This is a genomic window from Pseudomonas spartinae (genome assembly GCF_965197125.1).
In the GTDB taxonomy this organism is placed as follows: Bacteria; Pseudomonadota; Gammaproteobacteria; order Pseudomonadales; family Pseudomonadaceae; genus Aquipseudomonas; species Aquipseudomonas composti_A.
Window position 1 is genome coordinate 109,292 of the sequence record NZ_CBDAMB010000009.1, and the last position, 111,484, is coordinate 220,775.

At 62.0% G+C, this 111,484-nt stretch carries 105 protein-coding genes, 2 tRNA genes and 1 pseudogene (2 of these 108 cut by a window edge); 62 read left to right on the forward strand and 46 right to left on the reverse strand.

The annotated features are described in order from the left end of the window. The 13 genes from kdpC to cysW form a co-directional block, all read left to right on the forward strand. Positions 1-441: the 3' portion of a potassium-transporting ATPase subunit KdpC gene (gene kdpC / locus ACN8M7_RS19215; RefSeq protein ID WP_490261808.1), read on the forward strand. It extends 117 nt beyond the left edge of the window; only the last 441 of its 558 coding nucleotides appear in the window; its start codon lies off the left edge, out of view; the stop codon is at positions 439-441. A gap of 10 nt (positions 442-451) precedes the next feature. Continuing rightward, entirely contained in the window at positions 452-3,100 is a 2,649-nt protein-coding gene (locus ACN8M7_RS19220) for a DUF4118 domain-containing protein (RefSeq protein ID WP_490261809.1), read from the forward strand. Then, entirely contained in the window at positions 3,100-3,795 is a 696-nt protein-coding gene (locus ACN8M7_RS19225) for a response regulator (RefSeq protein ID WP_490261810.1), read from the forward strand. The genes ACN8M7_RS19220 and ACN8M7_RS19225 overlap by 1 nt, the downstream gene beginning before the upstream one ends. Positions 3,796-3,893: 98 nt before the next feature. Then, positions 3,894-4,532, forward strand: coding sequence for a peroxiredoxin (locus ACN8M7_RS19230; RefSeq protein WP_490261811.1), 639 nt, complete (start codon positions 3,894-3,896; stop codon positions 4,530-4,532). 9 nt (positions 4,533-4,541) lie between these two features. Further along, a complete protein-coding gene (gene ssuE, locus ACN8M7_RS19235; protein WP_490261812.1) occupies positions 4,542-5,135 on the forward strand; it encodes an NADPH-dependent FMN reductase in 594 nt (197 codons plus the stop codon). Between the two features lie 76 nt (positions 5,136-5,211). Beyond that, positions 5,212-6,174 carry a sulfonate ABC transporter substrate-binding protein gene (locus tag ACN8M7_RS19240; protein ID WP_490261813.1) on the forward strand — a complete coding sequence of 321 codons (963 nt, stop codon included), beginning with the start codon at positions 5,212-5,214 and terminating at the stop codon, positions 6,172-6,174. 94 nt (positions 6,175-6,268) lie between these two features. Beyond that, positions 6,269-7,417, forward strand: coding sequence for an FMNH2-dependent alkanesulfonate monooxygenase (gene ssuD, locus ACN8M7_RS19245; protein ID WP_490261814.1), 1,149 nt, complete (start codon positions 6,269-6,271; stop codon positions 7,415-7,417). 184 nt (positions 7,418-7,601) lie between these two features. Next, positions 7,602-8,396 carry an aliphatic sulfonate ABC transporter permease SsuC gene (gene ssuC, locus ACN8M7_RS19250; protein WP_490261815.1) on the forward strand — a complete coding sequence of 265 codons (795 nt, stop codon included), beginning with the start codon at positions 7,602-7,604 and terminating at the stop codon, positions 8,394-8,396. Continuing rightward, entirely contained in the window at positions 8,393-9,193 is an 801-nt protein-coding gene (gene ssuB / locus ACN8M7_RS19255) for an aliphatic sulfonates ABC transporter ATP-binding protein (protein WP_490261816.1), read from the forward strand. Before ssuC ends, ssuB begins: the two co-directional genes overlap by 4 nt. 88 nt (positions 9,194-9,281) lie before the next feature. After that, entirely contained in the window at positions 9,282-9,497 is a 216-nt protein-coding gene (locus tag ACN8M7_RS19260; RefSeq protein WP_490261817.1) for a TOBE domain-containing protein, read from the forward strand. Between the two features lie 379 nt (positions 9,498-9,876). Then, the gene (gene cysP, locus ACN8M7_RS19265; RefSeq protein WP_490261818.1) at positions 9,877-10,893 is read left to right on the forward strand and encodes a thiosulfate ABC transporter substrate-binding protein CysP; all 1,017 of its coding nucleotides are present in this window, start codon (positions 9,877-9,879) and stop codon (positions 10,891-10,893) included. A gap of 81 nt (positions 10,894-10,974) precedes the next feature. Then, complete coding sequence (gene cysT, locus ACN8M7_RS19270; RefSeq protein WP_061237578.1) at positions 10,975-11,814, forward strand: sulfate ABC transporter permease subunit CysT; 840 nt, start codon at positions 10,975-10,977, stop codon at positions 11,812-11,814. Beyond that, a complete protein-coding gene (gene cysW / locus ACN8M7_RS19275) occupies positions 11,811-12,638 on the forward strand; it encodes a sulfate ABC transporter permease subunit CysW (RefSeq protein ID WP_061237579.1) in 828 nt (275 codons plus the stop codon). The genes cysT and cysW overlap by 4 nt, the downstream gene beginning before the upstream one ends. 98 nt (positions 12,639-12,736) lie before the next feature. Here the strand turns inward: cysW and ACN8M7_RS19280 are convergent, their stop codons facing one another. From ACN8M7_RS19280 to dibA, 5 genes are all read right to left on the reverse strand, one after another. Continuing rightward, a complete protein-coding gene (locus tag ACN8M7_RS19280) occupies positions 12,737-14,419 on the reverse strand; it encodes a diguanylate cyclase (protein WP_490261819.1) in 1,683 nt (560 codons plus the stop codon). Then, on the reverse strand, positions 14,412-14,798 hold the full coding sequence (locus ACN8M7_RS19285; RefSeq protein WP_061237581.1) for a response regulator: 387 nt from the start codon (positions 14,796-14,798) through the stop codon (positions 14,412-14,414). Before ACN8M7_RS19285 ends, ACN8M7_RS19280 begins: the two co-directional genes overlap by 8 nt. A 65-nt stretch (positions 14,799-14,863) precedes the next feature. Further along, positions 14,864-19,027 (reverse strand): PAS domain S-box protein, encoded by a 4,164-nt coding sequence (locus ACN8M7_RS19290; protein WP_490261820.1) that lies wholly within the window; start codon positions 19,025-19,027, stop codon positions 14,864-14,866. Continuing rightward, entirely contained in the window at positions 19,024-19,194 is a 171-nt protein-coding gene (locus ACN8M7_RS19295; protein WP_490261821.1) for a hypothetical protein, read from the reverse strand. Before ACN8M7_RS19295 ends, ACN8M7_RS19290 begins: the two co-directional genes overlap by 4 nt. A 2-nt stretch (positions 19,195-19,196) precedes the next feature. Beyond that, positions 19,197-21,497: a phosphodiesterase DibA gene (gene dibA / locus ACN8M7_RS19300; RefSeq protein WP_490261822.1), complete on the reverse strand. Its 2,301-nt coding sequence runs from the start codon at positions 21,495-21,497 to the stop codon at positions 19,197-19,199. 168 nt (positions 21,498-21,665) lie between these two features. Between dibA and desA the strand changes: the two genes are divergently transcribed. The 3 genes from desA to ACN8M7_RS19315 all read left to right on the forward strand — a co-directional run bounded on the left by desA (position 21,666) and on the right by ACN8M7_RS19315 (position 25,633). Beyond that, a complete protein-coding gene (gene desA, locus ACN8M7_RS19305; RefSeq protein ID WP_061237584.1) occupies positions 21,666-22,856 on the forward strand; it encodes a delta-9 fatty acid desaturase DesA in 1,191 nt (396 codons plus the stop codon). Between the two features lie 110 nt (positions 22,857-22,966). Then, positions 22,967-23,938: a sensor domain-containing diguanylate cyclase gene (locus ACN8M7_RS19310; RefSeq protein ID WP_490261874.1), complete on the forward strand. Its 972-nt coding sequence runs from the start codon at positions 22,967-22,969 to the stop codon at positions 23,936-23,938. A gap of 426 nt (positions 23,939-24,364) precedes the next feature. Then, complete coding sequence (locus ACN8M7_RS19315; RefSeq protein ID WP_490261823.1) at positions 24,365-25,633, forward strand: OprD family porin; 1,269 nt, start codon at positions 24,365-24,367, stop codon at positions 25,631-25,633. A gap of 87 nt (positions 25,634-25,720) precedes the next feature. Here ACN8M7_RS19315 and ACN8M7_RS19320 read toward each other — a convergent pair whose 3' ends face one another. The 4 genes from ACN8M7_RS19320 to ACN8M7_RS19335 all read right to left on the reverse strand — a co-directional run bounded on the left by ACN8M7_RS19320 (position 25,721) and on the right by ACN8M7_RS19335 (position 28,982). Further along, complete coding sequence (locus tag ACN8M7_RS19320) at positions 25,721-26,080, reverse strand: DUF2388 domain-containing protein (RefSeq protein ID WP_490261824.1); 360 nt, start codon at positions 26,078-26,080, stop codon at positions 25,721-25,723. Positions 26,081-26,168: 88 nt separating this feature from the next. Then, positions 26,169-26,423 carry an NfeD family protein gene (locus ACN8M7_RS19325; protein ID WP_061237588.1) on the reverse strand — a complete coding sequence of 85 codons (255 nt, stop codon included), beginning with the start codon at positions 26,421-26,423 and terminating at the stop codon, positions 26,169-26,171. A gap of 323 nt (positions 26,424-26,746) precedes the next feature. Beyond that, the gene (tfpB, locus tag ACN8M7_RS19330) at positions 26,747-28,531 is read right to left on the reverse strand and encodes a type IV pilus assembly ATPase TfpB (protein ID WP_061237589.1); all 1,785 of its coding nucleotides are present in this window, start codon (positions 28,529-28,531) and stop codon (positions 26,747-26,749) included. Between the two features lie 124 nt (positions 28,532-28,655). Beyond that, positions 28,656-28,982: an ACT-like domain-containing protein gene (locus ACN8M7_RS19335; RefSeq protein WP_490261825.1), complete on the reverse strand. Its 327-nt coding sequence runs from the start codon at positions 28,980-28,982 to the stop codon at positions 28,656-28,658. A gap of 127 nt (positions 28,983-29,109) precedes the next feature. Between ACN8M7_RS19335 and ACN8M7_RS19340 the strand changes: the two genes are divergently transcribed. Beyond that, positions 29,110-29,577: an Lrp/AsnC family transcriptional regulator gene (locus ACN8M7_RS19340; RefSeq protein ID WP_490261826.1), complete on the forward strand. Its 468-nt coding sequence runs from the start codon at positions 29,110-29,112 to the stop codon at positions 29,575-29,577. Here ACN8M7_RS19340 and ACN8M7_RS19345 read toward each other — a convergent pair. The 6 genes from ACN8M7_RS19345 to ACN8M7_RS19370 all read right to left on the reverse strand — a co-directional run bounded on the left by ACN8M7_RS19345 (position 29,574) and on the right by ACN8M7_RS19370 (position 36,991). Continuing rightward, entirely contained in the window at positions 29,574-30,245 is a 672-nt protein-coding gene (locus ACN8M7_RS19345; protein ID WP_490261827.1) for a DUF502 domain-containing protein, read from the reverse strand. The two genes, ACN8M7_RS19340 and ACN8M7_RS19345, sit on opposite strands and share 4 nt — an antisense overlap. A 207-nt stretch (positions 30,246-30,452) precedes the next feature. After that, positions 30,453-31,733 (reverse strand): C4-dicarboxylate TRAP transporter large permease protein DctM, encoded by a 1,281-nt coding sequence (gene dctM, locus ACN8M7_RS19350; RefSeq protein ID WP_490261828.1) that lies wholly within the window; start codon positions 31,731-31,733, stop codon positions 30,453-30,455. Continuing rightward, positions 31,730-32,359: a TRAP transporter small permease gene (locus ACN8M7_RS19355; RefSeq protein ID WP_490260814.1), complete on the reverse strand. Its 630-nt coding sequence runs from the start codon at positions 32,357-32,359 to the stop codon at positions 31,730-31,732. The genes dctM and ACN8M7_RS19355 overlap by 4 nt, the downstream gene beginning before the upstream one ends. Before the next feature lie 136 nt (positions 32,360-32,495). Next, positions 32,496-33,488 carry a C4-dicarboxylate TRAP substrate-binding protein DctP gene (gene dctP / locus ACN8M7_RS19360; RefSeq protein ID WP_490261829.1) on the reverse strand — a complete coding sequence of 331 codons (993 nt, stop codon included), beginning with the start codon at positions 33,486-33,488 and terminating at the stop codon, positions 32,496-32,498. Positions 33,489-33,797: 309 nt separating this feature from the next. Then, a complete protein-coding gene (locus ACN8M7_RS19365) occupies positions 33,798-35,183 on the reverse strand; it encodes a sigma-54-dependent transcriptional regulator (protein WP_061240062.1) in 1,386 nt (461 codons plus the stop codon). Continuing rightward, positions 35,180-36,991, reverse strand: a complete 1,812-nt coding sequence (locus tag ACN8M7_RS19370) for a sensor histidine kinase (RefSeq protein WP_490261830.1) — start codon at positions 36,989-36,991, stop codon at positions 35,180-35,182. The genes ACN8M7_RS19365 and ACN8M7_RS19370 overlap by 4 nt, the downstream gene beginning before the upstream one ends. A 216-nt stretch (positions 36,992-37,207) precedes the next feature. On the opposite strand from ACN8M7_RS19370, the gene ACN8M7_RS19375 reads away from it, so the two are divergent. Continuing rightward, positions 37,208-38,833: a methyl-accepting chemotaxis protein gene (locus ACN8M7_RS19375; protein WP_490261831.1), complete on the forward strand. Its 1,626-nt coding sequence runs from the start codon at positions 37,208-37,210 to the stop codon at positions 38,831-38,833. Here the strand turns inward: ACN8M7_RS19375 and rfbD are convergent. The 14 genes from rfbD to ACN8M7_RS19445 all read right to left on the reverse strand — a co-directional run bounded on the left by rfbD (position 38,815) and on the right by ACN8M7_RS19445 (position 50,960). Then, on the reverse strand, positions 38,815-39,693 hold the full coding sequence (gene rfbD, locus ACN8M7_RS19380; protein WP_490261832.1) for a dTDP-4-dehydrorhamnose reductase: 879 nt from the start codon (positions 39,691-39,693) through the stop codon (positions 38,815-38,817). The genes ACN8M7_RS19375 and rfbD overlap by 19 nt on opposite strands. After that, positions 39,690-40,238, reverse strand: a complete 549-nt coding sequence (gene rfbC / locus ACN8M7_RS19385; RefSeq protein ID WP_490261833.1) for a dTDP-4-dehydrorhamnose 3,5-epimerase — start codon at positions 40,236-40,238, stop codon at positions 39,690-39,692. Before rfbC ends, rfbD begins: the two co-directional genes overlap by 4 nt. Further along, positions 40,235-41,107, reverse strand: a complete 873-nt coding sequence (gene rfbA / locus ACN8M7_RS19390; RefSeq protein WP_061240071.1) for a glucose-1-phosphate thymidylyltransferase RfbA — start codon at positions 41,105-41,107, stop codon at positions 40,235-40,237. The genes rfbC and rfbA overlap by 4 nt, the downstream gene beginning before the upstream one ends. Positions 41,108-41,119: 12 nt before the next feature. Further along, positions 41,120-42,181, reverse strand: a complete 1,062-nt coding sequence (gene rfbB / locus ACN8M7_RS19395) for a dTDP-glucose 4,6-dehydratase (protein WP_490261834.1) — start codon at positions 42,179-42,181, stop codon at positions 41,120-41,122. A 132-nt stretch (positions 42,182-42,313) separates the two neighbouring features. Then, positions 42,314-42,389: transfer RNA gene (locus tag ACN8M7_RS19400), tRNA-Thr, on the reverse strand. Between the two features lie 295 nt (positions 42,390-42,684). Beyond that, complete coding sequence (locus tag ACN8M7_RS19405) at positions 42,685-43,899, reverse strand: methyltransferase (RefSeq protein WP_490261835.1); 1,215 nt, start codon at positions 43,897-43,899, stop codon at positions 42,685-42,687. Positions 43,900-43,945: 46 nt separating this feature from the next. After that, a complete protein-coding gene (locus ACN8M7_RS19410) occupies positions 43,946-44,638 on the reverse strand; it encodes an ABC transporter permease (RefSeq protein ID WP_490261836.1) in 693 nt (230 codons plus the stop codon). Then, the gene (locus ACN8M7_RS19415; RefSeq protein ID WP_490261837.1) at positions 44,635-45,330 is read right to left on the reverse strand and encodes an ABC transporter permease; all 696 of its coding nucleotides are present in this window, start codon (positions 45,328-45,330) and stop codon (positions 44,635-44,637) included. Before ACN8M7_RS19415 ends, ACN8M7_RS19410 begins: the two co-directional genes overlap by 4 nt. Positions 45,331-45,387: 57 nt before the next feature. After that, a complete protein-coding gene (locus ACN8M7_RS19420) occupies positions 45,388-46,140 on the reverse strand; it encodes an ABC transporter substrate-binding protein (protein WP_490261838.1) in 753 nt (250 codons plus the stop codon). 15 nt (positions 46,141-46,155) lie between these two features. Next, a complete protein-coding gene (locus ACN8M7_RS19425) occupies positions 46,156-46,929 on the reverse strand; it encodes an ABC transporter ATP-binding protein (protein ID WP_045735742.1) in 774 nt (257 codons plus the stop codon). Between the two features lie 247 nt (positions 46,930-47,176). Beyond that, positions 47,177-47,252: transfer RNA gene (locus ACN8M7_RS19430), tRNA-Phe, on the reverse strand. A gap of 149 nt (positions 47,253-47,401) precedes the next feature. Then, positions 47,402-47,674, reverse strand: coding sequence for an oxidative damage protection protein (locus ACN8M7_RS19435; protein WP_021490485.1), 273 nt, complete (start codon positions 47,672-47,674; stop codon positions 47,402-47,404). Further along, on the reverse strand, positions 47,671-48,738 hold the full coding sequence (gene mutY / locus ACN8M7_RS19440) for an A/G-specific adenine glycosylase (protein WP_490261839.1): 1,068 nt from the start codon (positions 48,736-48,738) through the stop codon (positions 47,671-47,673). The genes ACN8M7_RS19435 and mutY overlap by 4 nt, the downstream gene beginning before the upstream one ends. Next, positions 48,735-50,960: an AsmA family protein gene (locus ACN8M7_RS19445; protein WP_490261840.1), complete on the reverse strand. Its 2,226-nt coding sequence runs from the start codon at positions 50,958-50,960 to the stop codon at positions 48,735-48,737. The genes mutY and ACN8M7_RS19445 overlap by 4 nt, the downstream gene beginning before the upstream one ends. Positions 50,961-51,339: 379 nt before the next feature. Between ACN8M7_RS19445 and ACN8M7_RS19450 the strand changes: the two genes are divergently transcribed. From ACN8M7_RS19450 to ACN8M7_RS19495, 10 genes are all read left to right on the forward strand, one after another. Then, positions 51,340-52,998, forward strand: coding sequence for an OFA family MFS transporter (locus ACN8M7_RS19450; protein WP_490261841.1), 1,659 nt, complete (start codon positions 51,340-51,342; stop codon positions 52,996-52,998). A gap of 146 nt (positions 52,999-53,144) precedes the next feature. Then, positions 53,145-53,738 carry an imidazoleglycerol-phosphate dehydratase HisB gene (gene hisB, locus ACN8M7_RS19455; protein ID WP_061240087.1) on the forward strand — a complete coding sequence of 198 codons (594 nt, stop codon included), beginning with the start codon at positions 53,145-53,147 and terminating at the stop codon, positions 53,736-53,738. After that, entirely contained in the window at positions 53,739-54,377 is a 639-nt protein-coding gene (hisH, locus tag ACN8M7_RS19460; RefSeq protein WP_061240089.1) for an imidazole glycerol phosphate synthase subunit HisH, read from the forward strand. Beyond that, complete coding sequence (locus ACN8M7_RS19465) at positions 54,377-54,631, forward strand: DUF2164 domain-containing protein (RefSeq protein ID WP_061240091.1); 255 nt, start codon at positions 54,377-54,379, stop codon at positions 54,629-54,631. The genes hisH and ACN8M7_RS19465 overlap by 1 nt, the downstream gene beginning before the upstream one ends. A 37-nt stretch (positions 54,632-54,668) precedes the next feature. Next, positions 54,669-55,406 carry a 1-(5-phosphoribosyl)-5-[(5-phosphoribosylamino)methylideneamino]imidazole-4-carboxamide isomerase gene (gene hisA / locus ACN8M7_RS19470; protein ID WP_490261842.1) on the forward strand — a complete coding sequence of 246 codons (738 nt, stop codon included), beginning with the start codon at positions 54,669-54,671 and terminating at the stop codon, positions 55,404-55,406. A gap of 96 nt (positions 55,407-55,502) precedes the next feature. Continuing rightward, on the forward strand, positions 55,503-56,273 hold the full coding sequence (gene hisF / locus ACN8M7_RS19475) for an imidazole glycerol phosphate synthase subunit HisF (RefSeq protein WP_490261843.1): 771 nt from the start codon (positions 55,503-55,505) through the stop codon (positions 56,271-56,273). 210 nt (positions 56,274-56,483) lie between these two features. After that, complete coding sequence (locus tag ACN8M7_RS19480; RefSeq protein WP_490261844.1) at positions 56,484-57,218, forward strand: substrate-binding periplasmic protein; 735 nt, start codon at positions 56,484-56,486, stop codon at positions 57,216-57,218. 84 nt (positions 57,219-57,302) lie between these two features. Continuing rightward, positions 57,303-58,058, forward strand: coding sequence for a substrate-binding periplasmic protein (locus ACN8M7_RS19485; RefSeq protein WP_490261845.1), 756 nt, complete (start codon positions 57,303-57,305; stop codon positions 58,056-58,058). 133 nt (positions 58,059-58,191) lie between these two features. After that, on the forward strand, positions 58,192-58,947 hold the full coding sequence (locus ACN8M7_RS19490) for a substrate-binding periplasmic protein (protein ID WP_061240101.1): 756 nt from the start codon (positions 58,192-58,194) through the stop codon (positions 58,945-58,947). Positions 58,948-59,018: 71 nt separating this feature from the next. Continuing rightward, positions 59,019-59,774, forward strand: coding sequence for a substrate-binding periplasmic protein (locus tag ACN8M7_RS19495; RefSeq protein ID WP_061240103.1), 756 nt, complete (start codon positions 59,019-59,021; stop codon positions 59,772-59,774). Between the two features lie 158 nt (positions 59,775-59,932). On the opposite strand, the gene ACN8M7_RS19500 is transcribed toward ACN8M7_RS19495, so the two are convergent. From ACN8M7_RS19500 to gpmI, 3 genes are all read right to left on the reverse strand, one after another. Continuing rightward, entirely contained in the window at positions 59,933-61,249 is a 1,317-nt protein-coding gene (locus tag ACN8M7_RS19500; RefSeq protein ID WP_490261846.1) for a S41 family peptidase, read from the reverse strand. Positions 61,250-61,277: 28 nt separating this feature from the next. Continuing rightward, on the reverse strand, positions 61,278-62,516 hold the full coding sequence (locus ACN8M7_RS19505) for a murein hydrolase activator EnvC family protein (protein WP_061240107.1): 1,239 nt from the start codon (positions 62,514-62,516) through the stop codon (positions 61,278-61,280). A 107-nt stretch (positions 62,517-62,623) separates the two neighbouring features. After that, complete coding sequence (gene gpmI, locus ACN8M7_RS19510) at positions 62,624-64,156, reverse strand: 2,3-bisphosphoglycerate-independent phosphoglycerate mutase (protein WP_490261847.1); 1,533 nt, start codon at positions 64,154-64,156, stop codon at positions 62,624-62,626. Positions 64,157-64,303: 147 nt separating this feature from the next. Between gpmI and ACN8M7_RS19515 the strand changes: the two genes are divergently transcribed. Genes ACN8M7_RS19515 through secB form a run of 3 tightly spaced genes read left to right on the forward strand, consistent with a single transcriptional unit; the run spans position 64,304 to position 65,493 of the window. After that, entirely contained in the window at positions 64,304-64,717 is a 414-nt protein-coding gene (locus ACN8M7_RS19515) for a rhodanese-like domain-containing protein (protein WP_490261848.1), read from the forward strand. 1 nt (position 64,718) lies between these two features. Continuing rightward, on the forward strand, positions 64,719-64,979 hold the full coding sequence (gene grxC / locus ACN8M7_RS19520; protein WP_037002286.1) for a glutaredoxin 3: 261 nt from the start codon (positions 64,719-64,721) through the stop codon (positions 64,977-64,979). A 28-nt stretch (positions 64,980-65,007) separates the two neighbouring features. Then, positions 65,008-65,493, forward strand: coding sequence for a protein-export chaperone SecB (gene secB / locus ACN8M7_RS19525; RefSeq protein ID WP_490261849.1), 486 nt, complete (start codon positions 65,008-65,010; stop codon positions 65,491-65,493). A 61-nt stretch (positions 65,494-65,554) separates the two neighbouring features. Here secB and trmL read toward each other — a convergent pair whose 3' ends face one another. Further along, a complete protein-coding gene (gene trmL / locus ACN8M7_RS19530) occupies positions 65,555-66,019 on the reverse strand; it encodes a tRNA (uridine(34)/cytosine(34)/5-carboxymethylaminomethyluridine(34)-2'-O)-methyltransferase TrmL (protein WP_061240117.1) in 465 nt (154 codons plus the stop codon). Here trmL and ACN8M7_RS19535 point away from each other — a divergent pair. Beyond that, positions 66,018-66,461, forward strand: a complete 444-nt coding sequence (locus tag ACN8M7_RS19535; RefSeq protein WP_061240118.1) for a hypothetical protein — start codon at positions 66,018-66,020, stop codon at positions 66,459-66,461. The genes trmL and ACN8M7_RS19535 overlap by 2 nt on opposite strands. 593 nt (positions 66,462-67,054) lie before the next feature. On the opposite strand, the gene ACN8M7_RS19540 is transcribed toward ACN8M7_RS19535, so the two are convergent. Then, the gene (locus ACN8M7_RS19540; RefSeq protein ID WP_490261850.1) at positions 67,055-69,433 is read right to left on the reverse strand and encodes a penicillin acylase family protein; all 2,379 of its coding nucleotides are present in this window, start codon (positions 69,431-69,433) and stop codon (positions 67,055-67,057) included. A 120-nt stretch (positions 69,434-69,553) separates the two neighbouring features. Between ACN8M7_RS19540 and ACN8M7_RS19545 the strand changes: the two genes are divergently transcribed. Beyond that, positions 69,554-70,558, forward strand: a complete 1,005-nt coding sequence (locus ACN8M7_RS19545) for an AraC family transcriptional regulator (RefSeq protein ID WP_061240120.1) — start codon at positions 69,554-69,556, stop codon at positions 70,556-70,558. A gap of 6 nt (positions 70,559-70,564) precedes the next feature. Here ACN8M7_RS19545 and ACN8M7_RS19550 read toward each other — a convergent pair whose 3' ends face one another. Then, on the reverse strand, positions 70,565-71,146 hold the full coding sequence (locus ACN8M7_RS19550; RefSeq protein ID WP_490261851.1) for a DUF6436 domain-containing protein: 582 nt from the start codon (positions 71,144-71,146) through the stop codon (positions 70,565-70,567). 125 nt (positions 71,147-71,271) lie between these two features. On the opposite strand from ACN8M7_RS19550, the gene bipL reads away from it, so the two are divergent. After that, positions 71,272-72,213, forward strand: a complete 942-nt coding sequence (gene bipL, locus ACN8M7_RS19555) for a phospholipase BipL (RefSeq protein ID WP_490261852.1) — start codon at positions 71,272-71,274, stop codon at positions 72,211-72,213. 13 nt (positions 72,214-72,226) lie between these two features. On the opposite strand, the gene ACN8M7_RS19560 is transcribed toward bipL, so the two are convergent. Continuing rightward, positions 72,227-72,994: a hypothetical protein gene (locus tag ACN8M7_RS19560; protein ID WP_490261853.1), complete on the reverse strand. Its 768-nt coding sequence runs from the start codon at positions 72,992-72,994 to the stop codon at positions 72,227-72,229. A gap of 122 nt (positions 72,995-73,116) precedes the next feature. Here ACN8M7_RS19560 and ACN8M7_RS19565 point away from each other — a divergent pair, with 122 nt between their 5' ends. Further along, positions 73,117-73,740, forward strand: coding sequence for a 2OG-Fe(II) oxygenase (locus tag ACN8M7_RS19565; RefSeq protein WP_490261854.1), 624 nt, complete (start codon positions 73,117-73,119; stop codon positions 73,738-73,740). Between the two features lie 15 nt (positions 73,741-73,755). Here the strand turns inward: ACN8M7_RS19565 and ACN8M7_RS19570 are convergent, their stop codons facing one another. Then, positions 73,756-74,292 (reverse strand): DUF6160 family protein, encoded by a 537-nt coding sequence (locus tag ACN8M7_RS19570; RefSeq protein WP_490261855.1) that lies wholly within the window; start codon positions 74,290-74,292, stop codon positions 73,756-73,758. A 199-nt stretch (positions 74,293-74,491) separates the two neighbouring features. Between ACN8M7_RS19570 and ACN8M7_RS19575 the strand changes: the two genes are divergently transcribed. Together ACN8M7_RS19575 and ACN8M7_RS19580 are read left to right on the forward strand one after the other, a co-directional pair. Further along, positions 74,492-75,004, forward strand: a complete 513-nt coding sequence (locus tag ACN8M7_RS19575) for a 2-thiouracil desulfurase family protein (protein WP_490261856.1) — start codon at positions 74,492-74,494, stop codon at positions 75,002-75,004. A 36-nt stretch (positions 75,005-75,040) separates the two neighbouring features. Further along, positions 75,041-75,478: a DUF4399 domain-containing protein gene (locus ACN8M7_RS19580; protein WP_490261857.1), complete on the forward strand. Its 438-nt coding sequence runs from the start codon at positions 75,041-75,043 to the stop codon at positions 75,476-75,478. A gap of 77 nt (positions 75,479-75,555) precedes the next feature. Here the strand turns inward: ACN8M7_RS19580 and serA are convergent, their stop codons facing one another. After that, on the reverse strand, positions 75,556-76,785 hold the full coding sequence (gene serA / locus ACN8M7_RS19585) for a phosphoglycerate dehydrogenase (protein ID WP_061240128.1): 1,230 nt from the start codon (positions 76,783-76,785) through the stop codon (positions 75,556-75,558). 181 nt (positions 76,786-76,966) lie between these two features. On the opposite strand from serA, the gene ACN8M7_RS19590 reads away from it, so the two are divergent. From ACN8M7_RS19590 to ACN8M7_RS19610, 5 genes are all read left to right on the forward strand, one after another. Further along, a complete protein-coding gene (locus tag ACN8M7_RS19590; RefSeq protein ID WP_490261858.1) occupies positions 76,967-78,358 on the forward strand; it encodes an FAD-binding oxidoreductase in 1,392 nt (463 codons plus the stop codon). A 116-nt stretch (positions 78,359-78,474) separates the two neighbouring features. Next, a complete protein-coding gene (locus ACN8M7_RS19595; protein WP_490261859.1) occupies positions 78,475-79,140 on the forward strand; it encodes a fumarylacetoacetate hydrolase family protein in 666 nt (221 codons plus the stop codon). A gap of 81 nt (positions 79,141-79,221) precedes the next feature. Then, the gene (locus ACN8M7_RS19600) at positions 79,222-80,139 is read left to right on the forward strand and encodes an SdiA-regulated domain-containing protein (protein WP_490261860.1); all 918 of its coding nucleotides are present in this window, start codon (positions 79,222-79,224) and stop codon (positions 80,137-80,139) included. 102 nt (positions 80,140-80,241) lie between these two features. Continuing rightward, a complete protein-coding gene (locus tag ACN8M7_RS19605) occupies positions 80,242-80,589 on the forward strand; it encodes a NirD/YgiW/YdeI family stress tolerance protein (protein WP_061240131.1) in 348 nt (115 codons plus the stop codon). A 71-nt stretch (positions 80,590-80,660) separates the two neighbouring features. Further along, a complete protein-coding gene (locus ACN8M7_RS19610; RefSeq protein ID WP_490261875.1) occupies positions 80,661-81,575 on the forward strand; it encodes an SdiA-regulated domain-containing protein in 915 nt (304 codons plus the stop codon). On the opposite strand, the gene ACN8M7_RS19615 is transcribed toward ACN8M7_RS19610, so the two are convergent. Both ACN8M7_RS19615 and cadR read right to left on the reverse strand, forming a co-directional pair. Next, the gene (locus tag ACN8M7_RS19615; RefSeq protein ID WP_061240132.1) at positions 81,572-81,907 is read right to left on the reverse strand and encodes a YegP family protein; all 336 of its coding nucleotides are present in this window, start codon (positions 81,905-81,907) and stop codon (positions 81,572-81,574) included. The genes ACN8M7_RS19610 and ACN8M7_RS19615 overlap by 4 nt on opposite strands. Positions 81,908-81,967: 60 nt before the next feature. Next, positions 81,968-82,420, reverse strand: coding sequence for a Cd(II)/Pb(II)-responsive transcriptional regulator (cadR, locus tag ACN8M7_RS19620; RefSeq protein WP_061240133.1), 453 nt, complete (start codon positions 82,418-82,420; stop codon positions 81,968-81,970). A gap of 81 nt (positions 82,421-82,501) precedes the next feature. Here cadR and ACN8M7_RS19625 point away from each other — a divergent pair, with 81 nt between their 5' ends. Together ACN8M7_RS19625 and ACN8M7_RS19630 are read left to right on the forward strand one after the other, a co-directional pair. Continuing rightward, positions 82,502-84,709, forward strand: coding sequence for a heavy metal translocating P-type ATPase (locus ACN8M7_RS19625; RefSeq protein WP_490261861.1), 2,208 nt, complete (start codon positions 82,502-82,504; stop codon positions 84,707-84,709). An 11-nt stretch (positions 84,710-84,720) separates the two neighbouring features. Then, entirely contained in the window at positions 84,721-85,056 is a 336-nt protein-coding gene (locus ACN8M7_RS19630; RefSeq protein ID WP_490261862.1) for a DUF3703 domain-containing protein, read from the forward strand. A 150-nt stretch (positions 85,057-85,206) separates the two neighbouring features. Here ACN8M7_RS19630 and rpiA read toward each other — a convergent pair whose 3' ends face one another. Beyond that, on the reverse strand, positions 85,207-85,878 hold the full coding sequence (gene rpiA / locus ACN8M7_RS19635) for a ribose-5-phosphate isomerase RpiA (protein ID WP_061240136.1): 672 nt from the start codon (positions 85,876-85,878) through the stop codon (positions 85,207-85,209). A gap of 159 nt (positions 85,879-86,037) precedes the next feature. Here rpiA and ilvA point away from each other — a divergent pair, with 159 nt between their 5' ends. Then, positions 86,038-87,552, forward strand: coding sequence for a threonine ammonia-lyase, biosynthetic (gene ilvA, locus ACN8M7_RS19640; protein WP_061240137.1), 1,515 nt, complete (start codon positions 86,038-86,040; stop codon positions 87,550-87,552). A 14-nt stretch (positions 87,553-87,566) separates the two neighbouring features. Continuing rightward, entirely contained in the window at positions 87,567-88,007 is a 441-nt protein-coding gene (locus ACN8M7_RS19645) for a DUF2269 family protein (RefSeq protein WP_490261863.1), read from the forward strand. Positions 88,008-88,194: 187 nt separating this feature from the next. Here the strand turns inward: ACN8M7_RS19645 and ACN8M7_RS19650 are convergent, their stop codons facing one another. Then, positions 88,195-88,848 (reverse strand): histidinol-phosphatase, encoded by a 654-nt coding sequence (locus tag ACN8M7_RS19650; protein WP_490261864.1) that lies wholly within the window; start codon positions 88,846-88,848, stop codon positions 88,195-88,197. A 144-nt stretch (positions 88,849-88,992) separates the two neighbouring features. Between ACN8M7_RS19650 and ACN8M7_RS19655 the strand changes: the two genes are divergently transcribed. Then, positions 88,993-89,472 (forward strand): RNA pyrophosphohydrolase, encoded by a 480-nt coding sequence (locus ACN8M7_RS19655; protein WP_490261865.1) that lies wholly within the window; start codon positions 88,993-88,995, stop codon positions 89,470-89,472. A gap of 18 nt (positions 89,473-89,490) precedes the next feature. Further along, positions 89,491-91,770, forward strand: coding sequence for a phosphoenolpyruvate--protein phosphotransferase (ptsP, locus tag ACN8M7_RS19660; protein WP_061240141.1), 2,280 nt, complete (start codon positions 89,491-89,493; stop codon positions 91,768-91,770). Between the two features lie 78 nt (positions 91,771-91,848). Here the strand turns inward: ptsP and ACN8M7_RS19665 are convergent, their stop codons facing one another. Next, positions 91,849-92,592 (reverse strand): NRDE family protein, encoded by a 744-nt coding sequence (locus tag ACN8M7_RS19665; protein ID WP_490261866.1) that lies wholly within the window; start codon positions 92,590-92,592, stop codon positions 91,849-91,851. A 129-nt stretch (positions 92,593-92,721) separates the two neighbouring features. Here ACN8M7_RS19665 and ACN8M7_RS19670 point away from each other — a divergent pair, with 129 nt between their 5' ends. The 12 genes and pseudogenes from ACN8M7_RS19670 to ACN8M7_RS19725 all read left to right on the forward strand — a co-directional run bounded on the left by ACN8M7_RS19670 (position 92,722) and on the right by ACN8M7_RS19725 (position 107,887). Beyond that, the gene (locus ACN8M7_RS19670; RefSeq protein WP_061240143.1) at positions 92,722-93,504 is read left to right on the forward strand and encodes a sulfite exporter TauE/SafE family protein; all 783 of its coding nucleotides are present in this window, start codon (positions 92,722-92,724) and stop codon (positions 93,502-93,504) included. Between the two features lie 10 nt (positions 93,505-93,514). After that, positions 93,515-94,318: a prolipoprotein diacylglyceryl transferase gene (gene lgt, locus ACN8M7_RS19675; protein ID WP_490261867.1), complete on the forward strand. Its 804-nt coding sequence runs from the start codon at positions 93,515-93,517 to the stop codon at positions 94,316-94,318. Further along, positions 94,318-94,842, forward strand: a pseudogene (locus ACN8M7_RS19680) (thymidylate synthase); the annotation flags it as partial. The gene lgt and the pseudogene ACN8M7_RS19680, both read left to right, overlap by 1 nt. Positions 94,843-94,958: 116 nt before the next feature. Next, the gene (locus tag ACN8M7_RS19685; RefSeq protein ID WP_075750478.1) at positions 94,959-96,191 is read left to right on the forward strand and encodes a tyrosine-type recombinase/integrase; all 1,233 of its coding nucleotides are present in this window, start codon (positions 94,959-94,961) and stop codon (positions 96,189-96,191) included. Positions 96,192-96,214: 23 nt separating this feature from the next. Beyond that, positions 96,215-100,423 carry a site-specific integrase gene (locus ACN8M7_RS19690; protein WP_490261868.1) on the forward strand — a complete coding sequence of 1,403 codons (4,209 nt, stop codon included), beginning with the start codon at positions 96,215-96,217 and terminating at the stop codon, positions 100,421-100,423. Continuing rightward, positions 100,420-102,519 carry a tyrosine-type recombinase/integrase gene (locus ACN8M7_RS19695; protein ID WP_075750476.1) on the forward strand — a complete coding sequence of 700 codons (2,100 nt, stop codon included), beginning with the start codon at positions 100,420-100,422 and terminating at the stop codon, positions 102,517-102,519. Before ACN8M7_RS19690 ends, ACN8M7_RS19695 begins: the two co-directional genes overlap by 4 nt. Beyond that, a complete protein-coding gene (locus tag ACN8M7_RS19700; RefSeq protein WP_075750474.1) occupies positions 102,516-103,010 on the forward strand; it encodes a hypothetical protein in 495 nt (164 codons plus the stop codon). The genes ACN8M7_RS19695 and ACN8M7_RS19700 overlap by 4 nt, the downstream gene beginning before the upstream one ends. Positions 103,011-103,019: 9 nt before the next feature. Next, entirely contained in the window at positions 103,020-103,853 is an 834-nt protein-coding gene (locus tag ACN8M7_RS19705; RefSeq protein ID WP_075750472.1) for a thymidylate synthase, read from the forward strand. A gap of 344 nt (positions 103,854-104,197) precedes the next feature. Then, complete coding sequence (locus tag ACN8M7_RS19710; protein WP_156886322.1) at positions 104,198-105,064, forward strand: hypothetical protein; 867 nt, start codon at positions 104,198-104,200, stop codon at positions 105,062-105,064. 739 nt (positions 105,065-105,803) lie between these two features. Further along, the gene (locus tag ACN8M7_RS19715) at positions 105,804-107,009 is read left to right on the forward strand and encodes an SH3 domain-containing protein (protein WP_075750466.1); all 1,206 of its coding nucleotides are present in this window, start codon (positions 105,804-105,806) and stop codon (positions 107,007-107,009) included. 102 nt (positions 107,010-107,111) lie between these two features. Next, positions 107,112-107,468, forward strand: a complete 357-nt coding sequence (locus ACN8M7_RS19720; protein ID WP_075750464.1) for a histone-like nucleoid-structuring protein, MvaT/MvaU family — start codon at positions 107,112-107,114, stop codon at positions 107,466-107,468. A 59-nt stretch (positions 107,469-107,527) separates the two neighbouring features. After that, positions 107,528-107,887: a hypothetical protein gene (locus ACN8M7_RS19725; protein WP_075750462.1), complete on the forward strand. Its 360-nt coding sequence runs from the start codon at positions 107,528-107,530 to the stop codon at positions 107,885-107,887. A 32-nt stretch (positions 107,888-107,919) separates the two neighbouring features. Here ACN8M7_RS19725 and ACN8M7_RS19730 read toward each other — a convergent pair whose 3' ends face one another. Next, positions 107,920-108,726 carry a TIGR02391 family protein gene (locus ACN8M7_RS19730; RefSeq protein WP_490261869.1) on the reverse strand — a complete coding sequence of 269 codons (807 nt, stop codon included), beginning with the start codon at positions 108,724-108,726 and terminating at the stop codon, positions 107,920-107,922. Between the two features lie 76 nt (positions 108,727-108,802). Then, the gene (locus ACN8M7_RS19735; protein WP_075750458.1) at positions 108,803-109,474 is read right to left on the reverse strand and encodes a hypothetical protein; all 672 of its coding nucleotides are present in this window, start codon (positions 109,472-109,474) and stop codon (positions 108,803-108,805) included. Positions 109,475-109,660: 186 nt separating this feature from the next. On the opposite strand from ACN8M7_RS19735, the gene ACN8M7_RS19740 reads away from it, so the two are divergent. Both ACN8M7_RS19740 and ACN8M7_RS19745 read left to right on the forward strand, forming a co-directional pair. Further along, positions 109,661-110,233, forward strand: coding sequence for a transglutaminase domain-containing protein (locus ACN8M7_RS19740; RefSeq protein WP_075750456.1), 573 nt, complete (start codon positions 109,661-109,663; stop codon positions 110,231-110,233). A gap of 24 nt (positions 110,234-110,257) precedes the next feature. Beyond that, the gene (locus tag ACN8M7_RS19745; RefSeq protein WP_075750454.1) at positions 110,258-110,533 is read left to right on the forward strand and encodes a hypothetical protein; all 276 of its coding nucleotides are present in this window, start codon (positions 110,258-110,260) and stop codon (positions 110,531-110,533) included. Between the two features lie 329 nt (positions 110,534-110,862). On the opposite strand, the gene ACN8M7_RS19750 is transcribed toward ACN8M7_RS19745, so the two are convergent. Beyond that, on the reverse strand, positions 110,863-111,484 hold the 3' portion of the coding sequence (locus ACN8M7_RS19750) for an NYN domain-containing protein (protein ID WP_075750452.1). Its footprint extends 134 nt past the window's final position; 622 of the gene's 756 nt are visible here — the last part of the coding sequence; its start codon lies beyond the right edge, outside the window; it ends in the stop codon at positions 110,863-110,865.

The window sequence follows — 111,484 nt, forward strand, 5'->3', positions numbered from 1 at the left end:
GCCGGCAGCCTGGTGCGTGACGATGCCGGCCAGGTGCGCGGCAGCCGCCTGATCGCCCAGGCCTTCGACGGCGATCAGTGGTTCCAGCCACGCCCCTCGGCTGGCGACTACGCCACCGTGGCCAGCGCTGCCAGCAACCTGGCGCCGAGCAACCCGAAGCTGCGCGAGCGTATCGAGCAGGCCAGTGCCAAGCTGAACGGTCAGGCACCGGTGCCCATGCAACTGGTGACCACCTCGGGCAGCGGCCTCGACCCGCAGCTCTCGCCCGAGGCCGCCGCCTGGCAGGTGCCGCGCATCGCCCAGGCCCGTGGCCTGGCCGAGACCGAGCTGCTGCGCCTGGTCGAGGCGCACACCGAGCGCCCGCTGTTCGGCCCGGCAGTGGTCAATGTGCTGGCTCTGAACCTGGCACTGATCGACAATCCCTCCACTTCTTCCCAGTGACGAGTGCTCGATGAACGACAGCCTGCGCGCCGAGGCGCTGCTCGCCGGCCTGCCCCGTGAAGGCCGGGGCCGGCTCAAGGTGTTTCTCGGCGCTGCGCCTGGCGTCGGCAAGACCTACGCCATGCTCCAGGCCGCCCATGCGCAACTGCGCCAGGGCGTGGCGTTGCGCGCTGGGGTGGTGGAAAGCCACGGCCGCAGCGAAACCGAGGCGCTGCTGCTGGGGCTGCAGCAGCAGCCGCCACTGCGCCTGCCGTATCGCGGCCTGGAACTGAGCGAGATGGATCTCGACGGCCTGCTCGCGGCCCCGCCCAAGCTGGCGTTGGTCGACGAACTGGCGCACAGCAACGCCCCCGGCAGCCGCCACGCCAAGCGCTGGCAGGACGTGCAGGAGCTGCTCACCGCCGGCATCGACGTCTACACCACGGTCAACGTGCAGCATCTGGAAAGCCTCAACGACCGCGTGCGTGACATCACCGGCGTGCAGGTGCGCGAAACGGTGCCGGACTGGGTGCTGCAGGAAGCCGACGAAATCCAGCTGGTCGATCTGCCGACGCGCGAGCTGCTCGAACGCCTGCGCGACGGCAAGGTGTACATGCCCGAGCAGGCGCGCGCGGCCATCGATGCCTTCTTTTCGCCGACTAACCTCACCGCGCTGCGTGAGCTGGCCATGCAGACCGCCGCCGCGCGGGTCGACGCCGACCTCGATCAACGCTATCGCCAGCTCGGCCAGGCCGCGCCCAGCGTGCTCGGCCGCTTGCTGGTGGGGGTGGACGGCGATGGCGAGGCCGAGCGTCTGGTACGCCACGCCTGCGCGGTGGCCGAGCGGCGCCATCTGCCCTGGTCGGTGGTGCATGTGGACAGCCGCGCAGCCATGGACGAGGCGCAGCGTGGCCGCCTGCAAGCGGCGCTGCGTCTGGCCGAGCGCCTCGGTGGTGAAGTGGTGACGCTGCATGGCGACTCGGTGGCGCGCACGCTGCTCGACCACGCCCGCGAGCGCCGCGCCAGCCTGATCCTGGTCGGCAGCAGTGCGCGCCGTTTGCGTCGGCGCTGGTTCGGTCGCGGCCTTGGCGAACGCCTGCTGGCGGCCGGCGCCGGGCTGGAAGTGAGCGTGCTGGATGCAGTGGGAGGTCAGCCAGCGGCTGGCCGACGTGCGCGCATCGCCCCGCGCTGGCGCGACTACCTGCTGGCTACCCTGGCCGCCGCCTGCGCCACGCTGATCTCCCTCGGCCTGGCGCGGGTGCTGGAGCTGCCGAACATTTCCCTGGTGTTCCTCGCCGCCGTGTTGCTGGTGGCGGTGCGCAGCAGCCTGGGCCCGGCGCTGGTTTGCTCGGGGTTATCGTTCCTGGCCTACAACTTCCTGTTCATTCCACCGACCCTGACCCTGCGCATCCAGCGTCAGGAGGATGTGCTGACCCTGCTGTTCTTCCTGCTCATGGCCGGGCTGACCGGCAACCTGGCCAGCCGTCAGCGCCGCCAGATGCAGGCGCTGCGTCAGGCGCAGGGTGAGACCACGGCGCTGCTGGAGCTGTCGCGCAAGCTCACCGTCGCCGCCGACCGCCAGGCCGTGCTGGCGGTGGCCGAGCAGCAACTGGGTGGTTGGGCCGAGATGCAATTGACCCTGCTGTCGCGTGATGCAGATGGCCGGTGGCAGCGCGAGGGTGGCCTGCACGCCGAGCTGCCCGATGCGGAGCGCGCCGCCGCCGACTGGGCGTGGCAGCACGAACAGCCCGCCGGCCTTGGCACCGACACCCTGCCCAGCAGCCGCTGGTGGTGGTGGCCGCTGTGCGGCGAAGAAGGACCGCTGCTGCTGATCGGCCTGCAGCGCGTCGACGGCGCGCCACTGGCGGACGAGCGCCGGCGTCTGGTCGCCGCCCTTGGCCAGCCGCTGGCGCAGGCCCTGGCCCGCGCGCAACTGGCCGAGGAGCTGGAGGCAGCGCGCCTGCACGGGCAGACCGAGGAGCTGCGCAGCGCGCTGCTGGCCTCGGTGTCGCACGACCTGCGTACGCCGCTGACCGCCATGCGCGGCTCCATCGACAGCCTGCTGGCGCTGGGTGAGGCGATCCCCATGGCGGATCGTCGGGAACTGCTCGAAGGCACCCGCGACGAGGCCGAGCGCCTCGACCGCTATATCCAGAACCTGCTCGACATGACCCGCCTCGGCCACGGCGGGCTCAAGCTGGCGCGCGACTGGGTGGCGCCCAGCGATATCGTCGCCAGCGCCCTGCAGCGACTGCGTGCGGTGCTCGCGCCGCTGCAGGTGGAATGCCTGCTGCCGGCGGAGCCGCCGCTGCTGCATGTGCATGCGGCGCTGATCGAGCAGGCGCTGGTCAACGTGCTGGAGAACGCCGCGCGCTTCTCGCCGCCCGCCGGGCGCCTGCGCGTGGCGCTGGAATACGACGATCAGGAGCTGCGCTTTGTCGTCGCCGACCAGGGCCCTGGCATTCCTGAGGCGGAACGGGCGAAGATCTTCGACATGTTCTATACCGCAGCGCGGGGGGATCGCGGCGGCCAGGGCACCGGCCTGGGCCTGGCGATCTGCCAGGGCATGGTCGGCGCCCACGGCGGGCGCGTCACGGTCGGCGAGGGCCTCGATGGCCGTGGCGCCAGCCTGATCCTGCACCTGCCATTGACCGCGCAACCGCACGCCGAGGAAGACTGATGACGCAAGGGCCGAGCATTCTGCTGATCGACGACGAAGCGCAGATTCGCAAGTTCCTGCGCATCGCCCTCAGTGCCCAGGGCTACCGGGTGCTGGAGGCGGCCAACGGCGAAGACGGCCTGGCCCAGGCGGCGTTGCATAACCCGGAGGTGGTGGTGCTCGACCTCGGCCTGCCCGACCTCGATGGCCAGCAGGTGCTGCGCGGCCTGCGCGAATGGAGCCAGGTGCCGGTGCTGGTGCTCTCGGTACGCGCCAGCGAGGGCGAGAAGGTGCTGGCACTCGATGGCGGCGCCAACGACTACGTGACCAAGCCGTTCGGTATCCAGGAGTTTCTCGCCCGGGTGCGCGTGCTGCTGCGTCTGGGCCAGGGCCGCGAAACGCTGCCGGCGAGCATCGCCTGTGGCGCGCTGAACATCGACCTGGCCTATCGCCGGGTCAGCCTCGACGGCGCCGAAATCGCCCTGACGCCCAAGGAATACGCCGTGCTGGCGCTGCTCGCCCAGCACCTCGGGCGGGTGGTGACCCAGCAGCAACTGCTGCGCGATATCTGGGGCCCCAGCCACGTCGGCGACAGCCACTACCTGCGCGTGGTGGTCGGCCACCTGCGGCAGAAGCTCGGCGACGACCCGGCCGCGCCGCGCTATCTGATCACAGAGGCGGGTGTCGGCTATCGCCTGCGTGCGGAATCCAATTAGTTATTTTGGTTATAAATAAATCGTTATTTATTCTTTTTGTTTCGTTTCGTTCCTGAGCATAGTGAGTCCCACGCCAGTCACTGCCAAGGAGCACGATCATGACCATCCGCCTGGGCGATATCGCCCCCGATTTCGAGCAGGATTCCAGCGAAGGCCGCATTCGTTTCCACGAATGGTTGGGTGACAGCTGGGGCATCCTCTTCTCCCACCCGGCCGACTTCACGCCGGTGTGCACCACCGAACTGGGCTTTACCGCCAAGCTCAAGGATGAATTCGCCAAGCGCGGCGTCAAGGCCATCGCCCTGTCGGTCGACCCGGTGGATTCGCACCTCAAGTGGATCGACGACATCAACGAGACGCAGAACACTGCGGTCAACTTCCCGATCATCGCCGACGCCGACCGCAAGGTGTCCGACCTCTACGACCTGATCCACCCGAACGCCAATGACACCCTGACCGTGCGTTCGCTGTTCGTCATCGACCCGAACAAGAAGGTGCGCCTGACCATCACCTATCCGGCCAGCACCGGGCGCAACTTCAACGAGATCCTGCGCGTGGTCGATTCGCTGCAACTGACCGACAACTACAAGGTGGCCACGCCGGCCAACTGGCAGGACGGTGACGACGTGGTGATCGTGCCGTCGCTCAAGGACGAAGCCGAGCTCAAGCAGCGCTTCCCCAAAGGCTACCGGGCAGTGAAGCCCTACCTGCGCCTGACCCCACAGCCGAACAAATAAGGAACCAGCATGCACGTCGTGTTGCTCTCCGGCAGCCCTGCAGCGCGTTCGCGCACTGAGCTGCTGCTGGATCATGTACGCCAGCGCCTGCAGGCGCAGCAGGTGGAAGTGAGCCTGCTCAAGGTGCGCGATTTCCCCGCCGAGGAGCTGCTGCATGCAAGGTTCGACAGTCCGGCGGTGCAGCAGCTGCAGGCCGTGGTGGCCAGTGCCGATGGCCTGGTGATCGGTACGCCGGTGTACAAGGCGTCGTTCACCGGCGCGCTGAAGGTGTTGCTGGATCTGCTGCCCGAGCGCGCCCTGGCGCACAAGGTGGTGCTGCCCCTGGCCAGTGGCGGCAGCCCGGCGCATCTGCTGGCTGTGGACTACGCGCTCAAGCCGGTACTGGCCGCGCTGAAGGCGCAGGAAATACTCAGTGGCGTGTTCGCCGTGGACAAGCAGATCGGCTATCCGCAAGGGGACAGGCCTGCGCAGATCGACGACGAATTGCGCGAACGCCTCGACGAGGCACTGGAACACCTGGGCGCAGCCCTGGCGCGACGGCCACAGCCGATTGATCCGAACCTGCTCAACGACCGGCTGGTAAACGCCCGCTGGAGTATCTGATCCATCCGTAACACCCCGCCTTACTCGCCCGCCAACGGGCAAGCAGGCCCACACTCAATCTGCAAAGGAGGTCGCCATGGGCGCCAACACTTTGCGTCGGAGTCTGGTCGCCCTGTTTGCCGCGACCCTTACCTTCGGCGCCATCCACGTACAAGCCGAGACGTTGCGCATCGGTTATCAGAAATACGGCCCGTTGGTGCTGCTCAAGTCCAGCGGCGCGCTGGAGAAGCGCCTCGCCGCTCAGGGCGTGAGCGTGCAATGGACGGAGTTCCCGGCCGGCCCGCAACTGCTCGAAGGCCTCAATGTCGGTTCCATCGACTTCGGCACCACGGGTGAAACCCCACCGGTATTCGCCCAGGCCGCAGGTGCCGATCTGCTCTACGTGGCGTTCGAGCCAGCGGCGCCGCTGGGTGAGGCGATCCTGCTGCCCAAGGGCTCGCCGATCCAGTCGGTGGCCGAGCTCAAAGGCAAGAAGGTTGCCCTGAACAAGGGTTCCAACGTGCATTACCTGCTGGTGCGTGCCCTGCAAGATGCCGGCCTCAGATACAGCGACATCAGCCCGGTGTACCTGCCGCCGGCCGATGCCCGCGCCGCGTTCGAGCGGGGCAGCGTCGATGCCTGGGTGATCTGGGATCCCTTCCTGGCCGCCGCCGAGCAGCAGTTGCAGGCGCGCATCCTGCGCGATGGCCGTGGCCTGGTGAGCAACCACCAGTTCTACCTGGCGGCGCGACCCTTTGCCGAGAAGCACCCGCAGGTGGTGGCCGCCCTGGTCGAGGAAATCCGCAACACCGGCGAATGGACGCGAACGCACCTCGACGAAACCACTGCGCTGGTCGCACCGCTACTGGGGTTGTCCCCCGCGATCACCCGTGCGGCGGTCGAGCGGCAGCGCTACGGCGCGCAGCTGATCACCCCGCAGGTGGTGGCCGCGCAGCAGCAGATCGCCGACACCTTCAGCGAGCTGAAGCTGATCCCCAGGCGCCTGAGCATTGCCGAGGTGGTCTGGCAGCCGCCGGCCAAGGTCGCCCAGGCCCAGTAATCCCTAGCCCGGACGCAATCCGGGGCAGCAGCACGGTTATTTCCCGGATTGCATCCGGGCTACGTCAACGCTTTCGCAAAAGGAAAACCACTCCGTGAGCCTCAATATTTTCTGGTTCCTGCCTACCCATGGCGATGGCAAGTACCTGGGCACCACCGAAGGTGCTCGCGCCGTCGACCACGGTTATCTCACGCAAATCGCCCAGGCTGCCGACCGCCTCGGCTTCGGCGGTGTGCTGATTCCGACAGGACGTTCCTGCGAGGATTCCTGGCTGGTGGCGGCCTCCCTGATTCCGGTCACGCAGCACCTGAAGTTCCTCGTCGCCCTGCGTCCGGGGATCATTTCGCCGACCGTGGCCGCGCGCCAGGCGGCGACTCTGGATCGCCTGTCGAACGGCCGCGCGCTGTTCAATCTGGTGACCGGGGGTGACCCGGACGAACTGGCCGGCGATGGCCTGCACCTGTCGCATGCCGAGCGCTACGAGGCCTCGGTGGAGTTCACCCGCATCTGGCGCCGCGTGCTGGAGGGTGAAACCGTCGACTACGCCGGTCAGCACATTCAGGTGAAGGGCGCCAAGCTGCTCTATCCGCCGATCCAGCAGCCGCGTCCGCCGCTGTATTTCGGTGGTTCATCCGAGGCGGCGCAGGATCTGGCCGCCGAGCAGGTCGAGCTGTACCTGACCTGGGGTGAGCCGCCGGCTGCGGTGGCCGAGAAGATCGCCCAGGTGCGCGAGAAGGCGGCCAGGCAGGGCCGCGAAGTGCGCTTCGGCATTCGCCTGCATGTGATCGTGCGTGAGACCAATGAGGAAGCCTGGGCGGCGGCGGATCGCCTGATCAGCCGCCTGGATCAGGACACTATCGACCGCGCCCAGGCCTCGCTGGCGCGTTTCGACTCGGTCGGCCAGCGGCGCATGGCAGCCCTGCATGGTGGCAGTCGCGACAACCTGGAGGTGTCGCCGAATCTCTGGGCGGGGGTTGGCCTGGTGCGTGGTGGCGCCGGTACTGCGTTGGTCGGCGATGGCCCGAGCGTGGCGGCGCGGGTCAGGGAATACGCTGAGCTGGGCATCGACACCTTCATCTTTTCCGGTTACCCGCATCTGGAAGAGTCGTACCGGGTCGCCGAACTGCTGTTCCCGCATCTGGATGTGGCCGCGCCTGCGCACCCGCAGAGTCGCGGCTATGTCAGCCCGTTCGGCGAAATGATCGCCAGTGACATCCTGCCGAAGGTGGCTTCGGCGAGTTGAAAAGCCCCTCTCCCCCAGCCCCTCTCCCGCAAGCGGGAGAGGGGAGCCAAACCGGACTCCGGACGAACCAGCGGCGCCGATCAGCCCCCTCTCCCATTTATGGGAGAGGGTTGGGGAGAGGGCAGATGTAGCCCGGATGCAATCCGGGGAATACAGACGCTACACAAGGTCTTCGAGGTAGAACATGAGCAATAAGACCCTTCACAAACTGGCCCTGCGCGCTGCGCCTTGGGCCTTGCCGCTGGGGCTGCTGGCCGCCTGGCAACTGGCGGTGGCCACTGGCCTGTTGTCCAGTCGCATCCTGCCGGCACCCGGCGCCGTGCTCGCCGCCGGCTGGCAATTGCTGGCCTCCGGCGAAATCTGGCAGCACCTGGCGATCAGCGGCCAGCGCGCCGCCATCGGCTTTGTCATCGGTGGCAGCATCGGCCTGCTGCTGGGCCTGATCACCGGTCTGTCGAAATGGGGCGAGCGCCTGCTCGACAGCTCGGTGCAGATGATCCGCAACGTGCCGCACCTGGCGCTGATCCCGCTGGTGATCCTCTGGTTCGGCATCGACGAGGCGGCCAAGGTTTTTCTGGTCGCGCTCGGCACACTGTTCCCCATCTACCTCAACACCTACCACGGCATCCGCAACGTCGACCCGGCGCTGGTGGAGATGGCGCGCAGTTATGGCCTGTCCGGCTTCGCGCTGTTCCGCCAGGTGATCCTGCCCGGCGCGCTGCCCTCGATTCTGGTGGGCGTGCGCTTTGCCCTCGGCTTCATGTGGCTGACGCTGATCGTCGCCGAAACCATTTCGGCCAGCGCCGGTATCGGTTACCTGGCGATGAACGCCCGCGAGTTCCTGCAGACCGATGTGGTGCTGCTGGCGATCCTGCTCTATGCGCTGCTCGGCAAGCTGGCCGACCTTGCTGCTCGGGGGCTCGAACGCGCCTGGTTGCGTTGGCATCCGGCCTATCAGGCCAAGGCAGGTGGGCAATGAGCGTGCTGCACAGCATTCGCCAGGGCATCCCCTTGGCCATCGAGAAAATCGAGAAGTCCTTCGGCGAGCGTCAGGTGCTCAAGGGCATCGACCTGCACATCCCCGCCGGGCAGTTCGTCGCCGTGGTCGGTCGCAGCGGCTGCGGTAAGAGCACGCTGCTGCGCCTGCTGGCCGGCCTGGATCAGCCCAGCGGCGGCCAGTTGTTGGCCGGCAGCGGCTCGCTCAACGCGGTGCGCGAGCACATTCGCCTGATGTTCCAGGATTCGCGCCTGCTGCCCTGGAAGCGGGTGATCGACAACGTCGGCCTGGGCCTTTCCGGCAACTGGCGCAGGCCGGCGGAAGAGGCCCTGGCGGCGGTTGGCCTGGCCGATCGCGCCCATGAATGGCCGGCGGCACTGTCCGGCGGGCAGAAACAGCGCGTGGCCCTGGCCCGAGCGCTGATCCATCGCCCGCGCCTGTTGCTGCTCGACGAGCCGCTGGGCGCACTGGACGCGCTGACCCGTATCGAGATGCAGCGCCTGATCGAACGGCTGTGGCAGCAGCATGGTTTCACCGTGCTGCTGGTCACCCACGACGTCAGTGAGGCGGTGGCCGTGGCGGATCGGGTGATCCTCATCGAGGACGGCCAGATCGGTCTCGATCTCGATGTGCAATTGCTGCGCCCGCGTCCGCATGGCTCGCCGCTTTTGGCGGCACTGCAAGCGCGCGTGCTCGACCGGGTGCTGGCGCAGCCGGATTTGCCCGCCGCGCCCGAACCCTTATCACCCCTGCCCACGCAATTGCGTTGGGCACTGTGACGCCGCAGCCCGGATGCAATCCGGGAGCGGCTCGAGAATTCCCCGGATTGCATCCGGGCTACACCAGTCGACTATCAGGAGAGACACCATGACCATCAAAGCCATCAACGTGCGTAACCAGTTCAAGGGCAGCATCAAGGAAATCGTTATCGGCGACGTGTTGTCGGAAATCGACGTGCAGACCGCCGCCGGCATCGTCACCTCGGTGATCACCACCCGTTCCGTGCGCGAGCTGGAACTGCAGGTGGGCAGCGAGGTGATTGCCTTCGTCAAATCCACCGAGATGTCCATCGCCAAGCTGTAAGGATATTTTCATGTTTTTCAGCCAATTTTCGTCGATTTCGGCATGAAGCTGGCGAAATAAGCCACTTGCGATCTTGTAGGAGCGGCTTTAGCCGCGAGCTCTTTGCGCCCCAATAAAGCTCGGGGCTGAAGCCCCTCCTACATGCTCACCGAACGCTTTTGCCTTGTAGTTTTCAGGCACATAAAGATCGCGAACAGGTTCTAAGAGTGGTTGCCTGAGCCGCCTTCGGATACGAGGGCTGCACGGCGTTTTTGCAGGGGAAGAGAAGCTGGTTATAAGACGCAAATAAAAAGATATTTTTCAGCTATATGATTTTTCTGCAGAATCGCGCCATCAAATAGCCTGCCTGCAGGTTTCTCATTCGATAAGGACGCCTTAGATGCTGAAGAAGATCGTTCTGGCCACCGTGGCCAGTGCCACCCTGCTGACTGGCTCGCTGAGCCATGCTGCGGCCGACACGCCGTTCCACAACGCTTCCTATGACATCGCCCGCGAGCTTTTCGGCGAGATCAACCCGCTGTTCGTCGAGCACTGGAAGCAGCAGAGCGGCAAGGAAGTGAAGATCATCCAGTCCTTCGCCGGCACCTCGCGCCAGGCGCAGGACATCATCCAGGGCAAGAAGGTCGACGTGGTCACCTTCAACCAGGTGACCGACGTGGACATCCTGGCCAAGCGCGGCCTGCTGCGCAAGGACTGGGCCGAGCAGTTCCCCAACAACAGCTCGCCGTACTACAGCACCACCGCCTTCCTGGTGCGTGAAGGCAACCCGAAGCACATCAAGAGCTGGGACGACCTGATTCGCGATGACGTGAAACTGGTATTCCCCAACCCGAAAACCTCCGGCAACGCCCGTTACAGCTACCTGGGCGCCTGGCTGTTCGCCAACGAGAAATTCAACGGCGACCAGGAGAAGGTCAAGGCCTTCGTCGGCAAGCTGCTGAAGAACGTCGAGAACTTCCCCACCGGCGGCCGTGGCGCCACCGTGGCCTTCGCCCAGAACGGTCAGGGCGACGTGCTGCTGACCTTCGAGTCGGAAGTGATCAACATCGCCAAGGGTGACGAGTTCAAGTCCGCCAACCTGCAGATCGTGGTGCCGGAGGTCAGCGTACTGGCCGAATTCCCGGTGGCCATCGTCGACAAGGTGGCCGACGAGCGCGGCACCCGCGAGCAGGCCAAGGCCTTCCTCGACTTCCAGTACAGCAAGGACATCCAGCAACTGCTGACCCGCTACAACTACCGTGTGCACAACCCGGAAGTGGTCGAGGCGACCAAGGCCCAGTTCGCTCCGGTGCGCCTGATCAACCCGACCGAGGTGCTGGGTAGCTGGGACGAGATCACCGCCAAGCATTTCGACAACGGTGGTATTCTTGACCAACTCTTGGCAGAGGGCCGCTGATACTCGCCCTCGATAGCCGATTTTCAGGTTAGTTGGCCGCCTTATTGGCGGCCAACTGCATTTGTAGAGCCGAGCTTTTTCGTGAGTAAACCGACGCTGTTCTTCTTGCAGACCCCGCTGCTGCCTGGTTTCGGCCTGAGCTTCGGCGTCAGTGTGCTGTACCTGTCCCTGGTGATTCTGCTGCCGCTGTCGGCGCTGTTGCTGTACGTCAGCGACATGACCTGGGCGCAGTACTGGTTCGCCATCAGCGATCCGCGCGTGGTGCAGACCTACAAGGTGACGATCTCGGCGGCGTTCTACTCGACCCTGGCGGTGCTGGTGCTGGGCCTGCTGCTGGCCTGGATCATCACCCGCTACGACTTCCCCGGCCGGCGCATCGTCGATGCCCTGGTCGACCTGCCGTTCGCCCTGCCGACTTCGGTAGCCGGCCTGACCCTCGCCGCGCTGCTGGTGCCCAATGGCTGGATCGGTCAGTGGCTGGGCTTCAAGGTGGCCTACGCCTATGCCGGTATCGTGGTGGCGATGGTGTTCACCAGCATTCCCTTTGTGGTGCGTACCGTGCAGCCGGTGCTGCAGGATCTCGGCTCGGAATACGAGGAGGCCGCGCGCACCCTGGGCGCCAGCCGCGTGCAGACCTTTCGCAAGGTGATCCTGCCGACCCTGGCGCCGGCACTGGTCACCGGCGGTTCGCAGGCCTTCATTCGCAGCCTCGGTGAATTCGGCGCGGTGATCATGATCGCCGGCAACATCCCCTACAAGACGGAGGTCAGCTCGCTGATGATTTTCGTCCGTCTGCAGGAATTCAATTACCCAGCGGCGGCAGCCATTGCTTCGGTGATCCTGCTCGCGTCGCTGACGCTTCTGTTCCTCCTGCAGGTCGTGCAGGGGCGTCTGTTCGCATGGCAACGGCAAGGTCGATGAAAAAGCCCCAGGATTGGCGCCAGTGGGCGCTGGTAGTACTCGGACTGATGGTGGTGGCGCTGATTCTGCTGGTGCCGCTGGCGCTGATCTTCACCAAGGCCCTGGCCGGCGGGCTCGAGCTGCTGTGGAGCAACCTCGGCGAGGACTACATGCTCCACGCCATCGGCCTGACCCTGCTGGTGGCCGCGATCACGGTGCCGCTGAACCTGTGCTTCGGCATCTGCCTGGCCTGGTGCGTGACCCACTACGATTTTCGCGGGCGCAAGCTGCTGACCACGCTGATCGACATTCCCTATGCGGTGTCGCCGGTGGTCGCCGGTCTCTGCTACCTGGTGGTGTACGGCCTGGAAAGCTTCATCGGCCGCTGGTTCTACGATAACGGCATGCAACTGATGTTCGCCTGGCCGGGTATCGTCATGGTCACGGTGTTCGTCACCGCACCCTACGTGGCGCGCATCCTGATTCCGGTGATGCAGACCCAGGGTCAGGACGAGGAAACCGCCGCCATGTGCCTGGGCGCCAGCGGCTGGCAGATCTTCCGCCGCATCAGCCTGCCGAAGATCAAATGGGCATTGCTGTATGGCGTGGTGGTGACCAACGCCCGCGCGGTGGGCGAGTTCGGCGCGGTGTCGGTGGTGTCCGGCACCATCATCAACCAGACCCTGACCCTGCCGCTTCTGGTCGACCAGCTCAACAACGACTACAAGCCCGCCGCGGCCTTCACCGCCGCCGGTCTGCTGGCCTGCATGGCGCTGCTCACGCTGTTCCTCAAGACCTTCATGGAATGGCGTCAGCGCCGCCTGATGCAGCGCGCCGAGGCCTGATCGGTGTGGCATAGGCGGTCGACACTCCGCTATAGCCTTGATGACCTATCGCGGCTGAAGCCGCTCCTACGGAGCGTGGTGCTGGCGTAGGAGCGGCTTTAGCCGCGATGTTCTTCCGACGCCGCTATCTGCACCTGATTGCGCCCGCCATGCTTGGCGGCGTATAGCGCCTTGTCCGCGCGTTCACGCAACTGCTCGGCGTCGCTGTTGACGTCGGTGCCGGCGATGCCGGCGCTGAGCGTGGAGGAAAATTCTTTGCCATCGGCAATAAAGCGCAGCTCGGCGAAACGCTGGCGAATCTCGTCGACGATCAGCAGTGCCTGCTCTGGCGTGCAGTCCGGCAATACGGCGAGAAATTCCTCCCCGCCGTAACGGCCAAGGCTGTCGATACGACGCAGGCGCTGGCGCAGCAGGTTGGCCAGGGCACGGATGACGTTGTCGCCTGCGGCGTGGCCGTGTTCGTCGTTGACCTGCTTGAAGTGGTCGATATCCAGCATCACCACGCTGGCGCGGGCGCCGCTGCGCAGGGCACGCTCCAGTTCGGTGACCACCTGCTCCTTGATGTCGGCGTGCTTGAGCAGGCCAGTGAGGCTGTCACGCGCCAGGGCGTTGGACAGCAGGCGGGCACGTTGCGCGCGGGAGAACACGGTGGCCACCAGCGCGTTGTCGGAGATCGGCTTGGTGACGAAGTCGTCGCCGGCCTTGATCAGCGCATTCATCTGCTTGCCGATATCGGTTTCCGCCGACAGGTAGATGATCGGGATGCGCAGCCAGTCGTCATTGCAGCGAATGATCTGCGCCAGCTCGGGGCCGGTGCAGTCCGGCATGTTGACGTCGAGCAGTACCACCTCCGGGTTGAAGTCGCGCAGGTGGGCGAAGATCTGCGCCGGTTCGCTGAGTATTTCCACCAGCATGCCGGCATCGCGCAGCACCAGGCTGTAGCGGCTGGCCAGGTCCTGGTCGTCGTCGGCGATGAGTACCCGATAGGGCTCACCGCTTTGCTGCGCGAAGCAACGCTCGAGGCGGCTTTCCAGCTGGGGAATGTCCACCGGTTTGCTGAACAGGCCCATGGCTCCGGCGCGCACGGCGTGCAGTTGCGTGGTGAAATCGTCTTGCTGGTCGGTAAGCACCAGCAGCGGCAGGGGGTCGTCGAGGCGGTCGCGCAGCTGGTGCGCGTAATCCAGGCCGTCACTGGCTGCGCCGGGCAGTTTCGCGTCGATGATCAACGCATCGGGCAACTGCTGCTGCAGCGCAGCGTCCAGTCCATCGATGGAGTTGAAGTGTTCGGCGCGGTAGCCGAAGTTGTTCAGCGTCTGGCGCATGTTCTCGCCAACCGCCGTTTCGCCTTCGAGGATGTAGATGGTGCGGCTGCCGTCCTCCTGGCGCGGCGCCTTGCGCGCGTTGTCTGCCGCCTCGCTGGTGGTGCCGGTGCTGATTGGTTGTTCGCCGAATGCCTGCAGGGCAGCGACGAATTCATTCAGGTTCTGCTGCTGGCGTAGCAGGCGTTCCATCCAGCGCTCGGCGTGCTGCTCCAGCTCGCGCGCCTGCTGGCCAAGCTGGCTGAAGCCGAAGGTGCCGGCGCTGCCAGCCAGGCGGTGCAGTTGATGACGCAGATTCTGCAACAGGCGTTTGCGCTCGGCGTCATCGGCTTCCAGCAGTCGTCCGGCCAGTTGCGCCAGTTGCGGCAGCTCCTGGCTCAGGCGCTCGCTGAATTGCTGGCCAAGCTGGTGCAGGTGTTGCTGCAGCGCCTGGGGCACGGCATTGCCTTCAGGTTTATCCATAACGCTGGTTCCAGATCTGTCGCACCTGGGCAGCAAGCTGCATGGGGTCGAACGGTTTGATGATCACGCCATGGGCCCCAAGGCTGTGGTAGTGGGCGACTTCGTCGGGCTGCACCTTGGCCGTCATGAACGCCACCGGAATGCGCGTGGTGTCGACCAGCTGGCCCAGCAGCTCCAGGGTCTTGGGCCCATCCATGCCGGGCATCATGACGTCGAGCAGGATGAAGTCGGGGGCGAAGCCCTGCACCTGGTCGAGGGCGTCCTGGCCGCTGGCGCAGCTGAGCACCTGAAAGCCGCCGACGGCCTCCAGGGCGACCTTGGCCACGGCCTGGATCGAAGGATCGTCCTCGACGTGCAGGATGCGCTTGAGTTCAGGCATGACGGTCTCCCCGGCCGTTGGCTGCTATGTGCAGTGTGGTACAGCTTTGTAGCCTTGGGCAGGGCTCATGTCTCGTTATCCTCGACGCGCGGCAGTTCGAACCAGAAGGTCGCGCCCTGTCCGGGCATCGAGTCGAAGCCGATACGACCGTGCATGCGCTCGATGATTTCCTTGCAGATCGCCAAACCGAGGCCGGTGCCGCCTTTCTGCCGGGTGTCACCGGAGTCGGCCTGGGAGAACTTGGCGAAGATGCGTGAATGGAACGTCGCGGGTATCCCCGGACCCTGATCGCGCACGCTGACGCGCAGCATCTCGCCTGCTGGTTCCAGGCTGACCTGGACCACGGCCCCCGGTGGTGAGAACTTGGCGGCGTTGGACAGCAGGTTGGCCAGCACCTGAGCCAGGCGCTGTGCATCGACGCGCACCTCGGCGTCCTGCTCTGCGTGCAGTTCGAGGCGTACCTGATGCTGGTCGGCGTAAGGCTGATTGTGCAGCAGTGCCAGTTCCAGCAGCGGTTTGAGTGGCCTGAGCTGGAGGTCGAAGTGCATCTTGCCGGCGACCAACTTTTCCATGTCCAGCAGGTCGTTGATCAGCTCGCTGAGGCGCTGGCTGTTGGCCTCGGCGATGCTCAGCATGTGCGCCATGGCCTGTGGTACGGCGCCGAGCGCGCCGCCGTTGATCAGGCCCAGCGAGCCGGCGATGGCGGTCAGCGGTGTGCGCAGTTCGTGGCTGACGGTGGAGACGAACTCGTTCTTCATCTGCTCGATACGTTTGCGTTCGGCGATGTCGCGGATCACCGCGATGAAGCGCACCTGGCCCTGGTGGCTGATCCGAGAGATCGCCAGCTCCATGGGAAACGTCTCGCCATCCTGGCGCAGGCCGTCCATTTCACGAATCTGGTCGCTGGCGTGCCCCTGTCGCAACGTGCCGGTGGCCATGCCCGGAATCAACGTGGCGATGCTCTGGCCGGCGACTTCGGCCTGGCTGTAGGCAAAGATGCGTTCGGCCGCGTGGTTGAAGGTTTCGATATGGCCCTGGTCGTCGAGGGTGACGATGGCATCGAGGACGTTGTCGAGCAGGGTGCGCAGGTAATGTTCGCGTTCGCGAATCGCGCGTTCGGCGGCAACCCGGTCGCTGAAGTCCTGGATCTGCGCGACCAGGTGCACCGGCTGGCCCTGGGCGTTGCGCACCAGCGCGCTGCTGAGCAGGGCCCAGAGCACCTGGCCCTGTTTGTCCAGATAGCGCTTTTCCATCTGATAGGCGTTGATCCGCCCGGCCAGCAGGTCCTCGACGTTATGCAGGTCGGCGTCGAGATCGTCCGGGTGGGTGATGCTCTGGAAGTCGAGGGCGAGCATTTCTTCGCGGCTGTAGCCGAGCATGCGGCATAGCTCGTCGTTGACCTCCAGCCAGCGTCCGTCGATGGCCACCAGCGCCATGCCCTGTGGCGCGGTGGCGAACGCGCTGCTGAACAGCTGCTGGCTCAGGCGCAGGTCGTCTTCCATGACCTTGCGCTCGCTGATGTCCCAGATGAAACCATCGAGCCAGACCAGCTGACCCTTGGCGTCATATTCGCCACGGCCTTTCTCGCGCACCCATACGCTGTGCCCGTCGGCGTGACGCAGGCGGTAGGTCAGTTCGATGACTTCCTGGCGGACGATGCTGTCGTTGGCGCGGTAGGTGAGCGGCAGGTCGTCGGGATGAATGATGCTGGAAAAGCTGCGTACGCGATTGTCGATGAAGTCGCTGGACGGGTAACCGGCCAGGCTGAAAATTTCGTCGCTGATGTAGCGCATGCTCCAGTTTTTGTCGTTGCTGCAGCGATAGACCACGCCGGGCAGGTTGGCGACCAGGCCGCGGAAGCGAGTCTCGCTCTGCTGCAGGGCACGGGTGGCCTGTTGCAGGGCACTGATGTCGCTGGCGATGCAGAGAAAGCCGGTGATCTGCCCGCTGGCGTCGAAGATGGCGTTGGTGGTGAGGTTGACCAGGCTTTGACTGCCGTCCTTGTGCAGATACGTCCACTGGCGGGTTTCCGGCTCGCCTCCCCTGACGTTGTGATTGAAAACCTCGATGCCTTCCACCGGCCTGCCGGCGCTCTGGCTGAGCTCGCGGGCGCGTGCCTCGAGCTCGCTGGGCAGGTGGAAGCAGGTCGGTGTCTGCCGGCCCACGACTTCCTCGCTGAGATAGCCGAGCAGGCGCTCGGCGCCGGAGTTGAAGAGGGTGATCAGGCCGTCCTGATCGGTGGCGATGATCGACACGCCGGTGGCCGAGTCGAGCACGGTCTGCAGGAAGGCGCGCGCCTCGATCACCGCGTCCTCGCGCTCGCGCGCCTCGCTGATGTCGGTATGGGTGCCATACATCAGCAGCGGCCGGCCGTGCTCGTCGCGCCTGGACAGGCGGCCTCGCACCTGTATCCACAGCCAGCGCCCGTCACGGTGCTGCATGCGGACCTGCCGGTCGTAGAACGCCACTTCGCCGGCGAAATGGCGATGCAGCAAGTGTTCGCTGGTGGCGAGGTCATCGGGGTGACAGAAGCGCTTCCAGGTCTCCACGCTCGTCGGTTGCAGTTCTTCGAGCCGATAGCCGAGCATCTGCGCCCAGCGCTCGTTGAAGACCGTGGCAGCGCTTTGCACGTTCCACTCCCAGGTGCCGACGTCGGTGCCTTCGATGATGCTGGCCAGGCGCTCCAGTAACGTCTGGCGCGACTGCTCCTGCTGTTCACGCTCCAGTATCGCGCCGACCCAGCGGGCGAACAGGCGGAGGAACTCGCGCTCGTTTTCATCGAACTGGCTGTTGCGTGGCTGCCGGTCGCAGAAGGCCAGGGTGCCGATGCGTCGCCCTCCGACCCAGATGGCGGTGCCGATATAGCTTTCCAGGGCGAAGCGTTCGTAGCAGGGGTGTTCACGGTAGGTCGAGGTGCCCATGCGCTCTATGCTCAGCACATCTTCCTGGGCAAAGGCCAGGCTGCAGTAGGTCTCGCCCAGATCGTACAGCTGATCGTCCTGCAGTTCGCCGTTGGGAGACAGCTGCACCAGTACGCGGTAGCTGTCGCCATCGATCATGCCGATCAGGCCAAGGGGAACACCGAAATAGTTCGCGCCCATGCGCAGGGCTTCGCGCAGCTGCTCGCGGCTGTTCAGGCTCGACAGGGCGGCGATCTCATTGAGCGCATGCAAAGCGCTTTGCTGGCGCTGCATCAGGTGCTGGGTGCTGCGGCGAGTCGCGCGCAGCAGGATCATCAGCAAGGCTTCGGCACCGCACCAGGCCATCAGCCACTTGATCACCAGCCAGCGTTTGTCCCGCTCGTGCACGGCATACAGTTCGCTGATGTCGCGCCAGGTCAGCAGCATGGCCGCCGCTGGCGCATCTGGTCGTGGCGAAGTCGCCATCGACAGCTGGCTGAGCAGATAGTGGTGTGCGCCATCTTCCAGCAGACGCGCGCCGTTGCCTGCGCCGGGGGCAGGCAGCAGGCCCGCGTGCAGCCAGGTCTGCGCCTGTGGGCGTGACTGCTGGATCAGCCGCCAGACCGGCTGCTCGGCGTCCTCCGCGCTGGGCTCGGGCGCCGCATTGAGTAGCAGGGCGATGCCGGCGCCGAGGTCCTGGTCCAGTTGCGGCAGGTCGTCGAGCAGGTCCATCGCCACGCTGATGGCGCCGACCTGGCGTTGGCCATCTTCGGTATCGACCAGCAAGGGGGCTGCAGCGCGAATGCCGATGCTGTCTCGCGTGAGGGCCAGCTCCGCACGGCTGCCGCCATTGCGCAGGGTGCCCAGCAGCAATGGACGCATGGTCTCTTGCGAATCGCCAAAATGTTCGGGGTCATGGACCCGTAGCAGGATGCGTGCGTCGCCCTGTTGGTGAACGTAGAGGCGAAATGGGCGGTGCTCCTGCATGTTGCGCCAACGGGGTGCCAGGCGGGTGTAGAGCTGGTGGCGAATGCTGCTCAGGTCGTGCTGAGCAGCGTCTGGCAGGGCGGCAGCCTGGCGCGCCAGCTCGGTCACCCAGGCGTCAGCGGCGATGGCCTCGGCCAGCAGTTGCGCGCGTTCGCGCAGACCGTGCTGAAAACTTTGCAGGGCCAGGCGCTGCGCCTCGGCCTGCTTGTTCATTTGCAGTTGCCACAGGGTTTCACGCTCATGCAATGCCTGGCGCCCGAGGACGGCGAAGAACAGCGCCAGGCAAAGGCTGCCGCCGATCACGATCCAGCGAGTGGAGATCGGTCTCGGGCTGGCGGTCATCGTGCTCGTGCTCGAGCCTGCCCTTCGGCGCCCTGGGGCAGTTCACCTGCGTCACCGCTGGCGTCGATTGCCACGACGTGGCTTCGGCCAGCGGAGCAAAGGCCGATCACGATCTGTTTGCGCCGGAGGGGGACCTTGGGATCGTCTTCGATAATCGGCACGCGCATGCTCAGTTCCTGCTGCGGGGATGGCTTTCCTTCATTTCACCCGGGCTGCCGGCGTCGATGGATTTGGCGAGCACTGGCTGTGGGCGGCCGAAGTGATAGCCCTGGCCATAGTTGCAGCCTAGCTCACGCAGAAAGTTGGCTTGAGCGGGTTGCTCGATACCCTCGGCGAGCACCTTGAGGCCCAGGCTCTTGCCCAGTGCGATCACTGCACGGGCGATGGCGGCATCCTCGGGGTCGTCGGGCAGGCCACGAACGAAACTCTGGTCGAGCTTGAGTTTGTCCACCGGCAGGCGCTTGAGTCGCGCCAGCGAGCTGTAGCCGGTGCCGAAATCGTCAATGGCCAGGCGCACCCCCAGCGCGCGCAGACGGAAAAGCAGTTTCTGCGCTGCATCCGGGTCTTCCATGATCGCGCTCTCGGTCACTTCCAGCTCCAACTGCTCGGGGGGCAGACCGGTTTGCGCCAGCACGCTGGCAACCTTCTGGTCGAGTTCACCGCGACTGAACAGGCGACTGGAAATGTTCACGGCAACGAAGCGCAGTGAGCTGCGTTCGGCATTCCACCTCACCATCTGGCGGCAGGCCTGCTCCAGCACCCAGGCATCGATGGCGCCGATCATGCCGTTGTCCTCGGCAATCGGGATGAACTCCCCCGGTGCGACCAGCCCGCGCTGCGGGTGCTGCCAGCGCACCAGGGCCTCCATGCCTACCTGGCTCCCGTCTTGCAGGTCATGCAGCGGCTGGTAGTAAACGCGCAGCTCATCGTTGTCCAGGGCATGGCGCAGGCTGCTGGCCAGCTCGACGCGCTGGCGGGCGTAGTCGGTCAGTTCCTGCTCGTAGAAGGCGTAGCCCTCGCGGCCGCTGCTCTTGGCCTTGAACAGGGCAGAGTCGGCGTTGCGCAGGATCTGCTCGACGCTGTTGGCGTCCTCAGGGAACAGGCTGATGCCGATGCTGGCGCCGATATAGAGCTCGTGACCGTCCAGACGAAAGGGTGTTTCCAGATTGTGCAGCAGGCCTTGCGCAAGCTCGGCGGCCTGGGCGGCTTCTGCGCAGTTTTCGCTGAGCAGGCCGAATTCGTCGCCGCCCAGCCGGGCCAGTGTGCAGCCGTTGGGTAGCCCCTGCAGCAGGCGCTCGCCGACGCTCTTGAGCAGGAGGTCACCGACGTTGTGGCCGAGGCTTTCGTTGATGTGCTTGAAATGGTCCAGGTCGATCAGCAGCACCGCACCGCGCAACTCTTCGATCGTGCTGCGCTCCAGGGCGTGGGCAACGCGTTCGGTAAACAGCAGGCGGTTGGGCAGGTTGCTCAGCGGGTCGTGGTGGGCCAGGTAGTCCAGCTCGCGCTGCGAACGCTTGAGTGCGGTGATGTCGGAGAAAACGGCCACGTAGTGGCTGACGCGCCCCTGCTCGTCATGAATCACCCGGATGCACTGCCATTGCGGGTAGATTTCGCCACTCTTGCGCCGGTTCCACACTTCGCCGCTCCAGGCGCCGCGATTTTGCAGGGCGTGCCACAGGCTCTGATAGAAAGCGGCGTCATGACGGCCGGACTTGAGCAGATTGGGGTGCTGACCGAGGATTTCCTCGCTGCTGTAGCCGGTGATACGGCTGAAGGCTGGGTTGACGTGCACGATGTTTTGCTCGGCATCGGTAACCAGCACACCTTCCTGGGTGGCATCGAACACAGCTGCAGCCTGGCGCAGACTGTCGTCGATGGCGCGCTGCTGGGTGATGTCGCTGGCGATGCCGATGAAACGCTGGGGCTGGCCATTCTCGTCACGCTGCAGGCGCCCGCGCGAGTGAATCCAGCGGTAGCTGCCGTCGGCGTGGCGCAGGCGGTAGATGTTTTCGTAGGACTGATCGCTGAGCTCGGCGTTGAGTGCGTGCAGCGCGCGTTGCATGTCGTCCGGGTGCAGGCGTGAGGCCCAGTCTTCGCGGGTATCACCCAGGGTTTGCGGGGTGAGACCGAGCAGTCTGGCGTAGCCCTCGGAGAAGAACACCTTGCGCCTGGATACGTCCCAGTCCCACAGGCCGTCGCGTGTGGCATCCAGCGCCAGGCGCAGACGTTCCTCGTTGCCGGCCAGCTCCAGGCGTGCGCGGCGGTACTGCAGGGCATGACGTTGCAGCACCAGATAGAGCAGCGTACTGGTCAGCACCACGAAGCACAGCCCCTTGAGCGACTGCAGGCGCTCCTGCTGCGCTCCGGAAAGGCCCAGCACCGTCAGCAGTTGGTCGCTCAGCAGTATCCACAGGCCGGCCAGCAGCAGATAGCCCAGAGTCAGACGCAAGGCGGCGGTGTCGATACGCATGGCTGGGCAACTACGCTCCCTGTAAGTGTCGGTCAGTATAGACGCGGTGGTGCTGAAACATTCTTATCTAAAAGACCAACTGGTTTTCTGGCATGGGTCAGGGATAATGCAAACAGGTTCGTCCTTGCAGGACAAGCCGCGTTCCCCCATCAGGAGGCAACAGCGCCCATGTGGTACAACGGTTTACTCGACCTGTCGGTCTGGCAGCTGCTGGCTGCGACTCTGCTGATGACTCACGTGACCATCGTCAGCGTGACTGTCTATCTGCACCGCTACTCTGCGCACCGTGCACTGGAACTGCACCCCGCGCTCAAGCATTTCTTCCGTTTCTGGCTGTGGCTGACCACTGGCCAGAACACTCGCGAGTGGACCGCGATTCACCGCAAGCATCACGCCAAGTGCGAAACCGTCGATGACCCGCACAGTCCGGTCATCAAGGGTCTGAGCACCGTGCTGCGCAAAGGTGCCGAACTCTATCAGGAAGAGGCGAAGAACCAGGAAACTTTGCGCATCTACGGCAAGAACTGCCCGGATGACTGGATTGAGCGCAACGTCTACAGCCGCTATCCGATTGGCGGCGTGACCTTGATGGCGATCATCGACCTGGCGCTGTTCGGCGTGCTCGGCATGACGGTCTGGGCGATCCAGATGATGTGGATTCCGTTCTGGGCCGCCGGTGTGATCAACGGCCTGGGGCACGCAGTCGGCTATCGCAACTTCGAGTGCCGCGACGCTGCCACCAATCTGGTGCCTTGGGGCATCATCATTGGCGGTGAGGAACTGCACAACAACCACCACACCTACCCGAACAGCGCCAAGCTGTCGGTGAGGAAGTGGGAGTTCGACATGGGCTGGGCCTGGATCAAGTTGTTCAGTTTGTTCGGCCTGGCCAAGGTGCAGCGTGTCGCGCCTATCGCCCATCGTGTGGAAGGCAAGGGCCACCTGGATATGGACACGGCCATGGCCATCCTCAACAACCGTTTCCAGATCATGGCGCAGTACCGCAAGCTGGTTATCGCACCCCTGGTCAAGCAGGAAGTGGCCAAGGCCGACGCGTCCGTTCGTCATCTTTTCCATCGCGCCAAGCGCCTGTTGTCGCGTGAACCGAGCCTGCTGGAAGAGCAGCATCATGCGCGTATCGCCGACATGCTGGCGCAGAGCCAGGCACTCAAGGTGATCTACGAGAAGCGCCTGGCGTTGCAGCAGATCTGGGTCAAGACCAGCAGCAACGGCCACGATATGCTCGAAGCCATGAAACAGTGGGTGCACGAGGCTGAAGCCAGCGGCATCCAGTCGCTGCGTGAGTTTGCCGAGCAGCTCAAGACCTACTCGCTGCGACCGTCCAGCGCGACAGCCTGACCGCCGCTCGTTACAAACGAAGGCCCGCCGAACTGGCGGGCCTTTGTGTTTGTCCAACGGCTCGCACTAAGCTCATTTCAATGCGAGGCAAGGGACGGATGGCTGCTGTAATGGACGAGAAGGATAACGCTGTATCCGAGCTGGAAGAACTCACTTTGGCGCTGCTGCACAGCCGCGCCGAAGTGGAGCGTCTGGGCGCGCGCGAGCAGCTTTTCAGCAGCCTGCTTGGCAGCGTCAATGCTGTGCTCTGGGCGTTCGACTGGAGCGAGCAGCGGATGATTTACGTGAGCCCTGCCTACGAACGGATCTTTGGGCGCTCTGCCGCACTGCTGCTGGCCGATTACGGCGAGTGGCGTAACAGCATCTACCCGGATGATCTGGATTACGCTGCGGAAAGCCTGGCCAGGGTGCTGGAGACGGGCGCCGTGGAGTCTCGCGAGTACCGCATCATTCGCACCGACGGGCAACTGCGCTGGCTCAGCGACAAGTGCTTTGTCAGCCCCCGTCCCGGAGGGGGGAAAGGCAGTGTGATCGTCGGTATCGCCGAGGACATCACCGAGAAGAAGCGACTCGAAGGTGAGCTGCATCGCTTGGCCACCACCGACGTGCTGACCCAGAGCAGCAACCGGCGTCACTTCTTCGAGTGCGCTCGCCGCGAGTTCGAGCATGCGTGCCGGTTCGGTAGTCCGCTGGCGTTTCTGCTGCTCGATCTCGACGATTTCAAGAAGATCAATGACCAGTACGGTCACCAGGTCGGTGATCAGGTGCTGCAGCGTCTGGCGCAGTGCGGTACCAACACGCTTCGTCGCGGCGACCTGTTCGGGCGTATCGGTGGCGAGGAGTTCGCCGCGTTGTTTCCCGGTTGTGAACAGGACGTGGCTTTGCAGGTAGCGGAGCGCCTGCAGCGCGAGGTGCAACGCCTCGGTTTCGTGCATGAGGGGCGCAGCTTTGGCATTACCGTCAGTCAGGGGTTGACCAGTCTGTTGGCCACGGATGTCAGTCTCGATGCGCTTTATGCGCGTGCCGATGCCGCCATGTATGTGGCCAAGCGGCAAGGCAAGAATCAGATCGTGCTGGGGTGACGGCTGGCGATTTTCCGCCTGTTGTCGTGTTGTCTTGAGCGGAAAGTTGCCGATCAGGCGCTGTCATTGTCCGTTCACTGACCTGCAGAAAAAATGTAACCTGCTGTTCTATAAGCCTTGCGCGTCAGCTTCGCCAAGCTGGCGCGCTAACTGCATTGCCTCGTTCGATGCCGGCCAGGATGCCGACGCACAATAACAACGACGAGAGAGCACTCATCATGCATTATTCTGCCCGCCTGATTTCGGTCGCATCACTGCGTTCGCTGTTGTTCTGTTCTTCCTGAAATTTCCACGTACCCGCTCGAGCCAGGTCGCTGACGCTTCATGGCTCGCGATTGCGTATGCCCCATTCGTTCCGGCCTGCCTCTTCGTGCCGAAGTCTGTGCCGGACGATGCGTCACCTTAAACACACTGGAGAGAAACATAATGAGAAAGACCTCCCTGGCACTGGCCGTAGCCGCCAGCACTCTGGGCCTGAGCCAAGTAGCCTTCGCCGATCTGGTTGGCGATACCAAGGTCAGCCTGGAAGCGCGTAACTTCTACTTCAATCGTGATTTTCGCCAAGGCAATAGTGAAGTTCCGGCGCAGAGCCAGTCCAAGCAGGAAGAGTGGGCACAGGGCTTCATTCTGCGTATGAACTCCGGTTTCACCGAAGGTACCGTGGGCTTCGGTGCCGATGCGATCGGCATGTTCGGCTTCAAGCTGGACTCCGGTGACGGTACCGCCGGCAGTGGTCTGCTGGTTCCTGACCGCTCGGGCGGTTCGCAGGATAACTACTCGGACCTGGCTGTTGCCGCTAAGGTGAAGGTCTCCAACAGCACCCTGCGCGTTGGCCAGATGCAGTTCAAGAATGCCGCTATCGCCTCCAGCGACGGCCGTCTGCTGCCTCAGGTATTCGAAGCCGGTCACCTGGTCTCCCAGGAAATCGACGGCCTGATGCTGGAAGCCGCTCACGTGCGTGAGGTTAACCACCGTAACTCCGGTGACTACGAAGACATCGCCATCACCAGCGGTGGTCGTCGTGGTATCACCACCTCTGGTGGCGCCACCACCGACTCGTTCGACTTCGTTGGCGGTACCTACAAGCTGACCAAGGAGCTGACCGCCGGCTACTACTACTCCAACCTGGACGAGCTGTATAAGCAGCACTCCTTCAGCGCCGTGCACGTTCTGCCGCTGGGCGACAAGCAGAGCCTGAAGACAGATGTACGTTTCGCGCGTTCCACCGATGACGGCAATCGCAGCAACGTGGACAACAAGGCCTTCGGCGCCATGGTCACCTACGCGCTGGACGGCCATGCCTTCGGTCTGGGCTACCAGAAGATGAGCGGCGACACCGGCTTCGCCTACATCAACGGTACCGACCCGTTCCTGGTCAACTACGTGCAGATCAGCGACTTCGCCAACAAGGACGAGAAGTCCTACCAGGCGCGCTATGACTTCAACTTCGCATCGATCGGTGTTCCGGGCCTGACCTTCATGACCCGTTACCTGACTGGTGACAACGTTGATCGCGGCCGTGGCGTTTCCGAAGGTCGTGAGTGGGAGCGCGACACCGAGCTGATGTACGTCTTCCAGGAAGGCGCGCTGAAGAACCTGGGTGTGCGCTGGCGTAACGCTACCGTTCGCTCCAACTTCGCGAACGACATCGACGAAAACCGTCTGATCGTCAGCTACACCCTGCCGCTGATGTAAGGCGCGGTGCTTTCGGGAGGCTTGCATAGGCCTGAAGTCCCGAATGCTGAACGAGAAATGCCCGTATCCAGCGGATACGGGCATTTTTTATGGGCGTGAATTACCTAAGTGGGCAGCAGCTGCGCTGGCGTCGAGCGGCGCTGCCGAGCTCGCGAGAATGGCGCTGGCCAGGGCCATATCGTCGGCATCCTGTAGTTGCGGGTTGGCGCTGCGCAACTGCTGCATCGCCGCCTCCAGATGGGGGCCACGAATCTCGCCGTTGCTGGCGACGAAGCTGCTGGCATCTTCTTCGGCGGCAGCGACCAGCTTGCGATCCTTGAAGGTCAGGTAGGTCGAGGCGGTAGTGGCGCCCGAGGACAGAATATCGCGCAGCATGCCATCGGCTGCTGCGGTCTGGGCGATCAGGCAGGCACTGAACGCCAGTGCGGCACGGCTTGTTACACGCATGGTGAAACTCCTGTGGGGTGGCTCTTAACCTAGGAGTCACGCCAGCCGCTGGTGGTTCCTTGCAGGCGATGGCCGGTTGCCAGGCCGGTCAGCTGCGCACCTTGCCTGGGCGCTGCTGGTAACGCCGCCAGATCAGCGCGGAGAGCACAGCCAGTGCGCCGAACAGCAGGAACTGCCACGCCCAGGGCAGGTCGGGGAGCAGATAGGTCAGTGCGCCGACAGAGATGGCGACAAGGCCCATCCACAGCAGGTAGCCGCCGGCACCGAAGACTTCGAGAATCAGTAGCACTGTGGCCAGGGCCAGCCAGTCCCAAAACGACAGATTTTGCAGGTAGGTGATCATGGATGGACGCGACTACCCATGCTCAGAGTGTTCGCTGATCGCCCTTCGATGTGCATTGCATAGACTCCATTGCCAGATCACTCAATCTAAGCACAGCTGCCGGCGCTCTGCCGCCGACCCCTTCGCAAGGTGGGCAGTTGCCCGGTGGTTCATGAGCGCTTGGGCACATGGACGGTGTATGCCGCTGCCGTTCGGGGCGGCACAGCAGTTGTGAGGTACGCCGAGCTGAGTTGTGCAGCAGCAGGTTGCCGAGTCAGTTCAGCGATTGCCGGTAGCTGTTCACCCGGCATGCGCAGATGAGCGCTGAGGCGACTGCGCGAGCTTCAGCGTTGCTCGCTCTGCGGCGTGACGCGTAGCACTTCCTCGATAGTGGTCAGCCCGGCCGCGACCTTCTGTGCGCCGGACAGGCGCAGGCTGCGCATGCCGTCCTTGAAGGCGGCGCGGCGCAAGGCGGAGAGATCGGTATCGGCGTTGATCAGCGGCTTGATCGTATCGTTGAGCAGCATGATCTCGTACACCCCGGCGCGTCCCCGGTAGCCGGTTTCGCGGCATTCCAGACAGCCGACGGCATGGTGCGCCTGAGTCGGCAGTGGCGAGCTCCAGGGGCGCGTCAGGCCGCTCCAGGTGTCTTCGTCCAGTTGTACCGGCGCCTTGCAGTGCGGGCACAGGGTGCGCACCAGGCGTTGGGCCATGACGCCGAGAATGGTCGCCTTGAGCAGGTAATGCGGCACGCCCAGTTCCAGCAGGCGGGTGATGGCACTGGGGGCGTCGTTGGTGTGCAGGGTGGAGAGCACCAGGTGGCCGGTCAGCGCGGCCTGGATCGCCATTTCTGCGGTTTCCAGGTCGCGGATCTCACCGACCATGATGATGTCCGGGTCCTGACGCATCAGGGCACGCACGCCGCTGGCGAAATTCAGGTCGATATTGTGCTGCACCTGCATCTGGTTGAAGGCGCCCTCGATCATTTCGATTGGGTCCTCGATGGTGCAGACGTTCACCTCCTCGGTCGCCAGTTGCTTGAGGGTGGTGTAGAGCGTGGTGGTCTTGCCCGAGCCGGTGGGGCCGGTGACCAGGATGATGCCGTTGGGCTGGCTGGTCATGCTTGCCCAGCGGCGCAGGTCTTCGGGGGAAAAGCCGAGTTGGTCCGGGCTTTTCAGCAGCACTTCCGGGTCAAAGATACGCATCACCATCTTCTCGCCGAAGGCGGTGGGCAGGGTGGAAAGACGCAACTCCACTTCGCTGCCATCCGGGGTCTTGGTCTTGACCCGGCCGTCCTGTGGTTTGCGTTTCTCGGCGATGTTCATGCGGCCGAGGTTCTTCAGGCGGCTGACCACCGCCATGGTGACCTGCGCAGGGAACTGGTAGACGGTGTGCAGCACGCCATCGATGCGAAAGCGCACCGTGCCCTGCTCGCGACGGGGCTCGATGTGGATATCGCTGGCGCGCTGCTGGAAGGCGTACTGGAACAGCCAGTCGACGATATTGACGATGTGTGCGTCGTTGGCGTCGGGCTCCTGATCCTGAGCGCCGAGGCTGAGCAGTTGCTCGAAATTGCCGACGCCGCTGATCTTCTGGTCGGTGGCGTTGGCTCCGCTGACCGAGCGGGCCAGGCGATAGAACTCGGTGGTGAAGCGCTGGATGTCGCTGGGGTTGGCCACCACGCGCTTGATCCGGCGTTTGAGCACATGCACCAGGTTGGCTTCCCAGCTGTGTACCAGAGGCTGGCTGCTGGCGATGGTCACACTCTCGCTGTCCACTGCCACTGCAAGGATCTTGTGGCGTTGGGCGAAGGCGTAGGACATCAGTGGGGTGATGGCCGGTACGTCGATCTTCAGCGGATCGATGCGCAGATACGGCTGGCCGGCGAAATTGGCCAGCCAGACGGTGAGAATCTCCAGGTCGAGCTTCTTGCCCGGGCGCGACAGATCGTCGACCTGCTGCGCGGCGAGAAACTCCAGTGGGTGCTGGGTGTTGTTCAGCGAGCTGCGACGAATCGCCAGGCATTGCTCGGCTACATCCTGTTCGACCCGGCCTTGGGCCACCAGCTCGCGCAGCAGGTCGCCGAGATCCAGTACACGGTCGGGTGCGGTAGCGGTGAAGGCGGACATGCGGGTTCCTCGGGATCGGCCTGAACAAGGGTAGCAGGCCGTTTTCCAACGACCTTCTCAGCCTCGCTAGGATGCCCGAAAAGCGCTGTAAGGGCGAAGGGCCCGACGTGACCGAGCGCCCGCTTCAGGCCACCTCCGTCACCAGGTTGTGATCCAGGCGCTGCCAGCTCACCTCCCAGACGCAGACCAGGCCGCGCAGCTTCTGTGCCAATACGCCCGCACGATGCAGCGAGATACCGGGCAGGCGCAGGCTGATATGCAGGTCATCCTGCAGGCGCTGCATGTGCAGCGCTTCAGGCAGCAATTGCAGTTGGGCGAACAGGCCGAGCAGGCGGCACATGACATCCGCCTCGGCGTCGGTGCGCAGCTGGTATTCGACGCAGGCGTCGGGACGATCCTGCCAGGGATCGCGGCGATTGGGGGCGAGGGCAAACGCAGTGGTATCAGGCATGGTGGCGGCTCGGGCAGGTTTTGCCTAAGTTTCCGCCTTGTTCCGGCAAAAGTTCTGCCTTGTTTTCTGTGTTAATCGCGTTTCTCTGGATAGACTTGCCTGGATATTAGGCTAATGAGGAATTTTTATGTCTGTCGCTCTGGATTCATACGATCAACGCATTCTTGCCCTGCTGCAGGAGGATGCCGGGCTTTCCACTGCCGAGATTGCCGAGCGCATCGGACTGTCGCAGTCGCCCTGCTGGCGCCGTATCCAGCGGCTCAAGGAGGAAGGGGTTATCCGCAAGCAGGTGACGCTGCTCGATCGCAAGCGCATCGGCCTGCACACGCAGGTGTTCGCCCAGGTCAAGCTCAACGCCCATGGTCGCTCCAACCTGACCGAGTTCGCCGAAGCGATGCGCGAGTTTCCCGAGGTGTTGGAGTGTCATGTGCTGATGGGCGCCGTGGACTTCATGCTGCGCATCGTCACGCGCGATATCGAGGCTTATGAGCGTTTCTTCTTCGAGAAGCTGTCGCTGGTGCCCGGCATCCAGGAGGTGAACTCCATCGTCGCGTTATCGGAGATCAAGTCCACCACCGTTTTGCCGCTTGCTTAGGGTTTCACCACCATGGGCTCGCTCTGCTGCTGCGCCCGCTTGCCTGGCGGTGTCAGGCCCATGGATACATAGATGCTGGTCAGCTGATCCACGCCCATGTCGGCTGGACGTATCCATTGCTCCGGTACGTAGAGCAGGCCGCCACCGACGGGAATCGGCGCGGTGGGAATGAGGATGGCGCAGTAGGCGCGACCTTCCAGCTCGACGCTTTCCGAACTCGGGCGCAGGGCGAGCACGGCAGCACCATCGCCACCGAAGAAGCACCAGACCGGGGCCATGGTGGTGATGTCCGGGTTCTTGCTCTTGTCCAGCAAGCCAACGAAACGATCGGCCAGGTTGTAGAAATTGCCGATCAGCGGGGTGCGGCGCAGCGTGTGGTCGAACAGCCAGGCCAGGGGGCGACGCAGGCCCAGTTGCACGGCCAGACCCAGTGGGTAGAGGCTGGCCAGCAGCACCAGGCTGCCCAGCAGGTAAGCCATGTAGCCGTTGCTGGAAAAGGGCTGGCCGAGCGCCGCGAACAATTGGCCGATCAGGGTCGAGGGGCCGACCAGGCGATTGAGCAGGCTGAATATCCAGGCGAGCAGCGCCAGGGTTAGCACCAGCGGAAGTAACGCCAGCAGGCCGGTCAGCCAGGTGGTCACGATGGATTTCAGGCTGCGTCTGATCATGCCGCGATTTCCTTGATGAATGTGCCGGGGAACTTTACGCCAGGACGTTCTGTACTGGGCAGTCATCTCTGCTGCGTGAGTGGGAAAATGGCGACAACACTTTTCCTCGGACTGCCTGGTTTTCATGACGTGCAAAAAAAAGCCCGGCACTGAGGCCGGGCTTAGCAGGTACACAAGGTACCGAAGTAGCGTCTTTGCGTTGAGCGCTTACATCCCCAGCCAGTTCGGCAGGGCCATGGACACGGCCGGGATGTAGGTGATCACCATGAGGAAGCTGATCAGCATCATCAGCCACGGCAGCGCCGCGCGGATCACCGCGGTCAGCGGCATGCCGGTCACCGCCGAGGTGACGAACAGGTTCAGTCCCACCGGTGGTGTGATCAGGCCGATCTCCATGTTCACCACCATGATGATGCCCAGGTGGATCGGGTCGATGCCCAGCTGCATGGCGATCGGGAACAGGATCGGCGCCAGGATCAGGATGATCGCCGACGGCTCCATGAAGGCACCGGCGATCAGCAGCACGATGTTCACCACCAGCAGGAACTGCCACGGCTGCAGGCCCAGCTCCACCACCCAGGCGGTGATCTGCTGCGGGATCTGCTCGGTGGTCAGCACGTGGGCGAAGAGCATGGCGTTGGCGATGATGAACATCAGCATGATGGTCAGCTTGCCGGACTCCAGCAGCACCTTCGGGCACTCGCGGATCTTCAGGTCCTTGTACACGAACAGGGCGACGAAGCCGGCGTACACCGCGGCCACGGCCGCTGCCTCGGTCGGGGTGAACATGCCGGTGTAGATACCACCGAGGATGATCACCATCAGCAGCAGGCCCCAGAACGCTTCACGGGCGGAACGCAGCCACTCGCGGAAGCTGGCGCGCGGCAGGGCCGGCAGCTTCTTGATGCGCGCGACGATGTAGATCGCCACCATCAGCACCAGGCCGAGCAGCAGGCCCGGCACCACACCGGCCATGAACAGCTTGCCCACCGACTGCTCGGTGGCAGCGGCGTACACCACCATCACGATCGACGGCGGAATCAGGATGCCCAGGGTACCGGCGTTACACACGATACCGGCGCCGAAGGCCTGCGGATAACCGGAACGCACCATGCCGGCGATGGCGATGGAGCCCACCGCCGCTACGGTGGCCGGCGAGGAACCGGACAGCGCGGCGAACAGCATGCACGCCAGTACTGCACCAATGGCCAGGCCGCCACGGATGTGGCCGACGCAGGCGTTGGCGAAGTCGATCAGGCGGCGGGCCACGCCGCCGGTGGTCATGAAGGCGCCCGACAGCAGGAAGAACGGAATCGCCAGCAGGGTGTAGTGCTCGGAGGTCTCGAACAGCTTGATCGCCAGCGAGCGCACCGAGTCGGGGCTGAACAGCATGATGGTGATCGAACCGGCCAGGCCGAGCGACGCGGCGATCGGCACGCCGATGAACATCAGCAGGAACAACAGCAGGAAGAGGAACAGAACGGTCATTGCTTGGGCTCCTCGTGCTCATTGATCTTCAGCGCATCGGCGGCTTCGTCCGCCAGGCCCAGGCCGGTCTGCTCGTTGCGCAGGATGCGCACGAGGATTTCCGTGAAGCGGATGAACACCATGGCGTAGCCGAACGGCACGATCATGCCGATATGCCATTGCTGGATGCCGTAGTGGCCGAGGTCCTCGGCACCGATACCGGCGACGAACAGGGTGTGTACCCAGTCGAAGCTGCCGACCGCGATCAGGCCGGCGTAACCCAGGCAGCACAGGCAGGCGATGACGCCGATGATGCGCTGAATGCCGCGTGGGGCGAGCTTGACCAGGGCGTCGACGCCGATGTGGCCGGCGGTGCGCACGCCATAGGCCAGGCCGAAGAAGATCAGCCAGCCGAACAGGGCCTTGGTCAGCGCGTTGCTCCAGGTCATGGCCTGGGCAAGGTCGAGAATGAAGTCGCCGATACCGAGCAGAAACTCGTTACCGCCGAGATGGTCACCCAGCCAGTAGAACAGGGTGTAGAAGTTGTTGAGGATCACGTAGACGAACGTGATCAGCGTCATGGCTGCCAGGAGAAAGGCGATGAAGCCTTCCTCGAAGTGCTCCCAGACGCGCCGCAAGGCGTTCATGGTGGGATCTCCCGAATGGAAAGGGCGTAGGGTGGGACGATACCGGCCCACCGGTCACAGCATGGGACGACGCCCGTCGCGGGCGTCGTGGTGGGTCAGAGCGACGACGCTCTGCCCACCCTACGGCTCTCCGGCCTTATTGCTGGTTGGCTGCTTGTGCGGCCTTGATCAGATCAGGACCGATCTCACCTTCGAACTTCTTCCACACCGGCTGCATGGCGGCACGCCATTCGTTGCGCTGCTCCGGAGTCAGGGTCAGAATTTCGGTGGTGCCAGCGTCGATGATGCGCTGCTTGTCACCTTCGTTGAGGGCGTCAGCCTGCTTGTTCACCTCGACGGTGACCTCGGCAACGATCTTGTTCAGCTCGTCACGAACGTCAGCCGGCAGACCGTCCCAGAACTTGGTGTTGGTGATCAGCATGTAGTCCAGCAGGCCATGGTTGGACTCGGTGATGTACTTCTGTACTTCGTTCATCTTCTGGCTGTAGATGTTCGAGTACGGGTTCTCGGCACCGTTGACCACGCCAGTCTGCAGGCCCTGGTAAACCTCGGCGAAGCTCATCTTGCGCGGGTTGGCGCGCACGGCCTTGAACTGCTCTTCCAGTACGGCGGAAGCCTGTACGCGGAATTTCAGGCCACGGGCGTCCTTCGGCTCCAGCAGGGCCTTGTTGGCGGACAGCTGCTTGAGGCCGTTGTGCCAGTAGGCCAGGCCGGTGATGCCCTTGTCGGTCATGGAGGTCAGCAGTTTCTGGCCTTCCGGACCTTTCTGGAAGCGATCGACCGCCGCCATGTTATCGAACAGGAAGGGCAGGTCGAATACCTGCAGTTGCTTGGTGTAATGCTCGAACTTGGCCAGGGACGGGGCAATGATCTGCACGTCACCGAGCAGCAGTGCTTCCATTTCCTTGCCGTCACCGAACAGCGAGGAGTTCGGGTAAACCTCGACCTTGACCTTGTCGCCCAGGCGCTGTTCAGCCAGTTGCTTGAACAGCATGGCACCCTGACCTTTCGGGGTGTGCTCGGCAACCACGTGGGAGAATTTGATGACGATCGGATCGGCAGCGTGAACCACGCCAGCGATGGACAGGGACAGAGCGCAAGCCAGCGCCTTGGCAGTCAGTTTGAACATGCGGATGCTTCCTCTTGTTGTGTTTATCGCATTTGCGCCGAAGGCGCTGATGACGAACGGACAAGAGCAAGTCTAGGCGGCTTGGAGAAAAAACGCCGGGTGGCATTAGCGACGCCTGGACTTGTACTTGTGGGTTCGCTTGAGGTTAGCCTAGAGCAACCCTTGTGCCAGTCTGCCAAGTGCTGCCCCTATGTATCGCGCAAAGGCCCATGGCTGCTGGCTTTATTGATTTTCTGGCGGGGCCCGGAGAGCGTCCCCTGCGCGCTGGTGAGCGTTCTGGAAGGGGTGGAGCTGGCGGTTTGCCGCCAGTCAGTCGAAGTCCTCTGGCGAGCTTCCGCCAGCGCCGGAGAAGTTCAGCCCGTGTTTGCGCAATTTGTCATGCAGGGTCTTGCGCGGTATGCCCAGTGCTTCAGCCAGGCTGCGCAGCGAGCCGTGTGGACGGCTCAGTTCGGCAGCGATAAGGGCGCGCTCGAAGGCTTCGACCTGTTCGCTCAGCCCGCCATTGACCGGTGGCAGGCTCGGCGCGTTGCTGTCGAGAGCCAGCTCCAGGCCGAGTGCGAAACGTTCGGCAGCGTTCTGCAGTTCGCGCACGTTGCCCGGCCAGGGGTGACGCAGCAGCAAAGCACGTTGTCCTGGCTGGAGCTCGCGGGGTGCCAGGGTGTGGCGGGCCGCCGCCGCATCGGCGAAATGCTGGAATAGCTGCAGGGCGTCCTCGCCGCGTTCACGCAATGGCGGAATGGATAGCGGCGCGACGTTGAGGCGGTAGTAGAGGTCGGCGCGGAAACGCCCGGCATCGGCGGCCTGGCGCAGGTCTTCCTTGGTCGCGGCGATGACGCGGATATCCAGCGGAATCAGCTGATTGCCACCGAGGCGTTCGACCACGCGTTCCTGCAGCAGGCGCAGCAGTTTGACCTGCACGTCCATGCTCATGCTCTCGATCTCATCGAGAAACAGAGTGCCGCCGTTGGCGAACTCGAACTTGCCGATGCGGCGCTTCTGCGCGCCGGTGAAGGCGCCGGCCTCGTGGCCGAACAGCTCGCTCTCGACCACGGACTCCGCCAGTGCCCCGGCGTTGATGGCGACGAAGGGGCCATCGCGACGATTGGACAGGTCGTGCAGGGCGCGTGCGACCACCTCCTTGCCGGCACCTGTCTCGCCCAGAATCAGGACGTCGGTGGCGATACAGGCCAGTGCGCCGATCTGCTCGCGCAGACGCTGCATGGCGGGCGACTGACCAACCAGGCGGCTGGAGAGTTGCTGGCGGTCATTGAGCGCCATGCGCAGGCTGCGGTTGTCCAGTACCAGGCGGCGCAGCTCCAGTGCGCGGCGCACGCTGTCGAGCAGATCATCGTTGGCGAAAGGCTTTTCCAGGAAGTCGTAGGCGCCTGCGCGCATCGCCTGTACGGCCAGCGGCACGTCGCCGTGGCCGGTGATCAGCAGCACTGGCAGCTCGGTATCGCGCTCGCGCAGTTGCTGCAGCAGTTGCAGGCCGTCGATGCCCGGCATGCGGATATCGCTGACCACCACCCCTGGCCAGCCAGCGGGAATGCGTGCGGCCAGACCCTGCGCATCGCCCAGGCTGACGACCTTGAGTCCGGCCAGGTCGAGCGTCTGGCTGAGTGCCTGGCGCAGATGGGCGTCGTCGTCGATCAGCAGTACCTGAACGCGGCTGTCGATGGCGCTGTCGCTGGTCATGGCGAAGGATCCTCTGAGGGTTGCAGGTTGATGCCGGGGCTGGCCAGGCGCAGGCGCAGGGTGATCAGCGCGCCGCCGGCCGGATGGTTTGCCAGTTGCAGTTCGCCGTCCAGCGCACGCACCAGACTATCGCAGATGGCCAGGCCCAGCCCCAGGCCCTGGGCACTGGTCTTGGTGGTGAAGAATGGCTCGCGCGCGCGCGCCAGCGATTCGGCAGAAAATCCGGGGCCATTGTCGCGAAGCAGCAGGATGAGGTGATCGGCCTGAAGCTCGATGCTGATCCAGATGCGTCGTGGCGGCGCCTTGTCTACCAGGGCGTCGAGGGCGTTGCCGAGCAGGTTGCCGAGCACCTGGCGCAGGCGCGTTTCGCCAGCCTGAACCCAGAGCGTGGCATCGGGCAGGTCACGAATCAGTTCCACGTCCATGGCCCGGCGGCGTTTGGCCAGCAGCGAGAGGGCGTCGTCCAGTGCCGGCTGCAGGGCAACCCGTTCCGGCGCGTGGCGGTCACGGCGGGCGAAGGCGCGCAGGTGCGCGATGATCGAGGCCATGCGCTCGGTCAACTCGCTGATCAGCTTGAGGTTGGCGCGAGCATCGTCGCTGCGCTGATGGTCGAGCAGGGTGCTGGCGTTCTCCGCGTAGCTACGGATCGCTCCCAGCGGTTGGTTGAGCTCATGGCTGATGCTGGCGCTCATGGTGCCAAGTGCCGAGAGTTTGCCAGCCTGGACCAGTTCATCCTGCGCGCGTACCAGTTCCTGCTGCGCATGCTCACGCTCGAGCACTTCCTGCTTGAGGCAGCTGTTGAGCAGCTCCAGGTCCTGTGTCCGCTCGGCCACGCGCTGCTCCAGTTCGGCCTTGGCGCGGGCATCTAGGGCGATGCGTTCGAGGTAGTGGCGGCGGCGCAGTATCAGCAGGCCAAGCAGTAGCAGCAGTGCCAGCAAGGCAGCTGCGCCCACGGCCACGGCGCTGCGCACTGGGCGGTCGAGCAGGATGCGCGGAGCGAGAATGCTCACTGTCCAGCCAGTTTCGTCCAGGGTACGGCTTTGCGTCAGCCAGGCGTTGGGATCGAGATCGAGTCGGGGCGGAGCCTGGGTCGGGTAGGGCTGGTTGGCGGCAATGGCCGATTGTTCGACGCGGTCCAGTGGCCGGCTGGCGTGGAAGCGCCAATCCGGGCGCGAGGTGAGGATCACCACGCCGTTGGTATCGGTGACCAGCAATTGCTCGGGAGTGTTGCCCCACAGCGTTTCGGTATGGTCGAGGTCGACCTTGACCACCAGTGCGCCGATGTTGTGTTCATTCTCGCGTACTGGATAGGCGAAGTAGTAGCCGCGTTTGCCGGACGTTGTGCCCAGGCCGAAGAAGCGGCCCAGGCGCCCCGCCAGCGCTTCACGGAAGTAGGGGCGGAAAGCGAAATTGCCGGCGACGAAGCTGTCGGGTTTGTCCCAATTGGAGGCGGCCAGGGTGATGCCCTGCGGGTTCATCAGGTAAATCACGTTGGCGCCGGTCTGGTTTTTCACGCGGGCCAGCAGGCGGTTGGCGTCATTCAGTGTGGCAGGGTCTTCTGGGGCATCCAGGGCGGCGCGCAGACCAGGAAGATCGCCGAGAATCTGCGGCAGGACCTCATAGCGGCGTAGTGTGCCGAGCAGGTTGGCAACATACAGATCGAGAGTTTGTCGGTTCTGCTCGATCAGCACCTTGCGGTAATAGCTCTCGGCCAGGAAGTGGACAGGCCATAGTAGCGGGGCAAGCAGCAGCGCCAGCAGCACAAGGCTGCGCCAGCGAAGGCGGCGGGGGTGGGGAGTGCTGGGCATGGGTTCGACTGCTGAAGGTGTTGTAAAACGGTCGATGCAGGTTACGCGACGTGGCCAATACTGTAACGTAGCGCCGCCGCCAGGTGCGCGATTTTAAGCAGGTGAACGCCATCTGTTAGCCGGCGTGAATTCCGGGTGGCTCAGGGGCCTGGGCTGGTGCCATCCGTTGTACTCCTCAAGGACGATTTATCCATATTGTCTTTCTGGAGCGCGTCCATGCTTTCACAACTGACCGTTCGCATGCGTTTGATGTTGCTGGCCCTGCTGCCGCTGGTGGTGCTGGTACTGGTGATTGGCATGGCGGTGAACAACGCCAGCCGGCTGAACCAGAGTTTCGAGGAGCTGTTCAAGGACCGCATGCAGCCGGTCAGCCAGCTCAAGGTGTTCTCCGACGCCTACGCGGTGACCATCGTCGACGCCCTGCACAAATACCGCGCCGAACTCTTCGACGAGGCCAAGTTGCGCGAAGCGCTGGCATCTGCCCGTCAGCGCGGCGACCAGGCCTGGAAGGCTTATCTGGCAACCGATCTGACTCAGGACGAAAAGGCCAGGGTCGAGCGGGTGCGCGTCGACCTGCAGCGGGTGCAGCAACTGGTGGACCAGTACAAGGGCAAGCTCGATGGCGGCCAACTGCGGACGATGGAGGCGCGTAGCTTCAACCGTGAGCTGTACGACACCTTCGATCCGCTCGGAAGCGAGTTGTCTGACCTGATCGCCCTGCAGCTCAGCGAAGGCGAGAAGCTCGGCGCGCGTACCGCTGAGCTCTACGCGTCGATGCGCAATCTCTTCATCGGCATCGGGGTGGTCGCGTCACTTCTGGTGCTGGCGGTGACGCTGCTGATCGGCTTGTCCATCATTCGCCCGCTGTTTGCCCTGCGCGATCTGATCAGCAAGGTGCAGCAGAGCTCCAACCTGACGCTGCGGGGCGATGTCGACGGACGGGACGAAGTGGCTGACACCGCGCGAGCCTTCAATACCCTGCTCGAACATCAGCAAAGCCTGATCCGCCATCTGACTGATACCGCGACCCAGCTCGCCACGTCGGCGGAGGAGATGAGCGCGATCAGCACGCAGGCGAGCCGGGCGGCGACCAGTCAGGGCGACCAGACCAATATGGTCGCCACTGCTGTGCACGAGATGAGCGTCGCGGTGCAGGAAGTGGCGCAGAACGCACAAAGCATGGCGGGCGCCGCCGCCGATGCCAATCGTGAGGCCCGCCAGGGGCGCGATCTGGTGCAGGCCAACCTGAGTGCCATTCGCGAGTTGTCCTCATCGGTTGAGCAAGCGGCCAAGGTCATCGACAACCTGCACGGCCAGAGCGATGAAATTAGCAAGGTGCTCGGGGTGATCCAGAGCATCGCCGAGCAGACCAACCTGCTGGCACTGAATGCCGCGATCGAGGCGGCGCGCGCGGGAGAGGCCGGGCGTGGTTTTGCCGTGGTTGCCGACGAGGTGCGTAGCCTGGCCAGCAACACCCAGCAGGCCACCGAGTCGATTCGCAGCATGATCGACGGCCTGCAGAGCGGTGCGCGCAGCGCGGTCAGCGCCATGCGGCAGTCGCGCGAACAGGCGCAGAGCAGTGTCGGTCATGCCCGTGAGGCCGAGGAGGTGCTCAATCACATTGCCCTGACTATTGAAACCATCGCTGACGGCAATGTGCAGATCTCGGCAGCCACCGAAGAACAGACCGCGGTGGCGAGCGAGATCAGCCAGAATATCAACGGCCTCAACGACAGCATCAGTGAGGTGGTCAGTGGTGCCGAGCAGAGTTCGCTGGCTAGTCGTGATCTCGCTCAGCTTGCCAGTGGTCTACAGCAGCAGATTCAGCGCTTCACCGCCTGAGGCGTCTCGTCCAGGCACTGCTGCAGCGCCTCTTGCCAGTCCGGCAGGCGAATCTGCCACTCCTCTTCCAGGCGCGCACCGTCCAGGCGGGAATTGAGTGGGCGTTGCGCCGGTGTCGGGTACTCGCTGCTAGGGATCGGGCGTAGCCGGGCGCAAGGTTTGCCGGCGGCGCGCAGGTGCTCCGCGATGGCGCTGGCGAAGCCGAACCAGCTGGTTTCGCCCTGGCAGGTCAGATGGTAGGTGCCCCAGCGGTGGCGCCCTTGCTGCCACTTGTCGATCAGCTCGGCGGTGGCGTTGGCGATGCTGCCGGCCCAGGTTGGGGCGCCGATCTGGTCGTCAACCACGCTGAGCTCCTCGCGCTCCTGCAGCAGGCGCTGCATGGTCAAGAGGAAGTTGCGCCCGTGCTGCGAGTAGACCCAGCTGGTACGCAGGATCAGGTGATCGCAGCCACTGATGCGCAGCGCCTGCTCTCCGGCCACCTTGCTGGCACCGTAGACGCCCAGTGGGCGTGGCGTATCGGCTTCGCGATAGGGCGTCTGCTTGCTGCCATCGAAGATGTAATCGGTGGAGTAGTGAATCAGCGGAATGTCCAGCTCGAAGCAGGCATCGGCCATGGCGCCCGGCGCCTCGGCGTTGATGGCGAAGGCCAGTTCGCGCTCCTGTTCGGCCTGGTCGACTGCGGTGTAGGCCGCGGCGTTGATCACCAGCGCCGGACGCTCACGGAGGATGACCTCGCTCAGGCTCTGCGGACGCGCCAGGTCAAACTGTTCACGCCCCAGGCTGAGCAGTTCGTGTTCGCCCAGTGCCCGCTGCAGCTCACGGGCGACCTGGCCGGTGTGACCTGTAATCAGAATCTTCATGCAAAGGTCTCGGCTTCGTTCAGGTTCAGGCCCTGTTGATCCTTGGCCGACAGCTGAGGTTCCAGGCCGTCCAGTGGCCAGTCGATTGCCAACTGCGCGTCATCCCAGCGGATACACCGTTCGTGCGCTGGCGCGTAGTAGTCAGTGGTCTTGTAGAGGAATTCGGCGTGTTCGCTGAGCACCAGGAAACCATGCGCGAAACCTTCGGGCACCCAGAGCTGACGCTTGTTTTCGGCCGACAGATGGACGCCGACCCATTTGCCGAAATTCGCTGAGCCGCGGCGTACGTCGACGGCCACGTCGTAAACTTCGCCAGCACTGACCCGGACCAGCTTGCCCTGAGCCTGCTGCAGTTGGTAATGCAGGCCGCGCAGTACGCCGCGCGCGGAGCGCGAGTGGTTGTCCTGCACGAACTCGCGGGATACCCCGGTGGCTTCGGCAAAGCGCCGTGCATTGAAGCTCTCGTAGAAGAAGCCGCGCTCGTCACCGAATATCTGGGGTTCGAGAATCAGTACTTCCGGCAGTGCCGTTGCGATGACTTTCACAGCGATTCCTCCGCCAGCTTGAACAGGTACTGGCCATAGCCGGTCTTGCCCAGCGCCTTGGCGCAGGCGAGCAGTTGCTCACGGTCGATCCAGCCTTGCTGGTACGCGATCTCCTCGAGGCAGGCGACCTTCAGGCCCTGGCGCTTTTCCACCGTCTGCACGTAATGCGAGGCATCCAGCAGACTGTCGTGGGTGCCGGTATCGAGCCAGGCGAAGCCGCGGCCGAAGCGCTCGACGCGCAGATCGCCGCGTGCCAGGTAGGCATTGTTCACGTCGGTAATTTCCAACTCGCCGCGCGGCGAGGGTTTGACCGCCTTGGCGATCTGTACCACGTCGTTGTCGTAGAAATACAGGCCAGTCACGGCAAAGCTGGACTTGGGTTTGGCCGGCTTTTCCTCGATCGACAGCGCGTTGCCTGCGGCATCGAATTCGACCACGCCAAAACGCTCGGGATCGCTGACCCAGTAGCCGAAGACCGTGGCGCCGCTGTCGTGGCTGGCAGCGCGCAGCAGTTTCTCGGTGAAGTGCTGACCATGGAAAATGTTGTCGCCGAGGATCAGGCACACCGAGTCATTGCCAATGAACGACTCACCGATCAGGAAGGCCTGTGCCAGACCGTCGGGCGAGGGTTGCTCGGCATACTGCAGTTCGATGCCGAACTGGCTGCCGTCACCGAGCATCTTGCGAAAGTTGGGCAGGTCTTCGGGGGTGGAGATGATCAGAATCTCGCGAATGCCGGCCAGCATCAGCACCGACAGCGGATAGTAGATCATCGGCTTGTCATAGATCGGCAGCAGCTGCTTGGACACGCCGAGGGTGATGGGGTGCAGGCGAGTGCCGGAGCCGCCGGCGAGGATGATGCCTTTCATTGTTCCTGCTCCTTAGAGTGCGCCGAGTCGCTGGCCTTGATAGCTGCCATCCTGCACGCGGCCGCACCAGTCGAGGTTGTCCAGATACCACTGCACGGTCTTGCGCAGCCCGCTTTCGAAGGTTTCCTGCGGCACCCAGCCCAATTCGCGCTCGATCTTGCTGGCGTCGATGGCATAGCGCAGGTCATGACCCGGACGGTCCTGCACGTAGGTGATCAGCTCCTCGTAGCGGGTGATCCCGGCCGGCTTCTGCGGCGCCAGCTCTTCCAGCAGGGCGCAGATGGCTTTCACCACGTCGAGGTTCTTCTGCTCGTTGTGTCCACCAATGTTGTAGGTCTCGCCCACCTTGCCTGCGCTGACCACCTTGAGTAGCGCGCGCGCGTGGTCTTCCACGTACAGCCAGTCGCGTACCTGCTGGCCGTTGCCATATACCGGCAGCGGCTTGCCCGCGAGGGCGTTGAGGATCATCAGTGGGATCAGCTTCTCGGGGAAATGGTACGGCCCATAGTTGTTCGAGCAGTTGGTGATCAGCACCGGCAGACCATAGGTGCGTTGCCAGGCGCGTACCAGATGATCGGACGCCGCCTTGCTCGCTGAGTACGGTGAGCTTGGGGCGTAGGGGGTGGTTTCGCTGAACAGATCATCGACACCGTGCAGGTCGCCGTACACCTCGTCGGTGGAAATGTGGTGGAAGCGAAAGGCTGCCTTGCGCTCTGCATCCAGACCCAGCCAATAGGCGCGGGTGCTTTCCAGAAGGCTGTAGGTGCCGACGATATTGGTCTGGATGAAGGCGGCCGGGCCGTCGATGGAGCGATCGACATGAGACTCGGCGGCCAGGTGCATGATGGCGTCGGGCTGGAACTCGGCCAGGGCCGTGGTTACGCGCTCGCTGTCGGCGATGTCGGCGTGGAGGAAACGGTAGCGCGGACTGTCGGCGACCGGCGTGAGCGACTCCAGGTTGCCGGCATAGGTCAGCTTGTCGAGGTTGAGTACCTCGTGCTCGGTGTTCTGAAGCAGATGACGAATCAGAGCCGAACCGATGAAGCCGGCGCCGCCGGTGATAAGGATGCGCATCTGTTCATAACCTCGCAATGTAACCTTTCGCCATACCCACGATCCGAGTGCGGTAAGTGCAATGAACAAGCGACGGATATGGACAGTGCAAAAACAAAAAGGCCTGCATGAAAGCAGGCCTTAGATATTAGATGGTGCCGGCACCAGGAGTCGAACCCGGGACCTACTGATTACAAGTCAGTTGCTCTACCAGCTGAGCTATACCGGCACTGAAGGGCCGCCATTATATCCATTCGTCGGCCTGAGTAAAGCCACCTTCGAGCCAGGTTTTTTCAGGCTCGGCTATCAGTGGCTTCTGGCTTATGCACAAAGAGAAGGCATAAGCGACAGCCACGCACCGACGCTGTGCGATTCATCACGATTTTTTTGCAAGTCGTTGTTTTTTCAGGTGCTTAGGTGGCTGTTCGAAAAATAGCCAGATGTCTACAGGGCAATTCCCGGCTGGCTTTGGCGCATTTGCCCAGAAAGGATCAACAGAGTTATCCACAGCTTCTGTGTGCAACTCAGGCGCGCTCCGCCAGCAGCAACAGGTTGCGTGGGCTCAGTTGGTAATCGCAGAAGGTGCCCAGTTTCACGCTGTAACCCTTTTCCTGCAGATACAGGGCGCGGTCCAGCAGCAGCCAGAGTTCCAGCGGCCGGCGGAACAGGTTGCGCAGCAACTCCAGGTTTCGCACTTCGGCCAGGCGCCGCCAGCCGCGAGCTTCCAGCTCCGGCCAGTTCTGCTCTCCGGGCGATGGTACGGCACGTAGCGCGGCGAGGTCATGGCAGAAGCTGGCGAAGGGTTTGCTGAACCAGTCGCTGGGCAGCGATGGCGTTGGCAGGTATTCATCGATGCCACGTAGCTGGCGTTGCAGCAGGTCGAACGCCAGACGCCAGGCCATCGACTGGTTGCGTTGTCTGCGCACGCGAGCGCCAGCCGTGACGGTCTCGCTCAGTGGGAGGCCAAGGTCGTCGCGTGACAGCCGCAAGGCGGAGGTTTGTGCGGCAGCCGAGAGCGGTTGGTACTGCAGGCCGGCGATGCGGTTGTAGCAGCAGGGGGCGACTGCCAGCTGGGTACAGCCTTTCTGGCTGGCCAGTTGCAGCAGGCGTACATGTAGATCACCGCAGGCGTGCAGGGCGACGGGAGTGTGCTCTTGCTGCAGGCGCTCGCAGCAATCATCGGCCAGTACATCCTGTTGCAGATGCTGGGCATTCAGCCCCGAGCGTTCGCTCAGCGCGCGACCTGACTCGATCAGCGCCGGGTCGTGCTCCAGGCAGGTCAGCTGCTGATCGTCACTGGTCAGCCAGCGGCCCAGATGGCCTTTGCCGGAACACCAGTCGAGCCAATGCACGGGGCGTTGGCGAAACTCCAGATGACCGGCAAATGCCTGGATCTGCGCCAGCTTCCTGCCAGGCACGTCGACACTCAGGGCGTGCTCGCGCACCGGGCTGTTGATGCCTGGCAGTTGCTGCACATGGCTGAGCGCCTGTGCGGCCTGTGCCAGTTCGGGGAAGGGCGCTGGTGCCGCGAGGGCGAAGAGGTTGCTGTCGCCGCTCTCGGCTTCCTCCAGCGAGCGGCTTCTGAGCCAGGCGCAGAGTTCGGGCAGTTCGCTCGCCCATGGCAGTTGCAGATGGTGGAACGGCCGTGGGCGCCAGAGCGCCTGATGATGCAGGAGAAAGTCATCCAGTGCCTGGAAGCGAGCGAGCAGGCCGCCTGAGGTGAGGATGGGCGTGGACATGGTTTATATGACAGGCAGAGCGGGCCGCCGAGACGGCCCGATTGTCTTAACGGCCCTGGCAGGCGTCGACACGCAGCCAGCGCTCCAGGCGACGGAACAGTAGGGTCAGCACCAAGGTGATGAGCAGGTAGAAGAGACCTGCGTAGCAGAAGAACAGCATGTACTGGTAGTTCTTCGCCGCAATGGTTTTGGCCATACCCATCAAGTCATAGAGCGTCACGGTATAAACCACGGCGCTGGCCTTGAGCATGAGGATGACTTCGTTGCTGTAAGCCGGCAGGGCGATGCGTGTGGCGCGTGGCAGGATGATGAACAGTAGCGCCTGCTTGCGTGACATGCCCAGCGAACGTGCGGCTTCTACCTCGCCTTTTGGGATCGCATGGATGGCACCACGCAGGATTTCGGCGATATAGGCTGCCGTGTGCAGCGACATGGCCAGCAGGGTGCAGAAGAACGGGTCACGCAGATAGGGCCAGAGCATGCTCTTGCGCACGCCCTCGAACTGCGCCAGCCCGTAGTACACCAGCGCCAGTTGCAGCAGCAGCGGCGTGCCGCGGAAGAAGAAGATGTAGCCGTAAGGTACGGCGCGCACGTACCAGTGCCGGGAGGCGCGGGCGATACCCAGCGGCACCGCCAGAATCAGGCCGATGATGGCCGAAAGCCCCAGCAGTTCGAGGGTGAGCAGGGCGCCCTCGAGCATCTTGGGCGTCCATTTGGCGAGCAGTTCCCACTCGCTCATAGCTCGTTCCTCGTGAAGCCCTGGCTCACGCGTTTTTCCGCCAGGTGCATGATGGTCATGGCCACGACGGTGAGACTCAGGTAGATGAGCGCTGCTGCCAGGTAGAAGGTGAACGGCTCCTTGGTGGCGTTGGAGGCGATGCTGGCCTTGCGCATGATTTCATCGAGGGAAATCAGCGAAACCAGCGCGGTGTCCTTGAGCAGTACCAGGTACAGGTTGCCGAGGCCAGGCAGCGCGATGCGCCAGACCTGCGGCAGGATGATGCGCCAGAAGATGCGCATCGATGACAAACCAAGCGTCTGACCCGCTTCGCGATGCCCCTTGGGGATGGCCAATAGTGCGCCGCGCAGGACTTCGGTCGCGTAGGCACCGAAGCAAAGGGCCAGGGCGCAGGTACCGGCGGCGAAGGGCGAAAGCGCCAGGTCAGGGTAGCCGAACAGGCTGCCGATGGCATTCAGACCGCTGACCGTGCCGAAATAGACCATCAGTACCCAGAGTGTCTCGGGAACGCCGCGCACGACCGTGGTATAGAACGTGCCCAGTGCGCGCAGGATGGCAAAACGAGACGTCTTGGCAACGGCGCCCAGCAAGCCCAACAGCAGACCCACTGACACGGCGGCCAGCGAGAGCTTTATGGTCATGAGCGTGCCTTCGGCAAGCTGGTTGCCGAAGCCATGCAGGTCGAGAATCATGGTCTTGTTTTTCTAACTCAGTGCAATGGCGCCCCGGGGCGGGGCGCCTGGTACGCATCAATAGATGCTGAACGGGAAGTACTTGTCGTTGATCTGCTTGTAGGTGCCGTCGGCGACGATTTCCTTCAGAGCCGCGTTGAGCTTCTCGCGCAGCGGATCGTTCTTGCGCACGGCAATGCCGATCTTGTCGTTGTCGAAGACGGGCTCGCCCTTGAACTCGAAGTCCTTGCCGGCATCGCTCTTGAGCCATTCCCAGTTGACGAACTTGTCGGCCAGTACGCCATCGACGCGACCGGAGGACAGATCCAGATAGGCGTTTTCCTGGGTGTCGTAGAGCTTGATGTCGACGACGCCATCGAGGTTCTCTTCCAGCCAGGTGCCGGCGATGGTCGAGCGTTGGGCGCCGATTACCTTGTCTTTGAGACTGTCTTTATCGGTTTTGAAGTCAGCGCCTTTGGGGGCGATGAACTGCAGCTTGTTGGTGTAGTACGGATCGGTGAAGTCCACGGCCTGCTTGCGCTCGTCGGTGATCGACATCGACGCGATCAGGAAGTCGAACTTCTTGGCGTTGAGGGCCGGGATGATGCCGTCCCAGTCGGAGGTGACCACTTCGCACTCGGCTTTCATCTTGGCGCACAGCGCCTGGCCGATTTCCACGTCGAAGCCGGTGACCTTGCCGCTGGCGTCGATCAGGTTGAAGGGTGGGTAGGCGCCTTCGGTGCCGAGTTTCAGTTTGTCAGCGGCGACAGCGCTGGTGCCAAAAGCCAGGGTAGCGGCCGCGGCCAGCAGGATCTTCTTATAGTTCTGCATGAATGTTGCTCCGTGTTAGCGATTGCTGGACATGAATTGTTTACAGCGTGCCGAATTCGGGTTGTCGAACACCTGGGCAGGTGGCCCCTGTTCCTCGACCAGCCCCTGGTGGAGGAACACCACCTCGCTGGATACCTGGCGAGCGAAACTCATTTCATGGGTCACCAGCAGCATGGTGCGACCCTCGTCGGCAAGTGCGCGAATCACATTAAGCACTTCTTGTACCATCTCCGGGTCGAGGGCCGAAGTTGGCTCATCGAACAGGATCACCTTCGGCTGCATGGCCAGGGTGCGGGCGATAGCCGCGCGTTGCTGCTGGCCGCCGGATAGCTGGTTGGGATAAACGTGACGTTTGTCGGCGATGCCGACCTTGGCCAGCAGCGCTTCGGCCACCTCGATGGCCTCGGCCTTGCTCTGGCCGAGTACCCGGCGTGGCGCCTCGATGATGTTGTCGAGCACGCTCATGTGCGGCCACAGGTTGAAATTCTGGAAGACGAAGCCGATCTCGCTGCGCAGGCGGTTGATCTGCCTGTTATCGGCAGCAACCAGATCGCCGTTCTTCGCGGCCTTGAGCTTGAGCTCCTCGCCAGCGACGAAAATCTGACCCTTGTGTGGGTTTTCCAGCAGATTGATGCAGCGCAGGAAGGTGGACTTACCGGAGCCGGAGGAGCCGAGAATGGAGATGACGTCGCCGTCTTTGGCCGTCAGGGAAATACCCTTGAGCACTTCGAGATCGCCGTAGCGTTTGTGCAGGTTGCGGATTTCCAGCGCGGGCGTCGCCTCGGCCATGGGGTGGTGTCCTCGTCTTCTTCGAATGCACTCCGGCGTACGGCGGGCCGTCCTGGCTGGCGGCCAAGCTAGCATAGCGTTTCCGTGACCGCCAAGCCGTTTGCCGGGCGATAGAGGGTGGCTGGGTAGTGGGTGTCGCCTGGTTGCAGTTGCTTGTCGCGCAGGCGAAACAATGGCACGAGAAAAACGCTGGAGGCAGAAAGCAAAAAGCCCCAGCACATGGCTGAGGCTCTTTGTCGTATATCAGTGGTGCCCAGGGACGGAATCGAACCGCCGACACGGGGATTTTCAATCCCCTGCTCTACCAACTGAGCTACCTGGGCCAACGGGGCGCTATTAGACGGATTTGAAGGATCAGTGTCAAGCGTGAGTTTGAAAAATATTTAATTATTTCGGGCGCTTAGGTTCGTGAGCAGGAAAAACGGAGAGGGTGGGCCGGGTGATGCGGCTCAAGTCCCTCCCGCAGGCATGCTTATTCGCTTGGCGGTACGTAGCCTTCGGCCTGGGCGTATTCCTCGCCGGAGAGGAACTTGTCCATCTCGGCCTGGAGGAACTTGCGATCCTCGGCGTTCATCATGTTCAGGCGACGCTCGTTGATCAGCATGGTCTGGTGCTTCTGCCACTCGTCCCAGGCCTGCTTGGATACGTTGGTGAAGATGTCTTCACCCTTGGGGCCGGGGTAGGGCGCGCGATCCAGGCCGGGCAGTTCCTGTTTGTATTTGCGGCACTGTACGGTGCGGGTCATGTCGGTTCTCCAGCGGTAATGACTTGCGCCGCGCGTTTGAGCAGCTTCTTCACCGGGGCGGCGAGGCCCAGGCGCGGCGGGGTGGCGAGGTTATACCAGAGCCAGTCGGCCTCGGCCACGCGACCGGGCTGTTCGGTAGCTTCGATCAGCCAGGGTTCGATGGCCAGTTGGAAGTGGCTGAAGGTGTGGCTCAGGCCTTCCAGCTCACGGCGTTCGCCGAGGCTCAGTTTTTGCTGCTGGGCGAGGTCTGCGAGCTGATCGAGGTCGTCCAGCTCCGGCAGACTCCACAGTCCGCCCCAGAGCCCGGTAGAGGGGCGGCGATAGAGCAGGATGTCGCCAGCGTCATTGATCAGCAGCGGCATCAGGGTGCGTTTCTGCGGCAATGCTTTGCGCGGCTTGGGTATCGGGTAGCGAATCTCCAGGCCGAGCAGATGGGCCTGGCAGCCACTGCGCACCGGGCACAGCAGGCAGGTCGGTTTGCTGCGGGTGCAGAGGGTGGCGCCAAGATCCATCATCGCCTGGGTGTAGTGGTTGACTCGCTCGTGCGGGGTGAGGCGCTCGGCCACGTCCCACAGTTGCTTGGCCACCTTGGGCTCGCCCGGATAGCCCTCCTGCGCCACGTAGCGCGCCAGCACGCGCTTGACGTTGCCGTCCAGGATCGACGCACGCAGGCCCATGCTCAGGCTGGCGATGGCACCGGCGGTGGAGCGGCCGATGCCGGGCAACTCCGCGAGAGCCTCGACGCTGCGCGGAAATTCGCCGCCGTGCTCGCGCATGATGATCTGCGCGGTCTTCTGCAGGTTGCGGGCGCGGGTGTAGTAGCCCAGGCCCGTCCACAGGTGCAGCACTTCGTCCTCGGGCGCTTCGGCCAGGTCCTTCACGGTCGGCAGCGCGGCCATGAAGCGGTCGAAGTAGCCGAGCACGGTGCTGACCTGGGTCTGCTGCAGCATGATCTCCGAAACCCAGACTCGGTACGGGGTGATGTTCTGCTGCCAGGGCAGATCCTTGCGTCCGTGCTGGTCGTACCAGGCCAGCACGGCGCCGTTGAACTGCTCCGGGCTCATCGGTTGAACAGGCCCTTGAGTGCGTCTTTCAGTTCCGGGCTGACCTTGTCGCCGAGCTTTTCTTCGAGCTTCTCGGTCAGCTTGTTGCCGGCCAGGCGCGCTGCGATCTTGCCCAGGCCGTCCTGATCCAGGCGGCAGGCCTTGGCGCCGAGTTCCAGCGGGCCGCGGCAGCGCAGCGGCCACTCGATGCCGACATAGCGCTCGTTGACCTGGCAGGCCGGGTCGGGCATTTCACGCTTGTCGCCCTCGATGGTGATGCCGACCTTGTAGTCGAGGCCGAGCACGCGCAGGTCGAGGTCACCGTTGCCGCTGACCGCCAGGCCTGGAACCTGAGCCTTGAGGTCAGGGTTGTGCGCCACGCCATCGCGCACGCTGAGGCTGCCCGTGAGTTCGCGGAAGGGCGTGTCCTTGCCGGTTGGCGGGTTGCTCAGGGACTTGCGGTTGAGGGTGGCGATGCCACGGCACAGTTGCTGTTCGAGGTTGGCATCGACCAGAACACCATCGTTGAGCACGAAGCTGGCGTTGCCGTTGAGCGCTTCGATCCACTCCTTCTGGCTGTTGCCGCGAGTGTTGAACTTGGCATCGAGGTCGAGCAGGCCCTTGATCGGCGAGGGCTGGTCGTCCTTCTTCAGCAGCGGTTCAAGCGGTATGCGGCTCAGGTGCTTCTCGACACTGAGCATCGGTTCGGCCTGGCGCACGTCGATGCGCCCGCTGCCGACGAAGCTGCCGCCCTGCATCTTGCCGCGCGCTTCTTCCAGGGTGATCAGGCCACCGCGGCCGTTGGCCTTGAGGGTGACATCGGTGAGCGGGTGCTTGTCGTAGCTGAGCTGGCCGAGGCTGAGCGCCAGTTGCAGGTCGAGTTTGCGCAGCTGATCCACCGGCAGCACTTTCTCGTTGCTCCAGGCCTGCTGGGTCGGTGCATTGGGCAGCGCGGTAGTGCCGTCCTTGCCGGCGTCAGCGATGCTTTCCTTGACCTCGGCCTTGCGCGCGGCTGCGGCACTGTTCTTGGCTTGCAGCGGCAGGTAGCGATCGAGGTCGAGCTTGTCGCCCTTGAGGTCGGCGCGCAGCGCCTGCTTGGTGAAGTCGGCCACGCCGATGTTGCCGGTGAAGGTGCTGCCGTCGAGCTTGAGGTTGAGCTCTTCAAACATCATGCCCTTGCTCGAGCCGTTCAGACGGCTGACCAGTTCGAACTGGCTAAGGGCATCGCCTGCCTGCATGGCGGGCAATTCGACGCCGATACCTTCGAGGAACTCGCGCAGATTGAGCGAGGCGATGGACAGCCCGCCGGAGATCTTGGCGTCCTGGTCCAGCTCGCGCGCCTTGATCTCGCCGAGGGCGCGCAACTGGTTGGCAGAGAGCTTGAGGCCGTTCCACTCGGCGATATTGGCGGCCTGGTCGAGCAGCAACTGGCCCTGGGCGGAGAAATTCAGGGTCTTGCCCTTGAGCGGCTCGCCGGACGCTTCGCCGGTCAGCTTCAGGTCTTCGAACTGGTAGCGCTTGAGGGCGCGGTCGAAACGCAGTTGGCCTTCCACTTCGCTGCGCGCCCGCAGCAGCGGCTGGTTGGTGCCGAAGAAGGCGCTGAACTTGACCGGGATGCTGGCGCCTTCACGAATCGCGCCGGTTTTCAGTTCGATGTTCTCGACGGTGAATTGCTGGCCTTTCTGCGCGTCGCTGTAGTCGACGCGCGAGTTGCTCAGGGTCAGGCTGTCGATGTCCAGTTTCAGCGGCTGGCCGGCCGGTTTTTCGCTCGGCTGGCTCGTCGGCGTGTCAGCGCTCGGTGCCGGCTCGCTGGGCGCTGGTTGTTCTGTGCTGGCCTGGGCCGGGCGGCCGACGCCTTCCCAGTTGCCATGGCCCTTGTCGTCGCGCTGCAGGTTGAGGTTGAGGCCATCGACGCGGATGTCGCTCATCTGCACTTCCTTGCGCAGCAGCGGCATCACGCGCACTGACAGGCCAATCATGCGCAGGTCGGCGAAGGGTTTGTCCGGGGTATCGGCGCTGGCCAGGGTGGCGTCGGTCAGCTCCAGGCCCAGCCAGGGGAACAGGCTCCAGCCAATATCGCCCTTGAGTTGCAGGTCGAGGTTGGCCTTGTCGTGGGCGATCTGGCGGATCTCGTCCTTGTAGTCGTTGGGGTCGAACAGGTGAGTCAGGGCGAACAGCAGCGCCACTACGATCAGCAGCAAGCCGAGAAAGAAAAGGCCCAGGATCTTGCCTAACGCTTTCATGGACGGGTCCTTGGTTTCGAGAGCAGGAATGGCGAGGTGCAGAAGACTGCCGATTATAGCGTCATGCTGCCCGGCTCAGACGCTTGATGATGGCAATGAGCAGGGATCGGCTCGAGCTTGGATCGGAATCACTGCGGGCGGTTCCCCTTGGCGGTGGCGCGTAATGAGCCTGCGGGTGGATCGAAGCCGTCTATCACGCCTCGGAGATGGGCTTGGGGATTTCTGCGGGAGCGGCAAAAAAATCTGCATGAATTGATAATAATTGACATCGCGCGCGGCGATTTTTCGCGGCTGGGTGCTACTCTCTGCAAGCTTTTGCCTGGGCGAGCTGAAGCGGTCGCTTTGGCTTGCTCATAACCAATAAGAAGAGACCACACCTATGACTGACGCCTTTGCATTGGGCGGTGTCGCGGCGAAGCCGGCATTCCTGTCCAAGGAACGCATCATCGCCCGTCCCGGCTTCAACCGTTGGCTGGTTCCGCCAGCCGCTCTCGCTATTCACCTGTGTATCGGTATGGCCTATGGCTTCTCGGTATTCTGGCTGCCCCTGTCCAAGGCGGTCGGTATCACTGCCGCCACGGCCTGCGCCCCGGAAATGGGCTTCTTCGAGCAGGTTTTCGCCAGTAACTGCGACTGGCAGATTTCCATGCTCGGCTGGATCTACACCCTGTTCTTCGTCTTCCTCGGCTGCTCGGCCGCCATCTGGGGTGGTTGGCTGGAGCATGCTGGCCCGCGCAAGGCCGGTGTCGTTTCGGCGCTGTGCTGGTGCGGCGGTCTGATGATTTCCGCGCTGGGTATCTATACCCACCAGATCTGGTTGCTGTGGCTGGGCTCGGGGGTGATCGGCGGTATTGGTCTGGGCCTGGGCTATATCTCGCCAGTCTCGACCCTGATCAAGTGGTTCCCGGACAAGCGCGGCATGGCCACCGGCATGGCGATCATGGGCTTCGGCGGTGGCGCGATGGTCGGTGCGCCGCTGGCAGCGATGCTGATGAACCACTTCGCAACCCCGGAAAGCGTCGGCGTGTGGCAGAGCTTCGCGGTCATGGCGGTGATCTACTTCATCTTCATGATGGGCGGTGCTCTGGCTTACCGCGTACCGCCGACCGGCTGGAAACCGGCCGGCTGGACTGCGCCGGCGGCCAAGTCCAACAACGCGATGATCACCAAGGGCCACGTGCACGTTGATACCGCGCTGAAGACTCCGCAATTCTGGCTGGTCTGGGCCGTACTGTGCCTGAACGTGTCGGCTGGCATCGGCATCATCGGCATGGCATCGCCGCTGCTGCAGGAGGTTTTCGCCGGCAAGCTGATCGGGGTCGACCTGGCGTTCAACCAGCTCAGCGGCGCGCAGCTGGCCGAGATCGCCGCCATCGCTGCCGGCTTTACCGGTCTGCTCAGTCTGTTCAACATCGGTGGCCGCTTCTTCTGGGCGTCCTGCTCGGACTTCATCGGTCGCAAGGGCACCTACTTCGTGTTCTTCGGCCTGGGCCTGGCGCTCTACGCCTCGGTGCCGATGCTGGGTCACCTGGGCAGCCTGGCGCTGTTCGTGCTGGCCTTCTGCATCATCCTGTCGATGTATGGCGGCGGCTTCGCCACTGTGCCGGCCTACCTGGCCGACCTGTTCGGCACGCAGATGGTCGGTGCGATCCACGGTCGCCTGCTGACCGCCTGGGCGGTCGCTGGCGTGCTCGGCCCGGTGCTGGTCAACTACCTGCGCGAGTATCAGCTGAGCATCGGTGTGGAGAAGGCCGCAGCCTACGACATCACCCTGTACATCCTCGCCGGCCTGCTGGTGCTGGGCTTCATCTGCAACGCCCTGGTGCGTCCGGTGGCGGCCAAGTACTTCATGAGCGAGGCCGAACTGGCTGCCGAGCGCGCCCATGGCGAGAAGTCGGCACCGGCTGCGAGCGAGCTGGAGTGGTCGGCTGACCCGTCGAGCAAGCCGCTGGTGATCGCTGCCTGGCTGGTGGTGGGCGTGCCGCTGGCCTGGGGTGTATGGATCACCCTGCAGAAGACTGTCGTACTGTTCCAGTAACGCCGAGCTGTTGCAAAAGCCCGCGCAGGCCTGGTGCCTGCGCGGGCTTTTTCGTTTCTGGCCGTTCGGCCATCGCCGGTAGCCGTTGCCGCCCCGGCACGCCTATAATGCTGGCCTTTTTCCGTTAGTAATTCGTGGAGCTGGTGATGGCCGAACGTACGGCATTCGTCGAGCGCAACACCCTGGAGACCCAGATCAAGGTCTCGATCAACCTGGATGGTACCGGCAAGGCGCGCTTCGATATCGGTGTGCCCTTTCTCGAGCACATGCTCGACCAGATCGCCCGTCATGGTCTGATCGACCTCGATATCGAGTGCAAGGGCGATCTGCATATCGACGACCACCATACCGTCGAGGATGTCGGTATCACCCTCGGCCAGGCCTTCACCAAGGCCATTGGTGACAAGAAGGGCATGACCCGCTACGGCCATTCCTATGTGCCGCTGGACGAGGCGCTGTCGCGCGTGGTGATCGATTTCTCCGGTCGTCCGGGCCTGCAGATGCACGTGCCGTTCACCCGTGCGGTGGTGGGCAACTTCGATGTCGACCTGTTCCAGGAGTTCTTCCAGGGCTTCGTCAACCACGCGCTGGTGTCGCTGCATATCGACAACCTGCGTGGGCACAACACCCACCACCAGATCGAAACCGTGTTCAAGGCTTTCGGCCGCGCGCTGCGCATGGCAGTGGAGCTGGACCCGCGCATGGCCGGGCAGATGCCTTCGACCAAGGGCTGCCTGTAAATGCAGACGGTAGCCGTAATCGACTATGGCATGGGCAACCTGCACTCGGTGGCCAAGGCGCTGGAGCACGTCGGCGCTGGCCGTGTGCTGGTGACTTCCGACGCCAAGGTGATCCGCGAGGCTGACCGCGTGGTGTTTCCCGGTGTTGGCGCGATCCGCGACTGCATGGCCGAGATCAAGCGTCTGGGCTTCGACGAGCTGGTGCGTGAGGTCAGCGTCGACCGTCCGTTCCTCGGTATCTGCGTCGGTATGCAGGCGCTGCTCGAGCGCAGCGAAGAGAATGACGGTGTCGATTGCATCGGCCTGTTCCCCGGCCAGGTGCGCTTCTTTGGCAAGGATCTGAGCGAAGAGGGCGAGCGCCTCAAAGTGCCGCACATGGGCTGGAACCAGGTCAGCCAGGCGGTCAAGCACCCGCTGTGGCACGACATTCCGGACGAGGCGCGCTTCTACTTCGTGCACAGCTACTACGTCGAGGCCGGCAAGCCGCAACAGGTGGTCGGTCGTGGCCGCTACGGCAAGGACTTCGCCGCCGCGCTGGCCGAAGGCTCGCGCTTCGCCGTGCAGTTCCACCCGGAGAAGAGCCATACCCACGGTCTGCAGCTGCTGCAGAACTTCGCCGCCTGGGATGGCCGCTGGTAATGGCCCGCGCCAAGGTTCCCAGTCTCGCGCTCGAACCTGCTCAGGAGCAGGCCGCGCTGTTGATGTTGCAGCGCTTTCTCGATGAGCGTTTCGAGCTGCAGCTGGGGACCTTCGAAGTTCAGGAGGTGCTCGATCTGATCACCCGCGAGCTGGCTCCGCACTATTACAACAAGGCGATTCTCGACGTGCAGGCGCACCTGAAAGACAGGTTCGAAAGCATCGAGAGTGACCTTTGGGCGCTCGAAAAGAACTGAGCGCCTCACCGAATTCAAACTTGAGCAGGTTCAACCGATGCTGATTATCCCCGCTATCGATCTGAAGGACGGCGCCTGCGTGCGCCTGCGCCAGGGCCGCATGGAAGACTCCACGGTGTTCTCCGATGACCCGGTGAGCATGGCCGCCAAGTGGGTCGAGGGCGGTTGCCGTCGCCTGCACCTGGTCGACCTCAACGGCGCCTTCGAAGGGCAGCCGGTCAATGGCGAGGTGGTCACCGCCATCGCCAAGCGTTACCCCAATCTGCCAATCCAGATCGGCGGCGGTATCCGTACCCTGGAGACCATCGAGCACTACGTGCGCGCTGGCGTCAGCTACGTGATCATCGGCACCAAGGCAGTGAAGCAGCCCGAGTTCGTCACCGAGGCCTGCAAGGCCTTCCCCGGCAAGGTGATCGTCGGCCTGGATGCCAAGGACGGTTTCGTCGCCACCGACGGCTGGGCGGAAGTCTCCAGCGTGCAGGCTACCGATCTGGCCAAGCGCTTCGAGGCCGATGGTGTGTCCGCCATCGTTTATACCGATATCGCCAAAGACGGCATGATGCAGGGCTGCAACGTCGAAGCGACCGCAGCGCTGGCTGCCGCCAGTCGCATTCCGGTGATCGCTTCCGGCGGCATCCACAACCTTGGCGACATCGAGAAACTGCTGCTGGCGCGTTCGCCCGGCATCATCGGCGCCATCACCGGCCGTGCCATCTATGAAGGCACCCTGGACGTGGCCGAAGCGCAGAGCTTCTGCGACAGCTTCAAAGGTTAAGTCAGCCGTAGGGTGGAAAGCCTTCATGGGCTGTCCACCGAACAATGGTGGGCAAAAAGAGCGTTGCCCACCCTACAGAACTGCGAGAGCACCGATATGGCACTGGCCAAACGTATCATCCCTTGCCTCGACGTCGACAATGGCCGCGTGGTCAAGGGCGTCAAGTTCGAGAACATCCGCGATGCCGGTGACCCGGTGGAGATCGCCCGCCGCTACGATGAGCAAGGTGCCGACGAGATCACCTTCCTCGACATCACCGCCAGCGTCGACGGTCGTGACACCACCCTGCATACGGTCGAGCGCATGGCCAGCCAGGTGTTCATTCCGCTCACCGTCGGTGGTGGCGTGCGTACCGTGCAGGACATCCGCAACCTGCTCAATGCCGGTGCCGACAAGGTGTCGATCAACACTGCGGCAGTGTTCAACCCCGAGTTCGTCGGCGAAGCCGCCGCGCGTTTCGGCTCGCAGTGCATCGTCGTCGCCATCGACGCCAAGCGCGTATCGGCGCCGGGTGAGTCGGGGCGCTGGGAAATCTTCACCCATGGCGGGCGCAAGCCGACCGGCCTGGATGCCGTCGAGTGGGCGCGCAAGATGGAAGGCCTGGGCGCCGGCGAGATCCTGCTCACCAGCATGGACCAGGACGGAGTGAAGAGCGGCTACGACCTGGGCGTGACCCGCGCCATCAGCGAGGCCGTGCGCGTGCCGGTGATCGCCTCCGGTGGCGTCGGCAACCTGCAGCACCTGGCCGACGGCATCCTCGAAGGCAAGGCCGATGCGGTGCTGGCCGCGAGCATCTTCCACTTCGGCGAATACAGCGTGCCGGAAGCCAAGGCCTATCTGGCCAGCCGCGGCATCGTCGTCCGCTGATGACTGCCTCGCTCGGGCCGCGCAAGCGGCTCTGAGCGACCCGCTCTGCTCCCCGAAGCGCCCGTGCCACGCTGCCTTGGCGCAAAGCTGCGGGCGAGTCGACGGCAAAGTGCCGGCAATCTCGCTAGCATTCTCCGCATATCCCTGAATCCCTCGTCCCCGCGATCGCGGAGGGCATCTTTTGCCGAGCATTTTCGACACGGAGTCTTCATGTTCCTTATTCGTTTCGTGACCATCCTGGCCCTGTCCTGTGGCCTCAGTCTTGCGCGTGCGGAGTCGCTGGTGCTGCTTACGGAGAACCTGCCGCCATTCAACATGTCGGTCACTGGCAACAACTTTGCGCGCGACGACAATGTCTCCGGCATCAGCGCCGACATCCTGCGCGCCGTCTGCGAGCGAGCCGGTGTCGAGTGCCAGCTGATCCTGCGCTTCCCCTGGCAGCGTGTTTACCAGCAGACCCTGGATGATGCCGGTTATGGCCTGTTCTCCACGGCGCGCACGGCCGAGCGCGAAAAACTGTTCAAGTGGGTCGGCCCGATCGCCAGCAACGACTGGGTGTTGTTCGCCAAGGGCGACAGCGCTATCCAGCTGGGCTCGCTGGAGGATGCGCGGCGTTACCGCATTGGCGGCTACAAGGACGATGCCAAGACCCAGTTCCTGTTGGACAAGGGTATCGAGGTGCAGACAGCGCTGCGCGATGCCGAGAACGTGCGCAAGCTCGAGCGTGGGCAGATCGATCTGTGGGTCACTTCGGATCAGGCTGGGCGCTTCGTTGCACGTCAGGAGGGGGTGGAGAGCCTCAAGGTGGTGCAGCACCTGTACAAGGCCGACCTGTACCTGGCGCTCAACCGGCAAACCCCTGATGAGCTGGTGCAGAAGTTGCAACGTACATTGGACTCGCTGCGGGCCGAGGGGGCGTTGAAGAGCATCGAGGCGCGCTACTGAGGCACACTGCCAGTAATCGCTGGGCTGGGGAGGGTATGGCGGTTATTCTGATGAGGTCTGCCTTTTATTAAAAAGAGAAACGCCATGTTCAAACGCCTGCTGATCGCGCTGGGCGGCACCCTTGTGGTGCTGGCCGGTGCCGCGCGCGCCGAAGTGGACCCGAACTACAACGTGGTCCTGCTCACCGAAAACTTTCCGCCATACAACATGGCGAACAACGGCAAGAACTTCGCCCAGGAAGACAACATCGACGGCGTCGCTGTGGATATCGTCAAGGAAATGTTCAAGCGCGCCGAGGTCCAGTACAACCTGACGTTGCGCTTCCCCTGGGATCGTATCTACAAGCTGGCTCTGGAAAAGCCAGGCTATGGGGTATTCGTCACCGCGCGTCTGCCGGAGCGTGAGCAACTGTTCAAATGGGTGGGCCCGATCGGTCCCGATGACTGGGTGATGCTGGCCAAGGGGGACAGCCCGATCAACCTGAGCAGCCTGGATGAGGCCAAGTCCTATCGCATCGGCGCTTACAAGGGCGATGCGATCTCCGAGTACCTGACCGACAAGAGCGTGGATCACAGCACGTCGCTGCGCGACCAGGAAAATGCGCGCAAGCTTGTCGCCGGACAAATCGATCTTTGGGCCACGGGCGATCCGGCCGGCCGTTACCTGGCCAAGCAGGAAGGCATCTCCGGCCTGAAGACCGTCTTGCGTTTCGACAGTGCCGAGCTGTACCTGGCACTGAACAGGGAAACACCCGACGAGATCGTCGCCAAGTTGCAGGGCGCGCTGGATCGGATGCGCGCCGAAGGCTTCGTCGAGAAGACTCTTAACAGTTATCTGTAAGCACCGAATACGCGACCGACTACGAGTCGGTCGCTGGCCATGGACGGCAAGCCACTGAGCGCCAATGACCGGCCTCGGGTCCATGCAAGGATGTCGCTAGCCGAAACCTAAAGCCATGCGAGCGGTACGTCTTATGCTGAAAACTCTGAAGAAAAGCTTGTTCGTCGCCCTGTTTCTCGCCTCCGGCTTCGCCCACGCGGAGCTGCCACGGGATTACAAGGTGGTACTGCTGACCGAGAATTTCCCGCCCTTCAACATGGCGGTGGACGACAAGAACTTCGCCCGTGGCGATAGCATCGACGGTATCAGCGCCGACATCGTGCGTGAGATGTTCAAGCGTGCCGGCATCGATTACACCCTGACCCTGCGTTTCCCCTGGGATCGTGTCTACAAGATGACCCTGGACACGCCCAATGTGGGTTTGTTTTCCACCACCTTTAACGAGGAGCGCAAGCCGCTGTTCAAGTGGGTTGGCCCGCTGGCCAAGACCAGCCGGGTGTTGCTCGCGGCGCCTGATAGCCAGATCAAGGTGTCGAGCCTGCAGGATGCAGCCCAATACCGTATAGGTGCCTACAAGAATGCCGCGGTCAGTCTCTATCTGGCTGGCCAGGGGGTGACCACGTATGATTCGCTGCGTGATCAGGAAAATGCCAAGAAGCTGATGCGTGGGCAGATCGACCTATGGGCCACCACCGATCCGGTGGGGCGCTATCTGGCCAAGCAGGAAGACGTCACCGGCCTGCAGACGGTATTGCACTTCAACGAGTCGGAGTTGTTCCTGGCGCTCAATCGCAACACCCCTGATGAAGTGGTGCAGCGTTTGCAAACTGCTCTGGAGCAGATGCGTGCCGAAGGCGTGCTGGACGATATACAGAGAAACTACATGTGATTGTCGGTGCGGAAGCAGCTGCCCTGTGCGGTGGCTGATCCCGTCGATATGAAGTCTGGGGAGTCGCTCTTATGCTGAAGAAACTGAGTCAACGTCTGCTTTTGGCACTGTGCCTAGGTGCTGGTATCGCTCATGCGGAACTGCCGCGCGATTACAAGGTAATCCTGCTGACCGAGAATTTCCCGCCGTTCAACATGGCGATCGATGACAAGAACTTTGCCCGAGATGACTCGATCGATGGCATCAGTGCTGACATCGTGCGCGAAATGTTCAAGCGTGCCGGCATCGATTACACCCTGACCCTGCGCTTCCCCTGGGATCGTCTCTATCGCCTGACCCTGGACAAGCCCAACTACGGCCTGTTCTCCACCACCTATACCGAGGAGCGCAAACCGCTGTTCAAGTGGGTGGGACCGTTGGCCAAGACCGGCTGGGTGCTGCTCGCTGCGCCGGGTAACGATATCAAGGTGTCGAGCCTCAAGGACGCTGCCAAGTACCGCGTCGGCGCCTACAAGAACGATGCGGTCAGCCAGCATCTGGAAAGCCAGGGTTTGGAGCCACTCAACGCCCTGCGTGACCAGGAGAACGTGAAGAAGCTGGTGCGCGGGCAGATCGACCTGTGGGCCACCACCGACCCGGTCGGCCGCTACCTGGCCAAGCAGGAAGACGTCAGCGGCCTCAACACCGTGCTGCGCTTCAATGACGCCGAGCTGTACCTGGCGCTGAACAAGGACACTCCGGACGAAGTGGTCGAGCGTCTGCAGAAGGCACTGGACCAGATGCGTGCCGACGGCTTCATCGACGACATTACCGAGAATTACCTGTAATCATCTGCGGTTGCGAAAACCGCAGGGTGGGCAGGGCGCAGTAGCCGTGACGCTGGTGCCGGCCCCGGTGCGCTTCACCTCGGCGTCCCGCGACAAGCTCCTGAAGACAAGAAAAAGCCCGGACAGTTGTCCGGGCTTTTTCGTATTGCCTGCTTGTCTCAGTTGCCGCGCGTGACGCTCAGGCCCTTGAGCAGGTTGAGTGCCTGGCTCAGCTGGTAGTCGTCGTCCTGCGGGCGATCCGCACGCGCAGCCTGGGCACCACGGCTGGGGCGATCGGCGCCGCCATTGCCATTGCCCAGGTGACCCTGCAGATCGGCTTCCTTGATGCCTTCGCTGTCCTGCTCGCGGGTGAGCTTGGCGCGTGCCACCTCGATGTCGGGGATGATGCCCTGAGCCTGGATCGAGCGACCGTTGGGGGTGAAGTACAGCGCCGTGGTCAGTTTCAGCGCGCGGTCGTTGTTCAGCGGCAGCACGGTCTGTACCGAACCCTTGCCGAAGCTGTCGGTACCCATCAGCACTGCACGTTTGTGATCCTGCAGAGCGCCCGCGACGATTTCCGAGGCTGAGGCACTGCCACCGTTGATCAGCACCACCAGCGGCACGCCTTCGCTGGCGTCGGCCGGATCGGCGTTGAAGCGCAGTTCGGAGTTGGCCAGGCGGCCTTCGGTGTAGACGATCAGCCCGCTCTTGAGGAAGTGGTCGGCCACTTCCACCGCAGCCTGCAGCACACCGCCCGGGTTGTTGCGCAGGTCCATGACCAGGCCGCTCAGCTTCTTGTTGCCATTCTCCTGGCGCAACTTGGTCAGTGCCTTGCCGACTTCCTCGCCGGTGTTGACCTGGAATTGCGAGATACGCAGATAGCCGTAGCCGTCTTCGAGCATCTGGCTCTTCACGCTGCGCACCTTGATCACGGCGCGGGTCAGGGTCAGGTCGAACGGGCGGCCGCCATCACGCACCAGGGTCAGCTCGATCTTGCTGCCGGCCTTGCCGCGCATCTTGTCGACGGCTTCCATCATCGACAGGCCCTTGGTCGGTTGGCCGTCGATCTTGACGATCAGGTCGCCAGGCTGGATGCCGGCTTTCGAGGCGGGCGTGTCATCGATGGGCGATACCACCTTGACGAAGCCGTCTTCCATGCCGACCTCGATGCCCAGACCGCCGAATTCGCCGCTGGTGCTTTCCTGCAGTTCAGCGAAGGCTTCCGGCTCGAGGTAGGCCGAGTGCGGGTCGAGATTGCTGAGCATGCCCTTGATGGCATTTTCCAGCAGGGTCTTGTCGCTGACCGGCTCGACATAGGCGGCCTTGATGCGGTCCATCACCTCGGCAAACGTGCGCAGTTCATCCAGTGGCAGCGGGGCCTTGCTGCTCGCCGCCGGTGCCGGCGCGGGGGCAGGCTCGGCAGCTTGCAGGGCTGGAGTGCCAAGCAGCAGCCCGAGGGCCAGAGCCAGGCAGGTGGGGCGAAAGCGATGGGGCATGAACACAACTCCTAAATGGATAAAGCGCTTATCCCTGCGCGCGGCACCATTGTGCCGGATCACTCGGACGGCCGTTCTGGCGAATGGCGAAGTACAGCGCCGATGTTTCCTGGCCACCGCTGCTACCAACGGTGGCGATGGGGTCGCCGGCCTTGACCACGTCTCCGGCACTCTTGAGCAGGCTCTGGTTGTGGCCGTACAGGCTCAGATAACCGTTGCCATGGTCGAGAATGACCAACAGGCCGGCGCCGCGCAACCAGTCGGCGAATACCACTCGCCCGCCATGCACGGCGCGTACCTGACTGCCGGCCGGCGCGCCGATCAGCACGCCGTCCCATTTAGTACGAGCGTCGCCGCCGCGAGGGGTTCCGTAGCGTGCTACCAATCGGCCATCGACCGGCCATGGCAGCTTACCTCGCGCGCTGGCGAAAGGCCCGCCATAGACGGCGCCGGAGGTCACCAGTGGGCCGCTTGGCTGACTGCCTGGGCGTGCCTGCTCGGTCTTCTGGGCGGCCAGGGCGCGCTTGCGTGCCTCCTCGGCTTCGCGGGCCTGACGGGCCAGTGTCTCTTCGATGGTCTTCAGCACGCGCCCCAGTTCGGCCTGCTCCTGCTGACGCGCCTTGAGGCGCTGATCACGGCTGGCGAAGTCGCGGTTGAGCTTGGCCAGGGCTTGCTGGCGTTCCTTGCGCGCCTCGGCGAGCTTGGCGTGACGCTCATCCAGACCGGCCTTCTGCGCCTGGAGCTGGGCCTGGTGGCTGGTGATTTCCTGCTCGACGTTGGCCAGCTGGCGCAGGGTCTCGTTGAAGGCCGAGAGCTGTTCGAGGCGGGCTTGGCTGAGGTAGTCGTAATAGGTCAGGGTGCGCGAGAACTTTTCCGGGTTCTGCTGGTTGAGCAGCAGCTTGACATACTCCTGGCGCCCGCTCTGATAGGCGGCCCGCGCCTGGATGGCGATCAGTCGCTGCTGTTCAGTGCGCGCGCTCTGGAGTTTTTTTTTCTCCTGATCCAGGCGCTGGATTTCCTGCTCGCTGTCCTTGAGCTCGTGCTGCAGGTCCTTGACCTGGCTTTCCAGCTCGCCCATCTCGGTCTCGGTCTTCTTCAACTGCTGCTGCACGCCGGATTTCTCCTGCTGCAGTTTCTCCAGCAGCTTCTTCAGCTCGGCGACGTCCTGGCGTGCGGCTTCCAGCTGGCGCTGGGTATCGGCACGCTGATCGGCGATGGCCGGAGCGATCAGGCTGCTGAGCAGAATCAGGACGAGGATGCGAAGCATGGGCGAGGCGACACCGGAGGGCGAATTGAGGCCTAGTATGCCCGCGCTGCCGGGCAAAAAAAACGCCCCAGGCCTTATGGCGCGGGGCGTTTCTTGTTTTCTGTCGATTACTGCAACTCGACGATGGTCTTGCCGGTCATTTCGGCTGGCTGTTCGAGGTCCATCAGCGTGAGCAGCGTCGGTGCCACGTCGGCCAGTACGCCCCCTTCGCGGATGCGTGCCGGGCGCTTGCCAACGTAGATGAACGGCACCGGTTCGCAGGTGTGGGCGGTGTGCGCCTGGCCGGTGCACTCGTCTTCCATCTGCTCGACGTTGCCGTGGTCGGCGGTGATCAGCGCTTCGCCGCCGACCTTGTCCAGTGCCTCGGCAATGCGGCCGACGCAGGTGTCGAGGGTTTCCACGGCCTTGACTGCTGCCTCGAACACGCCGGTGTGGCCGACCATGTCACCGTTGGCGTAATTGACAATGATCACGTCATAGCGCTGATTTTCGATGGCATCGACGATCTTGTCGGTGACTTCCGGTGCGCTCATTTCCGGCTTGAGGTCGTAGGTGGCGACGTTCGGCGACGGAATCAGGATGCGCTCTTCGCCCTCGAACGGCTCTTCGCGGCCGCCGGAGAAGAAGAAGGTGACGTGAGCGTATTTCTCGGTCTCGGCGATGCGCAACTGGGTCTTGCCGTTTTTGGCCAGGTATTCGCCGAGCACGTTGGTCAGCGCTTCCGGAGCGAAGGCGCTGGGCGCTTTGATGCTCGCCGCGTACTGGGTGAGCATGACGAAGCCGACCTGCGGCGCGCGTTTGCGCTCGAATTCCTTGAAGCCCGGCTCGACGAAGGCGCGGGTCAGTTCGCGGGCGCGGTCGGCGCGGAAGTTCATGAACACCACGGCGTCGCCGTCCTCGACCTGCACCGGCGTGCCGACGGTGGTGGCCTTGACGAACTCGTCGCTCTCGCCGCGCTCGTAGGCGGCCTGCAGGCCTTCGACTGCGCTGGCGGCGTTGAACTGGCCGGCGCCGTCGACGATCAGGTGGTAGGCCTGCTCGACACGATCCCAGCGGTTGTCGCGGTCCATGGCGAAGTAGCGGCCGGTGAGGCTGGCGATGCGACCCTTGCCGAGGCGGGCGAAGGCGGCGTCGAGCAGTTCGATGGACGGCTGCGCGCTCTTGGGCGGCGTGTCGCGGCCATCGAGGAAGGCGTGCAGGTAGATCTTCTCGGCGCCGCGCTTGGCGGCTAGCTCGGCCATGGCGACGATGTGATCCTGATGGCTGTGCACGCCGCCATCGGAGAGCAGGCCGAGGATGTGCACGGCCTTGCCGGCGGCCACGGCCTTGTCCACGGCCTGGTTGATGGTCGCATTATCGAAGAATTCGCCGTCGCGGATTGCCTTGGTTACGCGGGTGAAGTCCTGGTACACCACACGCCCTGCACCGAGGTTCATGTGGCCGACCTCCGAGTTGCCCATCTGTCCGTCCGGCAGGCCGACATCCATGCCGCTGCCGGAGATCAGGCCGTGCGGGTAGGTGGCACGCAGGCGGTCGTAGACCGGTGTGTTGGCGGCGTAGATGGCGTTGTACTCGGGTTTGTCGCTGTGACCGAAGCCGTCGAGGATGATCAGAACCAAGGGTTTTGGCGTGGCACTCATTAAACTGGCTCGCTCTGCGTCTGAGGGGGCAATGGAACAGCCCGGCATTTTAGGGCCAAGCGCCTGGCGCGTCACTGCCGGACGGGGTTTGGCCGACCTGTGGGGCTGTGTATACTGGCCGGCATTTTACCGCCCTGGGTCCTATAGATGCTCGCTCACCTGATTGAATTCATCACCAACCACTATCTTCTGAGTGGAACGTTTGCCGTTCTGCTGGTGTTGCTGATCATCACCGAAATGCGCAAGGGCGGGCAGAGCCTGTCCAGCCGCGAGCTCACCGCGCTGGTCAACAGCGACCAGGGCGTGGTGCTCGACGTACGTGCGCAGAAGGACTTCTCCGCAGGCCATATCGTCGATTCGCTGCACATCCCCTACGACAAGGTGGTTACGCGCATTACCGAGCTGGAGAAGCACAAGGCCAAGACCATCGTCGTGGTCGACGCCATGGGTCAGCACGCCGGCAGCATCGCCCGCGAGCTGAAGAAGGCCGGTTTCACCGCCGCCAAGCTGTCCGGTGGCATCGCTACCTGGCGTGGCGACAACCTGCCGCTGGTGAAGTGACATGGCCAGCGTGGTCGTCTACTCCAGCGACTGGTGCCCCTACTGCATGCGGGCCAAGCAGCTCCTGGCCAGCAAAGGGGTGGACTTCGAGGAAATCCGCGTTGACGGCCAGCCGGCCATTCGCGCGGAGATGACCCGCAAGGCCGGGCGCACCTCGGTACCGCAAATCTGGATCGGCAGCACCCACGTGGGTGGTTGTGACGACCTCTATGCCCTGGAGCGCGCCGGCAAGCTCGATGCGCTGCTGCAGAGCCCCGCTTGAACACTCAACGTTAAGGAAGGCAAACGCCATGACCGAGCAAGCCAACAGCGGCGCAGCCGCTGACGATTCGCAGAACCCGCAATTCTCCCTGCAGCGCATCTACGTCAAGGACCTGTCCTTCGAAGCGCCGAAGAGCCCGGAAATCTTCCGTCAGGAGTGGACGCCGAGCGTTGGCCTGGACCTGAACACCCGCCAGAAAGCTCTGGACGGCGACTTCCATGAAGTCGTGCTGACCCTGTCGGTAACCGTGAAGAACGGCGAAGAAGTCGCCTTCATCGCTGAGGTTCAGCAGGCAGGCATCTTCCTGATCAAGGGCCTGGACGCCGCTTCGATGAGCCACACCCTCGGCGCGTTCTGCCCGAACATCCTGTTCCCGTATGCCCGTGAAGCGCTGGACAGCCTGGTGATCCGTGGCTCGTTCCCGGCGCTGATGCTGTCGCCGGTGAACTTCGACGCGCTGTACGCCCAGGAGCTGCAGCGCATGCAGCAGTCCGGCGAAACCACCGCTCACTAAGCGCGGCTCGGTTGCATGAAAAAGCGCCCCGCGGGGCGCTTTTTTGTGTCCGTCTGGCGCCTTACTCGGCGTCGGCGAAGCCGTTTTGTCGCCAGGCTTCGTAAACGGTCACGGCCACGGTGTTGGAGAGGTTCAGGCTGCGGCAACCGGCGCGCATCGGCAGGCGCACACGCTGCTCGGGTGGCAGGGCATTGCGCACGTCCTCGGGCAGGCCGCGGCTTTCCGGGCCGAACAGGAAGGCGTCACCGGGCTGGTAGGCGACCTCATGGAACGGCTGCGAGCCCTTGGTGGTGAAGGCGAACAGGCGCGGCTGGCCAAGGCTGTCGAGGCAGCTCGGCAGGTCCGGATGGCGCTTGAGCGTGGCGTATTCGTGGTAATCCAGGCCGGCGCGGCGCAGGCGCTTGTCGTCCAGCTCGAAGCCCAGTGGCTCGATCAGGTGCAGCTGACAGCCGCTGTTGGCGCACAGCCTGATAATGTTGCCGGTATTGGGCGGTATTTCCGGTTGAAAGAGGATGACGTGGAACATGCAGCACTCCGAGCACTGGGACGAGCGCCATTCTACGCCGCCAGAGGATCCACGGCCGCGTTTGCGCTGGCGTTTTATGGCGTCGGTGATGCTGATCGCCTTCCTCGTCGGGGTCATGCTCGGGCGTCTGTTCGAGCCGCCGCGCATTCATATCGAGGACGTCGAGCCCTGGGAGCAGGGGCTGCAGCTCTGGCTCAACCGTGAGCCACAAGCTCGCGTCGAGCATGTCGACGGCGCTCTGGTGTATCGCTACGAGGATGCCTACGGGCGGGTGCGCGATGGCCAGCTCAAACTGCCGCTTGGCCTGGTGAACTGGCGTGTGGAGCGCGACGGAAGGGATCTGCTGCTGGTGCTGGTCTCGCCCCGTCCGCTGGACGGGGAGTGGCGCGGTGCACAAGAGGATGGACGTTGGCGTGCGCGACTGGCACTGCGTCCCGAATAAAGAAGGGGATCCCCCGGCCTGCCTGTACCAAGGTCCCCGAAACTGACAGCGCTGCGCTCTGGGATGAGCGGCGGCGCCGGTTGTGACGCGGTGAGCGCGTCGAATAAAGAAGGGATCCCCAGCCTGCCTGTACCAAGGTCCCCGAAACGGGCTGCGCCGGGCTCTGCAATGAGCGGTGGCGCTGGTCGTGACGCGGCGAGCGCGTCGAATAAAGTGGGGATCCCCCGGCCTGCCTGTACCAAGGTCCCCGAAACGGGTAGCGGCGTGCTCTCGAATGAGCGGTGGCGCCGCTTGTGACGTGGTGATCACGTCGAATAAAGAAGGGGATTCCCCAGCCTGCCTGTACCAAGGCCCCCGAAACTTGAGTTGCTTAAGCCTATGCAGGGCGTGTGCCAGTTTTCTTACATGGACGTGAAGCCCTTGTTTCCTGGGCTTTGCGGAGGGCAGGCGGGCGCAGCGAGGCGTTCGTTGCGGGAGACGTGCACCAGTGTGCAGCGTGATGCACCGGCGGCGCACCACGCGGTGAACGGAGCTGCCCGGCTACGTGGTGCACGCTGGTCGTTGCGACGCAGCGTGCGCAGGCCGGGCAGCGCTTAGCGGGGCAGCAGCCTGAGCGTGCCCTGGCTGTTGGCCGTCACATCCTCGGTGTTCAGGTGTTGTGGACGGTATACGCCGAGCACGTGACCGGCGGCCTGGTCGGCGTAGTGTGGGTCGAAGGGGACGCCGCTCTGGCCCACGGGGTTGCCGCCGAGCGCCGTGCTGGCATCGGCCAGGTCGATCAGGCGTCGGGTCGAGGGGCCGTAGACCACTGGCCAGGGCGCTGGGCCGATCTTGTGCGAGAGGTTGTCCGGTACTTCGTGGCTGCCCGGCGCGGCGAACGGGCCGGCATTCAGCAACCAGGCCAGCGGCTGTTGCTGGCCCAGCGGGTGGCTGTGGGTCAGGGTATGGGCGCGTCCCCATTGCCAATCGGCGGGGTCATCACCGAACTGCGCGTGCAGGTGCGCCAGGCTGGCACGCCAGGCGTCGGCGACGATCTGTGCGCGGGTTTCCTCGCCGCTGCCCCCCTGGCGCCGCCACCAGGGCGAAGTCGCGTCAGCTGTCAGGCGCGGCAGGGCGATGTCGAGCGCGCGGCTTTGCAGCAGGCTGTCGAAGAAGGCAACGCCCAGTTCATCGGCCATGGCCTCGTGGGCCAGCTGGTAGAGCAACTGGCTGAACAGGGTGGCGCTCACCGAGTCCAGCGGATGTTCGCCGTTCCAGTCGGCCAGGGCCTGCACCATGGCTTGCTCCTGCTCGCCCTGGGCGGCGGCGCGCAACTCGTCGAGGATCGGGGTCAGCACCCGTTTGGGGTAGTCGCTACCGGTATCGAGCTGCAGGGCCTGGCTGTTGTGCAGGTCCCATTTCACCGAGGCATCGCTCAGGCGCTGGTTCAGGCGCTGGCCGCGGTCAGGCAGGTTGTAGTAGCCGGGAATCTCGATGCCGCTGGCCGGCACCGGCTGGTAATTGGCCGAGACGATGTAGCCGCGCTGCGGGTTCTCTTCCTGTGGGTTGGCGCTGAATGGTTGGTAACCGAGCTTGTCCGCTTCGCTGCTGGCACCGTCGAGAATGAAGGTCGGATTGACCCCGCTCGGGCGTAGCGGCAGTTTGGCGGCCGCCCACCAGCCGATATCGCCGGCGGCATTGGCCCAGACCACGTTGAGGCCGGGCGCTTCGATCTTCTCGGCGGCGGCGCGGGCCTTGTCCAGGCTGTCGGCGCGGTTCAGCTGGTAGAAGGCGTCGAGGAGCGGGTTGTCGGTCTCCAGGAAGGCCCACCACATGGCGATCGGCGTGCTGCCGCTGGTCTGGCCCAGAGCATCGTTGATGATCGGGCCGTGCGGTGAGCGGCGCAGAGTGATCTGCACCGGCTCGGCGCCTTTGACCCGGATGCTCTCGGTACGTTGTTGAAGATCGACCCAGTTACCGCGATACCAGACCTGCTCGGGATTGTTCGGGTTGACGCGCTCGGCGATCAGGTCGAGATCGTCGTTCTGGAACATCGTCAGGCTCCAGGCGAAATCACGGTTGTGGCCGAGCATGGCGCTGGGGATCAGCGCGTGGTGGTAACCGTACAGCTCGTAGCCGGGTGCCTGCAGGTGGGCTTCGTACCAGACTGCCGGCAGCGAGAAGCGAATGTGCGGATCGCCCGCCAGCAGCGGTTTGCCGCTGGCGGTGCGGCTGCCGGACAGCGCCCAGGCGTTGCTGCCCTCGAACTGCGGCAGGCCAGTGCCTTGTAAGGCGCTGTTGCTGAGCTGGGCCAGGGCGGACAGGTCCTTCCAGTCATTGGCGGCCAGGGAAGGGCCAAGTACGCCCTGTGGGTGCCAGTCGAGGTCGAAGACCTTGAGGTAGTCCGCGCCCAGCTCGTTGCGGATATGCGTCATCAGCGGTTCGGTGCGCAGTGCGGCCGCGAAGCTGTAGGCCATGTAGCCGGCGACGCTCAGGGTGTCTGCCAGGGTAAATGGGCGCGGCTCGATGCCCAGCAGGTCGAACTCCAGCGGGCGTGGCCGGTTGGCCTGGTACTGGTTGACCCCTTCGAGGTAGTGCAGCAATGCCTGGGTGGACGGGCTGGCGGGATCCAGGCGGGCCGCGTAGGCATCGGCATGGCGGCCGATTTCCAGGGTGCGGAACAGACGATCAGTGGGGACCAGCTTTTCGCCGAGCACCTCGGCCAGCTCGCCGCGCGCCAGGCGCCTGAGCAGCTCCATCTGGAACAGACGGTCCTGGGCATGCACGAAACCCAGGGCGCGGTACATGTCCGCCTCGTTCTCGGCGCGGATGTGCGGCACGCCGCGTTCGTCGTAGTCGACCGTGACCGGCGCCTGCAGGGCCGCGAGTACCTGCTCGCCGTCGCGCTGCGGTTGCTTGTCGTGCAGGTACCAGGTCAGGCCGCCAGCCGCGGCGGCAATCACCAGGGCAAGGGCGGTCAGGGAGCGTTTCATCGAGCGATCCTTATTGTTGTGGGGCAAGCGAGCGAGCATTTTGCGCGGGCGCCTGCGTGCCGGCATTGACCTTATGCCTCAATATTGAAAGTCTATGGTCAATATCTGTCTGAGTCTGCCATGGTCGACAACGCCTTCGTCGCACTCACCCACTCTTCAACCTTGCGCCGCCTGCTCTACGAGGCGCTGGCCGCATTGGGGTTCGATCCTACCGATACCTACCGCCGCGCCTATGCCGGTGTGGCGCTGGCGGCTCCGTTGCTGGAGGCGCGAGAGGAACACGACAATGCGCCGCGCTTCTGGCAGGCGCTGGAGGGAATCAGCGGGGATGTCGACATCGGCCTGCACCTGGGCGAGGTGATGCAGCCACGGCCGATGGACGTGGTCGGTTACCTGCTGCTGGCGGCGCGTGATCTGCGCCAGGGCCTGCAGGCCTTCGTGCGCTTCCAGCACATCCTCTCCGGTGGCTTTGCCGCCAGGTTGGAGGAGCAGGGCGATGAAGTGCGTCTGGTGATCGATCTCAACTACCGCGAGGTTGGCTCGTTGCGTCAGCAGATGGAGTGTCTGGCCGTGCTGCTGAGCAAGATGCTGGCGTCTGCGGGCGGCGAGTTGCCACTGCTGGGCGTGGAGTTTCGCCATCGCGCGCCGCGCAGGTTAGCCGAGCACCGCCGCCTGCTCGGTGTCGAACCGCGCTTCTCACAGCCACATGACGTGCTGATCCTGTCGCGTGCGTCGCTCTCGCGGCCCTCGCGCAGTGCCAGCCCGCGCTTGTTCGAGGTGCTCAGCGAGGAAGCCGAGAAGCAGTTGGCCGGATTGCTGGAGAACCAGCTGCTGGTGCGGGTGCGCTACTGGCTCGAGGTCAATCTGGGCGCGACGACCTGCAGCCTGGAGGCTTGTGCAGTGGCGCTGGGCAGCCCGCGCAGTACCTTGCAGCGCTCGCTGAGCGAGCAGGGCAGCAGTTTTCGCGCATTGCACGACGAGGTGCGGCGCTTGCGCGCATTGCGCCTGCTGGATCAGGGCCTGGGTGTGCGTGAAGTGGCGCGTGCGTGCGGCTTTGCCGAGCTGTCGCCGTTTTACCGGGCGTTTCGCCGCTGGCAGGGCGGCACGCCACGCGGGCGTGGCTGAGGTTCGTCAGTCGGCGTCGGGCTTGGCCCATTCGCAGAAGCAGCCTACCGCCAGGGTGTTGCTGGCAGCCACTTTGCGCCCGGCCGCGAGCGCTTCGAGTATGGGCTCGATGAAACTGTTGCTGGAATTGCAGACCAGGCCTTCGCTGTAGGGGCCGAAGTAGGCCAGTTGGCCCTGCTTGTCCCAGATCGCCACGGCTGGGCTGGCCGGCAGGTTGGCACTGCCGGGCAGCTCGTTGATGGTTTGCAGCGCGGCCAGCTCGGCGGGCAGGCGGCCCTGGCTGCCGGGCTTCTGTACGACGTGAAATTGCACGCCTCGCGGCGCGTAGTGCTCGATCAGTTCGGCCAGGTGTTGCTGGTTGCCGACGTTGCACGGGCAGGCGGGGTCCCAGAAGTGCACCAGGCGGATCGCGCCGGGGCCGCTCAGCTCGGCGGGCAGTCGTAGCTCGGCGCCGGAGAACACCGCTGCACGCTCGTCGAAGGTGCGCAGGTAACGCGTTTCGAACCAGCGGTAGGCGAGCAGCATGCCGACCAGCCAGGCCAGGGCGAGCAGGGCGATGAGCAGGTTCTTGCGTGACAGGCGGGGCATGGGGCGGGCCGGGCTTAAAAAGGGCGTGTAGCTTGCCACGATGCGCCTGGCAGCTGAATATCGCAGCATTCGAGGAGAGGGCGCCGAATTTACCCGCGTGCCTCGCGCAACCTATGGAAAGCCCAATGTCAGAGCCGTTTCAGCCCGATCGACTGCGCCTTCTGCTGCGACCCTTGGCCGCAGCGCGCCTGGATTTGCCCGTACTGCAGGCCTATCGCAGCTTCTATGGCTTCGACCTGGCAGCGCGCTTTGCCGGCCTGGACAACCGCCTCGGCAGCTTCAACGCGGCCGGCTACCAGATTGCCGTGCAGCTGTGGGCGCCGGCCGAACCGCGCGGCACGCTGCTGTTGCTGCATGGTTATTACGATCACATGGGCTTGTACCGGCATGTGGTCGACTGGGCGCTGAGCATGAACTTCGCGGTGCTCGCCTGCGACCTGCCTGGGCACGGGCTGTCCAGCGGTGCACGCGCCAGCATCGGCGATTTCGCCGAGTATCAGCAGGTGCTTGCCGGCCTGTTCGAGCAGGCCGGCGCGCTGGGTCTGCCAAGCCCCTGGCATCTCTGTGGGCAGAGCACGGGCGCTGCGATTGCCCTGGATTATCTGCTCGCCGACGGTACGCGTCCCGAGCTGGGGCAGAGCATCCTCCTGGCGCCGCTGGTTCGGCCGCGCGCCTGGGGCTGGTCGAAGCTCAGCTATCGGGTGCTCAGCCCGTTCGTTCGCGAGATTCCACGGCGTTTCAGTGAGAACTCCAGCGACGCCACCTTCATCGACTTCGTGCACAATCTCGACCCCCTGCAGGCGCGCAGCCTGCCGACGGCCTGGGTCGGTGCGCTGGCCAAGTGGGTGCCGTACATCGAGGCGGCCGGACGTAGCCAGCACAGTCCGCTGATCGTGCAGGGCGAGGCGGACATGACGGTGGACTGGCACTACAACCTCGAGGTGCTGCAGGACAAGTTCCATCAGCCGCAGATCCTGCGCCTGAGCGAAGCGCGCCACCACCTGGCCAATGAGAACGAGGCGCTGCGCCGGCGCTACTTCGATTTTCTGCGCGAGCGCCTGCAATAGCGCGCCTGGTTGATCAGATGCCCTGCGGTGCCGGCTCCAGCTCGTTGCTGCTCATGCCCACGGCCAGGCCGGCACGCAGCGCTCGCAGGGCAGCCTGGTAATAGGCCTTGCCGGCATCGGACTGGGCGAATTCGACGAACTGCTCCAACTCCGGGTCGCTCAGGTCGCGATAGACGTGTAGCAGGGTGTTGTCGAGGTCCTGCTCGATCTGCGTCATCAGGCGCTCGCGCTGGCCATTGAGCAGCCCCTGGGCCTGAGCGCCGCCGAGCAGGCCGGGGATCATCTGGCTGAGACTGTCGGCGGCCACGCCGGCCAGGGCCAGGCTGACTTCGGCGCCCGCCTCCTTGGCGGGAATGGACTGGGCCAGGTGGCGAATCAGCAGGCGGCGGGTGGCATCGGCGTCGGTACGCGGCAGGCCATTGGCGTACTTGGCCAGCTGATCGCTGCGTGTCGCCAGCGTTTCGGCAGCGACGATCTTGCGGCCCAGCGCGGATTCGAAGAAGGCCAGCGCCGGTTGCGGGTCGGTCAGTTGCATGCGCAAGCTGTGCTGCGCGCGTTGATCGATGGCGGCTGCGGCGAAGCGGCGATTGCTGTTATCCACCAGGGCCTGGAATACCGCCGGTGGCAGGGTGCTGCGGTAGCGCTGCTGGGCGGCGTCGAGTGCCTGGTTGAAATGTTCGCGCTGTTGCGGCCAGCCGGCAGCCTGATAGAGGCGCAGGTGATCGTCGGCCAGGGCCGGCAAGGTCAGGCCAATCAGCAGCAGGGCAAACAGGACGCGCATCGAGAACTCCTTGGCAAACTTTCCGAGCCGGCCGCAGGGTGCTGCGGCCGGCTATTTTCGGTGGCTGAAAGGGGCTTGTCGAGCTATGTCTAGTGGCTATCCGGCGCTGTACAATCGCCGCCATGACCGAACCCCGCCAGCAAGACCCCTTTTCCAGCCTTATCGACGACCTCGCCAGCCAGGGCTGGTCGCAACGGGCGTTGTTCGCCCCTGAGGGTCTGACCCATGAACTGGCCGCGGAGTGCCGTAAGCGTGAGCGCCGCGGCGAGCTGAGCGCCGCCAGCGTGGGGCGTGGCAGCGCCCAGCAGGTGCAGGAAGGGATTCGCGGTGATCGCATCCAATGGCTGGAACCGGGTCAGAACGGCGCCTGTGACCAGTACCTACAACTGATGGATGGTCTGCGCCAGGCTCTGAATCAGGAGCTGTTTCTCGGCCTGGAGGACTACGAGTGCCATTTCGCTTGCTACGAGCCGGGGGCTTTCTACCTGCGTCATCTCGACCGCTTTCGTGACGATGATCGGCGCGCGGTGTCGGCCGTGCTGTATCTGAACGATAACTGGCAGGCCGAGCAGGGCGGTGCCTTGCGCCTGTATCTGAGTGATGGCCGCGAACATGACGTGCTGCCCCAGGCCGGCACCCTGGCGCTGTTTCTGTCCGGCGACATGCCTCACGAAGTGCTGCCAGCCACCCGCGAGCGACTGTCACTGACTGGCTGGTTCAGGCGCCGCGGCACGGACGTGCTGTAAGGCCCGCTGTCCTGTTCAGTGGCCCCAGATCTTGATGGTGCCGTTGATGTCGCGCAGATCGCGCAGGGCGACATTGCCGATGTTGCCATTGCCGATATAGACGTCGCTGGCCACTCGCGCACGGATCACCAGCTTGCCCAGCGGGCCGAGTTGCTGGTTGATCGCCGTCAGGTTGGGCAGTTTCAGTTGCAGTTGGCTCTGGCCGTTGCTGCCTTTGACCACATCCACCTCCAGGGTCGGCACCTCCAGGCCCAGAATCGGCACGCTTGCGCCTAACTGAGCAGGGCCCAGGGCATAGCCATCGCAATCGCTGGGCTTGAGGCAGCCGTTGTCGATCTTCACGTTGCGCAGCGACAGGCTGCCGCCGTCGTCCTGCCAGCGTATTTCGTCGATGCGCGCCATCAGGTCGAGGCGGATGGTGATCCCGGCCTGGCCGCTGATCTGGCTCAGGCTTTCATCCTCCAGCGCCTGCATTGCTGCCTGGGCTGAGGGGACGAACAGCGCCGCGCTGCACAGCAGCGGCATGAACGACGTACGAAGCGGCTTGGACATGGACGGGAACCTCCCTGGTTGGCTGCGCAAGTCTGGCCGGGGCTTGTTCGCAACGCCATGGGGCGGGATCGCTTCCCGCCGAAGGATAGGCCGCGAGGGCGCGTGATTCGGGCTTCGTGGACGATTCGAAGGTTGTCTAATCAAGGGCTGACGGCGTTGTTACCGGCGGTTACCCTGATGAGGTCAATGGAGAACGTCGATGCAGAAGATATTGGTCAGCCGCTGCCTGCTCGGGCATCGGGTGCGTTACGACGGCGGAGCCCACGGCCCCTTCGACCTGCTTCAGCAATGGCTGGATGAGGGGCGGGTGGTGGCGCTGTGCCCGGAAGTGGCGGGTGGTTTGCCCACGCCGCGCCCGCCGGCGGAGATCCATGGCGGCCAGGGTGGCGCCGTGCTGGATGGCCGCTTGCCAGTGCTGACGATCGATGGCGAGGACGTTACGGCCGCCTTCGTCGACGGCGCCGAACAGGCGCTGGCGTTGGTTCGCGAGCACGGCATCCGGCTGGCTCTGCTCAAGGCGCGCAGCCCTTCGTGCGGCAATCTGGAGAACTACGACGGCAGCTTCAGCGGCGTCCGGGTCGCGGGCGAGGGCGTGACCGCCGCGCTGCTGCGTCGTGTCGGTGTGCAGGTGTTCAATGAGCAGCAGCTCGACGAGGCGCGACAGGCCCTGCAGGCTCTTGAGAGCGAAGCGGGAACGACTGGCGCGGTTTAGAGTCCATCGTTCTCTGCCTTGCTCGAGGACGCTGTGATGACCCGAACCCTGAATACCATTTCCCTTTGTGCGGCCTTGCTGCTGGGTGCCAGCGCCACCGCTTGGGCCGACATGCCGCGCACGCCCGCACCGGAAGGCGCCAAGGTGTACTTCATCGAGCCAGCCAACGGCGCGACGGTCGGCCAGACCTTTACCGTGAAGTTCGGCCTCAAAGGCATGGGCGTGGCGCCGGCTGGTGTCGATGCTCCGGCTACCGGGCACCATCATCTGCTGATCGACGTCGACTCGCCGCCTGCGATGAACGCGCCCTTGCCGATGACCGACGCCATCCGCCACTTCGGCAAGGGCCAGACCGAAACCGAGCTGACCCTGCCGCCGGGCAAGCACACCCTGCAATTGCTGGTGGGAGACAAGAATCACGTGCCGCTGGATCCACCGGTGATATCCGAGAAGATCAGCGTGACCGTGAAGTGATCCTGTAGCGCGGATTCACACCCATCCAGACGAAAAAGGGCGACCCGAGGGTCGCCCTTTTCATATCCGCCTGCCGCTTAGAACAGCACGCGGCTGCGGATGGTGCCATGTACCTGCTGCAGCTTCTCCAGCGCCAGATCCGAATACTCGGCGTCGACGTCGATCACCACGTAGCCGACCTTGTCGTTGGTCTGCAGGAACTGGCCGGAGATGTTGATGCCGTTGTCGGCGAACACCTTGTTGATCTCGCTCATCACACCCGGCACGTTCTCGTGGATGTGCAGCAGGCGGTGCTTGCCAGCATGGGCCGGCAGGGCCACTTCGGGGAAGTTGACCGAGGACACCGAGGTGCCGTTGTCGCTGTACTTGACCAGCTTCTCGGCCACTTCCAGGCCGATGTTGGCCTGGGCTTCGGCAGTGGAGCCACCGATGTGCGGGGTGAGGATCACGCGATCCAGGCCGCGCAGCGGGCTTTCGAAGATGTCTTCGTTGGACTTGGGCTCGACCGGGAACACGTCGATGGCGGCGCCGATCAGGTGCTCGTCCTTGATCGCCTGGGCCAGGTGATCCAGCTCGACCACGGTGCCGCGGGCGGCGTTGATCAGGATGGCGCCCTGCTTCATGGCGCGGATTTCCTTCTCACCGATCATCCACTGGGTGGATGGCAGCTCCGGTACGTGCAGCGAGACGATGTCGGCCAGGCCCAGCAGCTCGTGCAGGCTGCCGATCTGCGTGGCATTGCCCAGCGGCAGCTTGGTCACGGTGTCGTAGAAGTACACCTGCATGCCCAGCGCTTCGGCCAGGACCGAGAGTTGGGTGCCGATGGAACCGTAGCCGATGATGCCGAGTTTCTTGCCACGGATCTCGAAGGAGTTGGCCGCCGACTTGATCCAGCCACCACGGTGGCAGGAGGCGTTCTTCTCGGGGATGCCGCGCAGCAGCAGGATGGCCTCGGCCAGCACCAGCTCGGCCACCGAGCGGGTGTTGGAGTAGGGTGCGTTGAACACGGCGATGCCGCGCTCGCGGGCGGCATCCAGGTCGACCTGGTTGGTGCCGATGCAGAAGCAGCCGACGGCGACCAGTTTCTTCGCACAGTCGAAGACTTCGGCGGTCAGTTGGGTGCGCGAACGAATGCCGATGAAGTGGGCGTCGGCGATCTTCTCTTTCAGCTCAGCGCCTGACAGGGCGGTCTTGAGGTACTCGATGTTGGTGTAACCGGCGGCCTTCAGGGTGTCTACGGCGTTCTGGTGCACGCCTTCGAGAAGAAGGAACTTGATCTTGCTCTTTTCGAGAGAGGTCTTGCTCATCGGAGTACCTGTGTCCCACAGAAGAATGTCAGGGAAGGGCTGAGAAAATCAGCCAGTGCCCGCAGATCGCTGCACGTCTCGATTCACGGGGTGCGTATGCTAGCATGTTCGCCTTTTTCAATGCTCGGTTGCGACCTGAATGGTTCTCAGGGCGACCATGAATCCTTTGAGAGTTCCGTAGATGACCACCCCCGCCCAGATCGAAGAGCTGAAGACCCTGGTTGAGCCCGGCAAGGTGCTGACCGATGCCGATTCCCTGGAAACCTACGGCAAGGACTGGACCAAGCAGTACACCCCCGCGCCGTCGGCCATCGTCTTCCCCAAAACCACCGAGCAGGTGCAGGCCATCGTGCGCTGGGCCAATCAGCACAAGATTGCCCTGGTGCCTTCCGGTGGCCGTACCGGGTTGTCCGCCGCTGCCGTGGCCGCCAATGGCGAGGTGGTGGTGTCGTTCGACTACATGAACCGCATCGTCGAGTTCAACGAATACGACCGTACCGTGGTCTGCCAGCCAGGTGTGGTAACCAAGCAGCTGCAACTGTTCGCCGAAGAGAAGGGGCTGTACTACCCGGTGGATTTCGCCTCCTCGGGCTCCAGCCAGCTCGGTGGCAATATCGGCACCAATGCCGGCGGTATCAAGGTGATTCGCTACGGCATGACCCGTAACTGGGTCGCCGGTCTGAAAGTGGTCACCGGCACCGGCGAGCTGCTGGAGCTGAACCGCGATCTGATCAAGAACGCCACCGGCTATGACCTGCGCCAACTGTTCATCGGCGCCGAAGGCACCCTGGGCTTCGTCGTCGAAGCCACCATGCGCCTGGAGCGCGCGCCGAAGAACCTCACCGCGATGGTTCTGGGCACGCCGGATTTCGACTCGATCATGCCGGTGCTGCATGCCTTCCAGGGCAAGCTCGACCTGACCGCCTTCGAGTTCTTCTCCGACCGCTGCCTGGAGAGGATCCTCGGCCGTGGTGACGTACCGGCACCGTTCGAAAGCCGCACGCCGTTCTACGCCCTGCTGGAGTTCGAAGCGCTGAACGAGGATGTGGCCAACGAAGCGCTGGCCACCTTCGAGCATTGCGTCGAGCAAGGCTGGGTGCTCGATGGGGTGATGAGCCAGAGCGAGCAGCAACTGCAGAACCTGTGGAAGCTGCGCGAATACATCTCCGAAACCATCAGCCACTGGACGCCGTACAAGAACGACATCTCCGTGACCGTCGGCCAGGTACCGGCCTTCCTCAAGGATATCGACGATATCGTCTCGGCCAACTACCCGGACTTCGACGTGCTCTGGTACGGCCATATCGGCGACGGCAACCTGCACCTGAACATCCTCAAGCCCGAAGCGCTGGCCAAGGAAGACTTCTTCGCCAAGTGCGCGGTGGTCAACAAGTGGGTGTTCGAGATCGTCGAGAAGTACAACGGTTCGATCAGCGCCGAGCATGGCGTCGGCATGACCAAGCGTGATTACCTGCAGTACAGCCGCTCGGCGGCGGAGATTGCCTACATGAAGGCGATCAAGGCCGTGTTCGACCCCAACGGCATCATGAACCCCGGCAAGATCTTCGCCTGATCGACGCAGACGCCCGCCATCAAGCGGGCGTTTTCGTATCTGGCCGCGCGTCGGTTAAGGTACGTGACCGGCCACAAGCCGGGATATCCACAATACCAACAACACAGGAGTCGGTGATGAGCTATCAGCACCAGTACGTCGACGGTACCACCGTCCACTTTCCCCTTGGCAAGGTCGTTTGCATCGGCCGCAATTACGCCGAGCACGCCAAGGAACTGAACAACCCGGTGCCCACCGAACCGCTGCTGTTCATCAAGCCGGGCTCCTGTGTGGTGCCGCTCGATGGCGGTTTCGCCATTCCCGATGATCGAGGTTCGGTGCATTACGAGGCGGAAATCGCCGTGCTGATCGGCAAGCCGCTGTCATCGAGGCCCGATGTCGAGGAAGTGCGCGATGCCATCAGCGGCTTCGCCCCGGCGCTCGACCTGACCCTGCGCGACGTGCAGGCCAAGCTCAAGGAAAAGGGCTACCCCTGGGAAATCGCCAAGAGCTTCGACGGCGCCTGCGTCCTGGCACCCTTCGTAGCGGGCGATGCCATCGAGGACCTGGGCGATATCGGCATTCGCCTGGTGATCAACGGCGAGACCCGTCAGGACGGCAACAGCCGCGACATGCTCAACCCCATCGTGCCGATGATCCAGGCCATGGCCGGGCACTTCGCCCTGCAGCCGGGTGACGTGATCCTCACCGGTACGCCGGTCGGCGTTGGCGCACTGAACAAGGGTGACGAGCTGGTACTGGAGCTGGTTGGTCACAGTCGCTTCACCAGCCGCGTGCTATAAGCAATGACCGCCGCCCTCGGGCGGCGGAACTCCCCTCGACAGCGGATGTCGCATTGCTACCCTGCAGCCGAGCCCTCGCCGATGCCTTCTCTCCGTTCTGCCCTGAGTCGTCCGCGCTACTGGTTGCTCGGCTGTACATTGCTTGCTGCTGGGGTGCTGGTGCAAACCCAGCACTGGGATGATCGCGCTCAGCTCTGGTGGCAGGAGCGCTCCACACCGCTGGCTGAACGTCTTGCCAGTGTCTGGTTGCCCGGCTATCGCGCCGTGGTGCAGGGCAAGGCTCTGGCCGGGCTGGAAGAGGATGAAACCTCGGGGCTGACCTACAACCCGCGTACCGGCACGCTGTTCACCGTCACCGGCAAGCATCCGCTGCTCGTGGAGTTGTCCCGCGATGGCGAGATTCTGCGCCGCATCTCGCTCAAGGGCTTCGCCGATCCCGAGGGTGTGGAAATGATGGACAACGGCCGCATGGCCATCGTCGACGAGCGTCGTCGCCAGCTCACGACCTTCACCCTGCGCGATAGCGATCTCGAGTTGGATGCCGAAGATTTCCCGGGTTTCGACCTGGGTTTCGCCGACGCCGGCAACAAGGGGTTCGAAGGGCTGGGCTGGGACTCGCGCAGTCACAGCCTGCTGCTGGGCAAGGAGCGCGGTCCGTTGGGGCTGTTCAGCCTGCCGTTCCCTGGCGAGGACGGCGCAGCAGGCGTGATGCAGCCCCTGCTGGCCGGCAACCTGGGGCTGCGCGACATTTCTTCGCTGAGCGTCGACGAGCGCACCGGCCACCTGCTGGTACTGTCCGACGAGTCGCGCCTGCTGCTGGAGCTTGACCGCCGCGGTCAGCCAGTCAGCTTTCTCAGTCTCAGTGGTGGGCTCAATGGCCTGGACCGGGCTATCGAGCAGGCCGAGGGCGTGGCCGTGGACGAAAATGGCGACATCTATATCGTCGCCGAACCGAACCTGTTCTACCGATTCAGCAAGCCACGAGCGAACGCCGGTTGAGGCGGCGCCTGGCATTCAGTTTGGCTTAAGCGTCGATTCAGTCTGGCTTCAGCTAGCGGTACTAATCTGACCCCGTCACTTACGAACAACGAGGTTCACAGTATGAAACGTACCGCTCTCGCTCTGATGGTTCTGCCGCTGCTCAGCACTGCTGCTTTCGCCACCGGTTATACCGGCCCGGGCGCAACTCCGCAGGTCACCACCGTATCTGCCGCGCTGCAGGCCGCCGATGACACCAACGTCGTACTGGAAGGCCAGATCGTCAAGCGCCTGCAGGACGAACTCTATGAGTTCAAGGACGCCACCGGCACCATCCATGTCGAGATCGACGACGAAGACTGGCCGGCGCAGAAAGTCTCGGAGAACGCCAAGGTGCGTCTGACCGGTGAGGTCGACAAGGACATGAACAGCCATGAGGTCGATGTTGATCGCGTTGAACTGATCAACTGATCGAGATAAACCGCCCGCCCGCCACGTCTAGCCCGTGGCGGGCTTTTCTGTGGCAGTCAGAGAATTTCATGATGCGTCGTCTGCTCTCCATCAACCCCTGGCTTTACCTGCTGTTATTCGTGCTGTTGGTGGGGGCTGTGCTGGGCCAGCAGTATCGGCTGTTCGAGCGCGTCTGGTTTTCCGTGCAGGAGTGGCAGCACGGTGCGCAGTGGCGCGAGCAGTCAATGTGGCTGGGCGACTATCGCGTGGTGATCGAGGCCAAGCCGATTGCAGACATCCGTGACGTGTCTGCACTGACCTACGATCCTGATCGCCGCAGCCTGTTCAGCGTGACCAACAAGCCGGCCAAGGTGATCGAGATGAGCCTGGACGGTGAGCTCAAGCGCACCATCGAACTACAAGGTTTTGGTGATCCCGAGGCCATCGAATACGTGGCGCCTGGCGTCTACGTGATTGCCGATGAGCGCGAGCAGCGCCTGGTCAAGGTGCGCATCGACGACGCCACGCGGGTGATCGATGCCGCCGACTTCCAGCAGCTGTCCCTGGGGATAGGGCGCAATGGCAACAAGGGATTCGAGGGGCTGGCCTACGATGCGCAGAACCAACGTCTGCTGGTAGCCAAGGAGCGCGACCCGGTGCGCATCTTCGAGGTGCTGGGTTTTCCCCATGTTGACGAGAGCAAGCCGCTGGCGTTGCAGGTCAACACCGACCCGAAGCGCGATGCACGGCTATTCGTGCGCGATCTCTCCAGTCTGGATTTCGATGCGGCGAGTGGGCATTTGCTGGCGCTGTCGGACGAGTCGCGCCTGGTGATCGAACTGGACACCGACGGCAAGCCGATCAGCACCCTGTCTCTGCTACGTGGCCAGCATGGCCTGCAGCGCAGTGTGCCGCAGGCCGAAGGCGTGGCCACGGATGGTGAGGGCAGCCTGTACCTGATCAGTGAGCCGAACCTGTTCTATCTGTTCAGGAAGCAGGTCGACTAGCCCGTCTGGTCGTCCGTTTGCGCATCGGGCGCATTCTTCTGCACTGACTCGATACCGCTCTTGCAACTGGCGGCACTGGCATACATCTGGCTCTGCCCGACTACCTGGCCGTTGCTGGCCTTGAGCAGGAAGTAGTGCTTGTCGTTGCTTGAGGTCTTGGTCTCGAAGGCGCCCTCACGCTGGGCGTTCTTCTTCACCGACTCGATGCCGTTAAGCGCCGAATCCTTGGCCTTGTACATCTCGCTGCTGAGGATGACCTGGCCGTTGGTGGCCAGCAGGTTGAAATGGAACTGGCCGTCTTTGGCCTTCTTCAGTTCGAACTTACCTGGCATTTTCGTTTCTCCCTGAGCGCCCGGCGGTATGCCGGAGCGGTGCCCTGCAAGCGTAGTCCATCAATGCGAATGGCTCTTGCCGACGTGGGTATGGCCGTCGTCCGGTAGCGCTTGCACGCCGCCGCTGACGTTGAGTTGGCGCAGGATGCCGCAGTCTTCCGCCTCCTGCGGCCCGTTGCAGCGGTCGCGCAACTCGGTGAGCTGATCCCGTAGCGCCAGCAGGCTGTTGATGCGTGCCTCGACGTGCTCGATGTGCTCGTCCACCAGGCTGTTGATGCCGGCGCAGCTCTCCTGGGGCAGGTCGCGCAGGGCCAGCAGGCGCTGAATTTCCTCCAGGGTCATGTCCAGCGTGCGGCAGTTGCGGATGAATACCAGGCGTTCCAGGTGGCTCTGGCCGTAGACGCGGTAATTGCCCTCGGTACGTGCAGGCTCTGGCAACAGGCCTTCGCGCTCGTAGTAACGGATGGTCTCGACCTGGCAGCTCGCCTTTTTCGCCAGTTCTCCAATCTTCATGATCGTTCTCCGTGAGAGTGCTTGACCCTATAGTGACTTCAGGGTGTGTACTGCGCAACATCACCTTTAGGGAGGTTTCCCATGAGCCGTTGCTGCGACCACTCGCACGAACAAGCACCTGCCCGGCACGACCACGCCGGGCATGATCACGCCAGCGCTGCCACTCAGGCGGTGGACGAGCCGCTGACCGGCCCGCTTACCACGCGCATCCATATCGAACAGATGGATTGCCCGACCGAGGAGCGCCTGATTCGCGATGCGCTCGGCAGGCTGCCGGCGGTAGCCGGGCTGCAGTTCAATCTGCTGCAGCGCGTGCTCACCGTCAGCCACGCTGAAGATGGACTGGCGCAGGTGCTGGCGGCGATTCGCGCCCTGGGTTTCACGCCGAAACTGGAGGCCGCAGGCACCATCGAGCAGCCGGCGCCGCCTGTGCGCAAACCCTGGTGGCCGCTGGCGCTGGCCGGGGTGATGGCGACGGCGTCGGAAGTGGTGCATTTCGCCACGCTCGGCCCGGGCTGGCTGGTGGCGCTGCTGGCCGTTGCGGCCATTGGTCTGTGCGGGCTGAACACCTACAAGAAGGGCTGGATTGCCCTGAAGAACCGCAATCTCAATATCAATGCGCTGATGAGCATCGCCGTGACCGGCGCCGGGCTGATCGGCCAGTGGCCGGAGGCGGCGATGGTGATGGTGCTGTTCACCCTCGCCGAGCTGATCGAGGCGCGCTCGCTGGATCGCGCGCGTAACGCCATCCGTGGCCTGATGGACCTGGCGCCGTCGCGGGCCACGGTCAGGCAGGCAGACGGAGGCTGGCAGGAAGTCGACGTCCAGGCCATCGGCCTCGGCGCCGTGGTGCGCGTGCGCCCCGGTGAGCGCATCAGCCTCGATGGCGAGGTGATTGGCGGCAGTTCGACGGTCAACCAGGCGCCGATCACCGGAGAAAGCCTGCCGGTGGAAAAACGTACGGGCGACCCGGTTTTTGCCGGCACCATCAACGAAGCCGGTTCGCTGGAGTTTCGCGTCACGGCGGCGGCGCGCGACACCACTCTGGCGCGCATCATCCATGCGGTGGAGGAGGCGCAAGGTTCGCGCGCCCCGACTCAGCGCTTCGTCGACCAGTTCTCGCGCATCTACACCCCGGCGGTGTTCGCCTTCGCCCTGGTGGTGGCGGTATTGCCGCCGCTGGTCATGGGCGGCGCCTGGTTTGACTGGATCTACCGCGCCCTGGTGTTGCTGGTGGTGGCCTGCCCCTGCGCGCTGGTGATTTCCACCCCGGTGACCATCGTCAGCGGCCTGGCGGCGGCGGCGCGCAAGGGCATCCTGATCAAGGGCGGCGTCTATCTGGAGAACGGCCGGCACCTGGCCCAGCTGGCGCTGGACAAGACCGGCACCCTGACCCACGGCAAGCCGGTACAGACCGACAGTGTTCACCTGCTGGAAACGGGCGAGCCGATCCATGCCACCTGGGCAGCGAGTCTGGCCGCGCGTTCCGATCACCCGGTTTCCCGGGCGCTGGCTCTGCACGCCGCAGAGCAGGGGCACGGGCTGCATGAGGTCGAGGACTTCGAGGCGCTGCCAGGTCGCGGCACCCAGGGGCGGATCGACGGCAAGTTGCTCTATATCGGTAACCACCGCCTGGTCGAGGACCTCGGGCTCTGCTCGGCGCAACTGGAGCAGCGTCTCGCGGCGTTGGAGCGCCAGGGCAAGAGCGTGGTGGTGCTGTGCGACGAGCAGCGCGCGCTGATGCTCTTCGCCGTGGCCGATACGGTGCGCCAGACCAGCCGCGAGGCGGTCGCCGAACTCCATGAGCTGGGCGTGCGCACCTGCATGCTCACCGGGGACAACGCTCACACCGCTGCGGCCATCGCCGAGCAGGTCGGTGTCGATGAGGCGCGCGGCGACCTGTTGCCAGCGGACAAGCTGGCCTGGGTCGAGGCACGCCAGGTGCAGGGCAAGGTGGTCGGCATGGTTGGTGATGGCATCAACGACGCCCCGGCGCTGGCCAGGGCCGAGATCGGTTTCGCCATGGGCGCTGCTGGCACCGACACCGCCATCGAGACTGCAGATGTCGCCCTGATGGACGACGATCTTCGCAAGATTCCCGCATTCGTCCGTCTGTCACGGCAGACTCACGCGATTCTGCTGCAGAACATCGTGCTGGCGCTGGGCATCAAGGCGATATTCCTGGGCATGACCCTGGCAGGCGAGGCGACCATGTGGATGGCGGTGTTCGCTGACATGGGCGTGAGCCTGATGGTGGTGTTCAATGGCCTGCGCCTGCTGCGCAAGTGAGGGTGTTCGCCATGCACGTGGAACTGAGAAAGGCCATCGACGAGGCGTTCGCCCAGGCGGTGCAGGCCCTTGGCGAGCGCCGTGGCGCCGAGGCACTGGCCTGGCTGGAGCGCGCTCACATCCTCACCCAGCGTCGTCCATGGCTGCATGCGCGTGCGCATTGGCTGATGCTGCGTGCCGGCTGGCAGCTCGGGGATGTTCGTGAGGTAGCAGGGCAGGTGCCGCGCATCTTTGCGGCATTGCTGTTCTCGTGCATCTGGGTGCCGTTCGGCAACAGCGGGCGGGCGCGGGTCAGTGCCTTCAAGCCGATGCCGCTCAGCGAGGAGCTGCGTCGCCTGTTGGAGTAGGTGTGGACAGGCGCACCTGGCGTTTCCGGTGTGCGTGGCGAATCGCAGGAGACTCTGATTGCATTCGGGCAAATCAGGGTGGGTGGAGCAAAGAACGCTGCGGGAGGGGCTTCAGCCGCGACAATCGCCGCTGAAACGCCTCCCACCGATTCAGCGTTTGAGTTCTTTCACGCCTTCGGCGGTACCGAGCAGCAGCAGGTCGGCCGGGCGGGCGGCGAACAGACCGTTGGTGACCACACCGACGATGGCGTTGATGTCCGCTTCCAGCTTCACCGGGTCGACGATCGACATGTTGTGCACGTCGAGGATGATGTTGCCGTTATCGGTCAGCACGCCTTCGCGATACACCGGGTCGCCGCCCAGCTTCACCAGCTCGCGGGCCACGTGGCTGCGCGCCATGGGGATGACTTCCACCGGCAGCGGGAATTCGCCCAGCACCGGCACCAGCTTGCTGGCGTCGGCGATGCAGATGAAGGTCTTGGCCACCGCCGCGACGATCTTCTCGCGGGTCAGCGCGGCGCCGCCGCCCTTGATCAGGTTCAGGTGCTCGTCGCTTTCGTCGGCGCCGTCGACGTAGAACTCCAGATCGCTGACGGCGTTGAGGTCGTACACCGGGATGCCATGGCCTTTCAGACGGGCGGCGGTGGCTTCGGAGCTGGCCACGGCGCCATCGAATTCCATCTTGTGCTGGGCCAGCGCGTCGATGAAGAAATTGGCGGTGGAGCCGGTACCGACGCCGACGATGCTCTTGCTGTCGAGGCGCGGGAGAATGTGGTCGACGGCGGCCTGGGCCACGGCCTGTTTCAGCTGATCCTGGTTCATCGCGGGGGAATGCCTGGGAAGGTGAGGGAATAAAGCGCGAATTATAGCCGCAAGTGGCGTTCTGGCGGGCTGAATCCCGTGCGTTTCGTATGGTCGCCCGGCGCGGCGCTGGGGTAGACTCGGCAGTCCCCTCCAAGCCCGAACGCCTGCGAAATCGCCATGCTCGAACAGTACGTGAAGAAAATCCTCACCTCGCGCGTCTACGACGTCGCGGTGGAAACCCCGCTGCAACCCGCCCGTCAGCTCAGCGAGCGACTGGGCAACCAGATTCTGCTCAAGCGCGAGGATCTGCAGCCGGTGTACTCGTTCAAGATTCGCGGCGCCTATAACAAGCTGGCGCAGCTCTCACCCGAGGAACTGGCGCGCGGCGTGGTGACGGCCTCGGCCGGCAACCATGCGCAGGGCCTGGCCCTGGCGGCCAAGCACCTGGGGGTGAAGGCGACCATCGTCATGCCACGCACCACGCCGGAGCTGAAGGTGCAGGGCGTGCGTTCGCGCGGCGGCAAGGCCGTGCTGCATGGCGACGCCTTCCCCGAGGCGCTGGCGCATTCGCTGAAACTGGTGGAAGAGAAGGGCTACACCTACATCCACCCGTATGACGATCCGCTGGTGATCGCCGGGCAAGGCACGGTGGCCATGGAAGTGCTGCGTCAGCACCAGGGGCGCATCGACGCCATCTTCGTGCCGGTCGGTGGCGGCGGCCTGATCGCCGGCATCGCCGCCTACGTGAAGTACCTGCGCCCGGAGATCAAGGTGATCGGCGTCGAACCGGACGACTCCAACTGCCTGCAGCAGGCGCTGGCGGCCGGCGAGCGCGTGGTACTGCCGACTGTCGGGCTGTTCGCCGATGGCGTGGCGGTGGCGCAGATCGGCCAGCACACCTTCGACATCTGCAAGCATCACGTCGACGAGGTGATCACCGTCAGCACCGATGAAATCTGTGCGGCGATCAAGGACATCTACGACGACACCCGCTCGATCACCGAGCCGGCCGGCGCGCTGGCCGTGGCCGGGATCAAGAAGTACGTCGAGCGCCAGGGCGTCACCGGCGAGGTGCTGGTGGGCATCGACTCTGGTGCCAACGTCAATTTCGACCGCCTGCGTCATGTCGCCGAGCGCGCCGAACTGGGCGAGAAGCGCGAGGCGATCATCGCCGTGACCATTCCCGAGCAGCCGGGCAGCTTCAAGGCCTTCTGCGAGGCGGTGGGCAAACGCCAGATCACCGAGTTCAACTACCGCTATCACACCGGCAGCGAGGCGCACATCTTCGTCGGCGTGCAGACCCACCCGGAGAACGACCCGCGCCAGGCGCTGGTCGAGGGCTTGCGCGCGCAGGGCTTCCCGGTGCTGGATCTGACCGACAACGAGCTGGCCAAACTGCATACCCGTCATATGGTCGGTGGTCATGCTGCCGGCGTCGGCGACGAGGTGGTGCTGCGTTTCGAGTTCCCCGAGCGCCCTGGTGCGCTGTTCAACTTCCTGCAGAAACTGGGCGGGCGCTGGAACATCTCGATGTTCCACTATCGCAACCATGGCGCCGCCGATGGTCGCGTGCTGGCCGCGCTGCAGGTGCCGAGCGATGAGCGCCATCTGGTGCCGGCGGCGCTGGACGCCATTGGTTATCCCTACTGGGATGAAAGCGAAAACCCGGCATACCGCCTGTTTCTGGGCTGAACAAGGACTCCGTGATGGAACACTATCTGCTGGTTCGTATTCTTCACAGCGCCCCGGGCGTGTTGCTGCTGCTCGGGCTGATCGCCCATGGCGTCATGCTGTTCAAGGCGCAACGCAGTGGTGATGGCGCGGTGCTGGCGCGCAAGCTGCGCGTGACCCTGCTGTTCAGCTTGCCGGCATTCGCGGTGCTGGCGCTGAGCCTGCCGATCACCGGGTACTGGCTGGTGGACACCGTGGGTTGGCCGCTGGGGCAGACCTGGCTGCTGCTGGGCAGCATTCTTTATGGCGTGATGATGTTGCTCGGCCTGCTGCTTGCCGGGCGCCTGGCGGTCTGGCGGGCGCTGGGCGATACGCCGGCTCCGCTGGCGCTCAAACGCCTGTGTCTGATCTATGCCGGGCTGATTCTGCTGCTGTTGATCGCCATCATGGCGCTGATGGGCGCCAAGCCGGCTTGATGCTCGGGTGGGTACGGTGCTGGCCTTCTTCGCGGATAAATCCGCTCCTACCGAGCGTGTGCCCAGGCCGGCTCGGTGCCGGGGCGGCTCTTTTGTAGGAGCGAATTTATTCGCGATTCTGGCGGGCATGGGGCTTGCGCCCATCGCGGATAAATCCGCTCCTACACGTCCGTGTACCCAGGCCGGTTCAGCGCAGCGAAATCACCGGCCAGCCACGCTCGATGGCGGTGGCGCGCAGTACATCGTCCGGGTCCACTGCCACCGGGTTGGCGACGGCTTCCAGTAGCGGCAGATCGTTGCGCGAGTCGCTATAGAAGTAGGCGTCGTCCAGGGTATATCCCGTCTCGTCCAACCACTCGTTCAGACGCGTCACCTTGCCGCCCTGGTAGCAGGGTGTGCCGGTTATCTGCCCGGTATAGCGGCCGTCCTGCATGCCGCACTCGGTGGCGATCAGCGTTTCCACGCCCAGGCGCTCGGCGATGGGCGCGGTGACGAAGCGGTTGGTGGCGGTGATGATCACCAGCTTGTCGCCCGCCGCGCGATGTTCGGCCAGCAGTGCCTCGCCCTTGGCCAGGATGATCGGCTCGATTACCTCGGCCATGAACTCGCGGTGCCATTGCGCCAGCTGCGCCATGTCGCTGCGGCCGAGAATGGCCTGGCTGAAGTTCTGGTAGGCCACCACGTCCAGCTTGCCGGCGCAGTAGTCGGCATAGAAGGCGTCGTTGCGCGCCAGGTACTCGGCCGCATCGACCAGGCCGCGCTGGCAGGCGAATTCGCCCCAGCTGTGGTCGCTGTCGCCGGCCAGCAGGGTGTTGTCGAGATCGAAAAGGGCCAAGCGCACGGTTCTGTACCTGTTCTGCAAAAGGGGGAGGGGCGCCAGAATAGCCGCTTTGGTGGGGCTTTCAAACTGCGCCTAAACCCGCGTTGCTGCTGTCGCCGGCTTTGTGGAACAATGCCGGAACTTGCGTGTACGAGGTTGCTTGCCGTGATCGATTCTGATGGTTTCCGCCCGAATGTCGGCATCATCCTGACCAATGATGACGGCCAGGTGCTCTGGGCCAGGCGTATCAACCAGGATGCTTGGCAGTTTCCCCAGGGTGGCATCAATGATCGTGAATCGCCGGAAGAGGCGCTTTACCGTGAACTGAATGAAGAGGTTGGGCTCGAAGAGCAGGATGTGAAGATCCTTGCCTGCACTCGGGGCTGGTTGCGTTATCGTTTGCCGCAACGTCTGGTGCGTACGCACAGCCAGCCGCTGTGCATCGGGCAGAAGCAGAAGTGGTTTCTGCTGCGTCTGACCGGAGCAGAAGACCGCGTACGCATGGACCTGACCGGCAAGCCGGAGTTCGATGGCTGGCGCTGGGTCAGCTACTGGTACCCGCTGGGTCAGGTCGTCACATTCAAGCGCGAGGTCTATCGCCGCGCGCTCAAGGAACTCGCCCCGCGCCTTGTAGTGCGCGACTGATACGGACCCCAATCGAGCATGCTCAATACGCTGCGCAAGATCGTCCAGGAAGTAAACGCCGCCAAGGATCTCAAGGCGGCGCTGTCGATCATTGTGCAGCGGGTCAAGGAAGCCATGGGCAGCCAGGTCTGCTCGGTCTACCTGCTTGATCCGGAGTCCAACCGTTTCGTGCTGATGGCCACCGACGGCCTCAACAAGCGCTCCATCGGCAAGGTCAGCATGGCCCCCAGCGAAGGTCTGGTCGGTCTGGTCGGCAGCCGCGAAGAGCCGCTGAACCTCGAAGACGCCGCCAGTCATCCCCGCTACCGCTACTTCGCCGAGACCGGTGAGGAGCGCTACGCCTCCTTCCTCGGTGCGCCGATCATCCACCACCGTCGGGTGATGGGCGTTCTGGTCGTGCAGCAGAAGGAGCGCCGCCAGTTCGACGAGGGCGAGGAAGCCTTTCTGGTCACCATGAGCGCGCAGCTCGCCGGCGTCATTGCCCATGCCGAGGCCACCGGTTCGATCCGGGGCCTGGGGCGCCAGGGCAAGGGTGTACAGGAGGCCAAGTTCGTCGGCGTGCCGGGTGCGCCGGGGGCAGCGCTCGGTACCGCTGTCGTGGTGCTGCCCCCGGCCGATCTCAATGTAGTTCCAGACCGTAGCGTCGACGACATCGCCGCCGAGCTGGAACTGTTCGACAAGGCGCTCGGCTGGGTGCGCGAGGACATGCAGGAGCTGTCCGAGAAGCTCGCCACCCAACTGCGCAAGGAAGAGCGCGCGCTGTTCGACGTTTACCTGATGATGCTCGAGGATGCCGCGCTGGGTAACGAGGTGCGCAAGGTCATCCGCACCGGCCAGTGGGCGCAGGGCGCCTTGCGTCAGGTGGTGCTCGATCACGTCAACCGCTTCGAGCTGATGGACGACGCCTATCTGCGTGAGCGCGCCTCCGACGTGCGCGACCTCGGGCGCCGGCTGCTTGCCTATCTGCAGGAAGAGCGCAAGATCTCCCTGGTCTACCCGGACAACACCATTCTGGTCAGCGAGGAGCTGTCGCCGGCGATGCTCGGCGAGGTGCCGGAAGGCAAGCTCCTCGGTCTGATTTCGGTCACCGGCTCGGGTAACTCCCATGTGGCGATCTTCGCGCGTGCCATGGGCATTCCCACGGTCATGGGTGTGGTCGACCTGCCGTACTCGAAGATCGACGGCATCAAGCTCATCGTCGATGGCTACCACGGTGAAGTCTTCACCAACCCCAGCGAGCTGCTGAGCAAGCAGTACGCCGAGGTGGTCGAGGAGGAGCGCCAGCTCACCGAAGGGCTCGATGCATTGCGCGCCCTGCCGTGCGAGACGCTCGACGGCCACCGCATGCCACTGTGGGTCAACACCGGTTTGCTGGCTGACGTGGCGCGCGCCCAGCAGCGCGGCGCCGAGGGTGTCGGTCTGTACCGCACCGAAGTGCCGTTCATGATCAACGAGCGCTTCCCCAGCGAGAAGGAGCAGCTCGCCACCTACCGCGAGCAACTGCAGGCCTTCCACCCGCTACCGGTGACCATGCGCACCCTGGATATCGGTGGCGACAAGTCGCTGTCCTACTTCCCGATCAAGGAAGAGAACCCCTTCCTTGGCTGGCGTGGCATCCGCGTGACCCTGGATCACCCGGAAATCTTCCTGGTGCAGACCCGCGCCATGCTCAAGGCCAGCGAGGGGCTGAACAACCTGCGTATCCTGCTGCCGATGATTTCCGGCATGCAGGAGCTGGAAGAGGCGCTGCACCTGATCCACCGCGCCTGGGGGGAGGTGCGTGATGAGGGCACGGACGTGCCGCTGCCGCCCATCGGCGTGATGATCGAGATTCCGGCCGCCGTTTATCAGACCCGCGAACTGGCGCGCCAGGTCGACTTCCTGTCGGTCGGCTCCAACGACCTGACCCAGTATCTGCTGGCGGTCGACCGCAACAATCCGCGCGTGGCCGATCTCTACGACTTCCTCCATCCGGCTGTGCTGCAGGCGCTGCAGAAGGTGGTCAACGACGCGCATCTCGAAGGCAAACCGGTGAGCATCTGCGGCGAGATGGCGGGTGATCCGGCGGCGGCCGTGTTGCTGCTGGCGATGGGCTTCGATTCGTTGTCGATGAACGCCACCAACCTGCCCAAGGTGAAATGGCTGCTGCGCCAGGTAACCCAGAGCAAGGCCAGGGAAGTGCTCGGCCAGGTGCTGACCATGGACAACCCGCACCTGATCTACAGCACCCTGCACCTGGCGCTGCGCAACCTGGGCCTCGGTCGGGTCATCAATCCGGCGTCCAATATCCAGGCCTGAAACGCGCCTGTAAAAACGCTGCGTAGCGCGGATGTGGTCCGGCAATAGCGGGGTTCGTTGCCCCGATTGGCATCCGCGCTAGCCGCGTAACGCGACTTCGCCGAGCGAGACACCCTGTGGCCCGAAGCTGCGCTCGGTGATGATCCAGCCCCCATCCCTGCCAAGACTGAGCACCGTGCTGGCGCGAGTGCCGTAGGCCTCGCTCGCGATAAAGACGCTCGATAGCAGGCGCTCCGTCGCCAGGCCCACACCGGTATCCGGCAACAGGTGATCGGCCGGCTGGCTATGGTCGCTCAGTAGCGCCAGCAGTTCCTCATCCTTGCCATCGAGTCGATCGCTCAGGGCCTCTCTGGCGCGCAGCAGCTTCGGCCAGGGCGTGTCGAGGCTGGCGTTGGACATCCCGTAGACGCCGCTCTCCAGCTGTCGAGGCCGTCCTTCCTGAGAGTTGAGATGCCAGAGCTGCTGGCGGTCGCCGACCAGCAGGTTGAAGCCGGCATGCTCGGCAGCGTCGCGCATGACCCTGTCGAGATAGGCCGCTGGCGACTCCTGGCCCAGCAGATAATCAGCCGTCAGCGCACCGCGTGAGCGGGGGGCGGCTTTCTGCCTGGGATCGCGGATATTGGTCAGCGCGGCGAAGCGGCCTTGTCCGGTAACGCCGAGCCAGGTTCCGCCGGCCTGCAGGTCACGACCGGCGAACACGTCCGGCGCATCCGGCCATTGACCCAGCGCTGCGCTGGGGCGCGCGTAGAACTCGTCGCGATTGGCGGCCAGGCGCAGCACCGTTGTTTGTTCGGGCTGCCAGGCGAAGACGATCAGGCACATGCGCGCTCCTCCGGTGACGGAGTCTGGCAGGCTAGCGAGCTGAGCTCGGGCCGGCAACCGTTCCGTCGATCCGTATGCCGTTGAGTGGGCATTTCCGCTACCATGCCGCTTTGTTTTTTGGGGGTGTTGATGGAACTGCTGCTCTACCTGGTACTGGGCTCGGCCGCCGGTGTGCTGGCAGGCCTGTTCGGTGTGGGCGGCGGTCTGATCATCGTCCCGGTTCTGGTGTTGAGCTTCACCTCGCAGGGTATGCCCGCGGAGATTCTCACTCACCTGGCGGTCGGCACCTCGCTGGCGACCATCGTCTTCACCTCGATCAACTCGCTGCTCGAACATCATCGCAAGGGCGCGGTGCGCTGGCCGCTGTTTCGTTGGCTGACGCTGGGCATTTTGCTCGGGGCTGCGCTGGGGGGCATGACGGCGGCGCTGATCCAGGGGCCATTGCTGCAGAAGATCATCGGTACCTTCGCCATCATCATCGCTGCACAGTTGGCGCTGGACCTGAAACCCAAGGCAAGCCGCGGTGTCCCAGGCAAGCCGACATTGACAGTAGCCGGTGCAGTGATCGGCTGGGCTTCGTCGATTTTCGGGATTGGCGGTGGCTCGCTGACCGTGCCGTTTCTGGTCTGGCGCAGCGTGCCGATCCAGCAGGCGGTGGCGACCTCGGCGGCCTGCGGCTTGCCGATTGCCATCGCCGGTGCCCTGAGTTTCATGTACACCGGCTGGGAGAATCCGAATCTGCCGCAATGGAGCGTCGGTTTCGTGTACCTCCCGGCGTTGCTGGGGATCGCCCTGACCAGCATGTTCTTTGCCCGTTTTGGTGCGCGCCTGGCCCATCGCCTGTCGCCACTGTTGCTCAAGCGTCTGTTCGCCCTGCTGCTGCTGAGCGTGGGCCTGAGTTTTTTCATTTAAGGAGTCCTGGATGCTGCCTTATCCGCAGATCGACCCGGTGGCGATCGCCCTCGGCCCCCTGAAGATTCATTGGTACGGCCTGATGTACCTGGTCGGTATCGGTGGCGCCTGGCTGCTGGCCTCGCGCCGGCTGGAGCGTTTCGATGCGACCTGGACCAAGGACAAGCTGTCCGACCTGGTGTTCTGGGTGGCCATGGGGGTGATTCTCGGCGGGCGCCTGGGTTACGTGTTGTTCTACGATCTGTCGGCGTACATCGCCGAACCGGCGAAGATTCTGCGGGTTTGGGAGGGCGGCATGTCCTTCCACGGCGGCCTGATCGGGGTGATGCTGGCGACCTGGTGGTTTGGCAAGCGCAACGGCAAGAGCTTCTTCGAGCTGATGGACTTCATCGCACCGCTGGTGCCGATCGGTCTGGGTGCCGGGCGCATCGGCAACTTCATCAATGCCGAGCTGTGGGGCAAGGCCAGCGACGTACCCTGGGCGATGATCTTCCCCACTGATCCGCAGCAACTGGCGCGTCATCCCTCGCAGCTGTACCAGTTCGCCCTGGAAGGCGTGGCGCTGTTCACCATCCTCTGGTTCTACTCGCGTAAGCCGCGGCCGACCATGGCGGTGTCCGGCATGTTCGCCGCCTGCTACGGGGTGTTCCGCTTCATCGTCGAGTTTGTCCGCGTGCCCGATGCGCAGCTCGGCTACCTGGCCTGGGGCTGGCTGACCATGGGGCAGGTTCTCTGCGTGCCGATGGTGCTCGGCGGCATCGGTCTGATCGCCTACGCCTACAAGCGCCAGAGCGTGCAGCAAGGAGTTGCCTGATGAAACAGTACCTCGACCTGATGCGCCACGTGCGCGAGCACGGCACCTTCAAGGAAGACCGCACCGGCACTGGCACCTACAGCGTGTTCGGCTACCAGATGCGCTTCGACCTGGCCGAGGGTTTTCCCATCGTCACCACCAAGAAGTGCCACCTGCGCTCGATCATCCATGAGCTGCTGTGGTTCCTCCAGGGCGACACCAACATCAAGTACCTCAAGGACAATGGCGTCAGTATCTGGGACGAGTGGGCCGACGAGAACGGCAACCTCGGCCCGGTGTACGGCTACCAGTGGCGCAGCTGGCCTGCGCCCAATGGTGAGTCCATCGACCAGATCGCCAAGCTGATCGAGATGATCAGAAAGAACCCGGATTCGCGCCGCCTGATCGTTTCGGCCTGGAACCCGGCGCTGGTCGAACAGATGGCCTTGCCGCCATGCCATGCGCTGTTCCAGTTCTACGTCGCCGACGGCAAGCTCAGCTGCCAGCTGTATCAGCGCTCGGCGGACATCTTCCTTTTATGCCCCCGGCAGGATTCCGCACAGTACGTGATGGTTGCGTAAAAAAATTTACCTTCACGGTGAGTTTATTGTGATCTACGATATCTGCACTGTTTGCACAGTGCGTGCTGGAGGTAAATTCGATGAAGGTAGTCGCTGCGAGAAGGGTGGTTCTAGATCTGAGTGAGTCCTTACTGAATGAGGATGGGGCTCAGGTATCAGGTCTTGTGAATGTCACAGGTGGTGCGGTCTTTGATGGCGACGAACGCTTGCTACCTCTGTGCTCGGGGTTCCTCACGCAGCATGCCAAGGAAGAATCCCTTTCGATCACATCGGTAGAGACCTACGGCAAGAACCTGGGTTATGCCCACCAATACCTGAAAGCCCGCCGTGAATTCGCCACCGCCCGCTTAGACGAAGCCTTTCTCGAAGTCAGCAGGAGCTTGCTGACCGAGTACATTGCTCATCTGATTGAGAAAGAAGAGCTATCGACGAAGACGGTGCGCAATCGAGATGCAACTCTACTGTCCTTCTTCGATACCTATCTCTGCGCACCAATTTCTAGTGGGCAGGTCTTACGCACCGATAACCCCTACAAGGAAGGACTGCTTTCGCCCAATCCTAAGAAGAACCTGGTCATTCCTTGCAGTCTCTTGGAGCTTGAAACACTCATTACCAGTAGTGGCTGTGAGCGCGAGCGCTGCGTACTCCAATTCATTTTTGACGCAGGGATTAGGCGCTCAGAGCTGCCTAGGGTCACGCTAGCAGCAGTGAAGAAAGCCCTGGACGCTCAGCGGTATGAGTACATCTCCAGCGGTGATGCACCTCCGCTTCAAATTGACTATTGCTCGCTAGAAATTGCAGGCAGTAAGGGCCGGTCAAACCAGGTGAAGTCGCGTTACACCCTCGTCAGCCGTGCCACCTTGCAGCGGGTTCAGCGGTATCACGCCTCTGTTCTCTACAGGAAGCACGCCCGCAAGTTCAAAAACGACGACAGCACGCCAGCATTCCTGAATGCCCATGGTGATACCTACACGGCGAACTCCGTAAGCAAACTGCTTGAGCGGTTGAGTGCCAGGGCAATCAGGGCCTGCAAGCTGAAAAAGCCCATTTCTCCTCACAAGCTCAGGCATGGCTATGCCTATGCCATTTTGAACAGCCCCGATCTCGGGGTGGACTTTGCAGAACGCCTTTTCATCGCCCAGAAAACGATGGGCCATGCAGACATCTCGACGACCCAGATCTACACCATGGTTCCATTCGATATCTACAGCCGCATTAACGGCTCTGTTGAAGACACCACAACCAAAGCTCAGAACATGCAGGCGCTATCAGATGCGACTCGCTTGAAGATCGGCCTGGGAGATAGCAAGTAATGACAGCGCATGAGCAAGTATTCATGAGCCTCCCGGCTTTGACTGAAATCGAGCAGCGATTGGCTGTATGGACAGCAACAGTCAGTGGCAACCGTAAAGCCCTTTTGGATATCCCGCTTCAGTACACCGATAAAACCACGATTTCTCGCCGATTCATTTCAGAGGCCACTGGTATTCCAGAAGAGCCATTGCGTATCGCTCTGCGTGACCACAGGCATCTCCTGGCAGACCTCGAACAGGAGATGCACCGGGAAGGGATCATCGTCCAGGGCTACAACATTCTCGACAGCGAACAGAGCCGACTGGTGCTGCGCTGGTATGAGCACCTGACGGATGAGGAAAAGCTACAGGTCGAGCTTCGCGGAGACCTGGTTGCGCATATCGGCTACCTCAATCAGATGGAGGCATTCAAAAAGAGCCCGCTTCGCTATCCCTTATACAAGATCAAGCGCGCAGAGATTGCCCAGGATGTCATGCGGCGCCGTGAGCTCGTTGATGCGATTCAACAGAACGAGATTGCCAAGCGTGTCGAGGCGTGGGCGAACAAAGCCCTTGCTTCCAGGCAGGCGCTATTAGACGTGGAGTTGGGAATTAAAGAGCCGCTCGCCATTGCTCCGTCTTACCTTGCGAAAGAGGTGGGTGCAGGCATTGAGCGCATTCAAACTAATGAGTGGTTGACGAGAGTCATACAGGGCATGCAGCGGGAGAACATCATCCTTGCTGGGTACAGCTCTCTGGAGTGTGAGGCGCGCAGGAAGTTACTGCGCTGGTACGAAAACCTCAGCGATGAGCAGAAGCTTGGGGTTGAGGTTTGGAATGGCAAAGTTAGGATGCAAGGATACCTGGATGAGGTTCCTGAGTTGGTGCCCGGCCACAGGCTCTTACCTCTCTACAACGAAACGAGCGGGGAAATTGCAAGCGACGTGATACGTCGTCGTGAAGATCACCAGCGCACGCTGGATCTGATTCCTAAACCGCTAGATCCAATCACTGAAAGCCGACTCCAGCAGTGGTCAGAAGAAGTCGTTAACAGCCGTAGCGCATTGCTGGACGTTGAACTAGGACGTGGTCAGGCTCCAAATATCTCGATCTCCTACCTGTCTGAGCAGATCGGTATTCACCTCGGTAAGGGCCTTGAGCACTCGGCATTACAGAGCGTCATCGACGCTATGGTTAGCGAAAAAATCATTGTGCCGGGATATGGCTCCACAGAGTGCAACCTGAGAAGAATCGTATTGCGCTGGTTCGAGCGTCTGGATGACCGCGAAAAGGCGAGGATTCGCCTATTAAATGGACAAGTAGCCCATGAGGGCACGCTAGATCAGATTGATGGTGTCGGGCTCCACCATCGGAATTATAAGCTGCTGGGCATCACGCGAACTGAGCTTGCCGAAGAAGTTTTAAGGCTTCAGAAGTATTACCCACCTGAAGACAACTCGATCTCATCCCAGGTGCAGAAAAAGCTCTCCCAATGGACTGAATCCGTCCTCGGCAGCCGCGAGAAATTGCTCGAAGTCGAACTGGCTCAGAAAAAGCATCTGGCAGTTTCAGCTACCTACCTGAGTAACCTCATAGGAGTGGGTGTACACGCAGTTTACGGCCTCAATGAGATGCCCGAGATACTTCAGGCCATGACTGATGAAGGCATCATCGTGGAGGGATATAACGTCCTGGATTGCGATAAGCGCCGTAGGCTTCTGCGCTGGTATGAAGGTCTTGATGATCAGCAAAAGCTCATCGTTGAGACCCATGGAGATCAGGTTAAGCATCTTGGCTATCTCGACCAAATTCCAGAGCTTGCGGACATCAATCCTTCCCCCCTGTTCAACCTGACGCGCGCAGAGATCGGTAAGGACGTTTTAAGACGTCGTGCGGAGGTAGCAGCTCCTTCGGCCAGAATGAGAACCGAAGAGATTAAGCGTCGAGTGGATGAATGGCGCAAAGATGTCCTGAGCAGCCGTGAAAAACTACTGAACGTTCAGCTTAACGCCAGCGGCCCCCTTGCTGTGTCAGTGCCATACCTCTCCGAGCAACTTGGCGTAAGTAAGTCGGTGCTGAACAACTACAACGACATGCCCGACGTGATCGAAGCCATGACGCGCGAAAGGATCATCTTGCCGGGCTACATGTCATCTGAGTGCGATAAGCGCCGTAAGCTTCTCCGTTGGTACGAGGGGCTTTCTGAGCAGGAAAAATTCTCCATCCCTCTGTTTGGCAACAAAGTCAAAAAGAAAGGCTATCTGGATCAAATTCCTGGAGTCCGGGAGTTACTCACTAGCTCTATGCACAAACTGATCAACCTGACTCTCGATGAGATCAGTGAAGACCTGGTGCGGCTAGGTGTGGGAGCCAGCGATTACAAAACTGTTGAGGAGCGTGAGCTGGAGAAGGCTCAGACACCTAAAGAGGGAACGGTCAGCTACAAAAAACACTTCTTTGCGTTGCGCGCAGTATCAGTCGGATCAGTGGCTGATTTGGCACAGTCAGCAGATATTCCGTTCACTCCAGTGATGCATTTATTCGCCGCTGCCAGCATGCAGAGTCATAGTGAGTCCGGCCAGTCAAATTATTACGATGCCTGTAAGTGTTTTATCCAGTGCCTCGTTGATGGTGGGCACAACGAAGGTGACTCGGTGCTGACGTTGCTCGGTGAGCACACGCTGACTCGGTTCAGAAAATACCTACAAAGCCTGCTTCAGAATGCACAAATCTCCACGGCAGTGGCCAATACGCATATGAGCGCAGCTCGGAAGATGCTGGAGCGTGCGACGGAGATTAAAGACCTGGGGCTGCACAGCTTTTATCCTGCACTTGGCTTCGATGTAGCGCGTGAAACCGATCTTTACAGCCCATATTCACCTAGTGAGCGCAACCGAATTTCTGAGGCCATACAGGCCGCGATTGCCCATACCCATACTTTGGCCCAACCCTACGTCTGCACCGGGATTGGGCAGGATCCCTACGACGAGCAGGGAAAAGTCAAAGTCGGCATCGCGACGCTCGACACCGCGCGGTGGATTTTTGAGAACAAGTTGGGCTGTGTGCCCATCAACTTCGCCAATCTTGACGTGAATGACAAGTACCACAAGTACTTTAGGAATGTCCTTAACGCCTCCAGCTTATCGATTTATGAAGTCTACGAAAGTTGGGGGGTTCTTTATGACCGCTCTTCAAAAGTACTTGCGCCATACATCGCAAGGCTTGCACAGGTAACTGGCCTCAACGCTGACTCCATTGCGACGCTTCAGTTAGATGACTTTGTTCCTGTGCACCCACTCAGCCAGAGGCCCTGTTTGCGGTATTGGAAAGAAAGGTCGACAGGTGAAAAAGAATACGATCTAGATATTTTCAAAGCCGAGATTTCATGGCTGACTACTAGTCAGGCTAAAGAAATTAAGAAAATTATTGATGACATCACTCTTATAACTTCTGATTTTAGGGGGCAAGCTGATCCGAAGATTAAGAATGATCTTTTCATCTATAAGTCTATTTCACGTAGGTCTTTTGGCGAGATAAAGTCACTCTCGCAGCAAGGTACAATTTTGAATGTTGCCCTTCAGGGTTTTTCTAAAAGGAGCAATTTACTTACAGACGAGGGTGAGCCGCTATCCCTGTCGCCTTCTCGGTTCAGGCCTAGCTTCGTCAGTGAACTGGTCGAAAAAGGCGTCTCTGTTCGCGAAATTCAAATTATGCTTGGTCACGAGTATATTGAAACAACCCTCAAGTACTTGGATCGATTGGACTTAAATCGGGTTGCACGGGAGAAGCTGGATGTTGCGCTTAGAGAAATTCACTCTGAAACCATTACAGATAAACCAGTAGCCGTAGCTCCTGATATTAACAGCGGCAATGACGATAATATTATCTTCAAGACCCCACTTGGTGGGTGCAAGAATATTTTCAATCCGCCAGATTTCATAAAGAAACTGCGCAACTACATTCCTGGTAAACCTTGCTCGCTTTATAATAAGTGCTTGGCTTGCGAGAACAACATGATTACTAAATCGGACTTGCCCGTGTTGTTTGCCATGCGCAGGGATTACTTGCATATACTGCACACTAATCGGGTGGCGGATACACCCTACGGCTATGTGGTTCTTGAAAATTTAAATCTGCTTGAAAATATTTTGGATCCAGAGATTTCTGATTTTACGAAAGAAGAGCTTGAAGAAGCTGAGCGCCTGTCAGAATACGTTGATACTAATATTGCTATCGAAGGGGTTGGGCAATGAGTGAAAAATATATCAACCAGCTAGCCCAATTCCGCACCTGGCGTACTGACTTCCTGCCGGTTCTTGAATCGGCAGTAGAAGGCCTGGCAACCACAAGTGGGGCGGCAGAAAACGCTCTAGAGGCTTGGGGTTACTATCAATCCCTGATGTTAATGCCAGTATCTAAATTGTCGAAATTTGGTGACGCTGTATGGGATTTCAATGCGGACGATCCGCATGCGGCGAGGAACGTGAAGGGCGCAAAGCTAAAAATAGACTTTACCAAATACACAAATCTCAATGCCACGGCAATCTTAGAGGTCAAGGCTGCACTTAATTTTTACTTGCTGGCTCCAGCGGCAGTTGCGGGTGATACCCCACGAAGTAAAAAAACAGTCAAGTACAACACTGCCATTGCGAATTTTGAGAGTGGTCTAAGGTTTGTTGATCGTATGTACGCTTGTGCCATTGAAGAGTACAAGGCGGCTTTCATTTCATCGACTTGCTTTAGTATCTCTCAGCTCGATGATGATATCTATAAAAAAGCGGCAGAGACATTTGAACATAAATACAGCAATGGACTGTCTCGATTCTTTAATATTTTACGATCCCCTTTTTTGAGAGACTCTATATTTGGTAATCCTCTGAGCAATAAAAAGCTCGAATCCTTACCGTGGAAGCTGGAGGATATAGAGGAAGATGAAGATGGCGACGAAGAAACTCTGGCCGACCAAGAGGATGAGACAAATCATCTGCCCAATGACGTTTTCGAGTCAATTTCGAATTACGCATCCTTACAAGTGGTAGATTTTCTAGATGCGCTGAGCTTGCCAGTTCAAGACGCTAATTCTCTGAAGAGACGAAATGTTAAAGGCTTCAGAATGGGCGATCAGTATGGGCTTACCCCTAGACTGATGGAGCTATATACCGTCCTGCGTTTAGGCGCAAAGGGATATGACTATCCGGCAGTCATGCAGCTTCTCGGTGCTGTTCCTGATGGCGTAAGTATTGGCGATAAGCTTGTTTCAAGAGATGCCATCGAGAAGCTGGCAGGTGGTTTGATACATAATGATTTTAGAAAATACTTAAATCTGGTGAATTACAGCTGCTGTTACCTGGTTGCGCAGTATACCGGTATGCGCCCATCTGAGTTGAGTGAGCTCATGGTGGATAGCTGCTTGATTCAGGAGGGGAAGTATTGGCTGCTAGAGTCCAGAGTAATCAAGCATCAGCAAGCAGATCGAAAATTATTCGATGACAAGTGGATTGCCATTCCCATCATCAGGGATGCTATTGAAGCGGCCCGAGTGATTGCGCGTTACAAACAAAGCCCGTATCTGTTTTCTAGTGTGGATACGATAGCGCCAGAAAGTACTTGTATGGCATTGCACTCAGGCGGGATTAAACACCAGTTGCAGAAGCTGTTTTCTGCTGTGCTTACTCAGCAGCAGTATGAGAGTTTAGAGTTCAGTCCATACACTCTACGGCACACGCTTGCATTTCAAATGTATCGGATTGACCTTGGTCTACCCTTCATTTCCCATCAGCTCAAACATTTTGGGGAGATCGTGGGTGGATACGCAGGGAAGGGTGTAAGTAAGGTTACATTGGGTTACGGTGGCATTGGCGACATTATCGCGAAAGGTGGTCGTCACGTTAAAAACCCACTCCGTAGGGAGGCGGAAATTGAAGCCGTCAAGGATTTTTATGACCCTGACGGCGGCTATGCCGGAGTTAATGCGTCTGCGCATAAAGCCCGCAACCAGCAATTCTTTAAAGGTTATATGGCCGCTGGCTACACAAAAGATCAAATTATCGCCGCCATGGCAGATCAAGGTATGGCCATAGTTAACGTCGGGTTAGGCTTTTGCTATGGCAATAAAACCGAGGACTTTGATGATGTTCTGCCTTGCGCAGGGGGGCTTCGTTGCAATCCCAATAAGTGCTCAAACTCTGTTGTAGGCGATGTTCATGCCCCCAAGTGGCGTGAGGTTTATTACCAGAATAAAGCGCTTCTTGATGATCCAATGTATGCAGATCGTCGTGATCAAATTGAAGAGATAATGAAAGAAGCTGCTGGTGTCCTAAAATATCTGGGGCAGGAGGTCGAAGATTGAAGCAGCAAGCATTTGAGGGTCGAAACAGAGAAGACTTCGATCAGAATACAGAGGCATTAAGTATGGCTCTACAGGCCATTGCGTCCGATAAGAAGCTCAAGGCAACCATTAGTGAGCTAAGTCGAGTTTCGGGTATCCATAGAAATACTATTCGTAATAGACGCTGGCCATCTGAGCGATTAGAGGCAATAAAGGAGCAGCGGAAGCTCGAAGAACTAAGACTTAAACTTAATAAAGAAAAGCGACAAGACCCGGTTTCTGTATTGGCGGAAAAGCTAGAAAAAAGTCGTCTTGAAGTAGTATACTGGTTCAATCAACGGAACGAGCTAGAGCAAACTGCTCGTGCATTAGAAATTAGAAGTGGAAATCTAGAAAAGAATCGGGATTTTTATCTTAAGCAGTCCGAGGCAGGTCAGCTTGAAATTAAAAAACTGAAGCTCGAAATCGAGAAGCTCAAGGAAGTCATCTCGGTTCTTGAATCTGAGCGCTGAGGGCTCTATATGAAAGCTTATCAAGATTTACTGTCGGACGTTCTCAATAATGGCGTCCAGAAAGGCGACCGTACCGGCACCGGTACTCTGAGTGTGTTTGGTCGTCAGTTTCGTCATAACCTGGAAGATGGTTTTCCACTTCTCACCACAAAGAAAGTGCACTTTAAGGGCATCGTCAATGAACTGCTGTGGTTCTTGAAGGGTGATACCAATACCAAGTGGCTGAAAGAGAACGGCGTTACCATCTGGGATGAGTGGGCGACTGAGGATGGTGATTTGGGCCCCGTCTATGGCAAGCAGTGGACGGCCTGGCCGACGAAGGACGGCAAGACGGTCAACCAGATTGACTACGTCGTCGATACCCTCAAGAACAATCCCAACAGCCGTCGAATTCTGTTCCACGGTTGGAATGTTGAGTATCTGCCTGACGAGAAAGTCAGTCCTCAGGAGAACGTGAAGAATGGCAAGATGGCGCTTCCCCCGTGCCACCTCCTTTATCAGTTCTACGTTGCCAACAACAAGCTATCGGCTCACCTGCTGATTCGGTCGTCAGACCTGTTCTTGGGCTGGCCTTACAACTGCGCGTCTCTCGCGACCCTGACCCACATGCTTGCTCAGCAGTGCGATCTAGGCGTGGGTGAGATCGTCATCACCATGAGTGATGCGCACATCTACCTGAACCACCTTGAGCAGGTGAAGCTCCAGCTCACTCGTGATCCCAAGCCGCTGCCGAAGCTGAAGATCAAGCGTAAGCCTGACAGCATCTACGATTACTCGTTTGAGGACTTTGAGCTGGAAGGGTACGAGCCGCACCCGGCTATCTCAGCGCCGGTCTCAATCTGACGTGATGGCTGGCCTAGATTCGAACCTCCTCAGCTTCAGCCCTGTGTGGCACTGACTCAGAGGGCTGGAGGCGCGAGCCATAGTGGCGGATGTGCGTGCATGCTATATTCTTTGAACGCTTACACGTATCGAGTTGAGTGGACTCTATGTTTTTGAATCGTCTTGGACGGAAAAGTCATACCGAGAAGGCCAAAGATGATGCCTTCATGCGGGCTATCAAGAGTGTCACTACCTTGATGGTGAAGGACGGTTGCATGTCCATGGATGCATCGGAGCTGGAAGATAGGGTGCGCGCTTCACGAAAAGCAGCCAAGACACTGATTAAGACGGCTTGACGCTGGAATATGGCACTCCTGCTGCTTCTTCCTCTTCTGGTCAGCGGTTACCTTGTTTGTCTCAAAGATCGCTTTATCTATTACAAGCTCCATCGTTATGATGGGCAACTGCTCTATCTTCAGGTTGGCCGTTACGGTATTTACTGCTTCCTTGCAGCGCTGTTAATTGTAGGGCTTGTCTGTGTCCTGCTGTCGCACTCCTGGGGTGGATACTGTGTAGAGGCATGCTCTCAGCTATGTGTTATTCCACCATTTTCGACTGATTTTCTGTCTTACCTAGGTGGTAAGGCAGAGGCAGCCCATCTATTCAACCCTGGAATTGGGCAGTTGGGGGTATTTGCCATCCTCGTTGGCATTGTGACGCTTCTAGTGCCGTCGCTGTGGGCGATACTTAGCTTCCAACTTGTGAAGCATCAGTGCCAAGCCGATGACAGCTCCCAAGTTGACGCCTACATACTCAGGGAGACGGTTTCGCATAGCCCTCTAATGCTGACGCTTGTCGAGGCATTCGCCACAAAAAGCGAAGTTATGATTTCGATGGACGACCGGAAAGTGTATGTCGGTTATATCCAATCAGTAGGTAAACCAACAGAGATTGTCGGGGTAGATCAAGAGGTGGAGTTTCTTCCGTCTGTCAGCGGCTATCGGGACAAGGACACGCTAAAGGTCAATTACACTACTGAATACCCGACCGATACTAAGATCGAGCCGATCTACTTCAAACAAGCGAATATGACCTCTGTAAGCTTATTCAGCCAAGAAATTCGCGCTGCTTTCGATAAGGTGGCGGAGACAGATAACTCTAGGGCTAATCCGATAGAGCAGCACTTGGACTCCTTCATGAAGAAGTTGGCCAAAGCGATCAAAGATAGCTGAGCGTAGAGTGCTCTGGAGTACAAGCTCCTCGCCTATGTCAGGATGCTACATCATCAATGGATATGTTCAGGCACGGTTGCAAGAGTTGAATTTGGTGATTATGAAGCATCTTCGCTGCCGTCTAAATGATTTCACCTGACATACTGGTTGGACGAGAAACTTCACCCAAGCCAGAACGATTTTTTGCCCTCAAGCCCCTGGCATAATCACTGCACCTGCTGCATCTTGCTTTAGCAGGTGAGGGTTTTTCTAGGTGACACGGCTCGCCTAATCTCCAATATCTCATCAACGGCGTCTGCGAGTGGCGTAGCCCCTTCGTTCATGGCTCTGACCTGTCGAACCATGCCAACAGCTGTAACGATTGCGTTCAGCCTGTCTCCGGGAATTTTCTTGGCCATTGCTAGAGTCAGCTCTTCATCGGTGATGTCATACCGTTTGCACCGATCATCTGCCCGAAGCTCACGTTCTGCTCTGAAATGTCGACCCAAGGCCATGGTTATCTCCACTTTGGATGTGTGTATCTTTAGCTTTAGCTGATGCCGTCGCGACTTGCATCCAAGCGGTTCAGGTTTTCGGCGAGTGGTTGTGTCGTTCGTCGTTTACAGGGCCGGATGAGACACTGCCTGGCCAGTTCACGGGGAAGTTATGCAGTCATTGCGGTGGTACGCTTGAGCATCTCCAGTGCAGCTGACACGTCCTTACAGACGTACACGCCATTGACCACAAGCGGCAGATAACGATGAAAAAGGCTTCTGATAGCAGCGATATTCACAATCTGATTGGTTCGGCTGTCAGAGCCCTAGACCCTATCTTGCCTACCGCCAGTCTCGGTGCAGAATTTGCCGCTGCCCAGCTACTGACAGAGCGGGCCAGCACTCAGTTGGCCATGGCCGCTATAGAGCCTCTGAGCACCAAGTATTCAGCAGCGATTGCAGCAGCCAGCGCTTCTATCCGTGACGCCCTAAAGCCCACCATGGCCATGCAGTCAGCATTGGAGCGTATCCGCCCAATCATGGACATGCAGGCTCAGCTCTTTCCTGTCAGCTCAATTGGTGCTGACTTTCGCGCTCAGGTAGCGGGGCTCACTCAGGTTGGTCAGATTGCAAAAGAGATAACCTCAGTACAGTCCCTTCTCAATACCTCGGTACTAGCCGACACCAAGTCGATCCGTGAGATGTTGAGTGTGGTGGAGCCCTTGAGAAGCGCCTCGTTGGTGGCTGCTGAGCTAGCGGCAATTGCAACTGCAAATTCGTTCAGCACCTATCCGAGGATGGCTGAACTGGCCTCAATGGGTTCGTCTCTGTTCAAGATGGGACACCTAACTCAATTCGCAGATATTGAGTGGGACGCTCCTGCATCTAGCCAACTTCTTTCGACAATTGCAGCGGCGGCTGAAACGTTAAAAGAAGCACCTGTATCCGCTCCGCCCCTGGCCGACCTGCCTGATGCCAGCAATGACGGTGACGGCGGGCTTGCCTCCACGCCCCAGCAGCTTCAAGGGGAACTGGCTGACGCTGCCTCGACGGGAGACCTGTCAAAACTAAGCCCAGCGGCGAAGGCGTATTTCAAATGGTTCTGCTGGTTTCTAGGCCTGCTTGCCACCTACCTTGCAGCCCAAAACGCCGTTCGCGAAGAGCTTTGCTTTCTACAACCCAAGATATTGCCTGGCATGACAGCGGGACAGATGGGCAAGACAGTGCGCAGGGCAATGTGCACAGCCGCTTTCATTCCAGACGGTGACTTCCGCTTTGTTCGGGGTGAGAACGTTCGATTTAGAGCAGAGCCCAGCACCAAAGCCACAATACTTCCTATTCATCTGGTCGATGGGCAGGTGCTCGAAGTACTCGACGCCAGTAACCCAGACTGGCTGCTTGTCACTGTCGTTGCTGGGGGTGCAGAGGGTTGGGTTTCAAGAAAGTACACGCGGGTATTCACTCTGAATTAATATGCCTGCATAGAGGGAGTGCCTAACCCTCAGATCTAAACCCCGGACTTAATGGCACACGCTGACCGGGTAGACTCCCTTAATCTTTCATCAGGAATCAGCATGTCGATCATCGCCGAATATAAAGCATTGGAAGCCCAGATCGCCGAGCAGCAAGCCCGCCTCGAAGCCCTCAAAAACGACCAAAAGCTTCAGAAAGAGATCGAGTTTGAAAACAAACTCCGCGCCTTGCTCGCCGACTACAACTACTCGCTGCGCAACGTAATCGCGCTGCTTGATCCGAGCGCTGGTAAGACAGCTGTAGCCCCGGCAAAAGGCGTACGCCGCGAGCGCGCTGTGAAGATCTACAAAAACCCGAACACAGGTGAAGTGGTCGAAACCAAAGGTGGCAACCACAAAGTTTTGAAAGCCTGGAAAGCTGAACACGGTGCCGATGTCGTGGATGCCTGGCTGCAATAAATCCGTTTCGAGTTGATCAGAGGGCCGCTAACGCGGCCCTTTCTATTTTCGGAAGAGATATGACACGTAACGAACAACGAAAGCTCTGGGCGATTGCACTGGAAGAATACGGTGCTGCTGCCTTGGAGCTGAATGTGCTCGGTTGCCTAGAGAGAATTCTGGCCGGCGACCTGGCGCAAGAGCTTCCGAGCCATGTCAGTGCCGAAGGATTGGCTCAGCTGGTGGGGATCCTGCTGAGCAATATCGAGAGCGGGGAGCGACCGCTCCTGGGTGGGCTATGGCCACTGTACCGACAGCATTTCCGTGTGTTGCGATACCTTCAACGCCGGCTGACATTTTCTCTCCTGTCCGACCTCCCCGCAGACCTCGTCCCCAGTGGGATGCTTAGGTTTAAAGCTCAGGCAGATTTCAGCGTCTGAGCCCACGACCCCGCCTCAAGAAAACTCTGCCTTCAGGGTGTCGTCTTGCGAACGCCATCGAGCTTGCGGTGCATGAGCGACACCATGGAGAAGATGTCCAACGCGTCCTGTTCAGACATCGGCCAGTTTGTCTTGGTTGCGTGCGCGAGGGGATTGCGGACTGCGCCGAACAGACCGATCAACAAGTTGGCGAAGCCTTTCTGCTCGCTCTTCTCCGAATCGGTATTCAAGGGCCCCAACGCCAGCAAAGGACGTTCTCCCAAGAAGGCCTTGGTCACCAACTCACCTCCATCGCACCCAAGGCCGGTAAGGTCACGGATTCTCTGTGCGACCCCCTTCGTTGCCTCGAAGACCGCATGAAAGCAGTTGTCGTCCAGCAGCTCGGAGCGGCAGTACTTCAAAACTTCGTCATGTACCGCGCGATCCTCCAACGCCTTCTTGAGTCGACCTGCTCGGGCGCGTGCAGCGTCGAGGGTGGCCGCTCGATCAGTATGACCGACCCTTCCATCCTCCCGTACATAGAAGCCCACGAAGGCCAAGGCAACGTTCAGTTCGCCCCGACGCGCCGCGAATGTCGCGTGGTCTCGGATATAGCTCACCGGGTTCATAGCGGCGTTGATGAATCTGATGAGGTGGTTGCCGACCCCGTGCTGGTTCTGAGCAGCGGCGAGCGCGTTGAACAGACGCTTCCACTTGGTATTGCCAGGGTCTACATCGGGGACGCTGATCTCTTGGAGTAGCCGCCCAATTTGGGTGCCGCTCAAGCCGTGGTCAGTGTGTCCAAGCACTCGGCAAATAGCTTCCAGGTGCTGGGAGCTGAAGGGTGTGATACGACTCATGGCCATCGCTCCATCAGGATGACAAACCGTGGTGGGGGAGGCTACGGCTTTCGCCGCACCTCCGGTGCTGGTTCCCTCAGCCATCCACCATGATTGGGCCGAACATCCCGGTATTGATCACAGCCTCCCAGATCTTCTTCATCTTCTGGCCCGTGTCCTGATTCACGAACAACGACGAGCGACTGCCGTTCGGCTTGCCCAGGAAATAGCCGCGCATGGTTTCCCAGGTCTCGGCCACCTCTGCATGCCTCCAGAACATCAGCTCCCTTTCAAGCAGCAAAGGCATGGCCAGCGAGATCGGAATCATGTTGTCAGGTAGGTGCTTTTCCCATTCGCATTTCACCAGAATGGCCGTTGTTTCTGGGTGGTAGAACTTCACGTCCAACCGTTCGGCACTGATGTGAGCGACACCGCTATAAGGGAGTGCCCGGACTGAATCGATCACGTCCTGGCCATCACTGTAGGGGCACGTGATGAACCCGTGGGCGAAGAACTTCGTATGGTCTAGCCCTTCGTAGCCGCATTCACGGCTCGGCCTTGTGACTGGGAAACGATTGCGGTTGTTGCTGACCAGGGGATGCCAAGTAGGGTAGGCATCCACCACCGGCCCAAGCTCATGGGTAAGATCCCAAAGCGTCTCCTTGGCGTACCTTCTCTCTACGTCATTCGCGTACATGGACGGAGGCACCAGGTAGCGCTCGGCCTCCTCGTAATTGCGTTCTGCTGATTCGTCCGCTCGGAATGCCATTGCTCACCCCATTGCTCTTGATTGGTTGAAATCATGATTCTACAATGCTGCGCATAAATCAACGATATTATGCGCAAATTGTTGATTTCATGATTGTGGTGAGTTGAAATGGCTCTGCGAGGGGGTGTCAGCAGACCTCTTCTATGTCCCGCCAAAACCTGCACGCCAACTCACCAAGGAAGAGCAATGACCGCTACGCTGCTTCGCGACATCATCATTCGCGACCTAGGCCAAGAGGCCTACGCGGACTACGCCAGCTATCAGGAGAATGACCTGGAGCTGATTGCTGAAACGGCAACGCAAACCCTCGCCTCGATTCCCCGTGCGGCGGGCCACTGCGTGATGATCAGTGCGGGCTTCGTTGCAGCTCTGCGGGCCAGTGGGGTGCCTGCTGTCGTCATCCTCGGTGACCTCTTGATCGATGGAAAGCATGTTTTCCGCTGCTACGACAATCTGCCCCGTCCAACGCATGATAATGAGATCGTCGACGCTACCTGGGATGGGCACGCCTGGGTGATGATCGGAGAAAGCATCTGCGATCTGTCGATCTTCCGGACTGCCTACGAGCTCGCGCAGCCGAATCGGCTCAGCGACTACATCCTGAGGTACTTCGGTGCCGGGAAAGGTGCTTTCATGTGCTACCCCCACCAGCTACCGCCTGGGATGGAATTTGTTCCCAAATTCGCCCTAACGGATGACCAGATTTGTGGGTTACTGGATGGGTTGTCATACCAGGCGCGTGCACTACAGCAGCAATAGAGACTGCCCACCAAGGAGGGTGCTGTGAAGGACTACTTCACCGAGATTTTGTATGTGATCGCGCTTTCGAAGCGAACCCAGGTGGCCCTCATTCTGGGTGTCGTTTTCTTTGTGGGCATCAGCTTGGTGGGCGAGTTCTATGTGTCCCGGCTTCACTTCTCTGGCCCGCTCGCTGGGCTGGAGCAAGCCGTCATTCCGAAGCTGATGAAACGTTACGACAAGGTCGCACTCATTGCGCTGATTTCGTTCTGGGTGGTCGCGTTCAAGTGCTATAGGCGTGACAAGCGTCGCTTCCTGTAGCGAGCAGGCACTAGGCTGAGTTGTGACCCTGAAACGGTACGCAATTGACGACCAGCCGCCCTGGATTGTGTGAAGAATCAGAAGCTCCCACCATCCAGGAGCTTTTCATGGAAATCCAACTTCACTGATCGTCTGCTCGGTGCTGTTCGTTTGGTGCTGGCGTCGACGGGGGCCCAGCAGTCTCACTACGCTGATGCTGGCTCTGTGCGTGGCGTTTACGGTCGTACGTGCCTGCTCGCTCAATAAATTCTGAGGCTGCTAGCAGGGTTCGGCGAGTGAAGTGCATTTGGTCAGACATGGCGTACTCCAGTGCCGAGGTCAGGCAAGGGCTATAAGGTAGGCTCTGGGGCCGGAGATGGCGCTGGCTTGCGAACGGTACGAACCACCATCACCGTGCCGCGCATCTCCACATCGAACAGCTCCGAGGTGCGGATCAGATCGCCCAGTTTTTGGTAGCCGTAGTTCACAACCGAGAACGAGCTGTTGTTGTGTATGTAGTCCGACACCCTACTCAGTAGCGACCAACCATCATCACCAGCGGTCTGGTCTGCGGCATTGCGAAGCAGCCGAACAAGGGAGGTGTCGCAGCGCAGCTCGTTGCGGGTTTTCTTCTTCGGCTGCTCATCAGCGGACGCCTTATCGTCATCGGGAGCGCGAACCAGGTTCTCCACGTAGATAAACGAGGTGCATGCATGCACGAAGGCAGATGGTGTCTTCTTCTCGCCAAAGCCATACACCGGAAAGCCACTCTCTTGCAGGCGCAGAGCCAGTGGCGTGAAGTCGCTATCGCTGGTCATCAGGGCAAAGGCGTCGATGTTCTTGCTGTACAGCAGATCCATCGCATCGATGATCATGGCCGCGTCGGTGGCGTTCTTGCCCTTGGTGTAGGCGAACTGCTGCATGGGGCGGATAGCGAATGGATGGAGCCGCTCAACCCAACCAGAGAGGCCG

Bases quoted from the DNA above. Each gene is read 5' to 3' on its own strand.
- ACN8M7_RS19220 (WP_490261809.1), top strand. From the start codon at position 452: ATGAACGACAGCCTGCGCGCCGAGGCGCTGCTCGCCGGCCTGCCCCGT.
- ACN8M7_RS19225 (WP_490261810.1), top strand. From the start codon at position 3,100: ATGACGCAAGGGCCGAGCATTCTGCTGATCGACGACGAAGCGCAGATT.
- ACN8M7_RS19230 (WP_490261811.1), top strand. From the start codon at position 3,894: ATGACCATCCGCCTGGGCGATATCGCCCCCGATTTCGAGCAGGATTCC.
- ssuE (WP_490261812.1), top strand. From the start codon at position 4,542: ATGCACGTCGTGTTGCTCTCCGGCAGCCCTGCAGCGCGTTCGCGCACT.
- ACN8M7_RS19240 (WP_490261813.1), top strand. From the start codon at position 5,212: ATGGGCGCCAACACTTTGCGTCGGAGTCTGGTCGCCCTGTTTGCCGCG.
- ssuC (WP_490261815.1), top strand. From the start codon at position 7,602: ATGAGCAATAAGACCCTTCACAAACTGGCCCTGCGCGCTGCGCCTTGG.
- ssuB (WP_490261816.1), top strand. From the start codon at position 8,393: ATGAGCGTGCTGCACAGCATTCGCCAGGGCATCCCCTTGGCCATCGAG.
- ACN8M7_RS19260 (WP_490261817.1), top strand. From the start codon at position 9,282: ATGACCATCAAAGCCATCAACGTGCGTAACCAGTTCAAGGGCAGCATC.
- cysP (WP_490261818.1), top strand. From the start codon at position 9,877: ATGCTGAAGAAGATCGTTCTGGCCACCGTGGCCAGTGCCACCCTGCTG.
- cysW (WP_061237579.1), top strand. From the start codon at position 11,811: ATGAAAAAGCCCCAGGATTGGCGCCAGTGGGCGCTGGTAGTACTCGGA.
- ACN8M7_RS19280 (WP_490261819.1), bottom strand. From the start codon at position 14,419: ATGGATAAACCTGAAGGCAATGCCGTGCCCCAGGCGCTGCAGCAACAC.
- ACN8M7_RS19285 (WP_061237581.1), bottom strand. From the start codon at position 14,798: ATGCCTGAACTCAAGCGCATCCTGCACGTCGAGGACGATCCTTCGATC.
- ACN8M7_RS19290 (WP_490261820.1), bottom strand. From the start codon at position 19,027: ATGACCGCCAGCCCGAGACCGATCTCCACTCGCTGGATCGTGATCGGC.
- ACN8M7_RS19295 (WP_490261821.1), bottom strand. From the start codon at position 19,194: ATGCGCGTGCCGATTATCGAAGACGATCCCAAGGTCCCCCTCCGGCGC.
- dibA (WP_490261822.1), bottom strand. From the start codon at position 21,497: ATGCGTATCGACACCGCCGCCTTGCGTCTGACTCTGGGCTATCTGCTG.
- desA (WP_061237584.1), top strand. From the start codon at position 21,666: ATGTGGTACAACGGTTTACTCGACCTGTCGGTCTGGCAGCTGCTGGCT.
- ACN8M7_RS19310 (WP_490261874.1), top strand. From the start codon at position 22,967: ATGGACGAGAAGGATAACGCTGTATCCGAGCTGGAAGAACTCACTTTG.
- ACN8M7_RS19315 (WP_490261823.1), top strand. From the start codon at position 24,365: ATGAGAAAGACCTCCCTGGCACTGGCCGTAGCCGCCAGCACTCTGGGC.
- ACN8M7_RS19320 (WP_490261824.1), bottom strand. From the start codon at position 26,080: ATGCGTGTAACAAGCCGTGCCGCACTGGCGTTCAGTGCCTGCCTGATC.
- ACN8M7_RS19325 (WP_061237588.1), bottom strand. From the start codon at position 26,423: ATGATCACCTACCTGCAAAATCTGTCGTTTTGGGACTGGCTGGCCCTG.
- tfpB (WP_061237589.1), bottom strand. From the start codon at position 28,531: ATGTCCGCCTTCACCGCTACCGCACCCGACCGTGTACTGGATCTCGGC.
- ACN8M7_RS19335 (WP_490261825.1), bottom strand. From the start codon at position 28,982: ATGCCTGATACCACTGCGTTTGCCCTCGCCCCCAATCGCCGCGATCCC.
- ACN8M7_RS19340 (WP_490261826.1), top strand. From the start codon at position 29,110: ATGTCTGTCGCTCTGGATTCATACGATCAACGCATTCTTGCCCTGCTG.
- ACN8M7_RS19345 (WP_490261827.1), bottom strand. From the start codon at position 30,245: ATGATCAGACGCAGCCTGAAATCCATCGTGACCACCTGGCTGACCGGC.
- dctM (WP_490261828.1), bottom strand. From the start codon at position 31,733: ATGACCGTTCTGTTCCTCTTCCTGCTGTTGTTCCTGCTGATGTTCATC.
- ACN8M7_RS19355 (WP_490260814.1), bottom strand. From the start codon at position 32,359: ATGAACGCCTTGCGGCGCGTCTGGGAGCACTTCGAGGAAGGCTTCATC.
- dctP (WP_490261829.1), bottom strand. From the start codon at position 33,488: ATGTTCAAACTGACTGCCAAGGCGCTGGCTTGCGCTCTGTCCCTGTCC.
- ACN8M7_RS19365 (WP_061240062.1), bottom strand. From the start codon at position 35,183: ATGACCAGCGACAGCGCCATCGACAGCCGCGTTCAGGTACTGCTGATC.
- ACN8M7_RS19370 (WP_490261830.1), bottom strand. From the start codon at position 36,991: ATGCCCAGCACTCCCCACCCCCGCCGCCTTCGCTGGCGCAGCCTTGTG.
- ACN8M7_RS19375 (WP_490261831.1), top strand. From the start codon at position 37,208: ATGCTTTCACAACTGACCGTTCGCATGCGTTTGATGTTGCTGGCCCTG.
- rfbD (WP_490261832.1), bottom strand. From the start codon at position 39,693: ATGAAGATTCTGATTACAGGTCACACCGGCCAGGTCGCCCGTGAGCTG.
- rfbA (WP_061240071.1), bottom strand. From the start codon at position 41,107: ATGAAAGGCATCATCCTCGCCGGCGGCTCCGGCACTCGCCTGCACCCC.
- rfbB (WP_490261834.1), bottom strand. From the start codon at position 42,181: ATGCGCATCCTTATCACCGGCGGCGCCGGCTTCATCGGTTCGGCTCTG.
- ACN8M7_RS19405 (WP_490261835.1), bottom strand. From the start codon at position 43,899: ATGTCCACGCCCATCCTCACCTCAGGCGGCCTGCTCGCTCGCTTCCAG.
- ACN8M7_RS19410 (WP_490261836.1), bottom strand. From the start codon at position 44,638: ATGAGCGAGTGGGAACTGCTCGCCAAATGGACGCCCAAGATGCTCGAG.
- ACN8M7_RS19415 (WP_490261837.1), bottom strand. From the start codon at position 45,330: ATGATTCTCGACCTGCATGGCTTCGGCAACCAGCTTGCCGAAGGCACG.
- ACN8M7_RS19420 (WP_490261838.1), bottom strand. From the start codon at position 46,140: ATGCAGAACTATAAGAAGATCCTGCTGGCCGCGGCCGCTACCCTGGCT.
- ACN8M7_RS19425 (WP_045735742.1), bottom strand. From the start codon at position 46,929: ATGGCCGAGGCGACGCCCGCGCTGGAAATCCGCAACCTGCACAAACGC.
- ACN8M7_RS19435 (WP_021490485.1), bottom strand. From the start codon at position 47,674: ATGACCCGCACCGTACAGTGCCGCAAATACAAACAGGAACTGCCCGGC.
- mutY (WP_490261839.1), bottom strand. From the start codon at position 48,738: ATGAGCCCGGAGCAGTTCAACGGCGCCGTGCTGGCCTGGTACGACCAG.
- ACN8M7_RS19445 (WP_490261840.1), bottom strand. From the start codon at position 50,960: ATGAAAGCGTTAGGCAAGATCCTGGGCCTTTTCTTTCTCGGCTTGCTG.
- ACN8M7_RS19450 (WP_490261841.1), top strand. From the start codon at position 51,340: ATGACTGACGCCTTTGCATTGGGCGGTGTCGCGGCGAAGCCGGCATTC.
- hisB (WP_061240087.1), top strand. From the start codon at position 53,145: ATGGCCGAACGTACGGCATTCGTCGAGCGCAACACCCTGGAGACCCAG.
- hisH (WP_061240089.1), top strand. From the start codon at position 53,739: ATGCAGACGGTAGCCGTAATCGACTATGGCATGGGCAACCTGCACTCG.
- ACN8M7_RS19465 (WP_061240091.1), top strand. From the start codon at position 54,377: ATGGCCCGCGCCAAGGTTCCCAGTCTCGCGCTCGAACCTGCTCAGGAG.
- hisA (WP_490261842.1), top strand. From the start codon at position 54,669: ATGCTGATTATCCCCGCTATCGATCTGAAGGACGGCGCCTGCGTGCGC.
- hisF (WP_490261843.1), top strand. From the start codon at position 55,503: ATGGCACTGGCCAAACGTATCATCCCTTGCCTCGACGTCGACAATGGC.
- ACN8M7_RS19480 (WP_490261844.1), top strand. From the start codon at position 56,484: ATGTTCCTTATTCGTTTCGTGACCATCCTGGCCCTGTCCTGTGGCCTC.
- ACN8M7_RS19485 (WP_490261845.1), top strand. From the start codon at position 57,303: ATGTTCAAACGCCTGCTGATCGCGCTGGGCGGCACCCTTGTGGTGCTG.
- ACN8M7_RS19490 (WP_061240101.1), top strand. From the start codon at position 58,192: ATGCTGAAAACTCTGAAGAAAAGCTTGTTCGTCGCCCTGTTTCTCGCC.
- ACN8M7_RS19495 (WP_061240103.1), top strand. From the start codon at position 59,019: ATGCTGAAGAAACTGAGTCAACGTCTGCTTTTGGCACTGTGCCTAGGT.
- ACN8M7_RS19500 (WP_490261846.1), bottom strand. From the start codon at position 61,249: ATGCCCCATCGCTTTCGCCCCACCTGCCTGGCTCTGGCCCTCGGGCTG.
- ACN8M7_RS19505 (WP_061240107.1), bottom strand. From the start codon at position 62,516: ATGCTTCGCATCCTCGTCCTGATTCTGCTCAGCAGCCTGATCGCTCCG.
- gpmI (WP_490261847.1), bottom strand. From the start codon at position 64,156: ATGAGTGCCACGCCAAAACCCTTGGTTCTGATCATCCTCGACGGCTTC.
- ACN8M7_RS19515 (WP_490261848.1), top strand. From the start codon at position 64,304: ATGCTCGCTCACCTGATTGAATTCATCACCAACCACTATCTTCTGAGT.
- grxC (WP_037002286.1), top strand. From the start codon at position 64,719: ATGGCCAGCGTGGTCGTCTACTCCAGCGACTGGTGCCCCTACTGCATG.
- secB (WP_490261849.1), top strand. From the start codon at position 65,008: ATGACCGAGCAAGCCAACAGCGGCGCAGCCGCTGACGATTCGCAGAAC.
- ACN8M7_RS19535 (WP_061240118.1), top strand. From the start codon at position 66,018: ATGCAGCACTCCGAGCACTGGGACGAGCGCCATTCTACGCCGCCAGAG.
- trmL (WP_061240117.1), bottom strand. From the start codon at position 66,019: ATGTTCCACGTCATCCTCTTTCAACCGGAAATACCGCCCAATACCGGC.
- ACN8M7_RS19540 (WP_490261850.1), bottom strand. From the start codon at position 69,433: ATGAAACGCTCCCTGACCGCCCTTGCCCTGGTGATTGCCGCCGCGGCT.
- ACN8M7_RS19545 (WP_061240120.1), top strand. From the start codon at position 69,554: ATGGTCGACAACGCCTTCGTCGCACTCACCCACTCTTCAACCTTGCGC.
- ACN8M7_RS19550 (WP_490261851.1), bottom strand. From the start codon at position 71,146: ATGCCCCGCCTGTCACGCAAGAACCTGCTCATCGCCCTGCTCGCCCTG.
- bipL (WP_490261852.1), top strand. From the start codon at position 71,272: ATGTCAGAGCCGTTTCAGCCCGATCGACTGCGCCTTCTGCTGCGACCC.
- ACN8M7_RS19560 (WP_490261853.1), bottom strand. From the start codon at position 72,994: ATGCGCGTCCTGTTTGCCCTGCTGCTGATTGGCCTGACCTTGCCGGCC.
- ACN8M7_RS19565 (WP_490261854.1), top strand. From the start codon at position 73,117: ATGACCGAACCCCGCCAGCAAGACCCCTTTTCCAGCCTTATCGACGAC.
- ACN8M7_RS19570 (WP_490261855.1), bottom strand. From the start codon at position 74,292: ATGTCCAAGCCGCTTCGTACGTCGTTCATGCCGCTGCTGTGCAGCGCG.
- ACN8M7_RS19575 (WP_490261856.1), top strand. From the start codon at position 74,492: ATGCAGAAGATATTGGTCAGCCGCTGCCTGCTCGGGCATCGGGTGCGT.
- ACN8M7_RS19580 (WP_490261857.1), top strand. From the start codon at position 75,041: ATGACCCGAACCCTGAATACCATTTCCCTTTGTGCGGCCTTGCTGCTG.
- serA (WP_061240128.1), bottom strand. From the start codon at position 76,785: ATGAGCAAGACCTCTCTCGAAAAGAGCAAGATCAAGTTCCTTCTTCTC.
- ACN8M7_RS19590 (WP_490261858.1), top strand. From the start codon at position 76,967: ATGACCACCCCCGCCCAGATCGAAGAGCTGAAGACCCTGGTTGAGCCC.
- ACN8M7_RS19595 (WP_490261859.1), top strand. From the start codon at position 78,475: ATGAGCTATCAGCACCAGTACGTCGACGGTACCACCGTCCACTTTCCC.
- ACN8M7_RS19600 (WP_490261860.1), top strand. From the start codon at position 79,222: ATGCCTTCTCTCCGTTCTGCCCTGAGTCGTCCGCGCTACTGGTTGCTC.
- ACN8M7_RS19605 (WP_061240131.1), top strand. From the start codon at position 80,242: ATGAAACGTACCGCTCTCGCTCTGATGGTTCTGCCGCTGCTCAGCACT.
- ACN8M7_RS19610 (WP_490261875.1), top strand. From the start codon at position 80,661: ATGCGTCGTCTGCTCTCCATCAACCCCTGGCTTTACCTGCTGTTATTC.
- ACN8M7_RS19615 (WP_061240132.1), bottom strand. From the start codon at position 81,907: ATGCCAGGTAAGTTCGAACTGAAGAAGGCCAAAGACGGCCAGTTCCAT.
- cadR (WP_061240133.1), bottom strand. From the start codon at position 82,420: ATGAAGATTGGAGAACTGGCGAAAAAGGCGAGCTGCCAGGTCGAGACC.
- ACN8M7_RS19625 (WP_490261861.1), top strand. From the start codon at position 82,502: ATGAGCCGTTGCTGCGACCACTCGCACGAACAAGCACCTGCCCGGCAC.
- ACN8M7_RS19630 (WP_490261862.1), top strand. From the start codon at position 84,721: ATGCACGTGGAACTGAGAAAGGCCATCGACGAGGCGTTCGCCCAGGCG.
- rpiA (WP_061240136.1), bottom strand. From the start codon at position 85,878: ATGAACCAGGATCAGCTGAAACAGGCCGTGGCCCAGGCCGCCGTCGAC.
- ilvA (WP_061240137.1), top strand. From the start codon at position 86,038: ATGCTCGAACAGTACGTGAAGAAAATCCTCACCTCGCGCGTCTACGAC.
- ACN8M7_RS19645 (WP_490261863.1), top strand. From the start codon at position 87,567: ATGGAACACTATCTGCTGGTTCGTATTCTTCACAGCGCCCCGGGCGTG.
- ptsP (WP_061240141.1), top strand. From the start codon at position 89,491: ATGCTCAATACGCTGCGCAAGATCGTCCAGGAAGTAAACGCCGCCAAG.
- ACN8M7_RS19665 (WP_490261866.1), bottom strand. From the start codon at position 92,592: ATGTGCCTGATCGTCTTCGCCTGGCAGCCCGAACAAACAACGGTGCTG.
- ACN8M7_RS19670 (WP_061240143.1), top strand. From the start codon at position 92,722: ATGGAACTGCTGCTCTACCTGGTACTGGGCTCGGCCGCCGGTGTGCTG.
- lgt (WP_490261867.1), top strand. From the start codon at position 93,515: ATGCTGCCTTATCCGCAGATCGACCCGGTGGCGATCGCCCTCGGCCCC.
- ACN8M7_RS19685 (WP_075750478.1), top strand. From the start codon at position 94,959: ATGAAGGTAGTCGCTGCGAGAAGGGTGGTTCTAGATCTGAGTGAGTCC.
- ACN8M7_RS19690 (WP_490261868.1), top strand. From the start codon at position 96,215: ATGAGCCTCCCGGCTTTGACTGAAATCGAGCAGCGATTGGCTGTATGG.
- ACN8M7_RS19695 (WP_075750476.1), top strand. From the start codon at position 100,420: ATGAGTGAAAAATATATCAACCAGCTAGCCCAATTCCGCACCTGGCGT.
- ACN8M7_RS19705 (WP_075750472.1), top strand. From the start codon at position 103,020: ATGAAAGCTTATCAAGATTTACTGTCGGACGTTCTCAATAATGGCGTC.
- ACN8M7_RS19710 (WP_156886322.1), top strand. From the start codon at position 104,198: ATGGCACTCCTGCTGCTTCTTCCTCTTCTGGTCAGCGGTTACCTTGTT.
- ACN8M7_RS19715 (WP_075750466.1), top strand. From the start codon at position 105,804: ATGAAAAAGGCTTCTGATAGCAGCGATATTCACAATCTGATTGGTTCG.
- ACN8M7_RS19720 (WP_075750464.1), top strand. From the start codon at position 107,112: ATGTCGATCATCGCCGAATATAAAGCATTGGAAGCCCAGATCGCCGAG.
- ACN8M7_RS19725 (WP_075750462.1), top strand. From the start codon at position 107,528: ATGACACGTAACGAACAACGAAAGCTCTGGGCGATTGCACTGGAAGAA.
- ACN8M7_RS19730 (WP_490261869.1), bottom strand. From the start codon at position 108,726: ATGAGTCGTATCACACCCTTCAGCTCCCAGCACCTGGAAGCTATTTGC.
- ACN8M7_RS19735 (WP_075750458.1), bottom strand. From the start codon at position 109,474: ATGGCATTCCGAGCGGACGAATCAGCAGAACGCAATTACGAGGAGGCC.
- ACN8M7_RS19740 (WP_075750456.1), top strand. From the start codon at position 109,661: ATGACCGCTACGCTGCTTCGCGACATCATCATTCGCGACCTAGGCCAA.